This window comes from Shewanella decolorationis (assembly GCF_004354305.1).
Lineage (GTDB): Bacteria > Pseudomonadota > Gammaproteobacteria > Enterobacterales > Shewanellaceae > Shewanella > Shewanella decolorationis.
In genome coordinates, this window is record NZ_CP037898.1 from 230,685 (window position 1) to 346,027 (window position 115,343).

Consider the following 115,343-nt stretch of genomic DNA (forward strand, 5'->3'; position numbering starts at 1 on the left):
ATAGCTGATCTGGGCATCGCCAGTTTTGCCAATTGTGACTTGATTATCGAGGCAAACCTGACTGTTGGGGTTCACTAGACAGAAAGGACTAATATTACCTTTGGATTTGTTTTGGTCCCATGCAATAAAAATGTCCTTATCTATTTCCCAGCGACCAACAGGGGTTGCCAAGTTGATTTTATTCACTTGAGCTTTTAACTGGGATTTTTTCATATCGTATTGGCTGCTCACGCCAAGCTCGAGTCCTAAATCCCCTGTGGCACTCAGCGTGAGTTTTTGGTTTTGAATATCACCCTTACTGCCCAAGATGACAGTATCTAGACTCTGTGAGCCGAGTTGTAGCGCCTTGGACTTGAGTGAAAGGGCAAACTCGTGTGCATCCAAAGGTTTATAGTAAGCCTTGAGTGTTGACTCCCTGAGCTTAATATTTTGATGCACCAGATCGACCAGTTGCGCGGTTAGCTCAAGTTGTGGATGTTTTTCATCCCCAGTGACATTGATATCTGCCTGCAATTGGCCGCTGGCTTGGGGTAGCCATAAACCGAAATCGGGGACTTGCAGCTTGCCCTCAATGTTCCAGGTTTTGTTGGTTTCGCCCGCTAAGGTTAAGGTAGAACCCAGTACCTTGGCATTGACCCCTTTGGCGCTGATATACAGTTTATCGTTTATGCTGACATCGGCTGTGATATCAAACGGATAACCCTGCATTGTGCCTGACAGTTGAGTGTCCGTTAGAGCTACTTGCCACTGTTTATCTAGCAAACGCCCAGTTGTCTGTAATTGTCCCGAGATTAAACTGTTTGGCAGGCTGCTCGTTGCACTTGTTGCTGTAGTTGCAGCAGCTGTTGTTGGAGCTGGATCATTTGTAGTTGCAGGCGCTGACTTATCGGTATTTGTGCTCGGCGCTTTAGAGTCCTTTTTAGCTGTCGTTTCAGGCGTCTGTGCGGTTTCCGGCAGGGTGATTTCCTGTAATTTCAGGTTATCGAGCAATACCTTGGCTTTCCAAGTGATCGCCTTAGCGTAATCTAGCTCACCGGTGACATCGACCGAACCTAGCTCGCCCTTTGCAGTAAACTGCTTAATATCGAGCTTCGCATCCTGATGATGGAGTTCACTGCTGATGGCTAAGACTTTATGGAAAGGTGTGGTGACATTTCCATTGAGCGTCGCCGCTTGCTGCGTGAGGGAGCCTTGGCTGTCGAGGTTAAGGTCGCTGACGAGATACTCGGCATGTTGCAGTGGCCATTGTGCGCGGGCTTTCTCCAGTTTGACCTTGTAGGGCAGCGTAGGATCTTTCAGGGTCAATTGTCCATTGAGACTAAAATCGACATCCCCCTTGGCAAGGGCATGGATCCCAAGCTGTCCGACGCTTTGGCTAAGCGTTAGGTTTAATTGTTGATGGGTCAATTCAGGCAACTCGGCAACCTGAGTCACATTAGCCTGAACCTCAAGCGCGAGCGGATAGTCCTGTTCGAGGGCGAGTTGGCCCACCACAGAAACTTCGCCATAACTATGGGCAAGCAGCAGTTTTTCTAGGGTTAACTGATACTTGGCAAATTGACCTTGAAGCTCAATATGGCTAAATAGATCTTCGCGCGGACCAATCTGTAAACGGCTGTTGTCTAAACTGAGGTGCTTGACATCCACCGGAAAAGGCATAAAAACCTGTGGTAAATGGGCAAGAGCCCATTCCTCTGTAGATGCTTGCTTATCGGCGTTTTCATCCGTTTGTTTATCTGCAATGGGTTTGTCAGTTGAAGCTTTAGCGCTTGTTGCCACTACTGCGGTTGCTGATTTTTCTGTCTCAGGCTGAGGAGGCGTAGTCGCTGCGCTCGTGGTTTCTGCCGCTGTAGTTGTCTTGGCTGCCTTAGTGTCCGTAAATTGTGTGCCTGTGATTTGAGTGTCAGTGACTTGAGTACCTGTTGTTTGAGTGCCTGCGCCTTGAGGAGTTGTGGCTGGTGTGTCTGGCACAGAGCTGTCGTCGGTTGGAATTAACACTGCTAAGCCTTCACTGCTAAGCTGCTCGACTGTCAGTCCTTCGGCAAACCAAGTAGCGGCGGTCTGAATATGATTTGCCGAAAAGCGCATCTTATCGACCGAAATATTGATGTTATTCAGTTCAGCGCTGTCGAGTTTGATGCCAAAGGGCAGAACCAGTTCACTCGGCTCATCATTTTCGGGGGCCATGTCGGTTTCAGCACCGCCAGCGCTTAAGGCCTCGGTATCGATATTGACATCGATTTGGCTCGCCGTTAGAGCATTCACGCACAGCTGTTTTTGTAGCAGACATGTGGGTTGCCATGCCAAATGTAAATCCTTGAGCTCGACCTTAATCCCATCCATTGACCAACTGGCGTGGGCTAAGGTGAGATCTTTATTTAAGGAGCCAGAAGTGTAGGTGAGCGCCAGATCGGGCACAAATTTATCGGCTAAACCCACACTTATCCGCGAGCCAATTTCAGTCCCTAGCAGTAATGCGGTTAGCACCAAAAGACTTAAGGGGACGTAAACAATAATCCGCGTGCAGAGTTTAAACATTTGCCAAATGCGCTGCTTAAGCGTTTTGGGCTGCACGCATGTTGGATTTTGCTCTAAAGATGATTGCTGCTCAGGTGTTTGATTTTCTTGTTGAGCAGGTGCATTAGGTTCATGGATAGGGGGCTGACTCATAGCTCTGTCCCCATGGTTAAGTGAATGCGCCATGAGCGGTCAATGGTGTCTGTCTCTTTCAAACCAACCCCTAAATCTAACTTAATTGGGCCAATAGGGGAGATCCAATGGATACCGCCGCCCACTGAGACCACAGGTTCAAACTGGTTGTTATCAAAGGCGTTACCCGCATCGACAAAGGTGGCAACACGCCAAGTTGGGGTGACGTAATATTGATATTCCAAACTGCCGACCATGAGATAGCGCCCACCGATAACCTCACGATTGACTTTGCCATCGGCATCGAGGTAATCGAGATAAGGCCCAAGTTCTTGATAGCCATAACCACGTATGGTTTGGTCGCCACCGGCAAAATAGCGCAGTGACGGTGGAATAAAGGCCAGCTCATTTTCATTGGCTAGGTTGGCGGCGAGATCCATACGCGCCACGATTCTGTGGTTATCAAAAAAGGTGTCAATCCACTTAAACTTGGCCTGTAAACGGGCAAGGCGGGTTTCTGAGCCCAAATAAGGATCGGCATAATCTAAGCTATACATTTGCCTAAAGCCGGACTTAGGATCGAGTGAGTTATCACCACGGGTGGTTTTAGAAAAGTTAATTCCCGCCAGATAAAAACTAGGGCTGTAATCGATGTCAGATTGGGTATATTCCTCGCGGATCGCATCGAGGGAATAACTCATGAGCCATTGATTATCTAAGCGTTGTTGCCTGAGTAGCCCGAGCAAATACTTGGTCGACTCCAATTGCCCTGTGTTGCGAAAATCGCGGTTTTCTGGCTCGTAAATCTGGGTAACCCCGTATTTATCTCGCAACAAGCCTAAACGAATTTTGAGTTGATCGTCTAAGGGATGCGTCAGTGGAATCGTATAAGTGGTTAAAAACTTGGGCCTATCAGGAGACCACTCCAAACTGGTCTCTTGAGAATGACCGTATTTATTGACTTGTGGTGTGCGCCAAGTGACCCGCACCCTAGGGTCGAAGGTTTTATCGGCGCTTTGGCCTATATCGCCACCGAGACCTAATTCAATCGAGTGGCTGGCTTTATTGGTGAGTTCTACCTTTACTGGCAGTTGATTATCCTTTGCCTGATCGATCTGAGGGATCACTTTTATATTGGCAAAATAACCCGTATCCAATAATTGGCGGTTAAGAGCACTGACACGGCGGGTCGAATAGGCCGCATCTTCCTTAAAGGGAATAAGCTTAGTGAGGATATCCGGCTCTAAAGTATGTCCATCAAAACTCACTTGACCAAAGTGGTAACGTGCGCCGGAGTTAAAATGCAGGCTAATTTGCGCCGTGTTTAAATCGCGGTTGATTTTGATTTGCGACTCGGTGAATTCGCCATCGAAATAACCTCTTGCCAGGGCAAGCGTCACCAGTTGGGATTTCACATCGGAATACACCCCATGGTTGAGCGTATCTCCTGGCTTGATATTCACCTCCGCCAGCCACTTATCGAAGGCGCGGTCGTCGAGCATCTCGCCGGAAAAATTAATGTCGACCCATTGAACTTTAACTGGCTCACCCGCTTTGACCGTGAGTTTGAGCTCCCACGGGCCTTTGTCCTTTTCGACTAACTGTTCTTCCACTTCGCCATGGTAATAGCCCATGGACTCGAGGGCGGTGGTGACATTGTCTTCGACGTTAAATAAGAAGGCTCGGCGCTGCACTTCGGAGTCTGGCATCGCGCCTAAGTGGGCGAGAATGTTACGCTTTAGGGCTTCGTCGACCCCGTTGACAGAAAGCGTTAAAAAGTTATCGGCGGCCATAGTCCCCGATGTGACTAAACTCAGGCCAAGAAGCAAATGAAGACGAAAAGATAATGACGTTATTTGCAAGAATCGCTGCACTTTATAATCCCTGTGATGTGAGTTCATTGTCGCCAGAATAGGTCTAACAGGCAAGGAGATGATTGAAATTAGTCATTGAAATGGTTACAAAGGACGTTACTGTTTAAGGGGATGTAAATAATGAAAATAAAATTAGCCACCTTTAGTTTAATTCTCTCGAGTGCACTTTTTATGTCACAAAATACCCAAGCGAATGAAAAACCTTTTGCCATTGCGATCCACGGTGGCGCGGGCACGATCTCCAAGGCTAATCTCACACCTGAGCTGCGCCAAGCCTATAAAGACAAACTCAAAGAAGCCGTCGATAAAGGTTCAAAAGTACTCGAGCAGGGCGGCGATAGCTTAGTGGCGGTGCAAACCGCCATCAATGTATTAGAAAATAGTCCGCTGTTTAACGCCGGTGTCGGTTCGGTTTACACCTATGATGGCGGCCATGAGTTAGATGCCTCGATTATGGATGGTAAAACCATGAATGCGGGTGCCGTAGCGGGCGTGCGCCATATCGCTAATCCTATCGATTTGGCCCTAGCCGTGATGAATAAGTCCGAGCATGTGATGCTCTCAGGCGCAGGGGCCGAGGAGTTTGCCTTAACCCAAGGTTTTACGCTGGTACCTAACAGCCATTTCGATAGCGATGCTCGTTATCAGCAATTACTCGATGCCAGACAAAAACTGCAGGCGGCTGAAAAATCAGATCAAATTGCGGGTATTGAGATGAAAGATCTCGATTATAAATTCGGTACCGTCGGCGCTGTCGCCTTAGATAAAAACGGTAACTTAGCGGCGGGCACTTCTACTGGTGGGATGACGGCTAAACGCTTTGGTAGGATTGGGGACTCGCCCGTGATTGGTGCTGGCACCTATGCCGAAAACGGCGTTTGCGCTGTATCGGCTACTGGCCATGGTGAGTTTTTTATTCGCTATCAAGTGGCGGGCGATATCTGCGCTAAAGTGAAGTATCAGCAAAAATCTATTATTCAAGCGGCAGATGAAGTGGTTAATCAACGCCTTATCACCGCTGGCGGCTCTGGTGGTGTGATTGCAGTCGACCACAGGGGCAATATTGCCACGCCATTTAATACCGAAGGTATGTACCGCGCCACCCGTAGTAATGGTGAGCCAGCCCAAGTGATGATTTGGCAGGATCAATAGTTCTGTATCCGATAAGGACGCTAAGATTAGCCTGATGACACTGACGGTATTGGCTTGGTGTTTTCACCTTGTTTGCCCCGATATGTCGAATAACAATGCAGTACTGACCTAACTCTGCATAAATGCCGAATTGTTGAAAACTCCTGAATGATCATTAAATCCTATTTTTATTGGCTAATTTATTGAAAATTTTTTAATTTTAGCTTTAGTCGCCCAACGAATAAGTGCCACAATGGTGGCACTTATGCTAAGTCATATTGACGTTTCTGGTTTTTTTGCAGCAATTTGGCTGGCTTGTATACAAGGCTGAGTCCGTGCAGTGTCGTTATTCTACATAAACGGACGATAACGCAGCAGAAACGCCAGCCAAATGCTGCCCGAAGAGTTCGTCTGGCAAGCCCTTGCTATCATAGCCGCTCGTCATTTGAGTAGAATAACGACACATCATTCCTCGTTTCGCGAGCACGTGCTTGCCAGAACGAACAACACCTAATCTCGAAACGTCAACACGCTCTAGGTTAACCTAATATATTAAGCCCATCAGGAATAGGATGGGGCATCACTTTTCAAATCCATATGCATTTTGATCAAATGTTCTTCCATATCGAAGGTCACTTTAAAACCTAAGCTCTTGGCAAGGCTGGCCATATTGCGGTTTTCAAACATGGTAAAGCCAGTTAGCACAGGGGTGTCATTCGCTTGATAGTATTTAATCAATTTTTCGAGCAGTAATTTACCCAGCCCAATACCTTGGTGATCGCCCCGCACCGCCATGGCAAATTCGGCTTCGGTATTGTCGGGATCGATGGAGGCCCGCACTGCACCTAAGGTAATGTCATCACCGTCCGGCCCTTTAGCAGTGGCGATAAACGCCATTTCGCGGGCGTAGTCGATTTGGGTCAGTACCGCCATTTCCTCGTGGGTCATCTTAGAGCGCACGCCAAAGTAGCGTTTGTATCTATCTTCATCGGAGAGGGAATTATCAAAGGCCAAATGCTTGGGCTCATCCTCGGGCAGGATGGGGCGCAGCATGACCTTAAGACCATTTTTAAGCTCGGCAAATTCCTCTAATTCCTTGGGATAGGGCATGATGGCAAGACGCGAGGTGTTATCGGTATTGGCATCGTGCAGTCGGATATTCACATCAAGCAGGGTGATGTTTTCCCCCGCCGCTAGCACAGGGTTAAGATCTAACGACGCTATCTCTGGGCAGTCGATGATGATGTGGGAAATTTGCGTCAGCATTACGCACAGGGCGTTCATATCCAGCCCCAGCGGTAAATGCCTGTCCTTTAACTTATGGGTCTTTAAAGCTTGGATCACCATGTAGCGGGCCAGCGCCATATTGAGTGGGGGTAAAGCCACGGCCGCGTCCCTTGTGGGATCCCACTCAGAACCGCCTTCACCTAAACAGATGGCTGGGCCAAAGACGGGATCGCTGATTACGGCGACCCGAATTTCCTGCGCGCCAGCGGTCAATGCCATCTTCTGCACTATCATGCCCTCGATAATCGCGTCGGGATTGGCCTGATGCACCCGCTGAGTAATCGCATTGGCTGCATGGCGAATATCTTCTGCCGAGGTGAGGTTAAGCATAACGCCGTGGACATCGGATTTATGCAAAATATTTGGTGATTGCACTTTGAGCGCGAGGGGATAACCCGCCTCATTCGCAATGGCGACGGCCTCATCGGCATCTTTGACAAACCAAGTGTCGATAGTATTGAGGCCATAAGCGCGTAAAATCGGGCTGGCTTCGTGGGTTTCGAGTACCGCTTTACCCTTTGCCTGCGCCGCTTGCAGCAGTTTTCGCGCCGTTTGGCTATCGGTTGGAATATTGTCGGGGATAGACTGCGGCACTTCCTGCAGCAGTTTTTGGTTACGGCGATATTCTACCATATGCATAAAGGCACCGACCGCACCTTCGGGGGTGCGATAGGTGGAGATGCCACCCTTGGTAAAGCGCTTGCGGGCCTGGTAGGCCGAGTCTTCACCGCTCCAGTTGGTGAGGATATTTAAGCGGTTTTTCTTCGGATGCGCGTGGATCACTTTAATTAATGCATCGGCAATTTCTACACTTTCGCCAAGGGCGGAGGGCGAGTGCAGCACCAAAATGGCGTCTAATTCTTCACTATCCATCAGGATATTGAGTGCGCTGGCGTAACGGCTGGCGTTGGCATCGCCGATAATATCGACGGGGTTTTGCTTCGACCAAGTATTGGGCAGCACGGCATCGAGTTTGGCGATGGTCTCTTGGGATAACTCCGCCAGTTTACCGCCGCGCAGAATAAGTTCATCGACGGCCAATACCGCAGGGCCGCCACCATTACTGATAATCCCTAATCGCTCGCCTTGCAATGGATTAGAGTGGGCGAGGCTTTCTACCGCGGCAAAAAGTTCAATCAAATCATTCACCCGCAGCATACCTGCGCGCCTAAAGGCGGCTTCGTACACGGCATCGTTACCGCCAATGCCACCCGTATGCAACTTGGCGGCACGCACTCCTTCGGCGCTGCGACCGGATTTAATCACTAATATGGGCTTATTACGGGAGGCAGCGCGAGCGGCGGAGAGGAAATGGCGTTTTTCATTGACCGAATCGATATACAACATGATGGCGCTAGTACGGCTATCGCGGCCGAGGAAATCGAGTAACTCATCGAAGTTAATATCGGTGGCATCGCCAAGGGAGATAAAGGATGAAAAGCCAATACCTTTGTTGTTTGCCCAATCCAGCACTGTGGTACAAATTGCCGCCGACTGCGATACAAAAGCAATTTTGCCGGGTAGGGCGCTGGCATGGGCCAAGCTGGCATTGAGTCCTAACGGCGGCAATAAAATACCTAAACTGTTGGGACCAAGGATACGCATACCATAGCGTTTAGCGTGTTGCATGGCTAAGTCGAGCAGGCTGACACCTTCTTCATTGACCTCCTGCGCCATGCCGGATGCCATGATAATCGCCACTTTACAGCCGAATTGGGCCAGAGTTTCGACGATGGCGGGTACACGAGTGGCGCGGGTACAAATCACCGCTAAATCGGGCTTTATCGGTAAGGCTTCGATATTGGGATAGGCAAGTACCCCCATCACGGCACGGTATTTTGGCGTCACGGGCATGATGGGGCCAGAAAATCCGCTGGAGAGCAGGTTTTTCATCAGCACATTACCGGCGCGTTTCTCACTATTGGAGGCGCCAATAATGGCTACGGATGTGGGTTTAAATAAGGAGTGTAATGTACGTTGACTCATAAATGATCCCATCCCAGTCGAAGACATCGCCAGTGTAACCTAGGCTTATGTGACTGCCCAGTTTAGATTTGAGTAATCAGAAGTCAGTTTATTAGTAAATCATCAAGTTAACTGGGCTGGCTATCATACTTTTATGCCAAACTTAGCTTTGTGCGCATTAAATCAATGCTTTTTAGAACTATGGTCTAACAAAGATAAAAATTTCTTTATCTATTTGAAAACCCCTGAATATCAAACTACTTTTTAATCACAGAACAATTCTCGCGAGGAAAGTATGGAATTTAGGGATGGTGTCATTGCTTTATTAGCAATTGCAGTTGGATACGCGATTGGTTTGATAACCTTCTGGGTTGTGAGTCCGATCCTATCCGTTGCAATCATGCTTTTGTGGCAAGTTTACCGAAATAGGCAAACTCAAAAGGCGTCAGTCTCTACTCAAACTTCGCAAGATAAAGCAATAAACCTCGATTGGCATACTCATATGCAGCTCTACCAAGAGGCCATTGCTACTGTTGATGAATGTGAAGCCAATATCAATAATGTTCTTACCGTTCAAAATGATGCTGTAACTTTGCTCGGAGATTCGTTTGATGGACTGGGTCGTTTAATGACGGAGCAAACAGGCTTTATTTCCGATCTTGTCAAAAGTACTGATGATGCAGAAATCTTTCACTCTGAACAAATGAAACAGTTCGCTAATAACACCTCGCAAACACTTGAGCGCTTTATCCAATCCACTATTGAAATGTCAGCTTCAACGATGGAGCTACTTGAAAAAGTAAATCTTATCTATGAGTCAATGCCTCAAGCAATGAAGGCACTACAGGACATTGACCAAATCTCTTCACAGACAAATTTATTGGCATTGAATGCCGCAATAGAGGCTGCTCGTGCGGGGGAGGCGGGCAGAGGATTTGCAGTTGTTGCTGATGAAGTGCGCGCGCTTTCTAATCGGAGCGCGGGTTTTAGTGATGGTATACAAAAACAACTACGATCCATTCAATCGCAAATTGAGCAATTAACTCAGCATGTGAGTAAAGTCGCAGCGCAAGATATGAGTTATATTATTGATGCTAAAAAAGATATTGATACAGCGCTCAAACAAATCATCATTAAAGCAGAAAAGGACTCAAAGGTCATTGCACGGATAGATTCGTCAGCACATGAACTTGAAACTGCTATCTCAGATACAATAAGAGGTTTGCAGTTTAGCGATATCACTTCCCAAAGTCTCACCTATACCAATCAGTCATTGCATCATTTAAAAGATGCTCTCAAGCAAGTCACCACAATGTCACACGAAGAATTTGGCGTTGCAGGTGAAGCTGTGACTGAAAAAATAGGCCAGCGCCGTAATGAAAAACATAATCCTGTTTCAAGGAATGAAATAACGAGTGGTGAAATAGAACTCTTTTAAATGGATAGCAAGTTATGTCAAATATTCAGATTATAGTTTTACCAGAACGTTTTGATTTTTATTATCACAAAGCGTTTACGAGTGACTATCAGCATGTTTTAAGTCTTAAGGATATTAATCACATCATTCTCGACTTTAGCCGAGTGCTATACCTTGATAGTTCCGCACTTGGCATGATGGTGTTACTTCACCGCAAAGCACAAGAGCGGGGATTAACCACAGCGATAAAAGGCGCGCATGGCCAGGCTGAAGAAATTTTAAAAGTCGCCAACATGCAAAAAATTTATATAATTGAGTAGTATATCTATGTCAGGGCATTTAGCGATAAATCATTTTGTATTGGTAGTTGACAATGATGCTGTTGTTAGCCAATCCATTAGTGATTTTATTCATAGCAAAGGTTATAGCGTGATTGTCAGTGACAACCTTGAAGATGCTTTTTTTGAAATATCGCTGAATAAAATTGACTTAATTCTAGTGAATTATTTCCAACCTGATGGAACAGCGATTACGCTACTTGAACATCTAAAGTCTTTGAATAAAGAAATTCCAGTAATAGTTATTAATGATAAAAAAGATCCGCAAGCATTTTTAGGCTGTTTTGAAATGGGTGTACTAGATTTTGTTGTTAAACCCATTAATGTTGAGCTTTTTTGGTATAAGGCTGAATGTTTGTTAACTCGAGTTCAACTACAACAAAAAGTTAAACAACAAAGTAGTGAACTTGAGAAAATGCTCTATGAAAAGGCTAGGGAAGAGCAAATGGCTCGCCATATTTTTGAGCATTTGGTCAATATCGATAATAATCATTTCGATTTTATAAAAACTTTTTGTCAGGCAAGTGCTAATTTTAGCGGCGACATTCTATTAAACGGTGTTTCCCCTAATGGGAATTTATTTTTAATGCTTGCGGATTCTACCGGGCATGGTCTCAGCGCTGCCATGCCAATTATGCGCGTGGCGAGTACCTTTAGAGCAATGGTTTCAAAGGGATTTTCATTAGTTACCTTGATTTATGAACTCAATGAAAAAGTGTATCACGAGAATCCAGAAGATAGGTTTGTTGCTTGCATCATTCTTGAGGCGGATTTTTTTAGGAATAAATTATATGTCTGGAACGGGGGGATGCCCCCCGTTTACCTCCATTTAGAACATGAATTAAGTAATGATAAGGCATTCAACTCGACTAATATGGCATTAGGTATTCTCCCCCCGAATACTTTTGTTGCGGATATTTTCTCTATTGATTTACCAAATCATGGATATGCATGTTTATTTAGTGATGGGCTTATTGAACAGCATACATTAGAAGAGCAGCCATTTGGCATTGGTCGACTACAGTCTTTGTTTGACGAAAAATTAGGTGATTTAACACACTATCTAACCGATAGTTTTGAACAGTATTTTCAAGGCAAACACATAGCCGATGATATTACTGTTTGCACTCTTGATTTTGAACGTTTGTATCAATGGCATCAAACTCGGGATTTTAAAGAGTTAACTTCAAACCTGAATGGTGAGTTTAGTTGGGATATTAAAATATCAGGCGCGATGTTATTGAATGCTGATTATCTCAGTACCCTAAACCAATTCCTAAGTGTGTTTGGTTTTGCCACTAATTTTTGCCAAAGAGTGTTCACTGTAGTTGCTGAACTATTTAGTAATGCAATAGATCATGGAGTGCTAAAATTAGACTCTAGACTAAAGAATGATCCTGAAGGCTTTGAATTGTACCATAGTATAAGAGATAACTATTCAGAGCGCCTTAGTGCGGATGATTGGGTAAAGGTGAGTATCACTTGGAATCATATGAGCGAGCTAGTTATTACTGTTGCGGATAGTGGTAAAGGTTTTACTGGCTTCAACAGAAGTATATCTGGTTATCCCGAGCTTTCGGGTCGAGGGCTATCATTGGTGAAAACCTTATGTAAACAGTATGAGTTAATTTCACCGGGTAATATCACTAGAGTAGTAATGGAATAGCGCATGAGTAAAAAAATATTAATTGTTGATGATTCGGCCGCCATTAGACAAATGGTAGAAGCGACGTTGAAATCGGCGAGTTATCAGGTCACTTTAGCGAAAGATGGTCGAGAAGCTCTCGATTTATGCGCTAGCCAGCGCTTTGACTTTATTTTGACCGACCAAAATATGCCGCGTATGGATGGATTAACTTTGATTAAATCCTTACGGGGAATGCCTGCTTTTATGAGAACGCCCATCATAATGCTAACTACTGAGGCGGGGGATGATATGAAAGCACAGGGTAAGGCGGTTGGCGCTACGGGGTGGATGGTTAAACCCTTTGACCCGCAAAAGTTACTAGCCATCACAGCCAAAGTGCTGGGTTAAGGTAATGGGGGCACTATGTCCATTAATATGGCTGAGTTCCACCAAGTGTTTTTTGAAGAAAGCCATGAGCATCTTGAAAACATGGAGCAGTTGCTCATTGCCTTAGACATTCAGTCCCCAGATCCTGAGGAATTAAATACCATCTTTCGCGCGGCGCACTCCATTAAAGGGGGGAGTGGTATTTTTGGGTTCACAGCTTTGACGAGTGTGACTCATGTGATGGAAAATTTGCTCGATAAAATCCGAAAAGGGACTTTTGAGTTATCTTCAGGGGTCATTGACTTGCTTTTGAAGACGGTTGACACCTTGTCTCATATTCTTAGTCTTTACCGTCAGGAAGCGCCAATTGACTGGCAACAGGTCGAATTTGCCAAAAATCAGCTTGTAGCTGCATTGAATGGAGAGTCTTTTTCGGCAGTAAGCCCTAAAGACTTGCAAACGCCTGTGATTCAAGCCATCACCACAAATTCAAATCAACTCGAAGAAGCGCGCTCGAACCAAGCCCCAGAGGAGGATATGGGTTTTGGTTTTTTTGAAGAAGATGTTGAGCTCAGTCTTGCGGTTGAAAATCAAGATTTTGGCTTTTTCGATGAGGCTTATACCGCTAAAGAAATTGGTATTGACTCGCTTTCGCAAACCAATGTCAGTCCCGAACCCATTTCCACAGCAGCGGATGACAACGACTTAGGTTTTGGTTTTTTTGAATCTTTAACGCCTGACAGCATTGACTGTGAGCTTGATGCGTTAGTCCAAGTGCAAACCGGCAAAACCCCGCCTGCGGCTGACTCCACTACCGCGCAGACGAATCATGTATCGGCATCAAAACTTCCACAATTTACTGGAAAGAATACTGAGAAGGTAAAAGCGGAAGCCTCAGTGCCAGTCAATCCTATCCAGCCATTAATGCAAGAACCCGCGACTGCGAGCAAGTCAACTCAACCCCAAACGGTTGTAAAAAAATCACCCGCTAGCACTCAGGATGCGACCCTAAGAGTCGAAACATCGAAAATCGATACATTAGTCAATCTAGCGGGTGAATTAGTCATTACGCAATCTATGCTAACTCTGATTGGTAACGAGTTAACTGGCGAGTTAGGCGAGAGACTCAAAGCCGCACTGATGGAACTGGAGCGAAATACCCGAGAGATGCAAGAGGCAGTGATGTCTGTCCGTATGCTACCGGTTTCTTTTGTATTCAATAGGTTCCACCGTCTAGTACGGGATTTATCGGAGCAGCTTGGCAAAAATGTCAATCTTGTGATTGAAGGTGGTAACACTGAAATTGATAAAGGCATGATTGAAAAGCTAGTCGACCCGCTCACCCATCTTGTGCGTAATAGCCTAGACCATGGAATTGAAAAACCAGAGGTCAGGCAGTCGTTAGGAAAACCAGAGGTGGCAGAGTTATCACTCAGAGCAAGCCAACGGGGGGGAAGCATTGTTATAGCCGTGCATGACGATGGGGCGGGCTTAGACCGCGAAAAAATCTTACAAAAAGCCCGTGAGAATAATATGCCCGTCGCTGACAACATCAGCGACAAGCAGATATGGCAATTAATTTTCACGGCAGGCTTTTCGACTGCTAAGGAAATTACCGATGTGTCTGGGCGTGGCGTCGGTATGGATGTGGTACGTAAAAATATAGAAGCATTAGGTGGCCGAATCGATATTGATTCCGTTGCTGGGCAGGGAGCGACGTTTGAAATCCAATTACCACTAACCTTAGCCATTGTGGATGGCATGAGTGTGAGTGTTGGTAATCAAATTTATATTTTGCCTCTAGTGCATATTATTGAGTCAATACAGCCACAACCTGAGCAGCTTAAGTTTTTGTCACAAGAGAGATTAATAAGGGTACGCGAGGAATATTTACCCTTATTGAACCTCTATCAATTAATGGAAATTGAAGCAAAGGCGAAGCGACCCGAAGAGGGCATAGTGGTGCTACTCGAAAGTAATAATAAGCGTTTTGGACTATGCGTCGATGCTTTGGTAGGTCAACAACAAGTCGTCATAAAAAGCCTAGAAAAACATTATCGTCGTATCCCCGGCGTCTCAGGTGCGACCATCATGGGAGACGGCAGCGTTGCTTTGATACTCGATGTCGAATCACTTTCACAACAAATTAAGAATTAACTGAGGACTATCTCATGGAAAGCCGCGCATCACTCTCCGCTAAATCCGAGTTAAGTGCCCATGATGAAGTAGAGTTTTTAAGTTTTGTTTTGGGCGAAGAGCATTATGCCTTGGACATCATGTCAGTAAAGGAAATCAGGGGCTATGAACCCGTGACAAAAATAGCTAACGCACCCAGTTTTATCAAAGGGGTACTTAATCTGCGTGGCGATATAGTCCCTATTGTGGATCTAAGGATGAAATTTAATGTCGGCACAGTCACTTATGATGAATTTACTATTGTCATCATGCTGAATGTCTGCGACCGAATCGTAGGCATTGTGGTCGATGCAGTCTCTGATGTGATTAAGCTGTCGAGTGAAGCCATTTTACCTGCACCGGAATTTGGTGCTGCCTTTGATAGTCGATATCTCAAAGGACTCGCCACCGTTGAAGAAAAAATGATTATTTTAGTCAATATTCAGGCGCTTATCAGCAGTGATGAGTTGGGGCTAATTGATACAAACAGTCTTTCAGATCAGGAGTAAACATTATGGGTATCCTTGATATTTTTGGTAATACCGAAGAGCGCCAACGTAGAGATGAAGAGCGCCAACGCTATTTCCAATTACTCGATAATAGCGGTAATAATTTTATGATTGCCGATAGCGACCGCAATATCATTTACGCAAATAAAGCCGTGCTGAGTATGTTGTCAGAGGCGGAGGCCGATATCCGTAAGCAGTTACCACAATTCTCGGTTGCGAAGATCGTCGGGAGTAATATTGATATTTTTCATGTTAATCCTGCCCACCAGCGCAATATGCTTGAAAGACTATCGCAGCCCCATACGGCGCAGATTAGCATTGGTAAGCGCACCTTTAAATTGATACTGACACCTATTATTTCCCGTGATAATAAACATTTAGGTACGGGTGTTGAGTGGATCGATCGTACCGAAAGCATTGAAGCTGAGCGTGCAACGCAACGAATATTAGAGGCGCTGAACAATACCAGTACCAATGTGATGATCGCCGATGCGAGTCGCACGATCATTTATATGAACCGTTCGGTAGAGGCGATGCTACGTCGCTCCGAGAGTGAGATTCGCCAGGTGTTACCTCATTTTTCGGTGGATAAAATCGTCGGCAGTTCAATGGATATTTTTCACCGTAATCCCGCCCATCAGGCGAACTTACTCGATAAACTCGACCGCAAGTATGAATCACAAATTCAAGTCGCCAGTTGTCATTTTCGTTTAACTGCCAGTCCGATTATTTCTAAGTCGGGTGAACGCTTAGGTTCTGTGGTGGAATGGCTAGACCGAACAGAAGAAGTCCAAGTTGAGCAAGAAATTGCCCGAATTGTGGCCGCTGCCGCTGCAGGTGATTTTTCAAAACGCGTTGATAGTCAAGGTAAACAGGGCTTTTTCTTAATGCTTGCAAATAGCCTTAATTCCTTGATTGAAACCTCGGATCGTGGGCTTCAGGATGTCGCGCGTGTGCTTATGGCGATGGCAGATGGGGATCTGACGACCCGCATCTATAACGAGTATGAAGGGACCTTCAATGATTTGAAAAATTATTCAAATCAAACGGCTGAAAAACTGTCCTTCATGATAAGAGATATTCAAAAAGCCGCAGATACCATTAACACCGCATCTTCAGAAATCGCTCAGGGTAATGCCGATCTGTCCAGTCGAACAGAGGAACAAGCCTCTAGTTTGGAAGAGACGTCAGCCAGCATGGAAGAGTTAACCGGCACCGTTAAATTAAATGCGGATAATGCAAGCCAAGCAAATGCTTTAGCTTCTAAGGCGGCTGATGTTGCCGAAGACGGTGGTGAACTGATCCAGCAAGTGGTGCAAACCATGGCATCGATTAACGAATCGGCACGTAAGATTGCCGATATTATCGGTGTTATTGATGGTATCGCCTTCCAAACCAATATCTTAGCACTTAACGCCGCGGTAGAAGCGGCAAGGGCGGGTGAACAGGGGCGGGGTTTTGCTGTCGTCGCATCTGAAGTACGAAGCTTGGCTCAACGCTCTGCAAATGCCGCTAAGGATATCAAAGCCTTGATTTCTGACTCTGTTAGCAAAATTGAGAGCGGTAATAGTCTGGTTGGTAAATCAGGCGACACCATGAAGGAAATTGTCATTGCCATTAAACGTGTTAACGACATTATGGCAGAAATTGCCTCTGCATCGAATGAACAGGCAATCGGCATTGATGAGATAGGTAAAGCCGTCGTACAAATGGATGAAATGACGCAACAGAATGCTGCTCTTGTGGAGGAAGCCGCTGCGGCTGCAGAAAGTATGCAATCTCAAGCGCAGCAACTGGCTGATAGTGTATCGAATTTTAAAGTTGACGAAGAAAGCGATGCTGCACCCCGTGCCAGTGAGTTAAAAAAACTCACGGGTAAATCTTCAGCTTTAGCGCGGGTCTCCACAAAACCAAAGGCAATGGCGCCAAGGATAAGTAAGGCTGATCAAGATGAATGGGAAGATTTTTGATTGAGTGAACTTAGACCCTTAGGCAAGGAATACATTTTTACTTCGGCTCATTTCAATACCGTGAAATCGCTGCTTTATCAATTTGCAGGGATAAAGTTAGCCGAGAGTAAAGATGCCATGGTGTATAGCCGATTAGTTCGGCGGATCAGGGCTCTCAAATTACCGGGTTTCTCGGATTATTTTGACTACTTGCAAGCCAATGAAAGTGAGCATCAAGAGTTTATAAATGCGCTTACCACCAATCAAACGGCGTTTTTTCGTGAACCGCACCATTTTGAGGTGTTAAAACGCCATTTGCAGGCCCATCCGCAAACTAAACGAATTTGGTGTGCGGCGAGTAGTACAGGTGAAGAACCCTATTCAATTGCAATGGTGGTTGCAGAGCATTTTGGTCGATTTAATACGCCAATTGAGATTATTGCTTCTGATATTGACAGTGCTGTATTAAAAAAAGCGCAGTTGGGGATCTACCCCATAGAAAGAATAGAGACAGTAAGTGACGAGCGGAAAAAGATGTTTTTCCAGCGAGGTAAAGGGGCTCAACTCGGTAATGTTCGCGTTGTACCCGAATTAAGGCAAATGTTGCAGTTTACGCGCATCAATTTAGTTGACAACTTTTGGTCAATAAAGACGCCGATCGATATTATTTTTTGTCGAAATGTAATGATTTATTTTGATAAAGCAACGCAAGAAAGCATTTTAAAACATATGATGCTTTCGCTTGCTGAGGATGGATTATATATCGCGGGACATTCTGAAAATTTTAATATGTTTCCGCAAATTATAACACCAGTGGGACAAACGACTTATAAAGCCGTAAAGGGAAGTGTGAGTGCAAAAACCGAATATTGAATATCCAGCTGCGGGCCCTAATCGGTATTTTGATCACTTGTTTGACTGTGAAGCGGTGAAAATTCTACCTGGTGAGTACTATGCTACGCGTGAAGACACCTTGATTGTTACCGTTTTGGGGTCATGTATTTCCGTTTGTCTTTATGATCTTGAACGGAAAATTGGTGGCATGAATCATTTTTTATTACCCAATGACAATGGCCATGGTACTGGTATTTTAACTGATTCAGCCCGTTATGGTGTTTATGCAATGGAGTTACTTATCAATGAGTTACTAAAGTTAGGTGCTCGACGACACTTTCTTGAAGCCAAAGTTTTCGGCGGTGGCAACATGTTATCAGGGTTAACCGTTCAGAATATTGGTGAACGTAATGCCGAATTTGTTCTTGAATATTTGCGGATGGAGCAAATTCCGGTTATCGCGGCGGACTTGCTCGATATTTATCCGCGGAAAGTCTACTTTTTTCCTGATTCTGGACTCGTTAAAGTAAGGAAAATTAAGACGATGCATAATAGCACTATCATGGACAGGGAAAGTGAATATCGCTTACGGATTAAAAATCTTCCTCGGGGAGGAGATGTTGAACTCTTTGGTGATTAAAAGATGACGATAAAGGTCTTAGTGGTCGACGATTCTGCGTTAATTCGCAGTTTATTGGGAAAGATGATTGAGTCTGATCCCGAGATGTCTTTGGTCGGTATGGCTGCGGATGCTTACATGGCCAAGGACATGGTGAATCAATTTCGCCCAGACGTGATCACCTTAGACATTGAAATGCCAAAAGTAGATGGGCTGACTTTTCTTGATCGATTAATGAAGGCAAGGCCAACTGCGGTGGTGATGATTTCAGCGCTCACCGAAGAAGGCGCAGATGCAACCTTCAATGCATTGGCTTTAGGCGCAGTAGATTTTATACCTAAACCGAAATTAGATTCGCCGCAGGGAATTAATGAATATCAGGATTTGATCCTCGAAAAGATCAGATCGGCAGCCAGAGCCAAATTGCTTAAAGCGCCGCAAATACCTGTCACTAATGCACCTAAATCGAGTATTAAACCCGCTCTAAGCCAGCGTACTGTCAATACCCAGTTGGTCGCGATTGGGGCTTCAACGGGGGGCACTGAGGCGATTTTATATCTTTTACAGCAATTACCTGCGGTGATGCCACCGATTGTAATCACCCAACATATGCCTGCGGGCTTTACGCGCACCTTTGCAGAGCGACTAAATAAGCTCACTCGCCTGAAGGTTAAGCAAGCGGAAGATGGGGAGAGGTTGTTGCCCTGCTATGCCTATGTGGCGCCAGGGGATATGCATCTCGAAATCATTAAGGTTGGAGGCAGTTTTAAAGCAAAGCTTAGCCAAGGTGAAAAAATCAGTGGCCATAGGCCGTCAGTGGATGTGCTATTTAATTCGGTAGCCCAATATGCAGGGGCCAATGCCACAGCCGTTATTTTAACAGGGATGGGAAAGGATGGTGCCGATGGGATGGAAGCAATCGCAAAACATGGTGGCAAAACCTTTGCTCAGGGAGAACAAAGCTGTGTTGTGTTTGGCATGCCAAAAGAGGCTATTAAACGTGGCGTGGTTCACCAGGTGGTTGAACTGCCACAACTTGCAGACAAGCTATTGAATTACCTTGCCTCACTCAGTCGTGACTAAAACAAAGATGCCTTGCTTAGGTCGACTCGCTATTTTTTATTAAGGTAGTAACAAGGCGGTTTCTGCCAGTTCGTTTAGCTTCATATAGATTTTTATCAGCCAGTAATAAACAGTCCTGAAACTCTTCACACTCTGTTGAAAATGCCAAGCCACCGCTTAACGTCACCTTAAACTCTGCGCCTTCTTCAACAAAAACAATATGGCTGAAACTTTCGCGGATCGCATTGAGTTTAGCAATGGCAAGTGGGGCGGGCATATCCGGTAACACCAGCATAAATTCTTCACCTCCATATCGCCCCATAAAATCCGTCGGACGTAGGGATTGTTGCAACAAATGTGCAAAGGCTAAGAGCACTTTATCGCCGCCGGAATGGCCGTAGGTATCGTTGACTTGTTTGAAGTGATCCAAATCCAGCATGGCAATACACACAGATTGATTAACGCGTTTGGCGAGATTAACACTACGGCGAGCCGCAACGAGAATTTGGGTGTGGTTGAGTAAGCCCGTTAAACTATCACGGCTCGCGGAGCTTCGAATATCATGGCCTCGCTGGGCACGGGAAATTACCTGGGTCACAAACAAACTCGGTGCTGTTTGTTTAGAAATTAAATCATCAGAACCTGCTTGAATAATACTGACCTTGTTTTGCATCGTGTCATCCGAGCTCAATACTAAAATTGGGCTCGAAGTATATTTATCTAGCTGGCGGATCATTTTCGCGAGTTCTAATCCATTTACCTCTGGCATATAGAGATCGAAAATAAATAAATCTGGCTCAAATTGCTCAAGTGTCGGTAAAACTTGTTCAGGTTTAGTCATCCCCCGTACCATCAGACCATGGCTTCGTAATAGGCTAGAAAAATAGTCCACCATAGATTGTTGATCATCCACTAAAAGTACTTTTAGTGGCGGTTTTTCGGACATTTTTAACCATTGATGAATTTTGCGTACTAATAACGTAGTTTCAGCTGGCTTGACAAAATATTCACTGATATTGGCGCGGATCGCTAATAAGCGCATATCAAAATCACCGCGGGAGGACAGTACAAATACGCGAGTATTATGTTTCTCAAACTCAGTTGCGGCTTCAAATAAAGCTTCTTCGGTATAATCGGGCAAAATGAGATCTAACAATATTAAGTCAAATGGCGTTGAGTATTGCACCTTGAGAAAATCGGTAAAGTTCAAAAAATGCTGCACATTAAAACCAAATTCATGCAGTTGTTTAGTGATCATGGCCCCGACATTACTATCGTCTTCAATAATGGCGATACAGTATTCATGCCGTGCTTTTGAGGGTTTATAGGGACTTTGCTGCATATTGGCTTCGACTACGGGCGCAGCAGGTTGATACTGTAGATTATTTTGCAGTAACTGGTGGAAAAGCGTATCCAGGCCTTTGATCACATTTAGCGTGGGAGCAGGGGTGTCGAGAAGATTTTTTAATTGAAGCTCAAGCTTATCAACAATATCTTTGGTTTCAGTTAAATCAAAGGTTTCACAGGAGCCCTTCAAATTATGCACTTCACGGTACACTGCCGACAGCATATGGCCTTGCCAGTTTTTACGGAGTGAGATCCATAACGTAATGATTTGTTTCTTTTTATCTGGTAAAGCATGTAAGTACTGACGTTTTAATTGTTCTAAGGATTCTTCAAGACTCATAAAACCATCACCATGATAAGAGTTTCCAGAATAAACTGCTGCACCGCTGCTGCGTATGCAATACCCCTTAAGGATAAATTCACCCAATTCATTTAGTTGTATTTTGTTGGGTACCTTATGAGTGTAAACCAAGGGAGAAAAAATGCGGGCAAAACAAGTCTATTATCGTGGATTATTTGTTTCGCGTTAGTGAGTATCATAGTGTTGCGTATTTTAAAATGTTGTAGCTTGTTGGCCGATCAAATAACTTATTGTTTCAAGGTATCTTTACATTCACTTTTTGGCGTAGTGAAGACAAAGTTCATGAATTAACTCGTTAGGTTTAACTAAATCAAATTGAAGGGAGTGGTGGCAATGGAAAGCCGCACAAAGCGTATTTTTGTAACGTTATTTTCAATGGCCATTATCGCTTTGTTAGTCGATTACTTTCACTACCAAGGCCGATGGAGTCGCATTGAGGCCAGCCAACTAGTGACTAACATTATGGAGCCCATTCACCATTACTGTTTAGCTAATCAATGGAACTGGTGTTCGACATCAAAAGAGTTACATTCCACTATGAGTCAAACAATACCTCAGATTGTGGAAAATGAGTCACATCAAATGGAGTATGGTGGATGTGATACCTTAGTTATAAAACAAGCGGAAGAGGCTCAGCAAAAAAGTAGAGGAATATATACTTGGGTTGATGAAAAAGGGCTTACACATTTCTCCGATAGTAGCCATGCAATGAAGGATAGTCAGCTGACACATTATACCGAGCCGCAATATAGTTTTGAATTGAAGATAGATTCATTGGCTACGACCCCTCCGCCATTTTTTCGAGATCGCCTCAGCGCAACGATTAAAGACATTGATAGTATTTACCGAAAATACTTACCCAAGCGTCAGCTTCATCCAATCAAAGTCAACTTAATGCTGGCTGGAAACCTGTCTGCTTATAACAAATTAAAGGCTCGATATGCTTCTCAAGTAGGGGCAAGCCAAGGATTTTATTCCGGTCAACATAATCTGGCTGCCGTATGGCATCGTGAAGATTCCCAAGCATTTAGAACGGCGATCCATGAGAGTGTTCATGTGATGAATGCTGGACAATTTGGTGATACGCCTCACTGGTTAAATGAAGGACTTGCTGAGTACTTTGAATCTTCAGAATTCTTAGAAACCGTTGAGTTAAATACTCGCTATGAATCAATTATTAACAATAATACTCGGAACAAGTCGAATATGGTTTTTGTGGATGATGAGGCTCATTTATCGATGGGACTTGTTGAGCTACTTGCTTCAGAACAAGATTGGCAAGGACAGAAGCAAGATGCGCTCTATCAACATTCTCATAGCTTTGTTCGCTTCTTGTTTCACCATAAAAATGGCAAACAGTTGTTAAGAAAGTTATTTGAGCACCTTAGTGTGCAGCGTTGTGGAACTAAGAATGTTGACGAAATACTCGGTTCTTATCCAGGTGGGATCAATCAATTGAATAGAGATTGGCTGGGATGGAGGCAACGATAGATGGGCATTTTTACAATAGAAATTAGCCGTTCAACTATAATCTTGCTATGTGCTGGTGCTAAATACAGATAGTAATTTCAACGTCATTTTGAAGGATAGGGATATGTCGGATAACACAGGTACTGTGAAGTTACATAGAGTGCTGCGCGCGCCCGCGGCGTTAGTCTATAAGGCCTTTACCGATAAAGCGGCGTTAGAGCGTTGGTTACCGCCTTACGGCTTTGTGGGGACGATTTATGAGTTTGAATTGGCCGTTGGGGCGGGCTACAGCATGAGCTTTACCCAATTTGCGACGGGATACAGCCACTCCTTTAAGGTGGTTTATACCGAGCTTATCCCCAACAAATTGATTAGACATACTGACCAGTTTGATGATGAGAATCTGCCGGGTGTGATGCAGGTGACTATCGAATTAACCGAGGTTTCCTGCGGTACCAATTTGCAGATCATTCAGGAGGGGATTCCAGCCGTTATCCCTGAGGAGATGTGTTATTTAGGCTGGCAGGAATCATTACAACAATTAGCGGCTTTGGTGGAAGCGAAAACCGAGTAACGCAGTCAGTCACTGCGTATATGAAAGGGTGATACAAAAGGGTGGTATAAAAAAGACGCTAAGCTCGAGTCGAGTGAAGCGTCTTTTCTTTGGGTCTTTTGAACTCCCTTTAGCAAAAGGACGTTTACCAAAAGTGCTTTTGCAAAAGCCGATGTTTATTAGGCACTGGCCAGGTTTGCCAGATACTCATCAAATGTCCCTTGGAAGTTGACCAATTTTCTATCGCGAATATCGATAATGCGGGTCGCTAACGAGGACACAAATTCGCGGTCGTGACTGACGAAAATCAATGTGCCTTCAAAATCTTTGAGGGCATTATTTAAGGATTCAATCGCTTCCATATCCATATGGTTAGTCGGCTCGTCCATAATGATAACGTTGATATCTTGCATCATTAACTTGCCGAAAATTAAACGGTTTTTCTCACCACCTGAGCAGTTTTTGGCTTTTTTGTTGGCATCATCTTCGGTAAACAGCAAACGACCTAACATGGCACGTACCATCAAGTCGTTGTGTTTTGGCTGACGCCATTGGTCCATCCATTCAATAATAGTCAAATCATTATCAAAATCGCTGGTGCTGTCCTGTGGGCAGTAACCAATGGAAGCGTTTTCGGACCACTTAATCGTGCCTTGATTATGGATTAACTCATTGACTAAACAGCGTAATAAGGTGGTTTTACCGACACCGTTCTCACCGATAATCGCAAGCTTTGCACCGGCTTCGAGGATTAAATCGCCGCCTTCGAATAGCAACTCACCGTCAAAACCGTGGGCCAAGTTTTCAAGGATAAGCGCCTGACGGTGCATTTTCTTACCCGGCGCGAAGCGAATCGATGGCGCGATACGGCTGGAGGATTTGACTTCATCCAGTTTAATTTTGTCCATGCGCTTGGCGCGTGAGCTAGCCAGTTTTGCCTTAGAGGCGTTAGCACCGAATCGGTTAACGAAGTCCTGCAGCTCTTCAATCTCGGCGCTCTTCTTGGCGTTGCTCGACAGCAATTGTTCGCGCTGCAGCGCCGATTGCTCAAGGAAGTATTCGTAGTTACCAGGGTAAATCCGCAGCTCACCGTAATCGATATCCGCCATATGAGTACAGACAGCATTTAAGAAGTGCCTGTCGTGGGAAATAATGATCATGGTGCATTTGCGCTTATTCAGCTCAGTTTCGAGCCAACTGATGGTGTGAATATCCAAGTTGTTGGTGGGCTCGTCGAGCAGCAGAATATCGGGGTTAGCGAACAGGGCTTGGGCTAACAGTACGCGCAGTTTCCAACCGGGGGCGACCTGTGACATTGGGCCATAGTGGAAGGACTCTTCGATACCGGCTTCAATCAGAATTTCGCCCGCGCGGCTCTCGGCGCTGTAGCCGTCCATCTCGGCAAATTCACTCTCGAGATCGCCCACACGCATGCCATCTTCCTCGGTCATATCGGGTTTGGCATAAATCGCGTCACGCTCTTGCTTGATTTTCCACAGCTGGGTATCGCCCATGATCACTGCATCGATAACCGTGTATTGCTCGAAGGCGAATTGATCTTGGCTTAGGGTGCCGACCTTTAAGCCCGGCGTGATCGACACGTTGCCCGAGGTTGGGGCGAGGGCGCCGCTTAAGATCTTCATAAAAGTCGATTTGCCGCAGCCGTTTGCGCCAATCAAACCATAACGGTTGCCGTTGCCAAATTTTGCCGAGATATTTTCAAATAATGGCTCTGGGCCGAATTGCATGGTGATATTTGCGGTAGAGATCAAGGGTATGTCCTAGGAAAAAGTCGTTAATAACGGCTTAAAAAGCTGACAACCGCAAACAGTATTGCAATATCGAGCTAGTTATTGGCCAAATGATTTGGGCGCGGAGTATAGCGATTTCAGACTCAAGATGCGAGTTTCAAGCAAAAAGGTTCAAGGCAAAAATAAACCGAGCCTCTCGGACTCGGTTATCATTCCTCTCGCCAGATCATGCAGCGTTCAACTGGCTCAATACTCAGTTAAGCGATAATTTCTCGATAATACTGCGCCAAGGCAGCCATTTAAAAGATTGATTATTATCGGGTAAATGATTGTGTCCATCCTGTATCACCAGCATTCCCTGTTGCCAAGCTCCCGTGCCAACGCTTAAGTGAGTCACGGCCAATCCATCGGTTTCGCTACTGCCATCGATACTGGTTTCGCGGCCATTTTCCATGCCGTTAAGGTTGACTCCAATACGGAACTTGCCTAGTTGGGCGTAGGGCGGCTGCGCCTGATACAGCAAGTAACTGTTGTCGCCTTGGCTCGACACCACCAGCAGATCCTGCTTTTTACCGTGAATATTGGCGGCTTGATAGAGTGAAATACCTTCAACATCGGGGACTAAGTCGCCCTCGGCTTTAATGATCAGTTCACCTTGGGTGCCGCCATTGGCCTTGGCATTAAAACGCCAAATGCCTTGGTCCTCTTCACCGATAAACAGCGCGTGCTGAGCCTCATCGACTACACAGCCTTCGACTTGGCTTGGGGTATGGATATCACGCACCAGTTTGATACTTGGGCCATTTACCTGCCAATCGACGCGGTATTGGGCGATGCGACCGGACTTTTCATTGGCGAACACATACAGGGTATCGGCATCTTGGTACAGACACATGCCATAAATATCCACCATATTGGTGGCTTGATTGGGATACTCGCTTAACTTGCCTTGAGCGTCGATTTCATAGAAGGCGAGACTGTCGTTATCCCTTAAGGTGGCCACGGCGATATCGCGTTTTTTACCGCCCAGCAACACTTGCTGGCGCAGATCGACGTTATTGATGCGCCCCGATGGCAGGGCTTGAACCTGCTCGCCACGCATATTAAAACTCAATAGCCCCCAACGTTTGTTGGTGCCAAGCACTAGGCTTTTTTCCGGTTCAGTTGGATGCACCCAAATCGCTGGATCGTCCATGGTATCGCCGGGTCTATCGGATGGGGCGCTTTCAACCCAAGCAGGAATTTCGATGATGTTATCGCTGGGATTGCTACTCGCTTTACTCAGGGCTGCAGGCAACGCTGCTTGGGTAAATAAATACTGGTCGGTTTTATCATCATAGAGGGCAAACTGGATTGCCCTGTTGGTGCCAGTTCCGTTTAGATAACCACTGAACCCCTGTACCTTCCCTAAGTTGTAGTTTGCAATCGGCTGTTGATCTAAGGTCAGGGTACCTTTTTTATCGCTTAATAATAACTTGCCATCGATGACTTGCATGCCCGCGATATCATTATTGAGGGTGGCGAGAACCAACTTCGCGCTATTGTCGGCAAAGGGGCTGGCATCAAATTGCCAAACACCGGCTTCGGGCTCACTCACTAACAGTTTGTCGCCATCGATGGCGCAGCTAGTGCTGTTGACGGGGATTGCCTGACTGCGCAGCTTTTTGGGCATAAAGTGCCCGGCATCACCTAACAGCCATTGCTCGCTATAACCGTCTTCGCCGCCAAACCAAGCGTAGATATTGCCATCCTGCGGCCTTGGCTGAATACAGATCCAATTGATTTCAAATGACGCCATCGGCAGTAGTGGCAATACATTGGTCGCGACTTTGCCTTCTATCTGTTTGATCATGATAGGGCGGATGCGATCGGCGCGGCGATCGAGCGTTAAGGCATAGGGATCGCTAAAGGCCAACAGTTCAAATTCGCCTTTGACTAAGGTTTTGGCGGCGGGCAGTGACGTTTTATCCGCGTTTGGCATGCTTTGTAGCATCAAACCAGTTTTTTCACTGACCCAAAGCCAATCAACGGCAGGGATTACTGCGTTGTTATCCTTGGTAAACAGCAAGGCTTGGGCTTGGCTGCCCTTGTGGGCCGGGGCTGTGATCGGTTGAGCTAAGGCACTCAAGGGCGCACTGATAAGGCCTGCTAAGCTAATGGCTATGGCACTAATTTTAGTAAATGTTGTTGTCATATCTTTGTTCTTTTTAATAGGTGATTAATAGTTGGTGTACTGCACGCCTAACTGGAAAGTGCGGCCATAGGCTTCGTATTGGGCGTTGTAGCTGCTGTCACCCGTGTAGCTGTAGTAGGGCTCGTCGGTCAGATTCACCCCTTTGAAATACAAGGTTAAATTGCTGGTTAGATGGGCCTTAGCGACAAAATCCCACTGCAAATGATTGTCTTGATAGAGATCGTAGCGCTCATCACTCAGCTCAGTGACTTCCTGTAAATATTCGGATTTATAGGCCGCCGATAACCAGACACTGGCGTAACTGTTTTCATAGCCAAGGGACAGGTTTGCGGTGAGATCCGATTGGCTCGGCATGGGAATATCGCGGCTCAGTAATTGGCCATCCTCCAGCCAACTGATCTTGGCGCTGGAATCCGTATAAGTGAGGTTAGAGTTGAGCACCAGCGCATTAAAGGGCTCGGGCAAAAAGTTAAACTCTTGCACATAGCTGAGTTCCACGCCGTAGATATCGGCGCTGTCGCCATTGACAAAGGTCACGGCGCTATGGGCATCGATATAATCACCACGGCCAGCTAAATCCGCCTGATAGATAAAGTTGTCGATATCTTTATAAAACAGTCCCGCCGAAATTAAGCCGATATTGCCGAAGTAGTGCTCGAGGCTTAAGTCAAAGTTCATCGATTCGAGCGACTTAAGCTCTGGATTTCCGAAGGTTAAATCGATATCGCCATCATCCTCTTCGAGCAAATATCCCGGCGCTAATTGGCCGAACGTTGGGCGGACTAAGGTGTTGGTCCAAGCGGCGCGTAGCACGGTATTGTCGCTATAGCGGTAAGTGAGATGCAGTGCGGGCAGCCAATGATCCTCATCGCGGGAGTGCTTGATGTCGATAAACTCGCCCTTGGCGCCATCGTAGCCGTAGCCGCTAGAATCCCATTGATTTTGCTCGAAACGCAGCCCCGTTAAGATACGCAGTTTATCGATATCGATATGGCCCATTAGGTAGGCGGCGTTGATATCTTCGCTGATATCAAAGTCGTTAATGGTGGACTCGATATCATCGCGATTGCTGTCGGCATCGAGGCTATCGATAAGCTGCCACAGTGGCGTAGCATCGATCCCGCTGCCAAAGCGGCCGAGACCGTAGTCAAGCTCATTGCCCGCATATTGACTCAATAGCAAATCGTCATCGCTCACGCCTTGATCGCCTAAGTCGCTGTAGATCCAGATATCTTCGCGATTGGATTTATCGCGGCGGCTCAGCTTGACGCCGGTTTTTAGCTCGACACTGTAATCCGCGAGGGTTAGCTGGCGGGTGAGATCCAGTTGACCACTGTTAATGGTGTCTTCGGCCTTGGAGGCGGCGATTTCAATCTCATCTAACTCAAAGTTAGCGTTTTGAAAGTAATCTTCGGGGGCGATGATTTGTGGCTGCTGAGTATGGCGAAAGCCCGTGTTATCAATCTTGGCGACAAAGTCGGCGCCGGCGATATCCCGTGGTTTTTCGGCGCTGGCGGTGCTGTGGCTCGCTTGATAGTCAAAGGTCCAACGTTCGAAGCGGGTTTGACCGCCCAGCACAAAGGAAGTGATATTTTGGTTCTCGGTGCGTGATTTTAGCGAGCGGGTGGTTTTGCCTTGGCTGAGGGCATTGGCTTGCTGCGGCGATTTCCACTTAGTTTTGGCGCTGTTACGGGTTTCGGTATCATCAAACTCACTGTAAAGGGTGCGCAGATACAGATCGGTATCATCGCTTGGTCGATAATCGAAGTTCACGCCTATGCCTAAACGTTCCCGATTGATTTCATAATCCCGCGCGTCGATGGATTCAAGCGCCGCATCTTCAAAGCCGTTATCCCCGGCAAATTCCCATTTACCGCCGGTTTCGACGTTGTCTGAGCCAAAGTCGCGGTTATACCAACTGGCGCCTATGGCTACCCCTAGCTTGTCGGCAAAGATATCGCTGTAGCTTGCGGCGAGTTTGGGATTGGTATTGTCGGTTAAGGTATCTTGGCTCGCCTCAGCGTTGAGGTTGAGATAAGTATCATCGCGATCGAAGGCCGACAGGCTTTTAACCTCAATCGCGCCGCCCAGTGCATCGGCATCCATATCCGGCGTTAAGGTTTTGCTCACTTCTACCGATTGCAAGAGATCCGATGGCACCACATCCAGGGCAACCGCACGGCGATCGCTTTCGGGTGAGGGTAAGCGGGTACCGTTCATCGACACTGAGTTATAGTCCGGCGCCATACCGCGCACGCGCACAAAACGACCTTCGCCCTGATCCCGCTCGATAGATAGCCCTGGCACCCGCTGCAGCGATTCACTGATATTGCTGTCGGGGAAATTCCCCAGCACATCGGCACTGACCACGCTCAGCACATTGTCGGCGCCGCGTTGGCGGTTCATGGATTTACTTAATGCGCCTTGTTGGCCGACGACACGGATATGCTCCACATCATCTTGGCTGCTTAAGTTGATATCTTGCAGCGTGGTTTGTTTATCGCGAATGCTAACGCTATGTTCCAGCGGCATAGCACCGAGGTAGTTGACCACTAAGGTGTAATCGCCATCCTGCACGCCGACAAAGAAGAAACGGCCATCGCGGCCAGCCTGTTGGCTCAGGTTGAGCTCTTTTAAGGTGACGGTTGCGCCAGCAAGAGGTTGCTGACTGACATTATCGCGAATTTGCCCTTCAAGCTTGCCAACGGCAAGGGCGCTGGTGCTAAAGCCTGCGACCATCATAGCCAAACTTATTGCTGACAGACGTGCAGCCAATTGGGTTTTAGGGATGGCATGCTGCTTTCGCGGCGCTCGGGAGCCTTGTTGTAACTCTTGTTGTAATGGTGGGGTACGAGATTGCATCTTGAGTTCCGTTTAAGTTGTTTCTGTTGAGTGTTATTGCAAGCCTTGGGTGAAGGCCTATTTGTGATGGCGGCCAAGTTAGGGGAGTAAAATGTCAGATTTGTGACGGGATAATTGAGCTGCTGTGTTTGACGGTTGTTAACGGACGAAAATGGCGGTTTTCGACCGTGAGTGAGCCAAAATGACGCTGAAACATCACCGCAAAAAATTGGCATGGATTAGTCAAAGTCGTTCAGGAATGATGCAGATATGAAGATTGTTATTGAAGATAATATCTTAATTTATAAAGTATTATATTGCTTTTGGTCTTAAAGCAATGATTTGCAGCAAAGGTCTCGTTAAGTCCGCGCAGGCATGGAATTCAGCATCAATCAGCTCAATATGGGGTTTTTATCTGTACCACTCAAAAGTGCCTGAGCTAATTTGCCGCTGTAGTCGGCACGAATATTATGTGGTTAAGGTTTTTATTATATTAAATTCAATGCATTAAGCTTTATTTGTTTATGTTTGTCAGCTTAGCGCTACTAAATGGCGTCACGGCATTGTCATAAAAGCCCGCTAACTTGCCATCCCATAAAGCATTAACGTTGTATTTGCCCCATTTGGGCTTCACAGAACAAGGTGTGTATTTTGGGAACTCCTGCAAAATCATTACGGCTCGCCAGCGTCTATGGCTTAAGTCTGCTTATCATCTTTATCGTGCCGCTGTTTCTTTGGCAAAGCACCACGGCCAAGACTGTGGCGGCGGTGGATTGGTTCGATGTCACCACCGAGGGCGCCTTATTTATCCTCGGTATGTGTTGGTTGATGGTGATAGTGTCTGTTCGCCCTTCTGGTAGAGTGACAAATCTGTTGATTGCTGGCCTATCAAGTTACTGCTTGGGCTGCTATTTAGATTTGTTAGATGAGATTTTTATCGTCAAAACTATCCCAGTGTATAACTGGTTTGAAAAGATGCCGACGCCAGTAGGACTGCTGGTGCTGACCTGTGGCCTATGGCTATGGCGCGATGAGCAAACCGTCGTCAATCGCCAGTTGCAAACTCGGGAGCAATTTCACCGCGAACATCAGTTAACCGATGGCTTAACCTTGCTCAATGATGCTAAAGCCTTTGAACATCACTTAATAAAACAATTATCGCAAAATCAAGCGTTTGGTCTGATTATGCTTGATATCGATAATTTTCATCAATATAACCAAAATCAAGGGGTGGAAGAGGGTGATAGGCTCTTGTCGCAGTTGGCATTGTGGCTCAGCTCAACCCTTAGGAATCAGGATTTAGTCTGCCGCTACGCAGGCGATCGCTTTATCATTCTGTTGCGCGGTGCGATTCCGCCCTTAGTGAGTGTGATGGCGGAGCAGATACAGCAAGGTATTAGCGCGTTCGGTTGTAGCGCCTCCGTGGTTTGGGCATTGCCTTCACCTAAAGTGCTGCCATTGCAAACGCATAAAGCGCATGCAAAGGAAGAGGCCTCAGCGTTGCTTCAATTTTTGAATCAAAAAATGTCACAGCAAAAAGAGAGTCGTAGCCCGGCCGCCACAGCGGCTCAAGCGTGTAACACGCAAAATCCGTCGACCTTGAGTGAGCTTAACTGATGCGCGCGCTCGCCACTTGGCAGGATAAATGTATCGATAGCCAATTGCTGGTGGCGAGCATCGTTGGGCTTTTTAAACAGCGTGGGCTCGATAGCGATAAGTTGTTACGGGGCACAGGGATTTTTACCGCGGACATTCGTAAACCCGATCACCTTATTAGTCCAAAGCAGTTATCTCGGCTGCTGGACAATGCCTTATCCCTGTGGCCAAGTGGAGATTTAAGTTTCTTATTGGGTCAGCTGTGGCTGCCATCCCAAAGCGGCGCGCTCACGGCGGGGATATTTTGTGCGCGAGATCTGAAGTCGCTCGGGCATTTTTGGCATAAATATCATTGGCTCACACAACCTTGGTTGCAAACTTGGCGCTGGCAGGGGGAGCAGGAATGGCACTTTCTATTAAGCCTCGACCTAGGCATGCAGCGGCACAAACAGTTTTTCATTGAATTAAGCTTGTCGTCCCTCACTGCATGCTGCAAACAATTGCTTGGCCAAGCATGGCGCGGCAGTATCAGTTTTCCTTACCCCGCACCAGCGAACTTAGCCCATTACTATAAGTATTTCGGCACTGAGTTAAGCTTTGATGCGCCCCTTTGCCGAATTTCGATGGCAAAATCCCTGTTGTGCCAACCTCTGTTGTTTGCAAGCCACTTAGAGACCCATGCGATCGATTTTACTGGCTCCAAACATACCGAGCAGCTGAATAAGCCCGCTGCGTTGCAACCTTGGGAGCACCCTCATGCGAGCACATTGGATCGCCATTTTAACGAGCCGCTTGCGAGTACTGTGTTAAGGCCGCAATTGACGATGGCCAAAAATGCCCGTCAAGCTCTGCTCGCGCATGGGTTTCGCCACGGATTAGCGGCTGGGATCCGCCTTAAATTGATGCAGAAAACATTGAGCCTGCCGGAAATGGCACAGTTGCTGGAGATAAGCTCTGCCACGTTAAAACGGCGTCTTGGGGAGATGGGGCTGAGTTACGGGCAATTAGTCGATGAATCCCGTTTGATTAAGGCGCTGTATTTTCTTGCCGAGCCAGAGCAGGATGCTAATAGCATTGCGCATTCCTTATCCTTCAGTGACGCCAGTAATTTTAGGCGTTCCTTTAAGCGCTGGACCGGCCAATTACCCGCCTATTTCCGTTTTTGGCTCGCCTAAGCGAGCGCGATAAATATTTACGGCTCAAAACAGTAATAATTTCACCTGTTTTGAATGGGTATTCGCGATTTTGCATAATGGTTAGAAAAATCCCTGGGGTTATAGTTTTATTTATGCAAATTTAAGCATACCCAATCATTTGTAAGCGCAGTGGCGATTGGGTGCTGATTGGGGAATAAGTCATAGCAATCGAGGGGGGATTTGTGTCATGATCCGCCATCTTGTGCTGCAAGAGGCATGGTGACTCGTGCGGTAACAGGCGGTGTAATAAGCCCGCAGCCAGAACAGTAGTAAATCATTTTACAGGTTAAAAACGGAGGTTAAAGATGAAGAGGGCGGTGCCTTTTATCCAATTATCGCTGTAAACATTCATAGCAATAATTGGATTTTAACATGACAAAATTTAATCAAAACCCGCAAGACCGCAAATGGGATTATACCTTTGCGTACTCACTTCTATTACTCATTCCCTTCGATTTACTCGCCTCCCTTGGCATGGATCTGTATCTGCCTGCCATTAATGATATTCGCCAGAGCTTTAGTGTAAGCCAAGATCAAATGCAGCTGACTTTAACCCTGTATATGGCGATTTTAGGCTTAGGCCAGTTGTTATTTGGACCGCTATCCGACGCAATTGGACGCAGGCGAGTGGTGATTACCGGAGCCTTAGTTTACGCAGGTTCCAGTTTGGCGATGGCATTGACCGACAGCTTCAATGTGTTTTTGCTCCTTAGGATTGTGCAGGCCTTGAGCGCCTCTGCCGTGCTGGTGGCGGCATTTGCGACCGTGCGAGATGTGTTTGCCGATAGGGAAGAAGGTGTCGTTATCTACGCCATTATGGGCTCAGTGCTCGCGGCTGTGCCTGCGGTAGCGCCTTTTATTGGCTCGCTTATCGATGGACTTTGGCACTGGCGAGGGATCTTCTACACCTTAGCGATATTTGCTGCCCTAGTTGGTTTGCATGCCTTACTGAAATGGCCTGAAACCCGCCCAGCACAGACCCATCCCTTCGAGTGGTCGAGATGTTTTAACATCATTCGCGCTAAGGCGTTTTTAGGCTATACCTTGGCTTACGCCACGGCCATGGGCACCTTCTTCGTCTATTTTTCGGCTTCACCGAGCATACTGATGGACAAATTGGGACTCGATAAGGTGGCCTTTAGCTTGTGGTTTGGCTCGGTTGCGATAGTCATGATAATCACCACCCGCTTTGTTAAGCGTCTCGTCAAACGTTGGGGTACACAGGGCACTGTGCTGAGAGGCTTGATCGGCATGATGCTGAGCGGCGGCCTATTGTATGGGCTGGAATGGCTAAATGGACTGAGTTTACTTGGCTTTATGCTGCCCATGTACTTCATCGGAGTACATATCGCCTTAACCTGCGCCGTCACTGCTAATGGTGCCTTAGCGGCGTTTTCCCATTCTGCGGGGCTGGCAACCGCTCTGTATTATGCCATTGAGAGTCTGTTCTTAAGTGTCTTAGTCAGTCTATTGATTTGGCTGTTACCTTCGGGTACCACGCTGGTGATCTGTAGTTATATTTTGATCTCGGCGTCACTATCACTGCTATTTATTCTCTCCATTAGAGCGGATAACCAATAGTTTCAGCTCAGTTAGCGTCCATTAAAAGCCGAGAATAGCTCGGCTTTTTTGCATGCTTTATTGGTTGTTATTTGCTCGAAATTACCGTACGTATCACTAGACACTTTTTTTGGTTACCCAATGTTACTGTGCCATGGTTTTAGGCAAAAGTTGGCATTTATACTGCAAATTCTATGGCTAAAGCATGGTTACGACTCGGAGCAAATGGAGGGACAAGTGATGCGAGAAGACAAAATCACGGGTCTTTACTTTGTAGAAGCACAGCAACGCATTTGGATTATTTATACCTTGAGACATCCAGAGCCAATAGATGATGTGAACCATGAGACCTATATGGAGCTTCTTGAGAAAATAAAAAAGACAAATGGAACACGCTATGATTTGTACGCCTATCTCCTATCCAAGCAAAACCAGTGCACAGACATTCTCCAATTTCTTAAAACACACCCGCACTGAAAACCAATTATCTCAAGAGGATTTATGTTGCCTGCTACGGCAAAAGAGTTGCCTGTTCGATAGCTTAGATGCCATCACTATCAGCCGCTGGGAACGCGGGGTAAATATTCCCTCCTTGGCTAAACAAGCTGAGATAGTTGAGATTTTCGGAGCGGAATTATTTGATATTTATCGAGAAGATAAAACCTTTATTCATGAAGGCTTAGCGCTGATCAATTTATTTGAGTCCAGTATTGAACGCAGCGAGCATCCTTATTACCGAAATAAACCCTATCGTGTCGAGTTTATCGATAGTCAGGATGATAACTTTATGACCTTGCTGCAGTTAAGTTTGGTTTATGAGAGTAATCCACGGCTTTCTTTGGCGAATCGTCAATTATCTCAACCTTTCTTTTGTGGATTATCGCTGGTGGTCGCCTTTAGTTTTGGTGAGCAGATCGTGGGGCATAGTTTGTTTTGCCGCACTCAGGCTAAGGTTGCCCTCGAATTTATGAATGATGAGGTGGATTTATTTGAAGTCATAGGTCATCACTCCCAATCGATTCCCGATACCTTGATGGTGTTTTCATCCTTTGGGGTGACGCCACATATTGAGAATTACATGATGTCTGTTTACCTCCATAAGATGGCTTTAAGCCGCTCAATTAAATACCTGAGTTTTAGCATCTGCGATGAAACTTTAAAGCGTAAACTCACTCAGTTTAAATTACCGCTTTTTAAGATCCGAACCTTAGACAACTATCATAAGCCCATAAAAAACTACTCTTTTTTTGCTAGTCGAACCGAAGTGATGGCGAATCGAAATTTGCTGAAATTGTCGGTTATCCCTTCGGCTAAGTCACAGACAATCGATCCCATTTTCTTTATGCAGTTAGGGACCAGCATATGAATATACTCATCATCGATGATCAAAAATTTATCCGTGAGACGCTCAAAGCGGATATTCATCGGTATTTAGCGGAGGACGAGATCCATATTTATGAGGCGAGTAATGGCAACCAAGGGATAGAGTTGCTGATGGCGCTGGATGTGTCACTCGACTTAGTGATTATCGATTTAAAAATGGAGCAGGGCGATGGTATTGCGGTCATTAATATGTTGGCGACAACGCCTCGTTGGCTAACAGTGCCTATTGCGGTGATCAGTTCCTCCGATAAACGCACACTGGAATTGGTTGATTGCATTATTCATACCCTGAGACTCAACTTGGTTGGCGTGTTTGCCAAACCTGTTAATGCGAGCGATATTTTAACCCCATTACTGGCAACGGAAGCCGAAGCAAATACGGCGCTAGATATTCAGGCCAATCGACGCCATCGACATACCAATATCAATGTTCAACAACTACTTAAAGATGAGCAGTTGATCCTCTGTTATCAGCCTAAAATTAATTTAACTACCCAAGAAATCATGGGATTTGAGGTGTTATCACGACTGTGCGACCGTCATCACGGGTATATATACCCCGATGCGTTTTTACCCTTTATCAATCAGCAGGGGCTGAATAGCGTTTTCACTCGTATGGTGATTTCTCAAGCCCTGCAGTGTTGGGTACGTCAGCCCCTATTAGCCCAGTTTTCGCTATCGATTAATATCACTGCTGACGATCTTACCTGTGATGAGTTGATTGAATATATTATCGAATCGAGCCGGAACCATGATGGTGTTAAGTTGATTTTAGAGTTAACCGAATCCCAAGAGATCATTAATCAGGACAGGGTGCTCAATTCAATCGCACGGCTGATTATTAACAATATTGATATTTCCCTCGATGATTTTGGTAAAAGTTATTCCACCTACGATCGCCTTGATGCTATTCCATTTAAAGAAATCAAAATCGATAAAAGCTTTGTTTCTGATATGGATATCAATCATCAACATTACTTGATTGTGGAGTCGACGATTGCGCTCGCGCAGAAGATGCATGTCAAAGTGGTCGCAGAAGGTGTTGAAACGGCGGCGATTGCGGGTATTTTGTCAGCATTGGGCTGTGATGTGGCGCAAGGCTATTTATACAGTCCTCCTATTGAAGGTCGCTATCTGATTGATTGGATAGGCCAATATCAGAGCGAGTTAGTGCATGGACAATGATGAACTTGAGTGCACAGTTCGGCGAGCGGTGTTGGGCTTCATGAACCAGTATCCCCCCATTCAGCAACAAGTACTTAGACAAGCTTTACTCACCGAGCTTGAAAGTCTTCACTATCAACTGTTGCAGTTACAAGCAGGTGAAACCACATCTGAGATTAAGCATGCGTTTTGGGGGATGAGTAGTTATCTAGACCTGCACGAGACTTTTGCATTGACGAGTTTAACAACCGTTTCAGAGTTGAACGCGCAGGTAAGCCTGTTGTTGGCCGTGGTTCGAGAACTATGTCATGGGCAGTAGATTGACTCCGAGTATTCATCTGTTCTCAGGATTACTGGTCACTCTGTTGCTTATTGGTTTGACGTTGGCGCATTCGATAAATGAATTTAAAACGGTTTATCAAAAAAAGGCTCAAGCGGTATTTGCCTCATCCCAGGATATGTTTTTACAGCATCGAATAATGTTGGATGCGCTGCGATCGTTTTTTCATGCCTCTGAGGCGGTGTCACCCCAAGAGTTTGAAATCTTTGCTAAGGATCTATTGAGGATAAAATCGGCACTGGCTTTTACCTTAACGCCGGCGCTTCAACTTGCGTATCTATCCGATCCTGCTCAGTCCGCTGAGCTTAATCGGCTGCAACTGTTTCGTACCGAGCAAGGTGAACTACAGGCACAATTAAGGGATTATCTCCTAGTCGCCATTAAGATTGACGAGCCTAATATGCCGTATCTTATCTATGCCATCTCACAAAAAAGAATTTTGAGCCGCATCGATCAAGAACAGAACGTTTGCGTCACCTATCAATTTGAGCATTCTATAGTGCGAAGTTCAGCCTGTGATAGGCCTCCAGCAGTGGGTTTTTGGCGGCTATTTGCTTACTCAGATGAGCAATTTGTGGTGCTCAGCGAATATCAGACTCAATTTAATCTACAGGTTTACTACCAAGTTCCTCGCGCCGAAGTTATTGAGATCTTAGTGATTATTCTTTCTATTGCACTGCTTGGAAGTGCATTTTCCATACTGTGGTTTGTTAAAGCGAAACATCGGCAAGTAGTACAGCGTATTGAGTGGGAAAATCGCTCTAAGTTAGCGCTACTTGCCAGTATTAATCACGAGATCCGTACGCCAATCAATGCGTTACTTGGCTATAGCAAGATGTTAAAGAAAACACTCGCAGCACGTCATTCCACGCCAGTCCAAACTGATGCAGTAAATCATCATGAGCAAGCGCTCAGTGCAATCACGGATAAGATGATTTGGTCTGCTAATTTACTTTACTCGGTGGCTGAAAATACCTTGAATTACAGTAAAGCCGAGGTTGGGAAGTTAAAGTTAGACCAACACCCCGTAAACCTTAGGGAATATGTCGGACGGATCCAGGAATATTACCGAGCTTTTAATCGCACTTCGGGGAAAAAACTGACCGTAACGGTCAGTGATTCTCTACCCGATTGGCTGGCGCTTGATGGCACTAAGCTATTCCAACTCGTTACCAATATTATTAATAACGCTTTTAAATACAGTACTGGCGATCAAGTGCATTGTTATATCGATGTACACTCTTCATCAATACATGACTCGACATCAGCCAAGTTAAGGATATTAATCCGTGATTTTGGTGAGGGCATGTCTCGGCAGGCAAAGCGGGCGTTGGACGATCCCTTTATTCATCAATCGGTATCAAGTCAGGGTATCTCTGGAATGGGGCTTGGGTTATATACCTGTAAGCGTCTCTTAGAGCAAATTGGTGGGAAATTACGTTTACGCAGCCAGAAAGGGCGGGGAACGATTGTTCTGCTGCGTTTTCCCTGCCAGTTAGATTGTCAGGTGCCAGAGCCAACCAACCATTATGTCAAGCAGCCGTTACTTTTAGTGGATGATAATTTATTTAACCTTGAGATTTGCCGCAGTGTGCTCGAGTCGCATTTTACGCATATTCACAGTGCTGATAGGGCTGAAGAGGCCTTAAGATTATTTCAGAGCCTGCGACCCGCTATTGTGATTGTCGATTATCGTTTAAAGGATTCGGACGGGTTAGCATTAATTAAGCAAATGGTTATCGCGCAGGCTGAGCATTCATGGGCATGTCAGTACTTTCTGTTATCTGCGAATGATCGCCACGAGATCCCTAATTTGGCGCAGTTTCCGGAGGTCATCTTTATGCAAAAACCCTTTAGTATCGAAGTATTCTTAAGCAAATTAGCAACGGTTTCACAGCGGTAAGATTGTTGTTCCTTAAGCTATAAATCGGTTCATCTTTCACATAGAATCACTCCCATACAATGTTTACCCATGATGTTAACGGATAGTGTTAATCCATCAACAATATACCCGCCATGGCCCCGATTATCGCTTTGGGGAGCAAATGACCTTTCTGGATGTCAAGCAAACCTTTGGCTTTAGTCATGTGCGTGTAGGGCGTTGGGTCACACGTGAAGAGTCCTTAATTGCCGCGAATTTAGTGTTTGATTCATTGGCAGATCTTGCCTTTATCCTCAATTTACCGCCGTTGACCTTAGGATTGAGGCAAACCTTAAGCCTTGCCTTTGGTCATGGCGGGCAAAAGGGTGTGCAGGCCCATTATGCACCGGGATTGCGAGAACTGGCGTTAGCGAAAAATGCGGGTGCTGGGGCGCTGGCTCATGAGTTTTGGCATGCGTTTGACCATTATGTGGCGCCCAAAGCGTTTTCACGAACTACGGGGCGATTTAAATGTGCCAGCGATCTTTGGCTTGCCGATCTGCCGCTCATTGAGCATCCGCTAAATCAGCGTTTAGCCGAAATTTTTCGAGTGACATTGCTCTCTGAGGACAATTTGGAGCCAAGCGATTATGTCCGCCGCGCCATAGCTTTAGATAAGCGTTACGGCGCGCAGTATTTTGCCAAACCCACCGAAATGATGGCTCGCGCGTTCGAAGCTTGCATCGAATCCTATCAAGGGATCCAAAATTCCTATTTAGTCTCTGGCACACGCTATTCTGCACTGGCGAAGGAAGGGGCTTATCCCGATGAGCAGCATAGACAACGTATCTTTAATGCTTTGATTGCCTACTTTGAGCCATTAGGCATGGCCTTAGGAAAAACGGGATAAATCTGAGGCGCTAGTCTGCGAGTTGCTGCTGGCAGCAGGCCAGTTGGTGACGGATCGCATCGAGATATTGCGAGGCATGATAGTCCATTAGATACCAAGGGCTCGTTTGGCTTTCGGGAAGATGATTAAAGAATAATGGCTCGCTCGCTTTAAGCTTGCTGTGATCGGCACATTGTTGCCAAATATGATAAGGCGTGTGTGCAAGCTTGGCTAAGTGCTGACGTAGCCTGTGCTTATCTTTTTCGCTTAGGCTTGAGGCGAGGTTGGATTGTCTGAGTAATTCCAACTGTTCGAAGGGGTTGTCAAATAAAGCCTGTTTATTTTCACTGCTATTGGTTTCACTGACTTCATCTGTTTCACAGTCCTTGGACATTGGCTCCCAAGGCATCAAGGTAAACTCCGGCCAATCTAGTCGGTCACGCAGCAGCGTTTTAGCGATTCTTCTTTCTCCTAGCCAGTTATGCACCATGCAGGGTAAATGGTGTGTATCCGGCAGTTCAATACTTCGCCGTAAGCTCGGCAACAGCGACATACGCTGAACTTGCACGTGTTTCGCCAATTGCAGCATGAGTACAACTGTCGTTAAGCCTGAAGAGGGCCAACAACCAAGGGATGCGGTGAGTTCGGTGGCGACTTGGGTCAATGCTTTTGCCAGTTGCACAGCTTGCGGATGACCTTGCACTTCAAAGGCATACTGCGACTCGGCAAAGCCGCCATTGGCAATATTGACAACTTGACCTTGAGGAGCATTCTGCTGCGACCATTGTGTGCCATTAAAGATAAAGGTGAGGCCTTCGGCTGCAGGTTGCCACTCGCCAGAGGCATTGCCAATAATGGTCACTTGATCAAGCTTAAGTTGCTCAGCGAGTGTGCAAAGGCAAATCTTGGGTTGCGGTTCAGCCAATTGACGGCGCATATGCGTATGGGATTGAGGCGCATCGGCTATGGGCAGTGAATAGGACATACTCGCAAAGACTCTTTAACATAAAGGCGGGTATTGTACTGGAACTTCTGTTTTGACTAAAGAATTATTCCGTTGAAAAGAGGGTGGTAAATGTTAATAAAATTTCATAATAACAGTATGTTAGACTGTTTTTAATTAGGTTTAATTGTTCAAATAAGCATCCGCACATTTTTATCGAGACATCACTGCATTTAACATTGTCACGACGCTATGGATTTGAGTCTTTTAAAGTCTTTGAGCGGCCTTAAGTTGAGTTTAATTATGCTAAATAGCAAGTTATCCGCCATTTTGACGATGTTTCTCGCTCTTTTTCAATAACAGCAGTGGTTATTTCGAGAAACTTCTGGACGGCAGAAAAGGGGATTTCCCCTCCTGATTAAAGTGCGCAATTATTTCTATGATCTGCGGATGTTGGGTTATTTCTTCCACACTCTTGCCTGAGTCAATTAGCGACTCGATTTGTTTAACCCTGTCATTGGTGTTTTGCTGAAAGCGACGCAGCAAGGCTTTATTCCTTGATTTTCTATGGCCTGGCACGATAAGGCTGTCCTCATTACCTATCGCTAAAATATGGTTTAAGGCGGTATTAAACTTACTAAGACCACCCCCATAAAAAGTGGCCTGCGAGTTGCTATCGACACTGATGTGACTGGCTTGAGCAGTCAAACTAAATGTTAACAAGATTAGCGGAGCGAGTAACTGTTACATTTTTCAATCCCCTTTGATTGAGTGTGACTAAACCAGAGGTTATGTCTTACCGACGCTATCTCGGCGTAAGCCTTCAGGTAAGTTTGCTGATTTGTGATAAATCTTATAAAACGAAAGTATTATCAATATGCTGTATTGATAATAATTCGCATTAACTTTACACTTGTGTAATTCTAAGAAAGGTAGGAAACAATTCCCCATGGCGAAAATAAGTAATCGCTTCTGGTTTATGTTGCACGGTTGGGTGTCATTACCCATCTGGATTTTATTCAGTTTTATCTGTTTAACGGGCACTGTTGCTGTGCTTAGCCATGAGTTGACTTGGCTTACCAATCCAGCTGCTCGTGCAACAAATCCTAACGAATTACCCGCAAAACCCGTCGACGAGTTGATGCTGGTGGTCGAAAAGGCCTATCCAAATGCGCAAGTGATGGGTGCTATGACCTTTGAGCCTTACTTAGTCAATGCCATTACCTTTACCGATGCCGATAAACCCTATGCCATTGCTTATGTGAATCAATATACGGGTGAGATCCAACAAATAAATGAAGGTATAACTTTTATCGGTTTTATGCGTTCCTTACATGGTTGGTTGTTGTTTCCTTGGCAGGGCGGTTATAGCGTGGGTTATTACTTAGTGTGCTCTATGGCACTCTTGATGCTCGCCTCATTGGTAACGGGACTCATCGTTTATAAGCGTTTTTGGCGCAGCTTTTTTGCCCCTAAATTGCGGCTAACCCAAGGGAAGAAAACACTCTTGTCGGATCTGCATAAATTATCCGGCGTCTGGTCGATTTGGTTTATCGCGATTATGAGTCTTACAGGGCTGTGGTATTTAGTCCAAGCCATCTTCTGGCATGCAGATATTGATATCGAGCCCCATGCGCCAATGATTGCCGCCGAGCAAGTGCCGCTAGTAGAAGCTGGCGATCTAAAAGTGCCAAGCGCCAATGTCTCTTTTACTGAGGCCTTAAGTTTAGCCAAGCAGCGTTTCCCCGATTTTCAACCAAGCTATGTGATGCTGCCTGAACATCAACGGGATATGTACCATTTAAGCGGCAGTGGCGATCATATTTTTTACGATCAATATTCCTATAATCTCAGCATTAATCCATGGACTGGCGAAATTGCCAGTGCTACCTCGCCAGAAACCATGACAGGCATGCAAACCTTAATGCATATTGCCGATCCGCTGCATTACGGCACCTTAGGTGGCATTTGGACTAAATTGATTTGGTTCTGCTTTGGGCTGGTACTTTCTGGGATGTCGATCACTGGTTTTATGATGTGGGGATTGCGCCATGTTCGCGCCTTTAAACAGGCCGAAACTAAAGACTTAGCTGCAGATATGATAGGGGAGGCTCGCTAATGGCATCATCGGTATTTTGGTTAAAGCATAAATACAAGCTCAGTGGCTTGATTTTGATTTTACCCTTTGTGTTTCTCTATCAGTCGCTTAGCCCAAGCTTTCCACCCGCTTGGCCGAGCCAGCAGCTTGGTGAATTTAAAATCGCGCCTATGCCCTTAGATTTAAAGGCGCCTTACAAACACCATGATGATTACGTAAAAGATTTTATGTTGATCTTTGAACAGGGTGATGTCGCCCATATTCGTCAAGGGTATGCCAATATCGGCCCAGAGGCGTTGCCATTAGAAGCATTGCAAAAAGGTGAAAATGGGGTTTTACATGGGAGTAAACATGGCCAGCATGTGCATGCGATAACCGGCGCTAAGTTGGCGGCAACGGATAGCCTGTGGGTGTCAATTCAAAATTGGCAGGGTGAATGGTTAGTCAGCCAATGGCCTGTCCCCGAGGCAGTGTTAGTTCAGTAATACCCACATCAAATTGTTTGCAGTAAAACCGCCCTCAGGTGCAAACTGTACCTGAGGGTTATTTTTATCGGATAGGTTTACTGCAAAGGATTGGATATGGAATTTACTCAAGCAGAACTTACGCTTATCGCTGCCGCGAAACAAAAAGTGCAGATGGCGCAGCGGGTGCGTGTTGGGGTGATTATGTTGCTTATCTTTGGCACACTTACGTTGCTCGCAGGATTTTGGAGTCACCCGTACGCGATTTATATTGCCTTTGCACTAGTGGTTTTTGCGGTAGCGCTACCCCAGTTTGGCCAAGGGCCAAAATATGAAGAATTATTAGCCCTATTACAGCAAAAAGCCGCTCAGCAGACCAATTAATCTGCACTACAGGGCTAATATCAATAGGGCTAATAACAGTGTTAAAGACAACGCTAATAACAAAGGGCTTTCAGCAAAATTTAACTAGCCTGAAAGTATTCTCTAGCCTAAAAGCCCTTGTTATTTACTCATTCCGTTAGTTAGAGTGCTTAACGACCGCATTGTGGAGCCCTTATTCTTCGGGATAGACCTTTTCCTTAAACTCGCAAAGGTCCTCAATAATACAGCTACCACAGCGCGGTTTGCGGGCCAGACAGGTATAGCGGCCATGCAGAATAAACCAGTGGTGCACATCGACCTTAAATTCGGCGGGAACGACCTTTAACATGCGCTCCTCGACTTCGACCACGTTTTTACCGGGGGCGAATTTAGTGCGGTTTGCCATGCGAAAGATATGGGTGTCGACGGCGATGGTCGGCCAGCCAAAGGCGGTATTGAGTACCACGTTAGCGGTTTTACGACCGACGCCAGGAAGCGATTCTAGCGCTTCTCTGTCCTCTGGGACTTCGCCATTGTATTTTTCAATCAAGATCTCACAGGCTTTAATCACATTGATGGCCTTGTTGTTATACAGGCCAATCGTCTTGATATATTCCTTTAATCCCTCCACGCCTAAGGCATAAATACTGTGGGCAGTATTGGCCACTGGAAACAGTTTGTCGGTCGCCTTATTCACGCTCACATCGGTCGCCTGTGCCGACAAGGTCACCGCCACCAGTAATTCAAAGGGACTGGAGAAATTCAGCTCTGTTTCGGGTTTGGGATTGTTTTCACGCAGGCGGGTGAGGATTTGGATGCGTTTTTGTTGATTCATAGTGATCCTTGGAAGTAGTGGGTTTAACGCTAAACCCACTACTTAAGCTGTTATCTCAATAAGGGCTTAACTCACTTTGGTGATCCGTGCCCGTGTTACGCTTGGCTGCACTGCTGCTTCGGGTTGACGCTCTTTAAGCTTTTTATCGATAACGTTTTTCAGGGCAATAAGTAGGCCCATTACAATAAAGGCGCCGGGCGGTAACATCGCCAGCAGGAAGGGGGTATCGACTTGCCATACCTGCATCGTTAAGGCTTTTGCCCATGGGCCGAGCAGTTGGTCTGCGCCATCAAACAGGGTGCCTTGGCCGAGAATTTCGCGCGTTGCGCCAAGGACCGCTAAGACTAAGGTAAAGCCAAGCCCCATCATCAGTCCATCGAAGGCGGCGCTAAAGGCATTATTACGGGAGGCAAACGCTTCGGCGCGGCCAATGATAATGCAGTTGGTCACAATCAGCGGTAAGAAGATCCCTAAGGACATATACAACCCATAGGCATAGGCATTGACTAACAGTTGCACCGCCGTCACCAGCGCCGCAATGATCATCACAAACACGGGGATACGGATTTCCTTGGGCACATAGTCGCGCACTAACGAAACCAAAACGTTTGAGCCAATCAGCACCAGCATTGTCGCGATACCTAGGCCAAGGGCGTTGGTGAGGGTCGCGGTTACGGCCAGCAGTGGGCAAAGCCCCAACAGTTGCACTAAACCTGGGTTGTTTTTCCACAGTCCTTGCCAGGCAATTTCGCGATAATTAGTCATGGTTGGCCTCACAATTCAGTGGTTGGCTGAAAATCTCTGCTTGATGCTGAGTAAAGTACCATACAGCGCGTTTAACGGCTTTCACATAGGCGCGTGGTGTGATTGTCGCACCAGTGAACTGGTCGAAATCACCACCGTCTTTTTGTACGTGCCATTGCTTGTCATCTTCAGATGTCAGCACTTTTCCGACAAACTTAGTGACCCAGTCGGATTTACGTAACTCGATTTTATCCCCGAGGCCCGGAGTTTCTTGGTGGGAAAGTGTGCGTACGCCTAACACTTCACCTTGAGTGTTGATACCTACGATCAGTTTAATATTACCGTTGTAACCATCGGGGGCAATGGCTTCGAGAGCGATAGCGACGGGCTTACCCGCAGCGGTGGCAATATATGCAGGCAAGGCATCGTCAGTGCCGAGCGCCTCTTTATTTTGCAGTAATGTGCACTGCGCTGTCAGCTCATTGTCATGGAGATCATCGGGGATCAGTTGATGTAAGATGCCCATTAGTTCTTTCTGCTGTTGCAGCTTTATTTCATCAAAGGTCTGTTGATTAACCACAGCCACTAAGCCGGTGCAGAGCAGGGCAAATAGAGCAAGTAGCAGACCATTTTTAATCATTGGATTATTCACTTTTATTCCTCAAGAATCCTTGTTCAAGCTCGCTTGATTCTTTTATGCCACAGGCCTAGCCCGCAGAGTGGCCATAGGTGCGCGGACGCACATAGTAATCAATAAATGGCGCGCACAGGTTTGCGAGTAGCACGGCAAAGGCAAAGGCATCGGGATAGCCACCTTGGGTACGGATGATATATACCAAGACACCAATTAATGCGCCGAAAATTAAACGGCCACGTGGACTGGTCGCCGCGGTGACGGGATCGGTCGCGATAAAGAAGGCGGCGAGCATGGTCGCGCCCGAGAATAAATGGAACAGCGGGCTTGCCTGCATATCGGGTGACAGTAAAAAGCCGATGCTGGATGCCACAAATAATCCCACCAACACGCCTGTGCTGATATGCCAGCGGATGGCTTTTAATTTAAGTAACACTAAACCGCCAGCAAGATAAGCTAAATTGACCCAAAACCAACCCACGCCAGTGCCGCCATCGAATATGCTTTTGGCCAAACTCTCAGTGGTAGTTAGCCCTAGAGACAGATCGGTTTTGAGGGTATCGAGCGGTGTTGCCATACTGATCCCATCAATCCCTAAACGGAATTGCTCCATGCCACCATGGGCGCCGACATTGAAGATCAATTGCAAGCTATCAATCACACTTGGGGTATTAAGCGCAACCGTACTTGGTGCAATCCAACTGGTCATCTGCACAGGGAAGGAAACCAGCAGCAACACATAGGCGGCCATCGCGGGATTGAACAGGTTATGGCCTAGGCCACCGTAGAGGTGTTTGACGATTACAATCGCAAACACTGTACCCATAACGATCATCCACCAAGGTGCTAGCGGCGGGATCGCAACCCCGATTAAGATTGCCGTCAGCATGGCACTGTTATCGCTTAAACTCGCTTTGATGCTGCGGTTACGCAGTTTCATCACCGCGGCTTCACAGCTTAAGGCTACGATAATTGCCAGTAACACTTGAATAAGCGTACCCCAGCCGAAAAAGGCGCATTGCACCACAAGGCCGGGTAACAAGCATAAAATAACCCTTTGCATAACCGTTGAAGTATGCAAATTACGGGTAACATGGGGTGATGAGGCTATTTTAAACGCCATTGTGATCCCTTTTATCTAATCTTGAGTCACTGATTTTTAAGCTAATCATTTTTAAAGCACTGAGGTTAAAACCCGCAGTGCTATTCATTTGCATCGCTGTTAGCATTCGCTTCTCTGGCCGCTTTTTTGGCTTTAGCACGAGCAACCGCCGCAGCGACCTTGGCCTTTTTCTCATCCTCAGGACTGAGTGATGCGCTTGGTTCAGTGGCTGAGCTTAATTCATTGCCTGATTCATCGCCTGACTCATTGGTCGATTCTGGCTTGGCGTCTGCTACTCGCTCGGGCTGAACTTCGGCAACCGCAGTCGATTCTACCTGCTGTGCGGCGGCCTTTTTGGCTTTTGCACGGGCAACGGCGGCCGCGACTTTGGCTTTTTTCTCATCTTCAGGACTGAGTGATGCGCTTGGTTCAGCATCTAAGCTTGATTTATTGCCTGATTTATCGTCTGAATCATTGGTCGATTCTGGTTTAGCGTCTGCTGTATGCTCGGGCAGAACCTCGGCAACCTCACTCGATTCGGCTTGCTGCGCGGCGGCTTTTTTGGCTTTCGCACGAGCAACCGCAGCAGCGACTTTGGCCTTTTTCTCATCCTCGGGACTGAGTGATGCGCTTGGTTCAGCATCTAAGCTTGATTTATTGCCTGATTCATCGTCTGAATCATTGGTCGATTCTGGTTTAGCGTCTGCTGTATGCTCGGGCAGAACCTCGGTAACCTCACTCGATTCAGCCTGCTGCGCGGCGGCTTTTTTGGCTTTAGCACGGGCAACGGCAGCAGCAACCTTGGCTTTTTTGTCATCCACTTCCGCGTTAGCCGTCGTTTCTGTTGCTGGCTTATCTGTGTTGTCTGTCGCGATGTCAGTGTCGCCATTGGCATCTGAGTCGGCTTTTAATGCGGCTTTTTTCGCTTTGGCGCGAGCGATGGCAGCGGCGACTTTATCTTTTTGTGATAAAGACTCGGATTGCTCAGTTGGCTCGTTTGGCTCAGAAGAAGCTGTTTGCACAGAAGAGACGGCTTGTTGAGATGATTCTGCTTCATCGGCCCCTTGAGCCGCAGCGGCGGCTTTCTTGGCTTTTGCACGAGCAATCGCGGCGGCAACGGCCGCCTTACCCTTAGGCGCCTCAGTGCTGCTTGCATCAGCCGCAACGACCTCGACCGGAGCGCTATCGGCAGTGGTTTCTGCCGCCGCTTTTTTGGCCGCAATCCGCGCCATGGCCTGTGCAACGGCATCCTTATCCGTTGTGGTCATGGTCGCTTGGCGACGCGCAGCGGCTTCTTTAGCCTTGGCTTCGCGGGCGAGTTTTTCTTCCTCGAGGCGTCGAATACGGGCCTCGAAGCGCAGTTTTGCGCGCTCGGCTTGATGCTTTTCATCGGCGGCTTGTTTTAGTGCCGATTTAGCGATGCGGTAGTATTCCACCAGTGGAATATCACTGGGGCACACATAGCTACAGCAACCGCATTCGATACAGTCTTTAAGGTTGTAGCTGGCTGCTTTGTCATATTCTTCGGCTTTTGCATGCCAAAACAGTTGTTGTGGTAGCAAGAGTGCAGGGCAGGCATTGGCACATTCGCCGCAGCGGATACATGCCTTTTCCTCTGGCGTGGTTCCAATCTCTTGACTGCTGGGCACCAAAATACAGTTTGTGCCCTTTAAAATCGGCACTTGGATGATTGGTAATGCATGGCCCATCATAGGACCGCCAATAATCACTTTTTGATCGGCTTCGGCGTGAAATTCAGTGTGTTTGAGCACATGTTCAACGGGCGTGCCTATGGGTAACCAATAGTTGCCGGGCTTACCGACATTTTGCCCGGTAACTGTCACCACACGTTCAATCAGTGGTTTACCTTGAGTCACGGCTTGGTGAATCGCAAACGCGGTACCGACGTTATGCACGACAATGCCAAGCTTAGCGGGGATGGAACCAGATGGCACTTCACGACCGGTGATGATTTGGATCAGCTGCTTTTCACCGCCAGAGGGATACTTGGTTGGGATAACTGTTACTCGAGTGCTGCCTGTAGGGAGCGTGGAATGACTCACCGCCTGTTGCATGGCTTTGATGGCTTCGGGCTTGTTGTCTTCAATCGCAATCACAATACGCTTGGGCGCGAGGAGACGATGGATAATCCCAATACCCGCCAGAATGTCTTGGCTGTATTCGCGCATTAAGCGATCGTCGGCGCTGATATAAGGCTCACACTCCACGCCGTTGATTATCACTAATTCAATTTCACTAACGGGATTAAGCTTAATATGGCTTGGGAAGGCGGCGCCACCCATGCCAGCTATCCCTGCGCCATGGATTTTGGCAATTATCTCCTGATTGCTGAGCTCAATTGAGCCTGGCGTTAACTCGCACCAGCGGTCTTCACCATCGGCGGCAATCACGCAGGTATTGACCGGCAAGGCCGAGGCGTGGTTACTGGCTCTTGGTTCAATGGCAACCACAGTACCAGAGGTTGGCGCATGCACGGGCAAATGCCAAATCGAGGTGCCTTGTGTTAATGGCTCGCCTTTTAATACTTTGTCACCCACTTTGACTGCAAGAGTGCAGTTCTCACCTACCTGTGGCACAGGCACTAAGTATTCCTGCGCTAATGGCAGTTGGCTAATTGGCGTGGTGTTGGAGAGGAATTTGACTTCAGGCGGATGAATGCCACCGGGTGAGCGCCAAAGGGTTCCTTTATCTAATTGATCTAATAAAGTCAGCACCGCTTATCCTCTCTTTTCTTCGTGCGGGGTCTCTTGGATAAGAGTCACGGGAATGGCGTTTAAGCGCCAGTTCCAGTTTTTCAGATTTTGGCCCACAGGGATCATATCGATACAGTCAACGGGGCAGGGTTCGACACAGAGATCGCAGCCAGTACAGTCGGCGGTGAGCACGGTGTGCATGAGTTTACCCGCACCAATAATGGCATCGACTGGACAGGCCTGAATACACTTAGTGCAGCCAATACATTCATCTTCGCGAATGTAGGCGACTTTTTTGACTTGGGACTGAGCCTCGGCGTTGAGCGGCTCGGGCTCGACACCCATTAAGCTGGCGAGCTTTTCCATGGTCGCAGTGCCGCCGGGCGGGCACTTGTTGACTTTATCGCCATTGGCCATCGCTTCGGCGTAGGGGCGGCAACCGGGATAACCACATTGACCACATTGGGTTTGTGGCAAAATCGCTTCGAGTTCATCGACAATGGGATTGCCTTCAACCTTAAATTTTAAGGCGGCAAATCCGAGTAATACCCCAAAGAACAATGCCAATAGGGTTAATAAGATAACGGCAATTAACATGGTGGACATCTATTTAACCAATCCTGTGAATCCCATAAAGGCTAAAGACATTAAGCCTGCGGTGATCATGGCGATGGCGCCGCCCTTAAACGGCATTGGCACATCGGCGGCCGCTAAACGTTCGCGCATCGCGGAAAACAGAATTAACACTAAGGAAAAACCCACCGCAGCACCAAAACCATAGATAGCTGACTGAATAAAATCGTGTTTCTCGTTCACGTTTAACAGGGCTACACCCAGTACGGCACAGTTAGTGGTGATCAGAGGCAGATAGATACCGAGGGCGCGGTGTAAAGCCGCACTGGTTTTTTGCACCACCATCTCAGTAAATTGCACAACCACGGCAATGACCAAAATAAAGCTCATGGTACGCAAGTAGCTAAGGTCAAAGGGCAATAACAGATATTGATTGACGAGGTAACTAAGAATGGAGGCCAAGGTCAGCACAAAGGTGGTGGCCATAGACATGCCGATAGCGGACTCCAATTTGCTGGAGACCCCCATAAATGGACATAAACCTAAGAATTTCACTAAAACGAAATTGTTGACCAGTACAGTGCTGATCAACAACAGGAGATATTCACTCATCTCAATACTTGTCTAAACGGATCTTGGCCGTATTATCGACTTTTCCGTTTGCATAAACAACATATAGAATGCAGGGTTAACTATCTTTACTGTAAATTTGAGTGCTCCGTTAATCTTTGGTTGGCTTAAATTTGATCAGTTAAAGTAATCGCTTGAGGCTGAGCGATGTAATAGCCCTGCAGACCATCGACGAGGAGTTTTTCGAGGGTCAATTTTTCCTCCTGACGCTCGACACTGGTGGCGATCACACGGATGCCGATACGTCTTGCTACATCCACCATCATCCGCACAAAGAACTTATTATTACTGTCTTCATCGATTGATGAGGTGTAGCTGCCATCGAGCTTAATGTAGTCTGGGCGCACTTCGCTGAAGAATTTGAAGGAGGTAAAGCTCATCCCAAAGCGCTCAATTGAAACCCGCGAACCGACACTGTGTACTTCACGGACAAACTTATAGCTTGCCCCTAAATTAGCCTGCATACCGGATTCGTTTAGTTCAAAAACAAGGCGAGAGGCGATATATCTGTGCTTGCCAAGAATATCTTTTAACCAGCCAATAAACAGCTCTTGATGGGCTGAAAAGGCGCTAATATTGATACCGAAGTTACCGCTAATTGTGGGGTTTTCCTTAAGCATTTTTAATGTACTTATCACCACCAATTTATCTAATTCGGTGCTCATGCCATGGCGTTCAGCCATCGCGATAACCGTCGTCGTGGGTAAAAACTTGCCTTCACTATTGTAAAACCGCGCGAGTAGCTCACGGTAAACTTCGACATCGTTACGACAAGGTTGAATTGGCTGCTGAAAAAATTTCAGCGCTTGGCGGGTAATTAAGTCATTGATCGCCATTTTCCAACGATCGTCACCAAATTGTTCATCGCCATTGAGTTTTTCTTGAATATGGAAACTATTAGGCCCGAGTGTTTGCGCTATGCTCACCGCGGTATCGGCAAGGGTGAGCAGGTTGACTGGATCTGTACCCTGTTGATAAGGCACTAAACCAATGTGTGCAACCGATTCAGCCTTGGTCATTTGCTGGTATTCATCGAGAAATACTTTGAGTTGCTCTAAAAACTTAGGGCCATCTTTTAACACTAAGTCAGGCAAAAATACCGCAAAATCGGCACTGGATACGCGGTAGCATTCGGCATCGGCGTATTTTGAACACGCTTTGCGAATACAATTAGCCACATTTGACAAATAGTCATCACCAGCAGAACGCCCCTGTAACTGATTAACATGAGCAAGTTCAGTGGCTTTGACCATGGCGAGTAAGCCCAACTGCGGAATGGCGCGATTACTGATACTTTCTAATTTTGTAGTAAAACGAGGACGGCTACCGAAACCTGTAATCGGATCTTGGTAAGCTACCTTATGGAGTTTTTGGTTCTCTTGGGTGAGATTATCCATTTGCGATTTTAACTGCGTACGGCAGTCTTCTAAGGCTAATCTCACTGGCGCCATTTCACCATTGAGCTTAGAAGACTCAATAGCAGAGAAACTCATTTCAGGGATATGGGAAATATAGTCAGCTGCATAACGGATAGAAGATTTTAACTTATTGATAAGTAGTATAAATATGGCCATTAAAACCATATAGGTGAGTAACAGTACTATGCCTAATTGTTGGGTATTGCTGATAGCGTTTTCGATAGCTTGGTCAGCACTTAGTTTCACCTGTAATCGACCCGTAGCCAGCTTTTGCGTATGAGAAAGATCTAAAGCAAATAAGCTCGCTAATGGATGTGCACTTTGGGTATTTAATTCACCCTGAGTGTAATTGAGTTGGCCGTCGGTATCGTCGATATATTGAAAAAATTGCAATGGATAGTGTGCTGTAATGCTTTGGTACAGTTCGGCACCATTGCCTTGCCATTGGGCAAAATTACCCATGTATTGTCGGAAATCATTGAGCTCTTGCTGTTGCTGCATCTGGAGCTGGTTATTTTCGTTGTGATAAATCCAGCCAAATAGTCCTAAAAAAATCAGCAGTAAAAAAATGGGATATGATTTAGACATCGCCATAAAATTCGCTCTCAATTTGTCAAAGTATGGGCGATAAGCTATTGCATGGGATGATGTGCAATATTCCTATCTGCGTGATGATACTCGGAATTTTAGTTAACAAACTGCTCACAGTGTAACCGTATTTAGCGTAAAACAGAAATGAAAACACGCGGCAACAGGACGAGTTATTTGAGCTTGGAGTAGGGAGGTTAACAAGAAATAAAGTGGCTCCCCTGACTGGACTTGAACCAGTGACATACGGATTAACAGTCCGCCGTTCTACCGACTGAACTACAGGGGAGTAGAGGGTGCGATATTGCTATCGACTTTTGATTACATCATTAAATTGGCTCCCCTGACTGGACTTGAACCAGTGACATACGGATTAACAGTCCGCCGTTCTACCGACTGAACTACAGGGGAGTAGAGGGTGCGATATTGCTATCGACTTTTGATGACATCATTAAAGTGGCTCCCCTGACTGGACTTGAACCAGTGACATACGGATTAACAGTCCGCCGTTCTACCGACTGAACTACAGGGGAAGCGCTTTAACGCAACAGTTTGATAATTAAGTGGCTCCCCTGACTGGACTTGAACCAGTGACATACGGATTAACAGTCCGCCGTTCTACCGACTGAACTACAGGGGAATCGTTAGTTACCTAACTGCATCCTCACTTTTATCGAGATTGAAACTTGGCTCCCCTGACTGGACTTGAACCAGTGACATACGGATTAACAGTCCGCCGTTCTACCGACTGAACTACAGGGGAATCGTTTATTTCGTCTCGATGACTCGTTGAGAACGGAGCGCATAGTAAAACGCTCTTTGGGTGGAGTCAACTCGAGTTACTAAAAAAAGTGTAATTATGCTGTTAAGTGCTCATCTAATGTGCATTGCGGTGTAGAAATCAGCATTTTGATGAAGAAATAACTTATGTTTTCGTAAGATAGCGTGTGCATACCGCTAAACACATTTGGCTATTTATCCGCAGATTTTAGTCACCATAGTGCTTAATTGGTTAAATTGACAGCAGTTATTGGGTTGGGTAGATAATTTGGATACTTTAAAAGTATGCTCTGCGCGAGATAAACCAGCTAAATATTGCCCGAAGGGTTCGTCTGGCAAGCCCTTGCTCTGACTTTCTGTCATAAGAGCCGCTCGTCATTTGAGTCGAATAACGACACATCATTCCTCGTTTCGCGAGCATGTGCTCGTCAGAACGAACAACATCGAATCTCGAAACGTCAACACGCCCTAGCTATGCAGCATTGAACTTGTTCTTTGCATTGTGACTAAGCCATTTAACTCAAACAGGTCAAGTATCCTTACCGTGATAGGTTGCGCCATTTTTAATGATAGGTGGCATCTAAAACATCCTGAGAGGTGATAACTATGGCATTAAGTCGATTAGTACAAGCGGAAGCCTTACTTCAGCAATCTTTGATCTTAGATATCCTGTATCAGTATCGTGAATTGTCTATGCATTTAGATGATCCTGATTTTCAAAAAATCCAAGATTTAGCCAAAATTCTCTTTGTCGTCGCATCGGCGGACGAAGTGATTTTTGCCGCCGCACAGGCTGAGAACTTAATTTAACGCAGCTATCTGAGTTAGTGATAAATCAGCAAAACGAACCCGATATAAAGGAGTTGTCGACATTAATATGGCGTGAATGGGTAAACGCTGTCATTTTATTCTACGATGCTTGAGTTGAAGCATAATGCTCGGGCATGTATCAGATTTTTGGAATGATCGAGGCTGTAACAAGTAGTAACATTTATCAAATGTAATTAAATTACCAAAGCCCTTCTTCCACTAACATTAGGGTGAAATACTCCTCAATCCCGCATGGTTTCTCACTTATTTCGACTTATCAACAAATTCTGTGGATAACCCTGTGAGTTGCGGCTTGAAACCGTCAGCAAAGCCTTGCTGTGCGGGCGATGGACTTAAATTGCACTATTTTGGCGATAGTTTTTTTAAGCTTTATTTTTCAAATAGATAATAATTGCAAGTCTTATCTTTTTTAGACTCGGGTTAGGTTGCAATTTTGTAAGCAAGTGAAAGTCAACTCTTGTGTATTAATTTGGCATTTCTCCTGAATTTTAGGGCGTTTTATCGCCAATTTGCGTGCGAAAACACCGTAGTCAAAAAATTTCATTTTTTATCCATTAAAATGTCACGCTTCTTGGGTATTGCAAGCGAGTGCTTGTAATTGAAAAGGGATAACTGCTGGAGCTTAATAGGCGACTTGATTAGAATGAGTCGACTAACCACAAGGATATGTTCGCGTGTCAGAATCTGTTTTTCAGCTTGAATCCCAATTCGCCCCCGCAGGGGATCAGCCAACGGCCATCGCCAAGTTAGTCGATGGTCTCGAATCTGGCCTAGCTTGCCAAACCCTTTTGGGGGTAACAGGCTCGGGTAAGACATTCACCATCGCCAATGTGATCGCCCAGCTTGGGCGCCCGACGATTATTATGGCGCCAAATAAGACGCTGGCGGCGCAGCTTTATGGCGAGATGAAAGAGTTTTTCCCCAATAATGCGGTGGAATACTTTGTCTCCTATTACGACTATTACCAGCCAGAAGCCTACGTACCCGCATCGAACACCTTTATTGAAAAGGATGCGTCGGTGAACGCCCATATCGAGCAAATGCGCCTCTCGGCCACGAAAGCACTGCTGGAGCGCAAGGATGTTGTGTTAATCGCCTCTGTATCGGCAATTTACGGCCTCGGCGATCCCGATTCCTACATGAAGATGCTGTTGCACCTACGCCAAGGCGATACCATGGGGCAGCGGGATATTCTTAAGCGCCTGAGTGAGCTGCAATATACCCGCAACGATCTCGAGTTGCAGCGTGGTACCTTCCGAGTCCGTGGTGAAGTCATCGATATTTTTCCTGCTGACTCGGATCGCTACGGTATTCGGGTAGAGCTATTTGACGATGAAATTGAACGTTTAAGCGAGTTTGACCCGTTAACGGGGCAAATTGTTAAACGCATTGCGCGCACTACTGTATATCCGAAAACCCACTATGTGACGCCGCGGGAAAAAATCCTCGAAGCGACCGAATTAATTAAGGAAGAGCTGCGCGAGCGTAAGCAATATTTGCTCGACAACAATAAGTTGATTGAAGCGCAGCGGATCCATGAGCGGGTGCAATATGATATCGAGATGATGGTCGAGCTGGGCTATTGTTCCGGTATTGAAAACTACTCTCGCTACTTGTCGGGTCGTGCACCGGGTGAAGGACCGCCGACCTTGCTCGATTATTTACCCGCCGATGGTTTGTTGATTATCGACGAGTCCCACGTCACTGTGCCGCAAATTGGTGCCATGTATAAGGGTGACCGTTCCCGTAAAACCACGCTTGTGGAATATGGCTTCCGTTTACCTTCGGCGCTCGATAACCGGCCATTGAAGTTTGAAGAGTTTGAGCAATTGATGCCGCAGACCATTTATGTGTCGGCAACACCAAACCCTTATGAGCTGGATAAGAGTGGCGGCGAGATTGTTGAGCAAGTGGTGCGGCCAACTGGCTTGCTCGATCCCGAGTTGGAAGTGCGTCCGGTCAGCATTCAAGTGGACGATTTACTCTCCGAGGTGGCCAAGCGCGTTGCCGTCAACGAGCGGGTGCTTGTCACCACCTTAACCAAACGCATGTCGGAGGATTTGACCGAATACCTCGACGAACACGGCGTAAAAGTGCGTTATTTGCACTCGGACATCGATACCGTAGAGCGGGTGGAGATCATCCGCGATCTGCGCCTCGGTAAGTTTGATGTGCTGGTCGGCATCAACTTGTTGCGTGAAGGTTTAGATATGCCCGAGGTTTCCTTGGTCTGTATTCTCGATGCGGATAAGGAAGGCTTTTTACGTTCGGAGCGCTCGCTGATTCAGACCATTGGCCGCGCCGCGCGTAACGTCAATGGCAAGGTTATCCTCTATGCGGATAGGATCACCCAGTCGATGGCCAAGGCGATGGGTGAAACCGAGCGTCGCCGCGAGAAACAACACGCCTACAACCTTGAGCATGGCATAGTGCCAAAGGGCGTGGTCAAGCGCATTACCGATGTGATGGATGTGGACGATGGTAGAGACACTGAAAAGGGTTATAGCCAATCGTCACTGGGGAAAGTGGCTGAACCTAAAGCGAAACGTTATCAAGCCGATGCGGCGCAGTTAAGCCATGATATCGACAAGCTCGAGAAGCAAATGCATGAGCATGCGCGTAACTTGGAATTTGAACAGGCGGCGGCCCTGCGTGATGAGGTGAAACGTTTACGGGAGTTGCTAATAACGGTTTAACCCAATCTGTGTCTTAGCTGAGTTAGATGCAGGACTGCGATATTAATCAAGCAGATACCAAGCTTCACTACCTAATAAAAAGCCGCCAACATAACAATATGAGGCGGCTTTTTATTGTATGGATCCACTAAAGTCGAAGATATTAGCGCTGCGTTTCCTTGGCTAATCTAGGGCGTGTTGACGTTTCGAGATTAGATTTTGTTCGTTCTGGCAAGCACATGCTCGCAAAACGAGGAATGATGTGTAGTTATTCTACTCAAATGACGAGTGGCTCTTATGACAGAAAGTCAGAGCAAGGGCTTGCCAGACGAACCCTTCGGGCAGCATTTGGCTGGCATTTCTGCCGCGTTATCGTCCGTTTATGTAGAATAACTACACAGCACGGACTTTGCCTTGCATAAAAGCCAGCCAAACTGCTGCAAAAATAACCCTGAAACGTCAACACGCCCTAGTTCTTCGTTGGTACACAAACACCATAAGTGCGCAGATTAAGCCACAGATCAGGCCGACTAAATGCGCCTCGGTGGCGACGCGTGCACCAATCATGGCGGTCACATCATCACTGGCACCATAAAACTGTTCATGGCCGACTTTAACTATCACGCCGAGCAGCAGCAAATAACCCGAGCGCAGATGACGGCGAATATCTTGCACTGCACCAAAGGTGAATAGGCCGTGTAACATGCCGCTTAGCCCCACATAACCTAATAGCTGCGGATAACCCAGATACAGACCAATGCCTTCAAACAGACAAAGCAGGATAAACAGCAAGGTTAAGCCCTTGAGCCGGTAATGAAAGTGATGCAAAAACAACACTACCCATAATCCCGCGAGGTTCATCAGCAGGTGCCAATGATTGGTATGCAGCAGATTGCCTGTGAGCAGGCGCCACCACTGACCGTCACTGATGGCGCTGCGGCGATAGGCCAGCAGGTTATCTATGCTCGGGGTAAAAAGCCCCGCAATATATAAGAGCGCGCAGAGCAGGCTGACGATAAGCGCCAGCCAATAGGGGCCGAGTTTTTTTAACGTCAACAGTCTCACGCCTGCGGTTTACCCGTTTCAGTTGCCTTGTCGAGCGAGGCCATCACCTCTGCTTTATTTTGCAGGTAATCCTCTAAGCCCCGTTTGCGAAGATGGCAGGCTGGGCAGTCACCACAACCATCGCCGACAATGCCGTTATAACAGGTCAGGGTATGGTGGCGAACTAAATCGAGTTGCTGGTATTTATCGGCCAGCGCCCAAGTTTGGGCCTTGTTGAGCCACATTAACGGCGTGATGATCTCAAGCTTTTTATCCATGCCTTGCACCAGTGCCGATTCCATTGCGCGGACAAAGTCGTGGCGACAATCGGGATAACCCGAAAAATCGGTTTCACACACGCCGGTAATTATCGCCTCGGCCCCTAATTGATAGGCGTAGATCCCCGCCAAAGTTAAAAACAGGATATTGCGGCCCGGCACAAAGGTATTGGGTAAGCCATTTTCCATTAATTCGTGGGACACGGGGATCGCATCGCGGGTGAGGGCTGAAATGGCTAACTCATTGAGTAAGCTTACATCCATCACTTTATGGCTAGTGATCTTTAAGCGCTTGGCGAGGGATTTGGCAACTTCAATTTCTTCACGGTGACGTTGACCATAATCGAAGGTGATCCCGTGGACTTCATCAAACTGAGTTAAGGCTTGAATAAGACAAGTCGTTGAGTCTTGTCCGCCACTGAAAACCACTACCACCTTTGAAACTGACGCTGCTGACATAGGATCCACTTAAATTGACACATAAAATAGGGCGTAAGTGTAACTCAGGCGCTAGGGCTTGCAAACTCTTTGCTGGCGTGTGGCGACGGGCATATCGCTCTTGGCATCACTCTGTCTGAGGCGGTAAAAACTTGCAGCTGCAGCTAAAATCCTCTATAAATGCCGCCCCAGAAAAACGGAACGCTAGCATGAATTACCCAGTCAACGAAGTCTTTGAAACCATTCAAGGTGAAGGTGTCTTTACCGGAGTGCCAGCCATTTTTGTACGTTTACAGGGTTGCCCTGTGGGATGTGCTTGGTGTGATACCAAACAGACTTGGGACCTGCTTGAGGAAAACAAGGTGTTACCCGAACAAGTGATCACCGTCGATGGTTCCGTAGGACGCTGGGCTAATCATACAGCGCAGAGTCTTATCGAGGCGTTCAACGCTAAGGGATATACGGCGCGCCATGTGGTGATCACTGGTGGCGAGCCTTGCATGTACGATCTGCATGAATTAACCCACACGCTCCATGCTGCTGGCTTTGCCACTCAAATCGAGACCAGTGGCACCTTTGAGGTGAAGTGCGATGCTGATACCTGGGTGACTGTCTCGCCAAAGATCAATATGAAGGGTGGTTATAAGGTGTTAGCGCAGGCCTTGAGCCGCGCCAACGAGATAAAGCACCCGATAGCAACCGAAAATCATATCGATGAACTCGATGAGTTACTCAAAGGGATTGATGTGTCAGCGAAAACGATTTGTCTGCAACCCATCAGCCAAAAACCAAGGGCGACAGAATTAGCGATGAAGGTGTGTATTGCCCGTAATTGGCGTTTATCGATTCAGACCCACAAATACCTAAATATTGATTAATGGCCACTTAGCTCAGCAGCATTGGTCTTTAATGCTCAGAAATAGTTTTAACGCTCCGAATGGGGCGTTTTTTATCAGCAAAATCCATGGATTAAAGGTAATAGGGTTAAGCGATAGAATAAGTTTGAATAAGCGGGAGTGCTAGTAAGCAAACTTGGGGAATAATGAGAGATAAAGCGTGAGATAAGAAAGAAGTGGTGGAGGGAGAAGGATTCGAACCTTCGAAGGCGGAGCCGTCAGATTTACAGTCTGATCCCTTTGGCCACTCGGGAACCCCTCCACATATTTTCTTCAACTTTTAAGTCCGACTCATCGAGTCTGATTTAAAAGTTATCTTAAATCTTGGCCGGATTTAAGGGTAAAGCAAGTTTACAGCAGACCAACGATTTTCGAACCATACAAGATAAAAGTGGTGGAGGGAGAAGGATTCGAACCTTCGAAGGCGGAGCCGTCAGATTTACAGTCTGATCCCTTTGGCCACTCGGGAACCCCTCCACGAGTATCTTTTATAGCATCGTTAATTGTTAGTGCAAATGGTGGAGGGAGAAGGATTCGAACCTTCGAAGGCGGAGCCGTCAGATTTACAGTCTGATCCCTTTGGCCACTCGGGAACCCCTCCTCAATTGCGGCCGCCATAGTAGTCAGAAACGTTTGGCATGTAAAGTCTAAATATGAAAATTTTCCTAAAGTTCTGGTTCAACTGGTCGATTAACTAACAACGAGTTGTTTTAATGATGTTTTTTTATGCAAATCGATGTTCCTTTAATCAACGAAGCCCAAATTGGCTCCCGCTTAAATGCGGCAATAGAACACAACAGGCGAGGAGAGTTCGCCCTGTTGTTATCGCTATTGTCTGCAGATGCGAGGGACATGGCGCAGTTTCAATGGCAAAAAGAGCTCGATAATGCAGAAAAATTTCAACGTCAGTTTGAGTTACCGCCGAAGCAAGCACTTTTGGCAGATTTATCGACGGATAAGAATGTTATCGACAACAGTGCCGTTTTTGCAGAGCAAGGGGCGAGGGCGTTTCAGTTGCAACAGGCATTGCGCCCTGAAGCGTTAGTGATCCGTGGTGGCGAGCCTATTGCCATGGCTGAAGCCTTGAGCAACTGCGATCTCACCACACGTCTGCGCCAACGTGGGCAGTTGCCATCCCCTAAAGTGGATGTAATGCATTTTGCCGATCAACTGGCCATTCAACGTAATCTTGTGCCACTCCTTGCGAGTGCTTAAGTCTGTTTTTATACATATTTTCTTGTCTAAATTACCGCCACTAGTGTCGATACACAATAATAAGCGTGAGCTAAAGCTGAGTCTCTATTACCACAGTTACCTATAATAAAGTGTTATTGATGCAGGTTATGTATCACCCTTAAATAAAGCTATATAGCCATTAAAGAGGAAAAACAGATGAAAGGTATCATTGCAGGACAAGCGGCAACCGTGAACGATACTTGCACCGATTGTGGCAGTTTTGTGGATATAGGAGCGGTAATTGATGAACAAGATACTGCTCTCGAGTTGACCTTTACCGGGGCGCAAGCTGAGGTTGATGCGACCAATATGCTGGAACGGGCTCAAGCACGTTTTAGCCAAACTCAAGGGAATATTGTGCCAAATAATGCGGGTGCAACGTTAACACTGGTTTTTGATGTCAGTGTTGAGAAGATGATTTTCCAATTAGAAAATGGGCTATAGCACGATCTCTGTGATACAAATCAGAGTTAATTTGTAATAAAGTGTGGCCGATGTTGCTGTTTTACATGTAGATGTGTAATCTGCGTCAGCAAAAATAATGATAAATCGGCTCCATTAACTTGCCTATTTTTGGCGTGTTAGTCGCAGCAGTACCGTTTTACCCAACACGAAGTTTTGTAGGGATCAGAGTGAAGCGACGTCAGCATCAGCATTTATTAGAATCTTTAGTCCATTCTTCGGCTAAGCAGCAGGGGGACTTTACTAAAACGGCAGAATTAGCCACTGAGTTACTCTGCCAGAATTTAGCTGTTTCGCTGGTGTCGGTTTGGATTTTTTCCGCCGACCAATCGAGCCAGTCCCTCGTCGCCCAATTTGGGGCCATGGCGCTGCAAGATACTCATCGTCCGCATTCATTAAAGCTTATCCCACGCTATTTAACCGAACTCAAAAATCATCGTCATATTGATGCGGGCAACACCTTAATTGACCCGCGCTTGACTGAGTTAGTCGATAGCTACTTTATCCCTAGGCAAATTTTATCTAGCCTAGATGTTGGGATCCGGATTAATGGTCACCTTGAAGGCGTGCTCTGCATTGAACGCGCGCAAGTCACTCACCATTGGCATGACAGCGAAATTCATCTTGCTTGCCAAATGGCCGATCAGCTGGCCTTAACGCTAGCTACCAAACATACCTATGATAAAGAAGAGCGCCTAAGCTTATTTCGCTGTGCAACTGAGCAGTCACGCCAGATGAGCATGCTCATCAATCTACATACTGAAAAAGTAGAGTATGTAAACCAAGCCCATGAGGACATCACGGGTATTATGCGTGACAAGAGCATAGGTTCTAATTTACGAGATTTAGCTTTTTTTAAGCAGCACAATGAATTAGCAGAACAAACGCTCGCGCAGATTTTCAGAGGCGAGCAGGCCAAAGGCGAAGTGCAATTCAATCGTGCTGATGGAAGTCGATATTGGCTTAAGTATGTGGTCAGTCAGTTTATCACCGATCGCGGCAATCATTATGCCTTAGTGTCAGGTGAAGAAAGTACGGATGAACACAACTATAAGGCGGAGCTTGAGCGTTTAGCTTGGCGTTGTAGTCTCACTGGGCTGAATAATCGCAGTCACTTTAATCGGGTTTTAGAGAAAACCACCAAGGGGTTGTTGCTGCTCGTCGATTTAGTCGCCTTTAAACGATTTAACGATACCTATGGTCACGAAAATGGCGACAGCTTGCTGATCGAAATTGGTCGGCGCTTAAAACATTTCTCTGAAATCAATAAAGCGACAGAAATCGCCCGTGTCGGTAGTGATGAGTTCGCCGTGTTACTCACCGATGATAATGCGGTTTACGATCTCGATTATTTTAGTACCCGTCTATACCAACATTTAGCCATGCCGATTTTAATTGGTCGCGAACAAATTGAACCTAAACCCGCACTGGCGGTTGTCGATATCGCCTCAGTGGCGAATCTGTTCGCGCCGCTAACCTGCGCCGATATCGCGGTGCAATATGCGAAGAAGAAAAAGGGCACGGCCATTCAAGTGTTTAATAGCACTTTGCTCAGTGCCTTTAAGGAAGATGCACAAATAGAGCGTGATTTGCATAGCGCCATTCGCGGTCGCCAATTTGAACTTTATTATCAGCCCTTACGGGATCTGGAGCAGCGGACTTATATCGGTGCTGAAGCTTTGATCCGTTGGCATCATCCGAAAAAAGGTGTGCTGTATCCCGGCGCCTTTATCGATATTGCCGAGCAATCTGGGATGATCAACGCCATTGGCAGTTGGGTGCTTGAGGCAGCGTGTCGACAACTCAATATTTGGCAGCACCATAATGCCGATTTGAGCATGCATGTTAACGTTTCTGCACGGCAGTTTTTTAGCGGGAACCTATATGAGCAAGTCTGGCAACTGCTGACGCGTTATCGTTTAAAGCCCAAAACCCTGATCCTTGAAATCACCGAGACGGAATTAATGGGCGACATTCGCCATGCCACGCTCTTATGTCAAGAATTGGCCGAACTGGGTGTGGGGCTGGCCATCGATGACTTTGGCACGGGCTACAGTTCGATGCGTTATCTTAAACAGTTCCCGATCAGTAAGTTAAAAATTGATCGCTCCTTTATCTCCGATCTCACCATTAGCCGCGAAAGCCAAGAAATCGTCTCGGCCATTATTGCAATGGCAAGCGCGCTCAATATTTCCTTGACTGCAGAAGGGGTTGAAACCGCTGAGCAGGAAGCATTTTTGGCCAAGAGTTTTTGTCATCAGGCGCAGGGATATTTATACAGTCCCGCACTGCGAGAGCCAGAGTTTGCACAATTCTTATTGGCCGCGAAAGAACCTAGTCTTGTGACGCATTAACCATTCAGATTAGCGGTGTTGGCGATTTAAAAACAAAAGGCAATCAATCGATTGCCTTTTGTTTTATCTGTTGGTACTTGGTTAATCCTTCATGCAGCACTGCTTAAACTTTTTACCGCTGTGGCAGACGCAGGGATCATTGCGTCCCGGTAGTTTGGCATGCATTTGATGGCCTTTAGTGTAAAACCAACAACCTTGCTCGAAGATAAACTCCGAGCGCTCGTAAATGGCATCAATCGCGCCACTCATTTTATACCACGCCTTAAAGGTTACAGTACCGCGCTTGCTGCCATCGGGGTGAATGGTTTCATCGGCGGATAACACATCAAGCCCTAACCATTGGGGATGGGGACCTTGTTGGAGCTGTTCAAGGGTTAAGCCATCGAGGTAATCTGCATGGTGCGTTTTGATAATATAATCAAAATTTTTCAACATAAAGGCGCAGTAGCGAGAGCGCATTAATTGCTCAGCACTACTCGCCAGTTGTGCGCCGGAATCGAGACCTAGATGCAGTGCTTGGCAGCAGTCTTGGTAGGATTTTTGGCTGCCGCAAGGGCAGTTTTTATCGAGTGTCATATTTATAATACTTTAAAATGTAAACTATTATTGCTTTTTCTTTTGACTGTCAGGCAACGGCGGGAACTGACGGCCATAGTAAAGATTGGGCACAGGTTTGGCATTCAAATAGAAGCTTGGTTCGGCACGGTTGTTCATATCCAGTGTAACGTTCCAGCGCTGCTGAGAGTCTTTTTGGGTGCCAATTACAAACTTGCCTGCAAATTCACTCACAGGTTCGCCAGTCTCTTCTGCGGGGTAAAAACGTACTAGATAATAGCCAGTGTCGAACGCACTTTTGCCCGACAGCTTACGATTAAGTACCCGAAAATCGATATCGATTCGGGCCTTCTTATCGCGGATTTTATCGAAAAAACGCTGGTAAATAGCAACAATGCTCTCGCGGCCATAATAGATTTCTTTACTTTGACTTTCAGAGAGATAGCTTGCATCTTTCGCATAGATTTCTGCGGTGACTTCGGGAGACAGTTCGGTAAATGCCTTAGTGAACAGCGGATAATTGGCATTGATCAGCTGATCGATTGTCGTGGCAGTTTTGACTTTTGTGGGAGTAGCAAAGCTTGGAAGCGACAATAGGCATATCAGGGCTAGCAGCAAAAATCTCATTACATTATTCTAATCAAGCATTCATGGCGCCACTATAATGGAGGTGCCCGCTGAACTAAAGGGTTGAATGTTTACAAAGTGTGTTTCTGTTCTAAAAGTGCACACTGAGCGTTAAGGGTGGAGGAGCTTGCCATGCTGGATGATGAATCGGCACTGTTTTTTGAAGAAATGGCGGGAGTAGTGCCACTAAAGGGTGATGTGAAGGCGGTGAATTTGCAACCTAAGGCACTAACCGATGAGCAAATTCAGCGCCGTGAAGCGCTGCAACGTGAAGCCTATTTGGCCTGTATGCCTTTGGATTTAAGCTTAATCCCGATTATCGCGCCCGATGATATTGCTAGTTTTAAGCGCGAAGGGGTGCAGGGGGCGGTATTTAAGCGCCTAAGGCTTGGGCAATACAGCATTAAGATGGAGCTAGATGTACATGCCTACCGTTTGAGTCAGGCCCGTGAGGCGTTGCTCAATTATTTGCTAGCGGCGCAGGCCCATGGCGAACGCTGTGTCATGCTTATCCATGGCAAGGGCCATAACAGTAAACCCGTGGCCGGACTGCTAAAATCTGCCGTCTGCCATTGGTTATCTCAACTTGATATGGTACTGGCCTATCATTCAGCGAAAACCGAGCAGGGCGGTACGGGCGCCTTGTATGTGATGCTAACTAAATCCGAACAGCTTAAGATTGAGAATAAAGAGGCAAATCGTAAGGGAATGGGTTGGCGTTAATAGGTTTGTGAGCGCATTGATTTTTCTGATAGTTACTCGCGTTCGTTATTAATGCCGAAGCTTAAAAAGAAAATGCCCAACATCGTTGGGCATTTTTATCGGTTTAGTTTAAGGCGCAGATATGACTTGCACTTGAGGCTTAATTACCAGCCACATTGACGATTCGCAGCTTTGTTCTGCTCATCAAGCCAGATTTTAAGTGGCGCAAAATAATCGAGTACGGCGCTCGCATCCATCATTTCCGTTCCTGTGACTTCTTTTAATGCAACGGGCCAAGGTTGGCTTGCACCAAGCGCTAACATTTTATTGAGTTTTTCTCCTGCCGCTTGATTGCCGTAAATACTGCATCGATGCACTGCGCCCTTGTCTCCAGCCGTTTCACACAGCGCCTTATGGAACTGGAATTGCAGAATATGCGCGAGGAAGTAGCGAGTATAAGGCACGTTACCTGGCACATGGTACTTGGCACCTGGGTCAAAATCGGCTTCAGTGCGGTCAGTCGGAGCCTTAACGCCTTGGTATTTCTCCCTTAACGCCCACCAGGCTTGGTTATATTGTGCTGGAGTAATTTCACCGCTAAAGACTTTCCAACGCCACTGGTCAATCATTAAGCCAAAGGGCAGGAAGGCGATTTTATCCAGAGCTTGTTTCAGCAATAGGCCAATATCCTTGGAAGCATCGGGCACGTCTTCGAGCAAACCAATCTGTTTAAGGTAGCTTGGGGTTATTGAAAGCGCGATGGTGTCACCAATGGCTTCATGGAAACCATCATTGGCACTGTTTTTAAACAGGAAAGGCTGCTGTTTATAGGCACGTTGATAGAAGTTGTGTCCAAGCTCGTGGTGAATAACGGTAAAGTCTTCAGCGGTTTTTTGGATACACATCTTGATGCGAATATCATCGAGGTTGTCCAAATCCCACGCCGAGGCATGACAAACGACATCACGATCCTTAGGTTGCAAGAATAAAGAGCGGCTCCAGAAACTGTCTGGCAGCGGCGCAAAGCCCAAAGAGGTGAAAAAGCTTTCGGCTTGTTTCACCATCTTCTGCTCATCATAGCCTTTCTGCGCGAGCAATTCTGTCACATCGTAGCCAGGATCGGCATCGTCTGGGGCGACGAGATCGTACACATTACCCCATTGCTGCGCCCACATATTTCCCAGTAAGTGTGCGGGGATCGGGCCTGTTTTTGGCGCGATGGCGTCACCGTATTCGTTATTCAGCTCGCCGCGAACATAACAATGTAGGGATTCATAGAGAGGTTTAACTTGTCCCCATAAACGGTCTAGTTCCTGTGAAAATTCATCGGGTTTCATATCGTATTGGCTGCGCCATAACTCCGAGAGGTTAGCGTAACCTAAGTCTTTTGCACCTTCGTTGGCGAGTTCGACTTCACGTTGAAATAGCGGGCGCATCGGTTTTGCAATTTCACGCCAGCCTTTCCACGCCTCAAGCAGCTTGGCTGGGTCTCGCGATTCCGCCATTAGGCTCGACAGCTCTGGCTGGGTCATACACTTGCCATCGGCGAAACAGTATTTGCCTTTACCGTAGAGTCCATTGAGCTCGGAGCTGATTTGCGCGAGCTCAGCATTTTTTGCGGGATCAAGCGGTGCAGGTAACACGAGTGCGCTGCGCAGAATATTCAGTTTGCGCGCATTGGCCGGATCGAGTTCCACATTGGCGTATTTGGCGGCTTCGGTGGCGAATTTGACCGACGCGGCACTGACTTTTTCACCCACTGCGGCCGAGAGCGCTGCGGTATCTTCGGTGATGAAGTTACTGTAAATCCATTCGGCGCGATTCGCTTCGATGGAAAGCTGTGCCATCTTCGCTTCAGCATCTTGAATAAAGGCGATGGCCTGAGCTTTATCGGGCGCGGCATTAGTTGCAGCAGGTGCCGCTGCAGTAGTTTCGGCCTGACTTTGGGCATCATTACAGGCGGTTAAGCCTAAGGTAAGCGCTATGGTGAGTGCGAGCGTGGTGGGACGATTCAACAGAATAGCCATGTATTGCAGTCCTTTGTTGTTTTTGTGTTAAGCATTCTACCTAAGCACAGTGTTTTTTGCACAGGACTTGATGACTTTTCATGTTTTTTGCAACGGATGTGAGTTGACTGTTAATCCATGTCAGCAAGGCGCAGCGTATTTGGCCATTTTTCGTTTGACAACTCCCATACCAATGTTTAATTTAAACGAGTGTTTTAAATTAATTCAAGGTCACGGAATGGCAAGTCGATCCGATACAAAAACGAGAATACTTGATGCCGCAGAGAAGCTTTTTGCCGAAAGGGGGTTTTCTGAGACGTCATTGCGACTTATCACCAGCAAGGCGGAGGTTAACTTAGCCTCGGTGAATTATCACTTTGGCTCTAAAAAAGAGTTAATCCGCGCCGTGTTAGCCCGTTATTTAGACGTATTTATGCCCGCCGCATCGACGGCCATAAAGCGTTTACATACTGCGCCAACACAGGCTTCGTTAGAGGAAATTCTTTCTGCATTAGTCGATCCATTATTGGATTTGAACGAGCTGCGCACCGAAGGCACGACAATTTTCCTGCAATTGCTGGGTCGCGGTTACATTGAAAGCCAAGGGCACCTGCGTTGGTTTATCACCACCCATTATGGGCAGCATTTAGACACCTTTGTGAAAGCTGTTTCGGCCAGTGCGCCGCATATTCCTCCTGCTGAAATGTTTTGGCGCTTACACTTTACCCTAGGCACGATTGTTTTCACTATGGCGTCAGCCGATGCGCTCAATGATATTGCCGCGGCCGAATTTGGTGAGCATAACGACATCGAAGCCGTGATCCGTAAAGTGATCCCCTACATGGCTGCGGGCGTATCAGTCCCCGTGGCTTCTTAATAAAAGGTCTTGATTATGTTGACGATTATAATTATTGCCGTGATTGCGATTATTGCGCTATTTGCAGTAAAAAGCCTTCGGATGCAATTTATCACCCAGCCAGTTTTTCACTTCTTTAAAAAAGTATTACCGCCATTATCCGATACCGAGCGCGAAGCGATGGAAGCGGGCGATGTGTGGTGGGAAGGCGAGCTATTCCGCGGTAATCCTAACTGGAATACCCTGCACAGCTACGGTAAACCCACTCTTACGGCTGAAGAGAAAGACTTTATCGATAATCAGGTGATGACCGCCCTGAAGATGATCGATGATTTCGACATCGTGCATAACCGTAAGGATTTGCCACCAGAGCTGTGGGACTACTTTAAGAAAGAAGGCTTCTTTGCGCTGATCATCCCGAAAAAGTTTGGTGGTCGTGCGTTTTCTGCCTACGCCAACTCAACGATTGTGAGTAAATTAGCCAGCCGCAGTGTGAGTGCTGCGGTTACTGTGATGGTGCCAAACTCATTAGGCCCTGGTGAGCTTTTGACTCACTATGGCACTAAAGAGCAAAAGGAGCGCTGGTTACCTGCATTAGCTAAGGGTGATGAGATCCCATGCTTTGCATTAACGGGCCCAGAAGCGGGCAGTGATGCGGGCGCTATCCCCGATGTGGGTATTGTTTGCCGTGGTGAGTTTAACGGCGAAGAAGTTTTAGGCCTTAAATTAACCTGGGACAAGCGTTACATCACGCTTGCTCCTGTCGCAACCGTATTAGGTTTAGCCTTCCAGATGCGTGACCCTGATGGTCTGCTTGGCGATAAAAAGAATTTAGGCATTACCTGCGCCTTGATCCCAACGGATCACCCTGGTGTGGTGATTGGCCGTCGTCATAATCCGCTGAACATGGCGTTTATGAACGGAACCACTAAGGGCGAAGAAGTCTTTATTCCGCTGGATTGGCTCATCGGTGGTCCTGAGTTTGCGGGCAGAGGCTGGCGCATGCTGGTTGAATGTTTATCGGCGGGTCGCGGTATTTCTCTGCCTGCATTGGCTACCGCTTCTGGCCATATGGCGACCAAAACCACCACGGCTTACAGCTATGTGCGTCACCAATTTGGGATGGCGATTGGTAATTTTGAAGGTGTGCAGGAAGCGCTGGCGCGCATTATCGCTAATACCTATCAATTGGAAGCGGCGCGCCGTTTAACTACGACGGGTATCGATCTTAAAGTTAAACCTTCAGTCGTGACGGCGATTGCCAAATTCCACATGACTGAACTGGGCCGCGCGGTGATGAACGATGCGATGGATATTCAGTCGGGTAAGGGCATCCAATTAGGGCCTAAAAACTACTTAGGTCACCCTTATATGTCGAATCCTATTTCGATCACCGTTGAAGGGGCGAACATTTTGACTCGTTCCTTGATGATCTTTGGTCAAGGTGCGACCCGCTGCCATCCTTATGTGTTGGCCGAAATGGAAGCCGCGGCGATGGAAAACGAGCACGATGCGCTTGAGCGTTTCGACTCGCTGTTAATGGGCCATATGGGTTATGCCACTCGCAACGCATTCAGTGCCTTATTCAATGCTTTAACTGCCAGCCGTTTCGGTAGTGCGCCAGTGAGCGGCGAAACTAAGCAGTACTATAAAGATATGACGCGCCTTTCATCGGCATTAGCCTTAATGACGGATATTTCGATGCTGATCATGGGCGGCGATTTGAAGCGTAAGGAAATGTTGTCGGCACGCATGGGTGATGTGTTAAGCCAGCTGTACTTAGGCTCTGCCACCTTAAAACTGTTTGAAGACAATGGCCGTCAACAGGACGATTTACCCGCGGTGCGCTATGTAATGGCAAATCGCCTACATTTAGCGGCTAAAGCGCTTGAAGAAGTGATCCGTAACTTCCCGAACCGTCCATTTGCATGGCTGCTACGTGCGCTGATTTTCCCAATCGGCAACCATTTCAACGCTCCGAGCGATAAAATGGCCACCGAATTGGTCTCTGGCATGCTAAAACCAAGTCCTGCCCGTGAACGCATTACTTTCCTATGCCCTGAGTTTGAAGGCGACGTGGGTGGTATTGCGGAGGTTGAACAGGCCTTTGTGGCGCAATATGCCTGTAAAGAGATTTACAAGAAGCTCAAGAAAGCACAACGCGCCGGTGAGTTACCAGCCAAAGTGCCTAACTTGGTGTTATTTGCTAAAGCGTTGGAGCAGGGCACTGTTACTGAAGATGAGCATCAAAAGCTGTTACATGCCGATAAGCTGCGCTTAGCGGCCATCAATGTGAATGATTTTGAAGCCTTATAATCTGCTTGGCTAGTACTACTGCGATCGTTTCTAGCCGTGACAAGAGATAAAAAAACCACCTCAATTGAGGTGGTTTTTGTTTTTAAGCTTGATGACTCTTAGCCTTTACGTCTAGCTAATGCCAATCAACAAAGATTAAGCCACGATCAACACTTTACAAGTGTTAGTGCCGCCGATAGTTTCCATCGCATCGCCCTTGGTCATTAATACCAAGTCGCCGCTTTGTAGGTAACCCGCAGTTGTTAATGATTCCAGCGCTTTTTGCGCTAACTCATCGGCAGGATAAATGGTTGAATCGAAGTAAATCGGTAACACACCACGGTACAGTGCCATCTTCGCCAGAGTTGTCTCATGGCGTGATAAACCTAGGATAGGTAAAGATGAACTGATACGTGACATTAGTTTAGGTGTTGCGCCAGACTCCGTTAAGGCAATAATCGCTTTAACGCCTTCTAAGTGGTTAGCAGCATACATAGTCGATAGTGCAATCGTTTCTTCAACTGAAGTGAAACGTGCATCTAATCTGTGCTTAGACACTTTCACGCTTGGGTGAGATTCGGCACCGATACACACGTTCGCCATTGCCTTCACGGTTTCTTCTGGGAAGTCACCTGCTGCAGTTTCGGCAGACAGCATCACAGCGTCAGTACCATCGAGTACGGCGTTGGCTACGTCCATAACTTCCGCACGCGTTGGCATTGGGCTCGAAATCATTGACTCCATCATTTGAGTCGCAGTGATCACGATTTTATTCAGTTGACGAGAGCGAGCGATAAGCTTTTTCTGCACTGCAACCAGTGCCGCATCACCAATCTCAACCCCCAAATCACCACGGGCAACCATAACGACGTCAGAGGCTAAAATCACATCATCCATCGCTTCTTCGCTAACAACGGCTTCGGCACGTTCTACTTTTGCTACGATCAGTGCATTGCTGCCAGCTTGTTGCGCTAAAGAACGCGCGTATTCCAGATCGGCGCCGCTACGTGGGAAAGACACGGCTAAGTAATCCACTTGGATCATGGCCGCAGTCAGAATGTCTGCCTTGTCTTTTTCAGTCAGTGCCGCAGCCGATAGGCCACCACCTTGTTTGTTGATCCCTTTATTGTTTGATAGAGGGCCAGCAACGGTAACAGTCGTGTGCACTTTACGACCTTCAACGCGTTCAACACGTAGTTGCACACGGCCGTCGTCGAGCATCAGGATATCGCCAACATTCACATCGTCTGGCAATTGCTTGTAGTCGATACCGACTTGATTCTCGTCGCCTTCGCCTTTGGGGAGTTCAGCGTCCAGAATATAAGCTTGGCCTAATTTCAGTTGGACTTTCTTGTTGTCTTTAAAGGTAGATACACGGATCTTAGGACCTTGTAAGTCACCTAAAATAGCAACATGGACACCTAATTCTTTTGCAATTTCGCGAGCTTGAGTCGCGCGTTTGAGATGATCTTCGGGGGAGCCGTGGGAGAAGTTTAGACGAACAACGTTTGCACCTGCCGCGATAATACGGCGTAAGTTATCGTCACGGTCAGTGGCGGGGCCCAGAGTGGTGACGATTTTGGTTCTGCGGAACATAAGATACTCCGTTAAAGTTAAAAAAATCTTGGGACTATATTAGCATGCAATTCCAAATTATGTAGTAAAGTTACAATCAAATTGATCTAAAGTTATGTTTCAAATTTGTGAGGTATCGCTGAAATTTGCTTTAAAAAAGGCTAGACGGACGATTTGCACTAGCCTTTTTTAAGATAGGAAGTGAATTACAGTATCGGATCTTTATTGATACGAGACTCTTTCAACACTTCTTTCACACGTTTTAAATTGTCACGGAAACGCGGGCCGCGGCGTAGGGTAAAACCAGTCGCCAATACATCTATAGTCACCAATTGCGCTAAACGCGAGGCCATGGGCAAATACATATCGGTATCTTCTGGCACTTCCATCGTCACGGGCAGTGTACATTCCATGGATAACGGTGAGTTACGAGCCGTAATACCAATCACTGCCGCACCGTTTTCTCTCGCTAAACGCGCTATTTCAATCAATGACTTAGTGCGACCAGTATGGGAAATCAGCACCACAACGTCGCCTTCATTGCTGTTAATGCAGCTCATGCGTTGCATCAGAACATCGTCAAAACAGATGACAGGCACATTAAAACGGAAAAATTTATTCTGGGCGTCATGGGCAACAGAGGCCGACGCGCCTAAACCAAAGAAGGAGATAGTTTTGGCTTGGGTCAGAATATCCACTGCTTTATTGATGGCAGTGACGTCTAAGCTTTGACGCGCGGTATCTAAGGAAGCCATTGAAGATTCGAAAATTTTTGTCGTGTAAGACTCAGGAGAGTCATCTTCTTCGACGTGGCGGCTCACATAAGGTGTACCGTTAGCGAGACTTTGTGCCAGATGTAACTTAAAATCAGGAAAGCCTTTAGTATCTAAGCGGCGACAGAAACGGTTCACAGTAGGTTCACTGACATCTGCCATCTTAGCTAAAGTGGCGATGCTGGAGTGAATAGCCGTTTGCGGAGAGGCTAAGATCACCTCTGCAACCTTGCGTTCTGACTTACTAAAATGGGTGAGGCTTTTTTGAACCTTTTCTAGGGTATTCATACGCGTACGTCCGCTAAATTGAGAATGTAATTTTATTTATTTTTGTTTAGTGCTGTTGATCTGTTTCAGGATCTCACTAATCGACATTGCTTAAGTAAGTTTTAAGTACATTTTTGAAATAAGAATTTACTATCATCAGTAATTTAAGCACAAAAAGCATATCAGATTTATGCCCTAGGTGCCTAGTTAGCAAGATTGTTAATATTGATAAAAATAGATGCATTTAACAAATTCTGTTGTTATATTACAACAAAAGTGTGGACTTCTTCATTAGCATGAAGGGACACGACATACAAAGGAGAGCGTAACGCAATGGGCAAAACAACATCAGGCGCCAAAGCTTGTGACTTCGTACTCTTTGGTACTAAAGGCGACTTGGCACGACGCAAGTTGTTACCTTCTTTATACCAGCTAGATAAAGCTGAACTTCTGGATAAAAACACCAAAGTGATTGGGGTTGCTAAAGATGAGTTCAGTCAGGATGAATTTAGAGAACTCGTCATCCTTGCGCTAAAAACCTTCGTTAAAGAACCCCTCTGCGAAGAAACACTCCAACGCTTCTTGTCCCGCTGCCATTATGTCGGCACGAATTTTACTGAATCAGCAGGCTACAGCGCCTTCCATGAATTGCTCAAACCAGAAGAGCGCGTCATGGTCAGTTACTTTGCCACCCCCCCTGCGATTTTTGGCGATATCTGCCGCTGTTTACACGAACAAAATCTTATCCATAGCGATTCTCGCGTGGTACTCGAAAAGCCCATTGGCTCCGATCTCGCATCTTCCCGCGTGATTAACGATCAAGTTTCTGCCTACTTCAAAGAAAACCAAGTTTATCGTATCGACCACTACTTAGGTAAAGAGACGGTACAAAACCTGATTGCGCTGCGTTTCGCTAACTCGTTATTCGCGTCTAAGTGGGATAACCGGACCATTGATCATGTGCAGATCACCGTTGCTGAAGAAGTGGGTATCGAAGGCCGTTGGGGTTACTTCGATAAAGCTGGTCAGATGCGCGATATGATCCAAAACCACTTACTGCAAGTGTTGACACTGGTTGCGATGGATCCTCCTGTTAACTTAGATGCCGACAGTATTCGCGATGAAAAAGTGAAGGTTCTTAAGTCGCTGCGCCCAATCAATGCCGACAATGTGTATGAAAACACTGTCCGTGGTCAGTACAGTGCGGGCTTCCTCAAGGGCAGTCCAGTGCCAGGCTATTTAGAGGAAGAGGGCGCCAACCTTCAGTCCCACACCGAAACCTTTGTGGCGCTGCGTGTTGATATCGACAACTGGCGCTGGGCAGGCGTGCCATTTTATCTGCGTAGCGGTAAACGCATGCCGTTCAAGAGCTCTGAAATTGTGGTGTATTTTAAAAACCCACCACACAACTTGTATCGCTCAAGCTACCGTAACTTGCCACCTAACAAGTTAACTATCCGTCTGCAACCACACGAAGGGGTTGAGATCCAGATGATGAACAAGGTGCCGGGGCTAGAGCAGAAACAACGTTTACAAACCACCAAACTCGACTTGAGTTTCTCGGATACCTTTAAAAACGAGCGTATCGCCGATGCTTACGAGCGTCTGTTGCTCGAAGCCATGCTCGGTAACCAAGCGCTGTTCGTTCGTCGCGACGAAGTGGAACAAGCTTGGACTTGGGTGGATGGCATCATCCAATCATGGGAACAAAGCAACGAGAAACCGAAACCTTATCCTGCGGGCACTTGGGGACCTGTAGCGTCGGTCGCGCTGATCACCAAAGACGGCCGTTCGTGGGATGAATAGGGGGCTTCGATGATTAAAGAAACCGTATTTAAATCCTTTGATACACCCGCAGCACTTGAGCAACAGTTGGCGAATAAGATCGCCAGCCAGTTGCAAGAGGCCGTGGATGCCCGTGGTAAGGCAAGCTTAGTCGTCTCCGGCGGCTCAACACCACTGAAACTGTTTGAACTCCTCAGCATGAAATCCATCGATTGGAGTGATGTTTATGTCACGCTCGCCGATGAGCGCTGGGTAGATGTGGAAGACAGTGCATCGAACGAGCGTTTAGTGCGTGAACATTTACTGCAAAACCGTGCGGCCAATGCCAAGTTCCGTGGATTGAAGAATATGTTTTCCACCGCTGAAGCGGGCGCCGATATGACCGCCGAGTCGCTGTCTAATTTCCCGCGTCCCTTCGATGTGGTGGTGCTCGGTATGGGCAATGATGGTCACACTTGCTCATGGTTCCCTTGCAGCGCCGAACTAAATGATGCCTTGAGCACTCAAGCCCTGTGTGTGGCAACCAATCCCACCACGGCGCCCCACGGCCGGATCACATTATCTAAGAATGCGATCCTCAATAGCAGACAGATTTATCTGCATTTGGTCGGGGAACAGAAATTATCCGTATATCGTCAAGCCTTAGAAAATGATGATGTTAATGCTATGCCCATCAGAGCCGTGTTAGCGCAGCGTAAAACGCCCGTTGACGTGTTCTGGAGCGCTTAAGGAGTCACTCTCATGCACTCAGTCGTTCAATCTGTTACCGACAGAATTATTGCCCGTAGCAAAGCATCTCGTGAAGCGTATTTAGCCGCGTTAAATGATGCTCGTAACCATGGCGTACACCGTAGCTCGTTAAGCTGCGGTAACTTAGCCCACGGTTTTGCTGCTTGTAGTCCAGATGACAAAAATGCATTGCGTCAACTGACCAAAGCCAACATCGGGATTATTACCGCATTCAACGATATGTTGTCTGCGCACCAACCCTATGAAACCTATCCTGAACTGCTGAAAAAAGCCTGTCAGGAAGTGGGCAGCGTTGCACAGGTCGCCGGTGGTGTACCTGCGATGTGTGACGGTGTGACTCAAGGTCAACCCGGGATGGAATTGAGCTTACTGAGTCGTGAAGTGATTGCCATGGCGACGGCGGTGGGCTTATCCCACAACATGTTCGATGGCGCCTTACTACTGGGTATTTGCGACAAAATCGTGCCGGGGCTATTGATTGGTGCCTTAAGTTTTGGCCATTTACCTATGCTGTTTGTGCCTGCTGGCCCAATGAAGTCGGGTATTCCTAACAAGGAAAAAGCCCGCATCCGCCAGCAATTTGCCCAAGGCAAAGTCGATAGAGCGCAGCTGCTTGAGGCCGAAGCGCAGTCCTACCACAGCGCTGGCACTTGTACCTTCTACGGTACGGCTAACTCAAACCAGCTGATGCTCGAAGTCATGGGGCTGCAATTACCGGGTTCATCCTTCGTGAATCCTGACGATCCACTGCGCGAAGCGCTGAATAAAATGGCGGCCAAGCAGGTGTGTCGTTTAACCGAGCTGGGCACTCAATACAGCCCAATCGGTGAAGTGGTTAACGAGAAATCCGTGGTAAACGGCATAGTGGCGCTGCTGGCAACCGGTGGCTCAACTAACTTGACCATGCACATTGTGGCGGCGGCGCGTGCGGCCGGCATTATCGTGAACTGGGATGATTTTTCTGAACTATCTGACGCGGTTCCTTTGCTGGCCCGTGTTTATCCAAACGGTCATGCGGACATTAACCACTTCCACGCCGCAGGCGGTATGGCTTTCCTTATCAAGGAATTACTCGATGCTGGCTTACTGCACGAGGATGTCAACACAGTTGCAGGTTTTGGTCTACGTCGTTACACCCAAGAGCCCAAATTACTCGATGGCGAGCTGCGCTGGGTCGATGGTCCAACCGTCAGCCTAGATACCGAAGTATTAACCTCTGTGGCTACGCCTTTCCAAAACAACGGTGGCTTAAAACTGCTTAAGGGCAACTTGGGTCGCGCTGTGATTAAAGTCTCAGCCGTACAAGAAAAACACCGTGTAGTTGAAGCGCCTGCCGTGGTGATTGACGATCAAAACAAACTCGATGCGCTATTTAAATCCGGCGCGTTAGACCGAGATTGTGTGGTGGTAGTAAAAGGCCAAGGACCGAAAGCCAACGGTATGCCAGAGCTGCACAAGTTAACGCCGCTATTAGGTTCTTTGCAGGATAAAGGCTTTAAAGTGGCACTGATGACCGACGGTCGTATGTCGGGTGCATCGGGCAAAGTGCCTGCGGCGATTCACTTAACGCCAGAGGCTATCGATGGCGGGCTGATTGCTAAAGTGCAAGATGGCGATCTTATTCGTGTCGACGCGCTGACGGGTGAGCTCAGCTTATTAGTTTCAGATGCCGAACTTGCCACAAGAACCGCTGCTGAAATTGACTTACGCCAGTCACGCTATGGTATGGGACGTGAGCTATTTGGGGCACTGCGTTCAAATTTAAGCAGTCCAGAAACCGGTGCGCGCAGTACCAGCGCCATTGACGAACTTTATTAATACAAAGGAAGAATACCGCAATGCTTGAGAATAACTGGTCATTACAACCACAAGATATTTTTAAACGCAGCCCTATTGTTCCTGTTATGGTCATTAACAAGATTGAACATGCGGTGCCGTTGGCTAAAGCCTTAGTCGCTGGCGGGATCAGCGTGTTGGAAGTGACATTACGTACTCCATGCGCCCTTGAAGCTATCACTAAGATCGCCCAAGAAGTGCCTGAAGCGCTTGTCGGTGCAGGCACCATTTTAAATGAAGCCCAGCTCGAACAAGCAATTGCCGCTGGTGCGCAATTTATTATCACCCCAGGTGCAACGGTCGAACTGCTTAAAGCCGGTATGCAAGGCCCTGTGCCTTTGATCCCTGGCGTTGCTAGCATCTCCGAAGTGATGACGGGTATGGCGCTCGGTTACACTCACTTTAAATTCTTCCCAGCGGAAGCCTCGGGCGGTGTGGACGCGCTAAAAGCATTCTCAGGCCCATTAGCGGATATCCGTTTCTGCCCAACGGGTGGTATTACGCCAAGCAGCTATAAAGATTACTTAGCGCTGAAGAATGTGGATTGTATCGGCGGCAGCTGGATTGCCCCAACCGATGCGATGGAGCAGGGCGATTGGGCTAGAATCACTCAACTGTGTAAAGATGCGATTGGCGGGCTCTAAACCGCTTAAGTGTTGATCTCACAGATAATAAAAAACCACCGCAAGGTGGTTTTTTATTGCCTGAACAGCGCTACATTTCTTTGCTGAGCTCCACGTTGGAACCAGCTTTGGGGCTAAATAACTGCTGGTAAAGTCGTCCGGCAAACTCGTCCGTCATGCCAGAAATATAATCCGCCAACACCCTGTGGCTGTTTTGGCCTTGCTGCTCGCTGGTGCGCCAACGTTCTTGGGTATTGAGTGGCAATAAGCGCTCAGGATCCGAGGCAAACGCCTCAAAGAGCCCCATTACAATCTGTTGGCCCTTGTATTCCAGCATTTGGATCTCGGGTTTACGGATAACGTATTTAAACACTAACTGTTTTAGCACATTGAGCGCATGGGCAAATTCGGGTTCGAGGCTGGCATTAAACCGCAGCAACGGTTCCTCGAAGGCCGGATCGTCGTTGATGATAATGGCGGTGACAAAACCATTCACTAAGGTGCCGATGGCATCCTTTCGCAGATGATGTTCATGGGAGAAGAGTTTAGTGCCAATATCGGCAAGCTCTTGGCGGATCCAAGGATCGCCACTGTGCTTAAGTGTTGGCGCTACATCCTGTTGCCATTGCGAGGCTGTGACTATACCCATGACGATGGCATCTTCAAGATCGTGCACCGCGTAGGCGATGTCGTCCGCCAGTTCCATAATCGAGCAATCGAAGGATTTAAACTGAGTGCGTAGATGCGGATAGTTTGGCTGAACACTTGGTTGGACTGAGGTAAAGCGCGCTCTATCGGCAACGGATAACGGTTCCAGTACCCAATCGAAAATGTCGTTATCATCGTCGAATACGCCCTTAACAGGTGGCCATTGTGACGGTTTAAGCTGTCTGTGATTGGTGATTTCAGGATGTGTTCCTGGCACAAACAGCAGCGATTGCGGCGCGGGATATTTCAAAATGCCGAGCATAGTGCGGCGGCACAGATTCATCCCAAAGGCCTCTGTGTAGGGCTCGAGTTTCGAGAGGATGCGAAAGGTCTGGCCATTGCCTTCAAAGCCGCCGTGGTGGCGCATCATATAGTTGAGCGCGACTTCACCGCCGTGGCCAAAGGGCGGATGACCAATATCATGAGCAAGACAGAGTGATTCGAGTAGGCTCATTGATCCTAATAAGGGCTTATGCTCGGGATACTTACGACTCAGCTGCGCCGCGATGCCTGTGCCGATTTGTGACACTTCGAGTGAATGGGTTAAGCGCGTGCGATAGAAATCATTCATGCCCACCCCAAGCACTTGGGTTTTGGCCTGTAGGCGGCGAAAGGCGGCGGAGTGGAGGATCCTTGCCCTGTCCCTTTGGAAAGGGCTTCGATGATCATTTCGTCTTTGTTTATCTTCGCCATGGCGGCGTTCTTGCCAAACACTTGAGCTCATATGCATTCCTAGCGAGAGTGGTACATCACAACATCTTGTTAATTTCGTCTAAATTCAAGGTGAAACTTGGCACAAAGCAATCCATAAAATATTTCACCGCCGGATTAGGATTAGCCGCCAACATGGCTTCGAGGCGTTTGCGCGCGGTATTAAATTCGGTATTGCCGGCGCGATTTTCCTCTAGACACTTAAGGTAAGCGCACAGGGTATCGGCGGATTTGACTATGGCTTTGTAAATCGGATCGGCGTAATCGCTAATAAATAAGCTGCGATAATCCTCTTTAAATTCATCGGGTACCATATCGAGCATGCGCTGCTCGGCAATGGCCTCTATCTTCTTATACTCGGCTTCGATTTCTTTATTAAAGTACTTTACCGGTGTAGGTAAATCGCCGGTTAAGATCTCACTAGCATCGTGGAAAATCGCTAAACTCGTCGCCTGATGGGCATCGAGCGAGGTGCCAAATTTCTTATTACTGATAATAACGAGGGCATGGGCTACCATGGCAACTTGCAGTGAATGCTCTTGAACGTTTTCGGTGCGTACGTTGTACATTAAGGGCCAGCGCTGGATAAGTTTCATTCGGGCGAGGTGGGCAAATAAATGACTCATAATGCTCCTTTAAATGAATGCGGGATTAGGCGTGATTTAACTCGATGAAAAATGTGCGAGAAAAAGTACGGCAATGAAGCTTTAGCCTAACACAGACAAGGGGATAAGTGAGTGGCATGATTGAAGAGTTTTTGCGCTCGCTAAAAAATAAAGCGATCCTGAGGATCGCTTTAGTCGAGATTAACGTTATAGCCGATTTGGATATAAGGCCACAGCACTATTGCTTGTAGCTCTCGAGGAAATGACCAAACTCAGTCAATGCTTTAGTTAAGTCTTCCTTATAGGGTAAAAACACGACTCTTAAGTGATCCGGCTCTGGCCAATTAAAGGCACTGCCGTGCACCAGAAGGATTCTTTTATCCCTGAGTAAATCGAGTACCAAGCGCTCATCATCCCTGAGATTGAACTTCTTCATATCTAATTTAGGGAAGGCATACAGTGCGCCCTTAGGCTTTTTCACACTCACACCGGGGATTTGGTTCAATAACTCATAGCAGGTATCGCGCTGCACGGTTAAACGGCCGCTAGGTAAAATCAGCTCATTAATACTTTGGTAACCGCCGAGTGCGGTTTGAATCGCATGTTGATTCGGTACGTTGGCACATAGGCGCATCGAGGAGAGCATCTCTAACCCTTCGATATAGCTCTTGGCTGCTTTTAAATTGCCAGACAACATCATCCAACCGACACGAAAGCCCGCTGCGCGGTAGGCTTTTGATAGACCATTAAAGGTTACTGTTAAGATATCGTCAGATAGGCTCGCGGCCGGAATATGTTTGGCGTCGTCATATAAAATCTTATCGTAGATTTCATCAGCAAATAAAATCAGGTTGTGCTCGCGGCAGAGCTCGATAACTTGCAACAGTAATTCTTTACTGTAAACCGCGCCCGTTGGGTTGTTTGGATTAATCAACACAATACCACGGGTGCGGGACGAAATTTTGCTCTTAATATCATTAAGATCCGGAAACCAATCTGCGTCTTCATCGCAGCGGTAATGTACCGCTTTACCGCCAGCTAAATTTGCCGCTGCGGTCCACAGTGGATAATCGGGTGAGGGGATCAACACTTCATCATCGGTGTTCAATAAGCCCTGCATGGCCATCATAATCAGCTCAGACACACCATTACCGATATAGATGTCTTCAATATCGACGCCATGAATGCCCTGTGCTTGATAATGCTGCACAATTGCCTTGCGGGCAGAGAATAATCCTTTTGACTCACAGTAGCCTTGGGCGCTGGGGAGATTGAGGATCACATCGCGCACAATTTCTTCCGGCGCTTCAAAACCGAAGGGGGCGGGGTTACCAATGTTGAGTTTGAGGATGCGGTGTCCCTCGTCCTCTAAACGTCTGGCTTCCTTGTGCACTGGGCCGCGGATGTCGTAGCAAACAGTATCCAACTTGTTGGACTTGATGATAGGGCGCATTTACACCTCGAAACATGCAGTTAATTTAGGCTTAAGTTTGTGCACCATAACGAAATTATCTGGCTTAAGGAAGGGGGCTTGAGCACAAATAACAAGTTTTTTTCATCAAACTCGCCAGTTAAATATGCTTTAACTAAGCTTTAAATAAATTAAAACAAGTTATATATGCTAAAAACTGTAACTTTTAAAAACTATTGAACTACCACTTTCAGTGGGGATAGCCTTTGCGACTATCAAGCGGCTCGCTTAAGCTTCGGCTCACTTTTTAGAAACTTGAAAATCCACTCAGAGGTTAAATGTTAATAAAATTGTTAATCAGTTTTTGCTTAACCGCTGATTTACTGGCGGTGATCTCAGTTAATGCGGTTTTATCGAGTGTTCAGCGATTTTTTGATATTTAGGCAGATTAACTGAATGCTTATTAAGCATTTAAGGTCAAATAAAGATTTCTTTATTCTAACTTAAAGTTTTTTAAAATCAGATGGATGCGTCACTTCTTGTTTCGGTATCAAAAATTATTTTTTGTTAGCATAAATTTATAGTTGACTCGCTATTCGATGCGCTTTATTTTCTGCGCGATGTTTTCGGCAAGGCACCTAAGATAACAAGCTTTTAGCAGGTTTTATCAGCGGAGTTAGTCATCATGAAGCAGCAATATTGGCGTCCGTTATCGAGGTGATTTCAGGCGCTGTTCTAAAAACTTTTGCCTTTTAGGCGACTTATTTAGAGGACCTAAGTGCATGTCTGAACCGACAGCGTTAAGTCTTATTCCACCTTTGGTGGTATTGGTGTTGGCCGTTTGGTTACGCCGCCCCATCCTTTCTTTGATCATTGGTGCGGTAACTGGCTTTTTGTTACTCGATCCGTCGCAAGTTTTAAATAATTTCGCCAGTACTTCATTAAAAGTCATGGCCGATGAAACCATCGGTTGGTTGATTTTAGTCTGTGGTTGTTTTGGTGCGTTAATTGCCCTGTTAGTGCGGACTGGTGGTGCACTGGCGTTTGGTCGCAATGCACTGAAATTTGCCAAAGGCCCTAAATCCTCCCTGTTTATGACCTTTATTCTCGGGATTGTGATTTTTATCGATGACTATCTGAATGCGTTAACCGTGGGTGAAACCATGAAGCGTGTGACCGATAAGTTTAAAGTGTCACGTGAGATGCTGGCCTATGTGGTTGACTCCACCGCAGCACCTGTGTGCGTATTAGTGCCGTTATCCACCTGGGCAGTATTCTTTGGTGGCTTGCTGGTCGATAACGGTGTGGCGGCAGAAGGTCAGGGCATTAGCGTATATATGCAGGCGATTCCCTACATGCTTTACGCTTGGTTAGCCGTGGCCATGGTGTTACTGGTGGTGTTAGGTGTTGTGCCAGCCATTGGTCCGATGAAAAAAGCCGAGCTGCGCGCAGCAAAAGGTGAACCAGCAGAAGCACAGGTCGATTTAGACCAAGTACAAACCTCTGACGAATACGCGATTGCTGCGATTGAAGAAGAGTTTAAGCATGCCGATAATCAGGGCAAGCTGCACAATTTCTTGGTGCCTATCCTGCTCTTGGTTGCTTTTACCGTTTATTTTGAAATCGACGTGTGGAAAGGACTATTAGCTACACTGGTCGTCACTCTGCCTTACTATGCGGTGCAGCGTTTAATGCCACTGTCAGAAATGATGGATCAGATGATCGATGGTTTTAAGAGCATGTTGCCCGCGATAGGTACCGTAATCGCTGCATTCGTATTTAAAGATGTATGTGATGCGCTGCTGCTGCCACAGTATGTGATTGAGTCATTAAGCCCATTTATGACGCCTAAAATGTTGCCTGCTATTGTGTTTTTATCAATGGCGATCTTAGCTTTTGCCACGGGATCGAGCTGGGGTATTTTTGCGGTGACAATCCCAATTGTGATGCCACTGGCGCAATCGGTTGGTGCAGATATTCCATTAGTGATTGGTGCGCTTTTATCGGCGTCATCATTTGGTAGCCAAGCGTGCTTCTACTCAGATTCCACTGTATTAGCAGCCCAAGGCTCGGGGTGTAACCTAGTAAGCCATGCGGTGACACAGTTACCCTATGCGCTTATAGCCGCCGTGATTGCGTTCTTTGGCTTTATCTTCATAGCGTAAACACAGCTTAACTCGTTGATATTAAAAACCAGCTTCGGCTGGTTTTTTTATGCGCGAATGTTAATTGTAGCTTTGTGCTAACCGCAAGTTTAGGGATGAATCACTTGAGTTTACAAAATCTGAACTACGATTTAATAGGATGGTAAGAAATGCAAAAAGGCGCCTATGCGCCTTTTTGTGAGGGGAGATCAAGATGAATGCTAAGCTTGGTTTATTTGGACTGATTCGAAGACTTATCTGTAGTTTGCGTTTCGTTACCATCGGCTTCGTTTGGAGGTTGAGTTATGTCGGATTTTAGTTGTTTCTCTTTATCGTGCTGACCAAACTGTGGCAGTTTGAATTTTGCACTGTATTTCAGTGCGGCAAGATTGCTGGCAATCACCCCGACCACCAAAATAATAATGATCCACACTTCTAAGCTCGACATAACAACTCCTTATTGAGCAACGCCCTGATTAATCAACGGCTAAACGCTGCTCACACTTACGAATATCTTCTGGTGTGTCAACTTCAATTGAGTCGAAGGCACTGATAGCGACCTTAATTTTATGGCCATGTTCTAGGGCGCGCAGTTGTTCTAACTTTTCCAGATCTTCAAGGCGGCCTAATGGCAGGGCGGCGAAGGCTTGTACGAATCTGCGGGTGTAAGCATAAACACCTAAGTGTTTGTAAACTGGATAATCTTTAGTATCACGGCCGAAGGGAATACGTGCACGGGAGAAATACAGCGCGTAATAGTCGTTATCGAAGACCATCTTCACATGCATAGGATCGTCAAGTTCGGCTTTGTTGACAATTTCATAGCCGAGGGTCGCCATTTCAAACTCGCCTGGGTGACGTTCGAAGAGGCTAATAACTTGTTCGATGGAAGTCGGGTCGATAAGCGGTTGGTCGCCTTGAAGATTGATGACCAGATCGTCATCCTTCAAACCTAATTGGTTAATCGCATCATTGATACGGTCTGTGCCCGATGCGGCATCTGGGCTAGTCATAACCACTTTGCCACCGAAGCCTTCTACAGCGCTTTTAATGCGCTCATCATCGGTTGCAACATAAATATTGGTGAGGCCTTTGGCTAACGACGCGCGTTCGTACACGTGTTGGATCATCGGCTTGCCGTTAATCGGGGCTAAGGGCTTGCCCGGGAAGCGGCTTGAACCATAACGCGCCGGGATTAACAGAGTCACATTCATTAAATTATCCTACTTTATCAAAGATATGCAGTGTAGATAGACAAAAGGGCTCACAATGAGCCCTTGTCATCTGCTTGAGAGCTTAAATGCGACGGAACAGGGCAGTCAACATTTCGTCAGTGACTTTCTCTTCCCATGTTGGGCCGTACACGTTTGCCCATAATGGACCCATGCTCTTAGTCACGGCAACCATTTTCGCGATGGTTTCATCTGGCAGATCTTTACAGATGTTCTTCGGCAGGGTGATGTTGTGCTTCTTCATCATCTGACGGAACTCAGCCACACCTTCTGGGTAGAATTCTTCTAACACGTCGAAGGCGATACAGTTACCGATACCATGGTGGTAACCGAGAATGTAAGACAGACCATAAGATACCGCGTGGCATGCACCCACTTGGCTGTAAGCGATGCTCATACCGCCCATAAATGACGCCATCATCAGTTTGTCGTCTTTTTCGGGGTGATCTTCTAAGTACACTTGGCGGCAAAGCTCCATGGCTTTTTCAGCATAGGCTTTAGAGAATTCGTTTAAGAAGGTACCTTCTAAGGATTCAACGCAGTGGATATAGCAATCCATACCGGTGTAGAACCATTGGTCAGTTTCAACGCCATCGATTAACTCAGAGTCCATGATGATTTGGTCGAACACTGTGTAATCTGAGTTCAAACCCAGTTTACGCACTGGACCACATAATACTGCGGTGCGTGATGCTTCTGCACCGGTACCTGAAATCGTTGGAATACCGATGTGGTGAACCGCTGGGTTTTTGATTAAATCCCAACCTTGGTACATGGCTGAGCCGCCTGGGTTGGTCAGCATTAACGAAACTGCTTTGGCTATGTCCATGGTTGAACCGCCACCTAAACCGACGACGCTCACTGGCAGTTTGCTATTGAAAGCTTGAACTTGTTCTGTCAGGGCATCGATTTGCACTGTGCTTGGCTCATCATCTACGTTAACCCAAATCAGTAAGTCTTGGGCTTTCACAGGGATGCGTGCTTCGAGTGGTTTGCCTTGGTGAACGTCATCGACTAAAAATACCACGAAGTCATCGTCGGCTTTACGCTGTGCAGCTAAGACGTCATCTAACTGGGCGAAAGAGCCACGACCGAAGATCATCTTTTCAACTACTTTAAAATTTTTAAAACTCATTGCAAAAACTCCCTTTTATTATTGGGCAAATGCTTTCTTAATGTTTTCAATACGCTCGGCAATCTGAGCATCGGTCCAAGACAATTTAATGAGCATAGAAATAGTGCGGCTCATAATGGCATCAGATTTTGGCACAGAAATTTGAGTATAGTCAGGTCGGTCGGCGATTAATGTGATTGGTAACGCAGCAGGGGCCTTAAGCTCCTGAATGTGTTTCCAGTTTTTCAGATAATGCCAGTTGTTCACGTACCAGTAGAAGCAACCGTCAACGCCATTCTCAGCCAGTTTTTTGCTGATCTCTTGGGTACGTGCTTCTGTTGGTAGCATAAAGCTTAAGAAGCCAGCGGAATCACCCTCTGGATCGGGGATTTCGCGGAAGCTGACTTCAGGAATACTCGCCATAGCATCTTTAATGGCTTTTTTGTTTTTACGTTGAATATCGATAATGGTATCGAGTTTACGTAACTGGGCTAAACCTAAGGCCGCATTCATTTCAGAAATACGGAAGTTCAGACCCATAATCGGGTGTGACTCGGCGCCACGGTCTTTACCAATATGGTCATGGCCATGATCGGAAAACTGATGGGCGTTATCGTAAATTTCGGTGTTATTGGTGATCACCGCACCGCCTTCACCACAGGTGATGGTTTTAACAGAGTCGAAAGAGTAACAACCGACATCACCGATAGTGCCTAGGGCTTGACCTTTATAGCTGCCACCAATGGCTTGGCAGGCATCTTCAAGTAATACGAGGTTGTGCTTTTTACAAATGGCTTTGATTTCGTCCATCTTGGCCATAGAGCCACACATATGCACTAAGTTAATCGCTTTTGTGCGTGGAGTGATTACCGCTTCAATGCCTTCAGGTGATAGACACAGGGTCTCGTCGATTTCGGCAAAAATCGGTACTGCACCCGCCATGAAGATGGCTTCTACAGACGCAACAAAGGTAAATGGTGGCACGATAACTTCATCGCCAGCGCCAATGCCTGCGGCCATCATCGCCGTTTGCAGCGCGGCAGTACCGCTTGATAACAGATGCGCATGCTTAACATTCATTTTCTCGCAGAGCAGTTGCTCCATATCGCGAGTCTTCCAGCGATCATTACGCATATGGTCGAAGTTATAACGGAAGGTAAAGCCGTGCTCCATCACATCGGCGACTTCTTGCTTTTCTTCTGGACCAAATAATTCAAAACCGGGCATGGAAGGTATCTCCTTAGAATTTGTGGCGCATGGTCGCGCTGCAATTAACTGGCGGATTATAACTGGGCAAAAGATCCCTTGCGATGTTTTCTTGATGAAAATAAGGTCATGTTGAGATTTCGAGCTTAGTTTTTGCTCACTTAGCAAGATTAGGTGAATGAAATGATAAATGTTGTCTAACGCGATGAAGTTAAATGGCCACCTTGGGATAGATTTTGGCCATTCCTCGTAAATGCATAGCTGGTCTTTATCTTTAAGGCGTAAAACCAAAAACCTGCACAGTGGCAGGTTTTTGTGTTGTAACCTTGTCATGCAATCTCGGTGTTAACCGCTATCGCGATCGCGGTATGAGCATTTATACGACTTGCGCGCGATCAACCGTGACGTCAAGATCCGTTAATAGGCCATTGTCGATACCGTAAATCCAACCATGGACAGCCAATTCTTGGCCGCGAGCCCAGGCTTCTTGCACGATAGTGCTGCTGGTGACGTTGGAAACCTGTTCAATCACATTGAGTTCACATAAGCGGTCAAAGCGTTTAGCTTCATCCATTTGCATTAATTCATCATGATGAATGCGATATACATCCCGAAGATGGCCGAGCCAGTTATCAATCAAACCCAATCGCTGATTACCCATTGCGGCACGTACACCACCGCAGCCGTAGTGTCCCACCACCATAATATGTTTCACTTTAAGCACATCGATAGCGTATTGCAGTACTGATAGACAGTTAAGATCGGTGTGGATCACCATGTTAGCAATATTGCGGTGAACAAAGACTTCGCCTGGCATTAAATCGATGATTTGGTTAGAAGGGACTCGACTGTCGGAACAACCAATCCAGAGATATTCAGGGTTTTGCTGTTTTGCCAGTTGTTCAAAAAAATCAGGGTGTTCTTGACTGATGCGTCCGGCCCAGCGGCGGTTATTATCGAATAAGGGTTTGAGTAATTTCATTTTAACCTATTGTTTTATTGGACATATTAAAATGTCTTTTGCCCTAAATGATGCAAGCCGCACCTTTTTTTGCGCTTGAGTATACCAGTAAAATCGTGGCCTCTGGTCTATCCAATTAAGTTTAAACTCAGGTTTGTTGGCGATGTTAAAAAACTCATCTGCAAAATACCACGAGTAAAAGTTACTGTTTATTAAATAAAATTAATTGGTTATGGCTATTCGGTGCCATGTTGAATGGCAAAAGATAGGGGTAAACAACTATTGGCGGGTTTTCCACAGAATGGTGATATTGATGCCTTCTAGCGAAAGAAGGCATCAATAGTTGAAGGTTAGTCAAGAGTTAAAATTTACCCACGACTTTGACATTAGGCGTGACCTCAGCGGCATCAACAAACCCAATCATATTGGGGTTTGCTGCAACCAGATTCAATATTTCTGCACTTGAATCCACCACTTTGGGGGGTTGACCTTGACCCGAGAATACCAATTTTGACCAATACGCTTTTAGCTGACTCTCCGTCTTATTCAGGATCTGTTTGACAAAGGCTTCTCTGACTGGCGAGCCTTCGGCCTGATCGAGCGCAACTATCGTACCGCCATTAGCAAAGGTCTTGAGCTTGCCTGAGTAAATTCTTGAAATATCTGCCGCAGTAATTTCTGAGGCGTTGGATGGATGTACCACTACAGCAATTTCGGCTTGGACCCAAGGGCTGAGCAAGAGGAGCAGACTCAAACCTACTGGCTTTAGCAGTTTTTTTGTTGTTTTAGGTAAATTCATAAATCACTCCTTAAAAAACAAGATCAATAGCCATACTCAACAGTTGCTCATCGGAGGACGGCTTATCATTGCTGTAATTGGTATATTCGAGTTTGAGTGCCGCAGAGGGATGAAAATCCCAACGGGTGCCAATGATGTAATAGGAGCTGTCTTCTTGTTGTGCTTCTAATGCGGCTTTCGTTCCCATCACTAATGGCGCGAGTGCAGCTTGATTGGCTGGTGGTAGCGCATTATAGACTGGCAGCATAGCATCATAGGCATCATATTGTGGGTCGCCTTTATCAATGCCATAGGTTAAATGGAAGGTAAAATCATGGTAACGAATACCCGCGGAGACAAACGCTGAATCTTGGATGTTAAAGCTACTTGGATCGACGTCAATTCGGGTGTATTCCGCCAGTACGAACCATTTTCCAGCATCATATTTTACGTTTGCGCCAATCAGTAGCGCGCTATCATCTATCGCGAGTAAATCATCTACAACTTGCTGATCGAATAACCCCGTTTGGGATATGGCGTCACCTAAGCCAAGCAGTGCGGGTAATTCATATGAAAAATCAGTTACGACACCAACATTTAACCCATACTCAAAACCTGAAGTGATAAAGTTAAAGTTCATGATATGGCCCTTGGCTGAAAAGGGCGCTGGGGGCGTTGATGAACCGACAGGCGCGTAGTCTGATACGGATGTCGTAATATACTTGTAGGTTAAACCCACCTCGGTATTACCCCATATATCTGAATAAACTAAACCTACACCTTCTCCAGAATTAAAGGGCAATGAGTAAACTCCCCTAGGTGGCGTTATCCAATGATAGGCATAGCCAACATCGATATAATCGGAATATTTGTAAAGATTAAAGCGCTGTCTTCCTGCCATCAGCATTAATTTATCGCTAATGTCATAGGAAATATAAGCCCATTCAAACTCCGCACTATAATCGTCACTGCCACGGGAGAGAACTTGTGCTGTTGCCCGTAAACCACCGCCTAAATCGGCTGCAAATTGCAGAGCTACTTTTGAATCGTTATTAAAGTCGATTTCTTTATCATAACCGTAGTAACTTTTATCATCGGATAAGCTTGAACCTGCAACAATGGAGGCAAAGCCGTTTATTTCAACATTAGCGTATAGGGAAGGAATATAGAGTGCGCTTAACACGCCCAGTGCAACTGTACTTTTTCTCATGTTAAAAAACCTTTTTGAGGGAATACAGTTATAAAGGTAGTTGAATATTTGGGGGTTTCACGCTGATTTAACATTTTTGAGATGAATTTAACAAAATGTGATGTTAAATCCCATTTAATGATAAAAACATTGAAGGGGATGGGTATCTGGATTTTTTAATTGCCATGTTGCTTGTTGTTTATGCAAGGCAAACTTCGCATTACTAGTTCATCATAACTTCGGAAGCTGAGGTGTTAAAAACCAGCATAAAGAGACAATCTAGCAAGTACATTTATCGTTGACTGTGACCGTATGCTATTTGCGGCTTATCAGTTTTATCCCTCGTCTTTTGTGGTCGATGGACAATTTGACGACATTCGAAATCGTCAACAAGCGCTAGTCAATTTGAATGATTTTATGTGAGAGCATGGGGCCATGCTCTCGATATCTCGATGAGACTAGATGTTTTGGCTGAGGAATAGAGATAGTTGCTCAGTGACAAATTCTGCTTGTTCTAGGCTGGAAATATGCCCAGCGTTAGGAATGTGCACTAATTGACTGCCATCGATGGCATCACTCATCAAGTAACTTTCTAAAACACTGCGCGCCTTGTCTTCTACACCCACCATGATTAAGCAAGGTAAGGTAAATTGTTCGGCAAACTCCATAGTATCGCGGCGGCCAAAAATTATCCGCCCAAGCTTAACAATGCTCGGGATAGTCTCTGGCGTTTGGGCTGCCAAGTAGGCTTCAAAACGCTGAACTAATTCGGGATTATTCGCTTTGGCATTATCGGCGAAAAATAGTGGTGAAATGGCGCTGATAAGCGGCGCAGGTATGCTGCCTGCGGCTTCGATCATATCCAACATGCCAAAATATTTGGCGCGGGTGATCTCAGGCTCAAAACCGATAAAACTGTCTAGCATCACCAGCGCATTGACACGGGCGGGCGCACTAAGCACGAGCTCTGCGCCCCACATCGCGCCCACGGATAAGCCGATCACCGTAAATTGCTCGATATCAAGGGCGTCCATCAGGGCTAACATATGCTCACTGATGTCTAACAGACTGTTGCAGCTTGCTGGGACGGCATCCGATTGGCCGTGTCCCCAGAGATCGGGCACGATGCAGCGATACTGTTGACTTAAGCTAACAATTTGTGGCGCCCACATGGCGCTATCCCAGAGGTAACTGTGGCCAAATAATAGCGCCGGGCCTGAACCTATATCGAGGTAACTGAGTTGGCTACCAGCGATGTTGAGTTGTTTTCTGTATAAAGAAAAATCCATAAAACCTACTTTTTTAAGACAAGAACTGAGTGTAAGGTGCCATCAAGTTGTTGAATTGCGAAACCTTAAGGCTTTGCAATTCGATGTACATATTCCGCGACTAAGGTTGGTAAGCGGGCGAGCACCGCTTCTTTAAGCAACATATCGCTGTGCTGGATAACCTGCGCTAAGGCCTGCACCTCAAATTGGGGTAACAGGGTTTGAGACACGGGGAAATAGCTGATATGCCATGGCTCGGCGCTGACGGCGCTTTTACCGCGTTGAAAAGGAAAATAAAACCCAAAGTTTTTAGCGTGCTGGAGTAGCCACTGGTGCAAGCGTGCGCAGGGGCCGCTGTCAGTGTATTCGGCTTCCACTAAACGCAGGGATTTCACCTCGATTTGCTTGGCATCAAATACATCGATATCCGTACCCCAATGGTGGCGTGACGCACCGGGCAATGCCGACCAGAGTAAAATCAAATCAACTAATTCATCATCGCTGAGTGGACTGATATCCACGGGCTGTTCGTTGATATCGAGCACTGCACGCTTACCGCTGGCCTTGGCGTTCCAAATGGCGAGTTGCCGGTCAAAAGGACGATAGGCCGAGCAAATCGCGAGAGCTATCCCATCTTTGGCGGCGCTGTCCGCCATCGCCTTAAAGGCGAGGGCGGTTTGAGCCTCCAACCTAAAGCGAGTTTCGCTCGGGTGATGGGGACTCAGTAGTTCGACCAGTTGCAGTCTCTGCGCTGACTCTTGTGTTACTATTCCATACAGCTGGGCAGTATTCCTTAAGCGTGGCGTGGCGTTTAACACAGTAACTGTTCCAAAATCACTTCGTAGCATAGGGCTAACTGCTCGAGATCATCGACCTTTACGCATTCATTCACTTTATGGATAGTGGCGTTCACTGGGCCGAGTTCCAACACTTTGGCGCCCGTTGGTGCAATAAAGCGTCCGTCAGAGGTGCCGCCGGTGGTTTGCGGATCCGTATCATAACCAGTGACCTGACGAATCGCATGGCGGGTCGCGTCTAACAATGGGCCTTCGCCAGTTAAAAATGGCAGGCCGTTGAAGGTCCAGCTGAGGTCATAATCCAGTTCGTGGGAGGTCAATAAGGCTTCCACACGCTCGATTAATATCTCGGCGGTCACTTCGGTCGAATAACGGAAGTTAAACATGACCTCTAGGGTGCCTGGGATCACGTTCGATGCGCCCGTGCCGCCATTAATATTGGCGATTTGCATGCTGGTGGGCGGGAAGAATTCGTTGCCATTATCCCAATGGGTTTGGCTTAACTCGGCTAAAAACGGTGCGGCTTTGTGGATTGGGTTATCCGCAAGGTGCGGATAGGCCACATGGCCCTGAATGCCCTTAACGGTTAAGTTGGCGGTGAGACTACCACGGCGACCATTTTTGACTACATCACCGAGTTTTAGGGTCGATGAGGGTTCGCCCACTAGCGCCCAAGTGATTTTTTCATTGCGGGCTTCTAGGGTGTCGATAACCCGTGTGGTGCCATTGATAAAGGGGCCTTCTTCATCGCTGGTGATCAAAAACGCAATCGAGCCGGGATGATTAGGGTGCTTAGCCACAAAACGTTCGGTCGCAACGATCATCGCCGCCAGCGAGCCTTTCATGTCGGCGGCGCCGCGACCATAAAGATAACCGTCAATAATGGTTGGTTCAAAAGGCGGGGTATGCCAGCGGCTTAAATCGCCCGCGGGCACTACATCGGTATGGCCGGCAAAACAAAATACGGGGCCTGCATTACCGCGACGCGCCCACATATTGGTGGTGTCTTCAAAGACCATGGGCTCAATATTAAAGCCAATGGCAGCAAGACGTTCGGCCATCAGGGTTTGGCAGCCTTCATCCAGCGGTGTGACCGAGGGACGGGCGATTAACTCTTTAGTCAGTTCGGTAACCGGCCCAGTTTTCGAAGCGTGCGTCATAGGGAAAACACCTTCTTATATTCGGCTTCGTTAAAGCCTACCAGCACTTGTTCACCCACGGTGAGCACAGGACGCTTGATCAGCGTCGGATGAGTGAGCATCAGTTGAATGGCTTTGGTTTGGTCGATATCCGCTTTATCGGCATCACTCAAGGCGCGAAAACTGGTACTGCGTTTATTAAAGACGGTTTCCCATCCGGCAATTTGACACCAATGCTGAAGATCCTTTTCTGCTAATCCATCTTCCCTAAAGTCATGGAAGTTGACCGAAAGTTGATGGGTTTCAATCCATTTACGTGCTTTACGCACTGTATCGCAATTTTTAATACCAAAAAGGGTCAAGATGATGCTCCTATCGAGGGGCGCCGTTGGCACGCATTGATTTTGCTCGCATTGTGGCATTGTGCGCTGGATGCCACAAGGGGGATATATGGTTGTGTAGGCGGTAACTATTCAGAATGCCCCTAGAAATATCCGGGCAAACAGCGACGAAAGCTTAAGCGTCAGTTAAGTATTGGCTTCTAGGCTAAGTTTTGAGCTTGGGTATTGAGCCTAAGTCGAGAAGGGGATCGCGATGAATATCAGTACAAGCAGCTCAATGTTAGCGCATAGCTATGCCGTCAACCGTTCATCTCTAACCGCTGCGTTACAAGCTCAGCCTGCGCCAGCCAAGGTGGAAGAGCTGAATGAGTCAGCCAAGGAGCGCGCCCGTGAGGCGAGTCAAGGCGAATCGATTGATACCTATGCCTAGCTGAGTGTGAAGCCTATAGATAAAAGCCGAGCAACTGCTCGGCTTTGTGTTTTAGGAAGCAAGACTAATTAAAACATGAGGTTGATTAGAAGTTCATCTCTACCGCTAAATAATATTCACGCCCTACAACGTTGTAGTAAGAACGTGGATAATGCGGCCAAGAGTTTTGGGTTTCATCAATCTCTGGACCCGCATCGAAGATATTATTTATACCGCCGGATAACTTAATCGCATCGGTTAACATATAGCTGGCGGCCCAGTTCACTTCGATATGACTGTCGATAGTGACGGCATACTTGTCCGCTAACCCATTGTTAATAAATGCCTCTTTACGCTGGCCATTCATGCTATCAGTGTACTTGAACAGCAGGTTGGTGGCGAAGTCATCATAGTTCCAACCGATATTTAAGTTACCACGGATTTTGGGGGCCGAGCCGTCACCGTCAATCAGATCTAATGGCTCAGAATCAGGGGTTAATTGCTCTTCCCACTTCAGCAAATAGGTGCCTTCGAGACGGGCAGTTAAATCACCGTAATTTGCAAGCTCATAACGATAACCAATAGAGAAGTCGATACCCGAGGTTTCTTGGGATGACATGTTAATCGCTTGGGTATTAACCTGGGTTAATTTACCGTCGGCATCACGGAAAATCTTATCGGCGAAGGCGTCAGCGTGATCCAAGATATACTGGGCGCTTGGGCTATTAACTAGATTGTCGATTTCAACAATCCAGTAGTCCAAGGTGAGGTTGAAATCGTTGTAATCCCACACCATGCCGAGGTTATAGTTTTTACCTGTTTCTGCCTCAAGATCAGGATTGGCGCCGATAGTGATGGGCAGTGAGTCAATCTTCTCACAGGCAGGGCCAGATCCACCCGCGGCATCACAGGTCGGGGTATCAATTACTGTACTATAAGCCGCGGTAGGCTCACCAAATAAGCGCTGCATATCCGGTGCACGGAAGGTTTCCGCATACAGACCGCGTAATAACAAACTATCAATCGGGCGATACTCTACCGCGACCTGTGGGCTAAATTGGCCACCCACATCGGATAAATCGTCGTAGTAGTCGTAACGGCCTGCAAGTGTGACGGTGAGGTTTTCGATTACCGGTACAGCAACCTCGGCATAACCTGCATATTGCTCACGTTCACCTTGGGCGCTGCTACCACCTTTACCCATGACACCGCCGTTAGTGGTAAATGTATCGGATTTGTCATAGAACCATTCTTTACCGTATTCGACGCCCACGGCATAAGCTACTGTTCCTGCCGGTAATTCAAAGGCATCGCCACTGATCCCTGCGTTGAAGCTCGATAGGGTGGATTGCCCCTTTTTACCGCCTTGGAAGTCCAGCAGTGCAGCATCGTCTGCGGAGATCACATCCAGTAGGGAATTACCGTTAGTACCCGCGGTGAGGTAGTTCCACATACTTTGGTAGGTTGGCGAACCTGCGGTGGTAGAGTCTACCGTTTGACGTGCAATCGACCATGAGGTGTCGTATTCGATAGTATCTGTGAGGTAACCTTTGCTGCCTAATAAGAAGGAGAAATTGTTCGTCTCAAAATCAGAGGTGCGCGGACCTAACTCAGACATACGACGAGTGTAGTAATAGTCTCCATCGGCAGCACCGGCGAAATCTCCGCCGAAGGCGGTAGTTTTATCGAAGACTTGGGATAACCCATTGAGCTCATCAATGATAGTGACGTTATTGCCCGACACGTTGAACATAAAATCTTCGCCAACTGTTGCCGATTCAATCTCAGTGTAGGTGGATGCATGGGTATAATCGAGGCGCGAATACAGCTGATGATTATCGTTTAAGTCTTTGGTGAGGTTGATCATTGTTGAGTAGCGCTTTTGCTCAGGCGAAAAGTCGCGCTGCGCTGAGCGATCGAACCCACACTTTCCATTGGCCATCATCACATAGCCTCGTGCTTCACAGTCGGCAGCACTTAAGGTTTTTAGTAATTTGCCATTGCTGTCTACTAGGTTAGCGCCATAGGAACTGTAACCAGCATAGTAGTTACCAGGAATAATATCTGTGCCCCATTCTGGGCGATCCGAGGCTTTTAACGCTTGACGGTCTTCATACTCAGCGAAGAAGGTCAAGTTCGCTTTATCACTGCTCACGCCAGTCATAAAAGAGAATTGGTTGTTTTGCAGACCACCATCGAAGGTGTCAGAGCGACGGTATTTGAAGGTACTTTGTTCAACGTCTTTCTTCAAAATGATGTTAATAACACCGCCCATCGCATCTGAGCCGTAAATAGCCGAAGCGCCTGTGGTTAAGATCTCAATACGTTCAATCGCGCCTAACGGAATGTTTGCCGTATCGACAAAGCTATCGGTACCACCGGCACCAAAAGGATATTTAGGCACGCGCTTGCCGTTGATCAGGGTCAGCACACGTCCAGCGCCCACACCACGCAGGTTGACGGCAGACGCCGCTGGGGTAAAGCCGTGGACTTCCTGCTGGGTCATTGAGCCACCAGAGTTTTGCGACAGATTACCTAACACGTCTTGAACTGAGTTAAAGCCGCCTTTTTCGATGTCGGCAGCGCTGACCACCACGATTGGGGAGGCATTTTCAAGATCGGTGCGTTTAATGCGTGAACCTGTTACTTCGATACGCTCAACTTTATTATCGATCACAGCCGCTTCATCGGCGGCAAATACTTGCGGTGTCACCGAGGCGGAGACTAAAGCAAGTAAACTAAAACGAACCGCACGAGCGACGGTTGTTTGCGTAGTCATATTTTCATTCCCTTAACAATGCCATGACGATCAGGAAGGGTTTCATCAAGGCTTATATTTATTTGCAACTGCCCTCCATAGCCGAAAAATTATCATTAACAACTTTAATATCAATAGCTTAATTGTTGTGTTGTTGATGCGTAAATGTTGTATTTGTAATCTTTGGCGAACTAATTAAGTGAGATAAGAAATAAATAATGACGGCATAGCGTGCGTTTTGTGGGTGGTTGTATCTTAATGTAACGAAACATTATCTTTACAATGTCAATTTTTGTACTAGGTCTTTAGTTTGATTGAGTTTTAGATTCTGTGAGCTACATCAAGTTGGGATAAAAGCGGTAAATTGGGAGTATCTTATTAACTGTTGAAAATAAGTGCATTATTGTTGAGGCTTCAGAGATTTAACAAATCTTAACAGGTAAGCAAATGGCTTGTTTGCATACTATGGCTTATTTTACTGTCGGGATGTGTGTCCATTGTGTGGTATAGCGAGGAGAGAGTTGGCCACGCTTCATGCACCAATCGGCATTGAGTCCTTGCCCTGCAAATTGGATCTTGGCTTTACCGCTGTGATTAACGCTATCCAGTAGTTTCATCAATTCTTTACTTTTAGGTTGTGGTTTGACTTCATCAAATAATCCTAGCTGAAACACACCTGGTGCATAAAAGTCCCCCAGCATCACACCAGCCTTGGCATAGGCATAGCCATCACGCCAAAGCCTAGATAACAGCCGCTGTGCTAATGCAATGAAATCGCGGGTATCGTCACTGGGATAAGCTAAGTTACCCGTAAGCACCTGACTGCATTTGGGCTGATGCTCAGTGAAATAACTGGTGCGAATAAATACGGATAGAGTGCGTGCAAGTTGGCCCTCTGCACGCAGTTTTTCGCAGGCTCGACAGGTATAATCATTGATGGCCTGTTGCATTGCGGTGAACTGGGTAATGCGTTCGCCAAAGGATCGCGAACTCACGATTTGCTGTTTTGTTGCGACGACCTGCTGAATATCATTACAGGCAATACCGTTAAGCTCGTGTACTGTTCGCTCGACTATTACGGAAAAGCTGTCTCGGATCAGTTTAGGCGGAGTATCGGCGAGCTGGAGGGAGGTATGTATCCCCATCAGTTTTAAACGTTGAGCAATTTTACGGCCAATTCCCCACACTTCATCAATTGGCGTCAAGGCCATTAAACGCCGTTGACGTTCTGTCGTGCGTAAATCGACAACGCCTTGAGTCATTGGGTATTTTTTAGCGGCATAATTGGCGAGCTTGGCTAAGGTTTTACTGGGGCCGATGCCGACACAGACACTGATCCCAATCCATTGTTGGATCCGTTGGCGGATCTCTGTAGCCAACTCCGCGATATCTTGACACTTATCGAGTCGAGAGAGGTCTAAAAAAGCCTCGTCAATTGAGTAGACTTCTACTCTTGGCACCATTTGTTCGAGAGTGCTCATCACTCGATTTGAAATATCGGCATAAAGTGCATAGTTGGACGAAAATACCGCTATGTTATGGGAGCGGATCAGGTCCATCACCTGATACACGGGGACGGCCATTTTTATGCCTAATTGCTTTGCCTCCAATGAGCGCGCAACGACACAACCATCATTATTGGAGAGCACAACAATCGGTTTACCTTGAAGATCGGGCCGAAATAAGCGTTCGCAGGAAGCGTAGAAGTTATTACAATCAACAAGGGCAAATAGTGAAGCAGTCATTTGAGTTTTTTCACCACACAAGTCACCACACCAAATAGGTTGAGTTCGGAATCATGGTGGATGGTAATGGCTCTAAATGCCGGATTACGGGGTATTAATTGCACAACCGGACGTAATTGCAATTGTTTAACGGTGAATTCACCATCAACCGCGGCGACCACAATATCGCCATGTGCCGCTTGCAATGACCTATCCACCACTAATATGTCGCCGCTGGAAATGCCCGCATCCACCATAGAATCCCCTTGTACTTTTACAAAAAATGTCGCAGTGGGATGTTTAATGCATAATTCATTGAGATCGAGTGATTGCTCAACATAATCGTGGGCTGGAGAAGGAAATCCCGCCGCAACGGAGGAGCTAAAAAGTGGATACTGTGTTTGTATACGCATAGGAAGAACAATAAAATTTAAGTGCTGTATATAAAAACAGTATAGCGTATTTTGATGACTTGTCGAAAGCGTGTTGAGTTCGACGGCAAATAAAAAGTTGCAGACATATTGCTACCATTGAAAGTGCCACAGTAGCAATAATCTTGAGACTACCTTGGTAACGGCCAATCTAATGCATGTGTTCGTTTTTGCTTGGCTTTTGGTTGCGGCAATTCTTCACCGCAACTAAAGGGGATGTTCCACATCATCTAGGGCTACTCCCTGTGCTGTAAAACTTAGCTTATCCATCCCAGTAAGAGCCACCAAAGGTAGTCCAACGGCATCAGCAGCAATAAAGTTATCAGCGCTAAGGGTAAGGTGACTTTCAGCAGATGGGTGAGGGGTTCCTGAGACAGTTGCATCGCCAAAATCAGTGGTGCCACCTGATAGGGAAATATTACCGTCGAAAAACCGATCACTTGCGTCATCAGTACCGCGGGGAGTGAAAACCCTGTCGCATTCGCCAAGTCCGCGGCCATGGGGGTTAATACCGTGGGCACGCCAGGCACGGTAGTGATCTAACCCACGATAATTCAGAGCCTATTTCACGATAAATACCGAGATTAGATAAAGAAGGCCAAAATTAAATTGGCTCGTTTTGGGATGATTTAACCAAAAAAAAGGCTATCTCTCGTCAATTTTATAGCTGCGAAGGATGTAGTAAATGTTATTCAAGCGTTGTCTTTCAACCTCTATCACTGGCCGCTCTCTATTAATGAGCTTTAGCTGAGCAAAACCAGGGAAAACAACTCCAAGAATGAAGGCTAAAAACAACCATTGGCCCCCATTGCCTAGATACCTACACAGAAAAAACATGGGCAAGGTAATCATCAGAATTTTGGAAGGCAGACTTCCCCAAATCTTTGCTTCAGCATCCTTGATGATTTCTTTACTGAAGTCTCTTTGAGCTCTTAATTCTTCAATAGTACATAAGGACAACAGCTTTGGTTGATTCGGTTCGATAGTCCAATGGTTAACTATGTCACGGCCAGCAATTTGGTGATAGTGCCCCTCAATCTGTTGAGTAACCTGATAGTTTGGTTGCTGTTTCATTAACCAACTCCATAATCATCTGCCATGAGATTACTTCGCTTTTTTCACTATATCGCGACCAGCAACCTCATTTTTGTTTCCTGAAACATGCTGTTTGACAGATGTCGTATCATCATTTTTTGATACCCCAAAGACTTCATTAGCATCGATACCTACCTTCTTAAATACTCTGCTTTCTTCTTCATAAATAGGAGGTAATTTGCCTATTTCTACCCTTGATTGTGCATGAGATATTTGAGCGAAGTAAGCTACTTCCTCTCTAACAGCCCTTGTCCAGTTATCGTTAGGCTCCAGTAGCCTAATAACTCTGTTGTATATCAATCCTACGTTATGGATAGTTAACAATTCAGGAGCAGTTTTTTCAAACTCCATTCCTATACCTTCCAACAACATAGGGTCGAGGCCACCTAAATAACTACGACCACTCACGCCAAGCAATAAATAATCTAAAGAAACATCTTTTGCAGTGGCAAAGCTACAAATCCTTTCATAAGGGATTGTCCCTCTTCTTTTCCAAGTAGACAAAGTTTGGGGGCTAACTCCAAGAACTTCTGCGACATCAGCGTCCGTGTAAACATCACTTAGTTTAGCAATTCTCGATAAAACATCTACAAGCTTTAATTCAATATTCATATTGACAATCCGATACTACATATGAATACTACATTTGAGTAATGAGTATTCTTTTTGTTAATTGTATATACATATTGAGGAGTTTCACTATGAACGTCAATAATCATATCCCTAGCCGTGACTTATACAACCAAGTGAGAGCTGGCTTTATTGGCCAGGGTTCTTCTTTAACTAAATGGTGCCGTAACAACGGAATCAAGCCACAAAATGCTATCCATTGCCTTATGGGCACATGGGATGGCCCTAAGGGGCAAGCGCTACGTGCAGAACTGATCAATGAATCCGGCATAGCTGCAATCTCCAAAGTGGCATGAGGTCGAATATGAGCATAACAGCCCAAGCAATACTGAAAAGGAGCAATCCTCAGATGTTTTTGGAAACGCTGTTTAATGCCTGTTTAAAGGAGATTCCAATGGCTAGAACCAGTTTGCTTAAACGTAATGCCGTCTCTATCCCTCACGCAATTGAGCTATGTCTCGAAGTCGCCAGACAAAAGCATAACTTTAGTGTTGATCGTGTGGCCGATGGTATGGGACTCGCGAATAAGTGGGTGATCTATAAATGGATGGAGTCAGGCCGCCTACCTGCGTTAATGATCCGTCCGTTAGAACAGACCTGTGGTGCCGATTTTGTTACACGTTATTTAGGCCATTCAGCCCATAAGCTGCTGATAGATATCCCCACTGGCCGCAAAGTAAAGGCGGTGGATATTAATCAATTGCAAGCCTCATTTACGCAAAGTGTCAGCTTGATCCTCGCGTTTTATGAAGGCTGCGCCAATCAAGCCGAAACCCTTTCATCACTCACGCAGTTGTTAGAAGGTGTTGCTTGGCATCACCAGAACGTGGAGCAACACAGCCAACCCCAATTAGAGCTGGATGGAGGGTTTGATGAATAACGAATATCTGATTATGGCTATCGCTAAGTTACTGCAAGGCTTAGAAAAGCATGAAGCGATGACAGTGCTAACTGAAGCTAAGCTATCTTTGAATTTTGATAAATCGCCCTTACCAGAGCTGAAACAGTGCGCCAATACCTATAGGAGAGGCCAGCCTACAAAAATCAGTCAAGATCCAGAAGTTGAAGCCTTTATTCTTTCTCTGCCATACATGAGGCAAACAGACATATTAGCTGAGGTAGCGGCTAAGTTTGGGGCTGATAGAACTCCTAGTCGATCAGGGTTAAGTCGCTACTTGATGATGAAGAGGAAAGCTGTATGAGTTATCAACCTCCTAAAGTCAGAAACACCAACACGTTAGTCAAGGCTGAGGCCATTTTTCAGCTAGTCGCTGAACAAGGGGACCAGGGCTGCACACTTAAGCAATTGCAAAAACAGTCTGGACAACCTCGAACAACGGTACATCGCGCACTGGCGAGCTTTACCACGATGAACTGGCTAGAACAGGTGGCGCTTGATGATCGCTCCGTGTGCTGGCGGGTCTCACCGACATTATTAAGGCTGGCATTTAATTTCCGCCGTAAAGCACTCGGCGGACAACAGAATGATCTGATGGACGTTGATGGAGCCATGGCAATGAATGCGATTGAAATTAAACAGAGTAAGGATGTCACCATTAAAGCCGTTAGGGTGTTTCAGCTTGTCGCGAGCGCATCCCTTAAAGGTAAAACGCTTGATGAACTGCAATACCAATCCGGCTATGCCAGAACAACCACTTACCGCTTGCTATGCACTTGGGAGCGTTTGGGCTGGTTAAAGTCCGTTGATGCTAATGGACGAAGTGAGCGCTGGTGCATGTCTGAAAAACTCTTGGCCTTGGCGCATCAGTACCAAAACCAAAGGCTACAAATGATCCATCAAATCAAAGAAAAATATCAATCTGTTGCAGGAGAAGAACTATGAGTAATCCCTCATCACCCCCAAGCCCATCCGAAATTATGCATGGGTTGGAAATGCAACGTCTTGGAGAAGCCCAAGCAGAAATCACGCAGAAAATGGAAGCGAATATTGAAGGGCTAGTTTCTGGGGACAAACTCGCTGGAGCAGCTAGCGCATCAATCCTCGTTGGTCGCATTCAAATGGCTAACGCCGTTAAGCAATTCGCCAGCGTCGGCAGTCTCCAAATTTTAAAAAATGTAAAGGAAACAAAGGATTACAAAAATCTTAAAGGTTTAAAATTGCCGACAGGAGAAATTTTGCAAGGGACTTGGGAAGAGTTCTGCAAGCTGATTGGAGAGTCGAAATCCAATGTTGACGAACGTTTGAAGAACTTAGAGGTGTTCGGTAAAGAAGCCCTTGAAGCAATGCAAGCCGCTGGTATGGGGATTCGCGACTTACGCCGCTTGCGTCAATTACCTGATAACGAGCTAAAAGCTATTGTAGACGGCGATCAACTGACAGTCGGTAGTAAAGAGGAAGCGCTCGATATCATTGAAGAAATGGCCGCCAAACACCGTGCCGAGTCCAACAAACTCACTGAAAAGCTTGAGCACCTTGAACTATCGGCTAAAGCTTCTGATCAGCTTTTAGAGAAGAAAGGCAAACAAATCCATGAACTTGAAAAAGCCTTAGAGATAGCTAAAGGCAAAGGAACTCCTGCCCAAATTAAGCAATTGGAAGCCGAGCGCAACAAAGTATTAAGCCAAGCTATTATTAACGCGAAATACGAGATATTCAAAGGGTTAGCCGCCTTTGAAGATGCGGTTGCCGCAATTCAAGCCATTGACCATCCATGTGATCTTGATGATGAATACCAAGGCAGTATGCATGACATTATCTCGCGGATGATGGAAGGCAGCGCTCGAGTCGGTCTTGATCAAACTATTATCACAGCCCTCAATAACGAGCTGATGATCTATCAACAAGGATCAGCATTATGATGTCGTCACTGCCTATTGAGCACATAAAATACTTGGACGGCATTGCCCAGGAGCTTGCTTCTGCTGGGCATGGTCAACAAGGCGTAATTGTTGACCGTGCATGTAATTTCCTCGGGTTAACACGCAGCTCTATTTACGAAAAGTTATCGCAAGTCGGCTGGTCTTCTGCTCGTAAAAAACGCTCAGATCGCGGCCAATCTCGGGTGACCTTGGAAGAAGCGACTTGGGTATCAAATTTAATCCGGCAATCTCAGCGCCAAAACAGTAAATCGCTGATGTCGGTTGAGGATGCGATTGATATCGCCTATGCCAATGGACACCTAGCCAATAAGTGTTCAGCCTCGACAATGCTGAGGAAGATGGACGAGTTCAATGTTCATCCCAAACAGCTTAATGCTAACCCTATTACGCGCAGTATGCGCAGCCTGCATCCTAATCATGTATGGCAATTCGACGTCTCAATCTGTGTGCTGTATTACCTCAAAAACCAAGAGGGTTTACAGGTCATGGAAGAGTCAGAATTCTATAAAAACAAACCCGCGAACTTAGAGCGAGTGAAGAATGACCGTGTGCTGCGCTACCTTGTCACCGATCATTACAGCGGCGCATTTCACTTAAGCTATATCTTGTCGCCTGGTGAAAGCGTGGAAGCCATTACTCAATTTTTAATTGAAGCTTTCAGCAAGCGTTCAAGTAGTGAACTCATGCACGGAGTACCTTTTATCCTCATTTGGGATGCGGGCTCGGCCAACATGGCCGCGATGACAAGGCGCTTATTGGATAAGCTCAGTGTTAATCACATCATACATACACCAGGCAAACCTTGGGCTAAAGGTCAGGTGGAGAGTATGCATAACGTGATCGAAAAGAAATTTGAGGCACGCCTAGCTTTCCAAGCTGTTAATAGTATTGAAGAACTCAATGCGATGGCGACGCTCTGGTCTATTGGGTTTCAAAGTGAATCGAAGCACACCAGATATGGGCAAACTCGCTATGGCCTGTATCAGACGATTCGTCCTGAGCAATTACGGCTAGCGCCCGATGCCGAGGTTATGCGTAGCTTTGTGCAGACAGATAGAGTTGAGCGCACTGTTAAAGCTAATGATCTGAGCATCACCTTTGTCCCCAGCAAGGCGCATAACTCAATGACCTATTCCCTAGAACACTTAGGCGTTTATGCTGGTGAAAAAGTCTATGTGAGTGTGAATCTATATCGCTGCCCAGCAATTGATGTTGAGCGTGTAGATGAGCATGGTGAAGTCCATAGCTACATCGTTGAACCCATGGAAAAAGATGATGCGGGCTTTAATATCAACGCGCCCATTTATGGGGAGAATTACCGCGCTATTAGTGACAGTCTACCGCAACGCCGCAAAAAAGAGATGGATAATACTGCTTGGGGAACGAGTGATCCTCTTGAGATTAAAAAGAGCCGCAAAGGTCGAGTTCGTCGGGTGGCCTTTAATGGTGCGATTGATGCCATGGCCGATATCAAGCAACAAACACCACCTAGTTTTATGCAGCGTAAAGGCCAGCCTTTGCTTGTCGATATCCCAACGATTAATGAACCGCCATTGTCTGACATTAAAACGTGGAAGCTATTAGCGGAATCGTTAGGTCTAAAAGGCGCGGCGTTACAGCCTTATAAGGAGGCACTCAAACAAGCATACCCTACAGGTTTTACCCGTAAGCAAGTTGAGCAGTTCATTAATAACTTAGGAGGCGATGATGCTTGTGCTCAAACAGCGGCTTTATGAGGCGGGATATACCATAAGTGATCTTGCGGTGAAGATGTCATTTCAATACCCCATAGTGCATAAAGCCTTGCAGCACGGCGTATTGCCCCAAAGGAAACAAGCACAATTTATGGATGAGGTTCACCACTTTTTACAACATAAAGACATTGCAATAGAGGGTGTCTGGTCAGAGTCTGCCAACCCTGACCAGACGATACTCCAAACAAAACAACACGAAAACGAGTTCAATCTGGAGACAGTAATGCTAACACATGCCAGCTTAAAGCACTTTAAACTGTTTAAAAACCCATTCATCAATGACATTCGTGAAGCTAAGGATGTGTTTTTAAGTGAAGATAGCCGCTACCTTCTCGCAGCTATGCGTGATGCTGCAAGGCACCAAGGGATCTTAGCCTTAGTCGGGGAATCAGGGGCGGGTAAAAGCGTGCTACGTAGGCAGTTGTTTCAGGATCTTCAACATGATGGCGATGTGGATATTATTCAAGCAAAAATCATTGATAAAACAGCCGTTAGCGCCGCTGGATTGTGTGATGCCATTATTGGCGATATCAGTGAAGAAAAACCTAAACGTTCATTAGAAGATAAGGCTCGCCAAGTCGAACGTTTGCTTAGAGCTGGTGCCAAAGGCGGTCAGCGTTATGTGCTGATCATTGAAGAAGCCCATGATCTCAGTATCCCTGTTTTAAAGTATTTGAAACGCTTTTGGGAGTTGGAAGATGGGTTTTCCAAACTGCTGGGTATTGTGCTGATTGGTCAAACTGAGCTCGCCATTAAGCTGAACGAGCGCAAGAACTATCAGCTAAGGGAGTTCATACGCCGTTGTATGGTTGAGCATGTGCCTAATTTAGACGGTGAAATTGGCGCCTACATTACTCACAAGTTTGAACGGGCTGGCGGGCAAATAAGCAAGATCATGACTGAAGATTGCTTTGCTGCAATTAAAAATCGACTCACCACTAAAGAAACAGGCTTTAGTATGGTGTACCCGCAGATCGTTAATAACCTCGTGTCCCGAGCCATGAACTTAGCCCAAGAGCTAGGGGAACCCGTTGTTACAGCAGAATTGATTAAGGAGTGCTAACCGATGAATCAACCGTTACTCGAGGCGATTAACCAACATCAAAACCTACTTTTCATGGGCTGTGGCGGTACGGATGATATTGAAACAGGCATTGAACTGCTTGAGCTATTGTCGTCACTTATTGATGAAGCCAAGGATTTACACGCTATCTCACCTAAGCACATCGTCAGACAACTGAACTGCATTCAGATGTTATTATCCGTTGGTTTAACCCAAGTTCGCGCCCTCCAAACCGCCCAACAGTAAAAACGCCCTGAGCGCCATTTTAAGCAGTGTTAGCTTCGACTGCTTAGCATGGCGCACTTTTTTTTAGTTAAACGATTTAAGAAAGATTTAAACGGGATTTAAACGCTATTGCTCTTGATGTTGTCACCACTGTTGCTACGATGGCAGTTATCTTTTAAACCTTCAATCTAGGGTGGATAAATTCCGATGGTCGATATAGCAATGGTAAGTGCGGCTTTAACCAGCATCAAAACGGCAACAGATGTCGCGAAACTCATCAAAGATGGTGCGAAACAACTCGATCAAGCGGAGTTTAGGCTTAAATTGGCCGATCTGCTTGGTAACTTAGCGGATGCAAAGATTGAAATCGTCAACATTACCGAGTTATTAGCCGCTAAAGACGCTGAAATTAGAAGCCTTCAAGCGCAACTCGAATTAAAAGATAACCTTATCTGGGAAGAGCCATTTTATTGGAAGATTACAGATGGTCAAAGAGATGGGCCTTTTTGCCAACAGTGTTTTGATGCCAGTAATAAACTCATTCGGTGTATTAATAAGGGCTATCAGAAGGGTGTTTGGCACTGTCACACCTGCAAATCTGTGGTGGTTGATGATACTTACAATGAGGAGTGGGCCGTTTAACCAGTAGTGTTCGACATTTCGCTTTTAAAGGTTACATGGAAAGTGATAAAAATCAGCTTAATCCCCCTAGTTATTCTGTTTTTCCAGCCATCATAAAGGCAATTGCTTTCCCGAAACCTTTCTTACCCTGAAATGTTTTGGGGTAAGGTGTAATGGGTTCCTAAGTTACTCACTCAAGGAACACCATGATTATCTCTGCTGATATTCTAAACAAGTTAAAGACGACATTTAGCCAGGACTTTGAAAAAGGTAAATCACTCGCGGCTAGCCAATATAAGCAAATTGCCACCATAGTCCCTTCCTCCTCTAAGTCCAACACCTACGGCTGGTTAGGCCAGTGGCCTACATTCCGTGAGTGGATTGGTGAGCGCGTTATACAAAACTTAAAAGCCTACGGTTACTGCATCACCAATAAGCCATTTGAGTCCACGATTGGTGTTGATCGCGACGATATCAAAGATGATGACACGGGGATCTACTCGCCACTGTTTGAAGAGATGGGGCGTAGCTCTGAGGTCTTTCCTGATGAGTTACTCTTACCCCTGTTAGATAGTGGCACATCCAACCTTTGCTATGACGGTAAACCGTTTTTTGCCACTGACCATCCTGTATATCCCAATACTGATGGTACTGGGGAGGCGGTTGCTGTCAGTAACTACAACGATGGCGGCGCTTCTGCTGGGCCTGCATGGTATTTACTCGATACCAGTCGTGCCCTCAAACCCTTTATTTATCAAACTCGCAGTGAGATGCAGTTTACCGCAATGACTAAACCTGATGATGAGCATGTCTTTCGGTCAAGGGTGTTTCGTTTTGGTGTCGATTGTCGAGCGAATGCAGGCTACGGTTTTTGGCAAATGGCTTATTGCTCTAAAGCGGAATTAACTGCCGCGAATGTATGGGCCGGAATAGAAGTGATGAAAGCTTTTAAAGCCGATGGCGGCAGACCGCTAGCGATTAAACCAATGTTATTAGTCGTTCGTAGCAGCCAAGAACGCGCCGGATTAGAAGCATTAAAAGCCACCTTCAATGGCGGTGATAGCAATACCCTCCATGGTCAACTGACGCTGTTAGTTGCTAACTATCTCTAAGGCAGGGCAAATGATGAGCAGCATTAACGAACAACTCGATAGTATGACTACAGATCAGTCGAACATCTTTAAGGGTAAATGGCCTAAAAACTTAGTGGCACTGAGTGATGTTATTGATGCCTGTTTAGCAGAAGAGAAAGTCGTTGCTAACAAACTGACCGAGAAAATCATAGCCTCTATTGCATTTTATTTGGGAGGGCGAGATCTCTACCTCCCCAATGGTAAATCATTAGAGATGTTTCTTCGTAACTTACGCATCTACCAAGAGTTTAATGGGCGAAACCAGTCGGAGCTTGCAAAAAAACACAGTATGACGGAACGACGCATCGAACAGATCACAAAAGAGTTTACGGCGCTTTATCGTCATCAGCGCAATAAGGCCGCAGAACTCAAGGGGAAATAAGGGATCTAGCCCAGACGTCGGCTGTGCTGACAGCAACTACAGGGCTTTGAGCCGAGTCTCCCCCTGAATCACTTGAACACAATGTAAACCAAATTCAAACCCTGAACAATGACACCGAGGTAGCTATGACATTAATTGAAGCGATTAACGCATTTAAACAAGCCCAAGCCGAGTTTGAACAAAAAACAGCACTCATGGTTGAGTTGCGAAGTACTCGTTTACCGGAATTACGCCAGCGCTTGAACTCCAATAAATACAGTATGGAGCAAGCTCAACGCCAAATGAGCAATGCCGTAACAGATGAAGATTTTAATGCGGCTAAGCAACAGTATGCTCAAGCTGAAGCAACTTATAATGACTGTGCTCAGTTAATCACTAACTGTGAGGCTAAATTGAGCTTTTGGGGAAGTGTTGAAAGCGGCCAGTTTGAGCGCAAGGTTAGAGAAGCACGAAACCAAATGTGGGATCTAAAGCGAGACGAAGTACTCGCATCTTTTCCCGAGCAGTTACCTGACAGTATCCGCTTAGGCATTCAAAAACTCGCCAGCATACATACGTTAAAAGGTGGTAATGGTATTTCCACTTATGGCAACCATATCAATCAAATCTACAGCGAGATTGATCGCGTAGAACTCGCAACAACAGAAGAAGCCATGCTAAGCGAGATGGGGATCTAGTCTCCGACAGAAGACCAGATGTTTGTGCGAGTGGGGTAGGAATTGGTCTTCTGTCTTTTGTCAGTGAACGTTGCTGACCCGTGGGTGATGATTGTGAGCCCATCACCCATTTTTTATTGAATTGGAATAGTTACTCACATTGTTAAGGTGACATGAGATGAATGATTTAAAACTTGCACTGACATTAACCGCCGACGGCCGCCAGCTGGTGACCGTGGTGGGTAGTGCGAAAAAAGAACTCATCGGCTTAACGGGTGAGTTACAGGCCACGGGCACAGCGGGTAAAACGGCTGCGGTAGGATTGGATAAAACGGCCACCTCGGCGGATGAAGCAAGCCAAAGCTTTGGTGGTTTGTATCAATCAGTCCTTGCGCTTGCAGGTGGCTTGACCGCCATGGATCTTATTGATCGCGCCGATGAGTGGGGGCAAATGGCGTCACGGATGAAGATGGCCACCACCAGTGCGGCAGAGTATGAATATGCTCAATCGCGCATGGTGGCCAGCGCCAACCAAACCTATCGCAGCCTGACNGAAACCCGTGAAAACTTTACTCGTATGTCGCCGATTTTGCGCGACCTTGGTTATAACCTAAACCAGTCCATTGATATTGTGGACAGCTACAGCGCCTTGCTAGTGACTAACGCCGCCAGCGCGGATAAAGCACAGCAGGCACAGGATGCCCTGTCCCAGTCGATTCAGAAAGGCAAGGTTGAGGCCGATGCCTGGCAATCTATCTTTGGGGTAATGCCGAGTATCCTCAACAACCTTACCGCAGCTACAGGTAAAACAGGCGCGGAGATCCGCTTATTGGGCACCTCTGGTAAGTTGTCGATTACCGACCTGACCAATGCATTGTTGCAATCGCACCAACAAAACCTTAAAGCCGTAGAAGATATGCCTACAGCGGTGCGAGATGCGCTGACGGCTCTGAATAACGTCTATAGCGACTGGATTGGTAAAAGCAACGAAACCTATGGTGTTACCGCTACCCTTGCGAGCGGTATCGTTAGCTTAAGTGAAAACTTTGGCACCTTATTAGATGTAGTTGGATATGCCGCAGTTACTGCATTAGGTCGTGGAACGGCGGCACTAGGCATCCATACTTATAGTTTGATTAAGAATGAGGTAGAAAGTGCAAAAACTCGCGCTACGACTTTGGCAGCGGCCAAGGCTGAGGAAGCTCGCGCCTTAGCACTGAGAGCTTCGTCTATCTCAGCAGGTCAAGCCGTTGTTGCGGAGGCAAGGCTGACCGCAGCCCGTCAAGCAGTGAAAGTTGCCACTGACAATGCGACCTTAGCCGCCAGAACATACAACGCAACGATGGCGTTAGCTGGGGGGCCAGCTGGTGTCGTTGTTATGGCGGCTTTTGCACTTGGCTATTGGGCCATGACGGCTGACAGTGCGAAATCAAGTACGCAGGACTTGAATACTGATATTGCAAATTTGGCTGATAACTATCAGAAACTGTCTGTTGCTGCCGCAAAAGCTAAGTTGATAAATTTAGATGACGAGTTCGCATCTGCTTCACATGAAGCAGATGTTCTTTCCGCAAAATTAGAATACCTCAAGGCACAACAACGTTTCTCATCTGGTCGGGAGGCCAGAGGTAAAGAGATAGTTATACTTGAAGCCGAGTTGGAAGCTGCCGTTAAACGAGTTAATGATCTCTTAGTTATTAGGCAAAAGCTTAATGACCACATTGCCGCTGGCGGCAAAAAAGAATCGAATTTAAATAGCCCTATCGCCGACCCCAATCTCACTAAAACCGCCGCTGAGATGTTGATCAATTTGCAAAAGCAATTGACGCTTTACGGTAAAACCTCAGAAGCGGCCAAGCTGCGCTATGAGTTGGAAGTCGGTGCGCTTAAAGGGCTTGATCCTCTGATGGCTGAAAAGCTGAAAAAGGTGGCCGCCGATCTCGATGCAGCTAAGGCAGCCGAAGAACAAACTAAGAAAAATAAAGAAGCCGAGAAACAGCGCGAAGATCAACTTAAAACCCTGCTGGGGACGATTGATCCTGTCACCCAAGCAGCCAAGGAATACGCCAAACATGAGGTGTTGTTAAAGGGCTATTTTGAAGCGGCTAACGTACCGATTGCTGAACGCACTCGCTTATTGGCACAACTGAAAAACCAGTATGAAGCCAGCACGCCCTATAGCCAGTTACAGAACCAACTCGATCCTAAATATGCTGAGCAACAGACGCATGCCAATAACTTGGATGTGCTCAATACCGAGTTGAACAACACCCCTGAATCAGAGGTGGCCAAGCGTGCTCAGATTAACGCCTTGATTGAAGCCGAACAGCGGCGACATGCTGAGGCGATGACAGGCATTAACCAAAGTGTGGCCTTTGATTGGAACGAAATGTGGCAGAACAGTGTTGAACGCATGAGCCAAGGGATTGGTAGTGCCACCGCAGATGCACTGTTTGAAGCTAAGGATTTTGGCCAAGCCACACAGCAAGTGCTCAAAGGCGTGGGTAAAGCTGCGGTGCAAATGCTAGTAGAGTGGATGGCACAAAAAGCCCTAGCTGCCGCATTCGATAATAGCCTTATGGTAAAAAATGCCGCTGTGGCCACCACTACCGCTGCCAGCACAGGGGCCTCGGTGACAGCCTCAATGGCCCCCGCAGCGGCAACCACCTCGATTGCAACTATGGGAAGTGGTGCCATGATTGGTATGGCGGCCATGGTGGCGGCACTGGCCTTGCTGCCGAGCATTATCGGTAAGTTCCATGGTGGTGGCACTATCCCCCGTGAAGGTACGTACTTGCTCGATGGTGGCGAAACCATTTACACCCGCAAGCAGCAACAAACCTTGATGAATGCGATGCAGGCAACCGCGAATGGTGGCTCAGGTGGTAGCAATGTTGTGATCCAGCAAAGCAACACCATTGTGGTCAAAAACGATAGTGACGCCCAGACACTTGAGGATGTGCTGCCACAGCTTGTCCAAATGACGAAGGCTGCTGTGGTGGATGACCTTAATAACCGCGGCGAGGTGTTTCGCGCTCGGGGATAACGCTATCCCGAAACCTTTCCAATCCAGCTAAACAACGTAGTCAGTCACACTGGGCCATACCCTGATTTAGCGGCCCATTGTTGATTGACCTATGTTAATTTTTCCTGACGATATTTATCCCACTGAATGTGTGTGGCGCTTAAAAGCGCAAACGGAGGTATTTAGTAATCCGTTTAACAGCTCACGCCAAACGCTGGAACTGCCTGGTGCCGCGTGGGAAGCACAGTTGCGTTTTGATACGCTTACCCGTGCGAAAGGGGCTACTTTGTTTGGCCTGTTAGCACAATTACGTGGTGCGGCTGGGCGTATTCTATTGTGGGATCATGCGTTTGCTAGCCCGCGTGGTAGTGCGTTAGGCGCACCAGTTGTGCATGGTGCTGGTCAGTTTGGGTATCAGCTAACGGTGCGCGGTTGCCAACCTAACACCCTGTTTTTACGCACGGGTGATTACTTTCAACTCAATAACCAACTCCACATTATGACCGCTGATGCGACTGCAAATGCATTAGGTCATTGTCAGCTTTTGTTTGAAGCGCCCATGCGGCATATCCCCAATGACGGCACCGCACTTATAACCCGTAAAGCAAAAGCCGTGATGATGCTAAAGGACGATGACCAAGGTGGTCGTCGTTCTACTAAGCGGCTGATCCTCTCCAGTTTAACCCTTTCACTTATCGAGGACGTCAGTCTATGAATCAGTTTATGACGGCTGAAATGCAACAGTGGTTACGTCGCCCTAATATCAGCGCCATTTTAATGACCGAACTCGATTTTGCCTCTGGCATGTTGCGTTTGCACTCGGGTGTCGGTGATGCCCTGTATCAAGGTTTAGTTTACAAGGGCACTGGTGTGCTTGGCAAAGTTGGCATGGTTAGACAATCAGGCCAAGTGCAACCCTACCGCCTACGATTAACCTTGTCGGGTATCCCACAAGAGCTAGCGTCGATCGCCTTAACCGAGCATTACCAAAATCGCCAAGGGAGTTTGTACTTGGCCGCCCTCGATAACTTTTGTCAAATCGTGGCTCGCGACACCTTGTTTAGTGGCCGCATGGATGTGATGAACATTCGCTTAGGCAACCCTTCAACTATCCAGCTTGATCTTAATAGCCGTGGTGTGGATTGGAAGAACCCACGCAATAGCCGCTATACCGATGCTGACCAACAAGCCCGCCACCCTGGTGATAAGTTTTTTGAGTTTGTTAGCCAAATGGCTGAGAAAGAAATTTTTTGGGGCGTGCCTGGTAAAGCTGTGGGCGGTTCTGGCGGCGGTGGTGGACGTGGTACCGCGCAGAATCAAAGGTGATGAAATGACTAATAACTTCATTGAGTTTTTACCATATTACCGTCGCCGCCCTTTTGAATGGGGCCAATGTGACTGCTGCTTGTTCGTTGCTAACTGGGTGCAAAAAATGTGTGGTTTTGACCCAGCAGCAGAACTTCGCGGTCACTATCACAGCAAGTTAGGCGCAACGCGGGCACTACGCCGCGCGGGCTTTCACTCGATACTGGAGATTGCTGATGCTGCATTTGGTGAGCGTGTGGATGTATTAGCCCTAGCGCGTGGCGATATTGCGTTATTGATGCAAGACGATGCGCCAGCGCTGGGGATTGTTTGGGGCGCGAATGTGTGGGCGATGGGTGAGCAAGGTGCAGTAGTGTTACCGCTGACGCTGGTAGAGTTTGGTTGGAGGTTGCCATGCCACCAGTAATCGTTGGGATTGCGGCGGGTGTCGCTGCTGCTGGGGTAGTCTCTACCGCTGCGGCGATTGCGATTGGGATTGGCGCTGCGGCACTGACCTATGCAGCCACGCCTAAGTTTGATGGTGGTAGTTTTGCTAACGAAGCCTTCTCACAGCAGCAGATGCTGCGTAGCCCTGTTGAGCCTAGGCG

The 115,343-nt window shown here is 46.7% G+C and carries 99 protein-coding genes, 8 tRNA genes and 1 pseudogene (2 of these 108 cut by a window edge); 56 read left to right on the top strand and 52 right to left on the bottom strand.

The genetic code is table 11. The annotated features are described in order from the left end of the window. Both EYR25_RS01020 and EYR25_RS01025 read right to left on the bottom strand, forming a co-directional pair. Positions 1–2,670 carry the 5' portion of a translocation/assembly module TamB domain-containing protein gene (locus EYR25_RS01020; protein WP_133178217.1) on the bottom strand. It extends 1,599 nt beyond the left edge of the window, so the window shows 2,670 of its 4,269 coding nt (coding positions 1–2,670); it begins with the start codon at positions 2,668–2,670; the stop codon falls past the left edge of the window. Next, entirely contained in the window at positions 2,667–4,523 is a 1,857-nt protein-coding gene (locus EYR25_RS01025; RefSeq protein ID WP_133178218.1) for an autotransporter assembly complex protein TamA, read from the bottom strand. Before EYR25_RS01025 ends, EYR25_RS01020 begins: the two co-directional genes overlap by 4 nt. Before the next feature lie 120 nt (positions 4,524–4,643). On the opposite strand from EYR25_RS01025, the gene EYR25_RS01030 reads away from it, so the two are divergent. Further along, positions 4,644–5,675, top strand: coding sequence for an isoaspartyl peptidase/L-asparaginase family protein (locus EYR25_RS01030; protein ID WP_133178219.1), 1,032 nt, complete (start codon positions 4,644–4,646; stop codon positions 5,673–5,675). Between the two features lie 540 nt (positions 5,676–6,215). Here EYR25_RS01030 and EYR25_RS01035 read toward each other — a convergent pair. After that, positions 6,216–8,927: an acetate--CoA ligase family protein gene (locus EYR25_RS01035; RefSeq protein WP_133178220.1), complete on the bottom strand. Its 2,712-nt coding sequence runs from the start codon at positions 8,925–8,927 to the stop codon at positions 6,216–6,218. A 274-nt stretch (positions 8,928–9,201) separates the two neighbouring features. Here EYR25_RS01035 and EYR25_RS21465 point away from each other — a divergent pair, with 274 nt between their 5' ends. Genes EYR25_RS21465 through EYR25_RS01085 form a run of 10 tightly spaced genes read left to right on the top strand, consistent with a single transcriptional unit; the run spans position 9,202 to position 19,844 of the window. Continuing rightward, positions 9,202–10,344, top strand: coding sequence for a methyl-accepting chemotaxis protein (locus tag EYR25_RS21465; protein WP_133178221.1), 1,143 nt, complete (start codon positions 9,202–9,204; stop codon positions 10,342–10,344). A gap of 14 nt (positions 10,345–10,358) precedes the next feature. Further along, complete coding sequence (locus EYR25_RS01045; RefSeq protein WP_023267269.1) at positions 10,359–10,643, top strand: STAS domain-containing protein; 285 nt, start codon at positions 10,359–10,361, stop codon at positions 10,641–10,643. 7 nt (positions 10,644–10,650) lie between these two features. After that, positions 10,651–12,327 carry a SpoIIE family protein phosphatase gene (locus tag EYR25_RS01050; RefSeq protein ID WP_133178222.1) on the top strand — a complete coding sequence of 559 codons (1,677 nt, stop codon included), beginning with the start codon at positions 10,651–10,653 and terminating at the stop codon, positions 12,325–12,327. Positions 12,328–12,330: 3 nt separating this feature from the next. Further along, a complete protein-coding gene (locus EYR25_RS01055; protein WP_023267267.1) occupies positions 12,331–12,696 on the top strand; it encodes a response regulator in 366 nt (121 codons plus the stop codon). 15 nt (positions 12,697–12,711) lie between these two features. Next, positions 12,712–14,832, top strand: a complete 2,121-nt coding sequence (locus EYR25_RS01060; protein ID WP_133178223.1) for a chemotaxis protein CheA — start codon at positions 12,712–12,714, stop codon at positions 14,830–14,832. A gap of 14 nt (positions 14,833–14,846) precedes the next feature. Next, positions 14,847–15,359, top strand: a complete 513-nt coding sequence (locus tag EYR25_RS01065) for a chemotaxis protein CheW (RefSeq protein WP_023267265.1) — start codon at positions 14,847–14,849, stop codon at positions 15,357–15,359. A 5-nt stretch (positions 15,360–15,364) separates the two neighbouring features. After that, positions 15,365–17,329 (top strand): methyl-accepting chemotaxis protein, encoded by a 1,965-nt coding sequence (locus EYR25_RS01070; RefSeq protein WP_133178224.1) that lies wholly within the window; start codon positions 15,365–15,367, stop codon positions 17,327–17,329. Next, positions 17,330–18,181, top strand: coding sequence for a CheR family methyltransferase (locus tag EYR25_RS01075; RefSeq protein WP_023267263.1), 852 nt, complete (start codon positions 17,330–17,332; stop codon positions 18,179–18,181). It begins immediately after the preceding gene. After that, positions 18,162–18,782 carry a chemoreceptor glutamine deamidase CheD gene (gene cheD, locus EYR25_RS01080; RefSeq protein ID WP_023267262.1) on the top strand — a complete coding sequence of 207 codons (621 nt, stop codon included), beginning with the start codon at positions 18,162–18,164 and terminating at the stop codon, positions 18,780–18,782. Before EYR25_RS01075 ends, cheD begins: the two co-directional genes overlap by 20 nt. Positions 18,783–18,785: 3 nt before the next feature. Next, on the top strand, positions 18,786–19,844 hold the full coding sequence (locus EYR25_RS01085) for a protein-glutamate methylesterase/protein-glutamine glutaminase (RefSeq protein ID WP_133178225.1): 1,059 nt from the start codon (positions 18,786–18,788) through the stop codon (positions 19,842–19,844). A gap of 16 nt (positions 19,845–19,860) precedes the next feature. Here the strand turns inward: EYR25_RS01085 and EYR25_RS01090 are convergent, their stop codons facing one another. Then, positions 19,861–21,510, bottom strand: coding sequence for a diguanylate cyclase (locus EYR25_RS01090; RefSeq protein ID WP_133178226.1), 1,650 nt, complete (start codon positions 21,508–21,510; stop codon positions 19,861–19,863). A 354-nt stretch (positions 21,511–21,864) separates the two neighbouring features. Here EYR25_RS01090 and EYR25_RS01095 point away from each other — a divergent pair, with 354 nt between their 5' ends. Together EYR25_RS01095 and EYR25_RS01100 are read left to right on the top strand one after the other, a co-directional pair. Next, a complete protein-coding gene (locus EYR25_RS01095) occupies positions 21,865–23,022 on the top strand; it encodes a DUF1570 domain-containing protein (RefSeq protein WP_133178227.1) in 1,158 nt (385 codons plus the stop codon). A 103-nt stretch (positions 23,023–23,125) separates the two neighbouring features. Beyond that, the gene (locus tag EYR25_RS01100) at positions 23,126–23,575 is read left to right on the top strand and encodes an SRPBCC family protein (protein ID WP_039978185.1); all 450 of its coding nucleotides are present in this window, start codon (positions 23,126–23,128) and stop codon (positions 23,573–23,575) included. 158 nt (positions 23,576–23,733) lie between these two features. Here the strand turns inward: EYR25_RS01100 and EYR25_RS01105 are convergent, their stop codons facing one another. From EYR25_RS01105 to EYR25_RS01115, 3 genes are all read right to left on the bottom strand, one after another. After that, the gene (locus EYR25_RS01105; protein WP_039978183.1) at positions 23,734–25,326 is read right to left on the bottom strand and encodes an ABC-F family ATPase; all 1,593 of its coding nucleotides are present in this window, start codon (positions 25,324–25,326) and stop codon (positions 23,734–23,736) included. 232 nt (positions 25,327–25,558) lie between these two features. Then, positions 25,559–27,499 (bottom strand): phytase, encoded by a 1,941-nt coding sequence (locus EYR25_RS01110; RefSeq protein ID WP_133178228.1) that lies wholly within the window; start codon positions 27,497–27,499, stop codon positions 25,559–25,561. A 24-nt stretch (positions 27,500–27,523) separates the two neighbouring features. Next, positions 27,524–30,361, bottom strand: a complete 2,838-nt coding sequence (locus EYR25_RS01115) for a TonB-dependent receptor (protein WP_207953669.1) — start codon at positions 30,359–30,361, stop codon at positions 27,524–27,526. Positions 30,362–30,991: 630 nt separating this feature from the next. Here EYR25_RS01115 and EYR25_RS01120 point away from each other — a divergent pair. The 8 genes from EYR25_RS01120 to EYR25_RS01155 all read left to right on the top strand — a co-directional run bounded on the left by EYR25_RS01120 (position 30,992) and on the right by EYR25_RS01155 (position 40,350). Further along, a complete protein-coding gene (locus EYR25_RS01120; protein ID WP_133178229.1) occupies positions 30,992–31,957 on the top strand; it encodes a diguanylate cyclase domain-containing protein in 966 nt (321 codons plus the stop codon). Continuing rightward, positions 31,957–33,111, top strand: coding sequence for an AraC family transcriptional regulator (locus EYR25_RS01125; RefSeq protein ID WP_133178230.1), 1,155 nt, complete (start codon positions 31,957–31,959; stop codon positions 33,109–33,111). Before EYR25_RS01120 ends, EYR25_RS01125 begins: the two co-directional genes overlap by 1 nt. Before the next feature lie 393 nt (positions 33,112–33,504). Further along, on the top strand, positions 33,505–34,713 hold the full coding sequence (gene cml / locus EYR25_RS01130; protein ID WP_133178231.1) for a CmlA/FloR family chloramphenicol efflux MFS transporter: 1,209 nt from the start codon (positions 33,505–33,507) through the stop codon (positions 34,711–34,713). 376 nt (positions 34,714–35,089) lie between these two features. Beyond that, on the top strand, positions 35,090–36,058 hold the full coding sequence (locus EYR25_RS01135; RefSeq protein WP_039978182.1) for a helix-turn-helix transcriptional regulator: 969 nt from the start codon (positions 35,090–35,092) through the stop codon (positions 36,056–36,058). Beyond that, positions 36,055–37,260, top strand: coding sequence for an EAL domain-containing response regulator (locus EYR25_RS01140; RefSeq protein WP_133178232.1), 1,206 nt, complete (start codon positions 36,055–36,057; stop codon positions 37,258–37,260). The genes EYR25_RS01135 and EYR25_RS01140 overlap by 4 nt, the downstream gene beginning before the upstream one ends. Before the next feature lie 40 nt (positions 37,261–37,300). Continuing rightward, entirely contained in the window at positions 37,301–37,558 is a 258-nt protein-coding gene (locus tag EYR25_RS01145; protein WP_133178233.1) for a hypothetical protein, read from the top strand. Continuing rightward, entirely contained in the window at positions 37,548–39,482 is a 1,935-nt protein-coding gene (locus EYR25_RS01150) for a hybrid sensor histidine kinase/response regulator (RefSeq protein ID WP_133178234.1), read from the top strand. Before EYR25_RS01145 ends, EYR25_RS01150 begins: the two co-directional genes overlap by 11 nt. A gap of 85 nt (positions 39,483–39,567) precedes the next feature. Beyond that, positions 39,568–40,350 carry a CLCA_X family protein gene (locus EYR25_RS01155; protein ID WP_133178235.1) on the top strand — a complete coding sequence of 261 codons (783 nt, stop codon included), beginning with the start codon at positions 39,568–39,570 and terminating at the stop codon, positions 40,348–40,350. A gap of 10 nt (positions 40,351–40,360) precedes the next feature. Here the strand turns inward: EYR25_RS01155 and EYR25_RS01160 are convergent, their stop codons facing one another. Next, entirely contained in the window at positions 40,361–41,314 is a 954-nt protein-coding gene (locus EYR25_RS01160; protein ID WP_133178236.1) for a hypothetical protein, read from the bottom strand. Positions 41,315–41,641: 327 nt separating this feature from the next. Further along, complete coding sequence (locus tag EYR25_RS01165; RefSeq protein ID WP_207953670.1) at positions 41,642–41,980, bottom strand: hypothetical protein; 339 nt, start codon at positions 41,978–41,980, stop codon at positions 41,642–41,644. 241 nt (positions 41,981–42,221) lie between these two features. On the opposite strand from EYR25_RS01165, the gene EYR25_RS01170 reads away from it, so the two are divergent. The 3 genes from EYR25_RS01170 to EYR25_RS01180 all read left to right on the top strand — a co-directional run bounded on the left by EYR25_RS01170 (position 42,222) and on the right by EYR25_RS01180 (position 44,218). Beyond that, the gene (locus EYR25_RS01170) at positions 42,222–43,391 is read left to right on the top strand and encodes a PepSY-associated TM helix domain-containing protein (protein ID WP_023267243.1); all 1,170 of its coding nucleotides are present in this window, start codon (positions 42,222–42,224) and stop codon (positions 43,389–43,391) included. Beyond that, entirely contained in the window at positions 43,391–43,855 is a 465-nt protein-coding gene (locus EYR25_RS01175; protein ID WP_099458158.1) for a hypothetical protein, read from the top strand. The genes EYR25_RS01170 and EYR25_RS01175 overlap by 1 nt, the downstream gene beginning before the upstream one ends. Positions 43,856–43,951: 96 nt before the next feature. Continuing rightward, positions 43,952–44,218: a hypothetical protein gene (locus EYR25_RS01180; protein WP_099458157.1), complete on the top strand. Its 267-nt coding sequence runs from the start codon at positions 43,952–43,954 to the stop codon at positions 44,216–44,218. 172 nt (positions 44,219–44,390) lie between these two features. On the opposite strand, the gene nth is transcribed toward EYR25_RS01180, so the two are convergent. The 13 genes from nth to EYR25_RS01245 all read right to left on the bottom strand — a co-directional run bounded on the left by nth (position 44,391) and on the right by EYR25_RS01245 (position 54,198). Further along, positions 44,391–45,032 (bottom strand): endonuclease III, encoded by a 642-nt coding sequence (nth, locus tag EYR25_RS01185; RefSeq protein ID WP_133178237.1) that lies wholly within the window; start codon positions 45,030–45,032, stop codon positions 44,391–44,393. Between the two features lie 66 nt (positions 45,033–45,098). After that, complete coding sequence (locus EYR25_RS01190; protein WP_023267239.1) at positions 45,099–45,797, bottom strand: electron transport complex subunit E; 699 nt, start codon at positions 45,795–45,797, stop codon at positions 45,099–45,101. Further along, positions 45,790–46,428: an electron transport complex subunit RsxG gene (gene rsxG / locus EYR25_RS01195; RefSeq protein ID WP_133178238.1), complete on the bottom strand. Its 639-nt coding sequence runs from the start codon at positions 46,426–46,428 to the stop codon at positions 45,790–45,792. The genes EYR25_RS01190 and rsxG overlap by 8 nt, the downstream gene beginning before the upstream one ends. 55 nt (positions 46,429–46,483) lie before the next feature. After that, positions 46,484–47,533 carry an electron transport complex subunit RsxD gene (rsxD, locus tag EYR25_RS01200; RefSeq protein ID WP_133178239.1) on the bottom strand — a complete coding sequence of 350 codons (1,050 nt, stop codon included), beginning with the start codon at positions 47,531–47,533 and terminating at the stop codon, positions 46,484–46,486. An 80-nt stretch (positions 47,534–47,613) separates the two neighbouring features. Then, positions 47,614–50,247 (bottom strand): electron transport complex subunit RsxC, encoded by a 2,634-nt coding sequence (gene rsxC / locus EYR25_RS01205; protein WP_133178240.1) that lies wholly within the window; start codon positions 50,245–50,247, stop codon positions 47,614–47,616. Positions 50,248–50,250: 3 nt separating this feature from the next. Beyond that, positions 50,251–50,832 (bottom strand): electron transport complex subunit RsxB, encoded by a 582-nt coding sequence (gene rsxB, locus EYR25_RS01210; RefSeq protein ID WP_133178241.1) that lies wholly within the window; start codon positions 50,830–50,832, stop codon positions 50,251–50,253. Further along, positions 50,833–51,411, bottom strand: a complete 579-nt coding sequence (gene rsxA / locus EYR25_RS01215) for an electron transport complex subunit RsxA (RefSeq protein WP_023267235.1) — start codon at positions 51,409–51,411, stop codon at positions 50,833–50,835. Between the two features lie 125 nt (positions 51,412–51,536). After that, entirely contained in the window at positions 51,537–53,441 is a 1,905-nt protein-coding gene (locus tag EYR25_RS01220; protein WP_133178242.1) for an EAL domain-containing protein, read from the bottom strand. Between the two features lie 207 nt (positions 53,442–53,648). Further along, a tRNA-Asn gene (locus EYR25_RS01225) sits at positions 53,649–53,724 on the bottom strand. A 46-nt stretch (positions 53,725–53,770) separates the two neighbouring features. Beyond that, positions 53,771–53,846, bottom strand: a tRNA-Asn gene (locus EYR25_RS01230). A gap of 46 nt (positions 53,847–53,892) precedes the next feature. Beyond that, a tRNA-Asn gene (locus EYR25_RS01235) sits at positions 53,893–53,968 on the bottom strand. 31 nt (positions 53,969–53,999) lie between these two features. Then, a tRNA-Asn gene (locus EYR25_RS01240) sits at positions 54,000–54,075 on the bottom strand. A gap of 47 nt (positions 54,076–54,122) precedes the next feature. Then, positions 54,123–54,198 (bottom strand) — tRNA-Asn (locus EYR25_RS01245). 623 nt (positions 54,199–54,821) lie between these two features. Between EYR25_RS01245 and EYR25_RS01250 the strand changes: the two genes are divergently transcribed. Both EYR25_RS01250 and uvrB read left to right on the top strand, forming a co-directional pair. Further along, positions 54,822–55,025, top strand: coding sequence for a hypothetical protein (locus EYR25_RS01250; RefSeq protein ID WP_133178243.1), 204 nt, complete (start codon positions 54,822–54,824; stop codon positions 55,023–55,025). 695 nt (positions 55,026–55,720) lie between these two features. Beyond that, entirely contained in the window at positions 55,721–57,742 is a 2,022-nt protein-coding gene (gene uvrB, locus EYR25_RS01255; RefSeq protein ID WP_133178244.1) for an excinuclease ABC subunit UvrB, read from the top strand. Positions 57,743–58,180: 438 nt separating this feature from the next. Here the strand turns inward: uvrB and rrtA are convergent, their stop codons facing one another. Beyond that, positions 58,181–58,786, bottom strand: coding sequence for a rhombosortase (gene rrtA, locus EYR25_RS01265; RefSeq protein WP_133178245.1), 606 nt, complete (start codon positions 58,784–58,786; stop codon positions 58,181–58,183). Continuing rightward, positions 58,783–59,502, bottom strand: coding sequence for a 7-cyano-7-deazaguanine synthase QueC (gene queC, locus EYR25_RS01270; protein ID WP_023267229.1), 720 nt, complete (start codon positions 59,500–59,502; stop codon positions 58,783–58,785). The genes rrtA and queC overlap by 4 nt, the downstream gene beginning before the upstream one ends. Positions 59,503–59,690: 188 nt before the next feature. Between queC and queE the strand changes: the two genes are divergently transcribed. After that, complete coding sequence (queE, locus tag EYR25_RS01275; protein WP_133178246.1) at positions 59,691–60,359, top strand: 7-carboxy-7-deazaguanine synthase QueE; 669 nt, start codon at positions 59,691–59,693, stop codon at positions 60,357–60,359. A 195-nt stretch (positions 60,360–60,554) separates the two neighbouring features. On the opposite strand, the gene EYR25_RS01280 is transcribed toward queE, so the two are convergent. The 3 genes from EYR25_RS01280 to EYR25_RS01290 all read right to left on the bottom strand — a co-directional run bounded on the left by EYR25_RS01280 (position 60,555) and on the right by EYR25_RS01290 (position 60,978). Beyond that, positions 60,555–60,639, bottom strand: a tRNA-Tyr gene (locus tag EYR25_RS01280). 130 nt (positions 60,640–60,769) lie between these two features. Continuing rightward, positions 60,770–60,854: transfer RNA gene (locus tag EYR25_RS01285), tRNA-Tyr, on the bottom strand. Between the two features lie 39 nt (positions 60,855–60,893). Next, positions 60,894–60,978, bottom strand: a tRNA-Tyr gene (locus EYR25_RS01290). Between the two features lie 125 nt (positions 60,979–61,103). On the opposite strand from EYR25_RS01290, the gene EYR25_RS01295 reads away from it, so the two are divergent. The 3 genes from EYR25_RS01295 (at position 61,104) to EYR25_RS01305 (ending at position 64,429) form a co-directional block, all read left to right on the top strand. Beyond that, the gene (locus EYR25_RS01295) at positions 61,104–61,592 is read left to right on the top strand and encodes a VC2046/SO_2500 family protein (protein ID WP_023267226.1); all 489 of its coding nucleotides are present in this window, start codon (positions 61,104–61,106) and stop codon (positions 61,590–61,592) included. A 177-nt stretch (positions 61,593–61,769) separates the two neighbouring features. Continuing rightward, positions 61,770–62,057, top strand: a complete 288-nt coding sequence (locus tag EYR25_RS01300; RefSeq protein ID WP_023267225.1) for a DUF406 family protein — start codon at positions 61,770–61,772, stop codon at positions 62,055–62,057. 188 nt (positions 62,058–62,245) lie between these two features. Then, positions 62,246–64,429, top strand: coding sequence for a sensor domain-containing phosphodiesterase (locus tag EYR25_RS01305; protein ID WP_039978178.1), 2,184 nt, complete (start codon positions 62,246–62,248; stop codon positions 64,427–64,429). Between the two features lie 81 nt (positions 64,430–64,510). Here the strand turns inward: EYR25_RS01305 and EYR25_RS01310 are convergent, their stop codons facing one another. Further along, the gene (locus EYR25_RS01310; RefSeq protein ID WP_133178247.1) at positions 64,511–65,005 is read right to left on the bottom strand and encodes a YchJ family protein; all 495 of its coding nucleotides are present in this window, start codon (positions 65,003–65,005) and stop codon (positions 64,511–64,513) included. Between the two features lie 27 nt (positions 65,006–65,032). After that, positions 65,033–65,611 (bottom strand): DUF4440 domain-containing protein, encoded by a 579-nt coding sequence (locus EYR25_RS01315; RefSeq protein ID WP_133178248.1) that lies wholly within the window; start codon positions 65,609–65,611, stop codon positions 65,033–65,035. A 132-nt stretch (positions 65,612–65,743) separates the two neighbouring features. Between EYR25_RS01315 and smrA the strand changes: the two genes are divergently transcribed. Then, positions 65,744–66,334: a DNA endonuclease SmrA gene (smrA, locus tag EYR25_RS01320; RefSeq protein ID WP_133178249.1), complete on the top strand. Its 591-nt coding sequence runs from the start codon at positions 65,744–65,746 to the stop codon at positions 66,332–66,334. Between the two features lie 143 nt (positions 66,335–66,477). On the opposite strand, the gene EYR25_RS01325 is transcribed toward smrA, so the two are convergent. Further along, complete coding sequence (locus tag EYR25_RS01325; protein WP_133178250.1) at positions 66,478–68,340, bottom strand: M2 family metallopeptidase; 1,863 nt, start codon at positions 68,338–68,340, stop codon at positions 66,478–66,480. A gap of 217 nt (positions 68,341–68,557) precedes the next feature. Between EYR25_RS01325 and psrA the strand changes: the two genes are divergently transcribed. Both psrA and EYR25_RS01335 read left to right on the top strand, forming a co-directional pair. After that, on the top strand, positions 68,558–69,196 hold the full coding sequence (gene psrA, locus EYR25_RS01330) for a TetR family transcriptional repressor PsrA (protein ID WP_039978175.1): 639 nt from the start codon (positions 68,558–68,560) through the stop codon (positions 69,194–69,196). 15 nt (positions 69,197–69,211) lie between these two features. After that, positions 69,212–71,491, top strand: coding sequence for an acyl-CoA dehydrogenase (locus EYR25_RS01335; RefSeq protein ID WP_133178251.1), 2,280 nt, complete (start codon positions 69,212–69,214; stop codon positions 71,489–71,491). A gap of 135 nt (positions 71,492–71,626) precedes the next feature. On the opposite strand, the gene pyk is transcribed toward EYR25_RS01335, so the two are convergent. Together pyk and EYR25_RS01345 are read right to left on the bottom strand one after the other, a co-directional pair. Beyond that, entirely contained in the window at positions 71,627–73,066 is a 1,440-nt protein-coding gene (pyk, locus tag EYR25_RS01340; RefSeq protein WP_133178252.1) for a pyruvate kinase, read from the bottom strand. 185 nt (positions 73,067–73,251) lie between these two features. Continuing rightward, complete coding sequence (locus EYR25_RS01345; protein ID WP_011622810.1) at positions 73,252–74,106, bottom strand: MurR/RpiR family transcriptional regulator; 855 nt, start codon at positions 74,104–74,106, stop codon at positions 73,252–73,254. A 312-nt stretch (positions 74,107–74,418) separates the two neighbouring features. On the opposite strand from EYR25_RS01345, the gene zwf reads away from it, so the two are divergent. The 4 genes from zwf to EYR25_RS01365 are packed head-to-tail and all read left to right on the top strand — an operon-like array spanning position 74,419 to position 79,100. Next, positions 74,419–75,891, top strand: coding sequence for a glucose-6-phosphate dehydrogenase (zwf, locus tag EYR25_RS01350; RefSeq protein ID WP_023267216.1), 1,473 nt, complete (start codon positions 74,419–74,421; stop codon positions 75,889–75,891). Between the two features lie 9 nt (positions 75,892–75,900). After that, positions 75,901–76,599, top strand: a complete 699-nt coding sequence (pgl, locus tag EYR25_RS01355; RefSeq protein WP_011622808.1) for a 6-phosphogluconolactonase — start codon at positions 75,901–75,903, stop codon at positions 76,597–76,599. A gap of 12 nt (positions 76,600–76,611) precedes the next feature. Next, positions 76,612–78,438 (top strand): phosphogluconate dehydratase, encoded by a 1,827-nt coding sequence (edd, locus tag EYR25_RS01360; RefSeq protein WP_133178253.1) that lies wholly within the window; start codon positions 76,612–76,614, stop codon positions 78,436–78,438. Positions 78,439–78,458: 20 nt separating this feature from the next. Next, a complete protein-coding gene (locus tag EYR25_RS01365; RefSeq protein ID WP_133178254.1) occupies positions 78,459–79,100 on the top strand; it encodes a bifunctional 4-hydroxy-2-oxoglutarate aldolase/2-dehydro-3-deoxy-phosphogluconate aldolase in 642 nt (213 codons plus the stop codon). Between the two features lie 70 nt (positions 79,101–79,170). Here the strand turns inward: EYR25_RS01365 and EYR25_RS01370 are convergent, their stop codons facing one another. The 3 genes from EYR25_RS01370 to EYR25_RS01380 form a co-directional block, all read right to left on the bottom strand. Then, on the bottom strand, positions 79,171–80,511 hold the full coding sequence (locus tag EYR25_RS01370; RefSeq protein WP_133178255.1) for an anti-phage deoxyguanosine triphosphatase: 1,341 nt from the start codon (positions 80,509–80,511) through the stop codon (positions 79,171–79,173). A 25-nt stretch (positions 80,512–80,536) separates the two neighbouring features. Further along, the gene (gene yfbR / locus EYR25_RS01375) at positions 80,537–81,124 is read right to left on the bottom strand and encodes a 5'-deoxynucleotidase (protein WP_133178256.1); all 588 of its coding nucleotides are present in this window, start codon (positions 81,122–81,124) and stop codon (positions 80,537–80,539) included. Positions 81,125–81,341: 217 nt separating this feature from the next. Beyond that, entirely contained in the window at positions 81,342–82,556 is a 1,215-nt protein-coding gene (locus EYR25_RS01380) for a pyridoxal phosphate-dependent aminotransferase (RefSeq protein WP_133178257.1), read from the bottom strand. Positions 82,557–83,296: 740 nt separating this feature from the next. Between EYR25_RS01380 and EYR25_RS01385 the strand changes: the two genes are divergently transcribed. After that, entirely contained in the window at positions 83,297–84,679 is a 1,383-nt protein-coding gene (locus EYR25_RS01385; protein ID WP_133178258.1) for a Na+/H+ antiporter NhaC family protein, read from the top strand. 211 nt (positions 84,680–84,890) lie between these two features. On the opposite strand, the gene EYR25_RS01390 is transcribed toward EYR25_RS01385, so the two are convergent. From EYR25_RS01390 to EYR25_RS01440, 11 genes are all read right to left on the bottom strand, one after another. Then, entirely contained in the window at positions 84,891–85,106 is a 216-nt protein-coding gene (locus EYR25_RS01390) for a DUF2897 family protein (protein WP_133178259.1), read from the bottom strand. 28 nt (positions 85,107–85,134) lie between these two features. Then, the gene (kdsB, locus tag EYR25_RS01395) at positions 85,135–85,872 is read right to left on the bottom strand and encodes an 8-amino-3,8-dideoxy-manno-octulosonate cytidylyltransferase KdsB (RefSeq protein ID WP_011622622.1); all 738 of its coding nucleotides are present in this window, start codon (positions 85,870–85,872) and stop codon (positions 85,135–85,137) included. Positions 85,873–85,954: 82 nt separating this feature from the next. After that, positions 85,955–87,025 carry a 3-deoxy-alpha-D-manno-octulosonate 8-oxidase KdnB gene (kdnB, locus tag EYR25_RS01400; protein WP_133178260.1) on the bottom strand — a complete coding sequence of 357 codons (1,071 nt, stop codon included), beginning with the start codon at positions 87,023–87,025 and terminating at the stop codon, positions 85,955–85,957. 18 nt (positions 87,026–87,043) lie between these two features. Next, positions 87,044–88,231 carry an 8-amino-3,8-dideoxy-alpha-D-manno-octulosonate transaminase KdnA gene (gene kdnA, locus EYR25_RS01405; protein ID WP_133178261.1) on the bottom strand — a complete coding sequence of 396 codons (1,188 nt, stop codon included), beginning with the start codon at positions 88,229–88,231 and terminating at the stop codon, positions 87,044–87,046. Between the two features lie 355 nt (positions 88,232–88,586). Further along, on the bottom strand, positions 88,587–89,192 hold the full coding sequence (gene can / locus EYR25_RS01410) for a carbonate dehydratase (protein WP_133178262.1): 606 nt from the start codon (positions 89,190–89,192) through the stop codon (positions 88,587–88,589). Between the two features lie 340 nt (positions 89,193–89,532). Then, on the bottom strand, positions 89,533–89,970 hold the full coding sequence (locus EYR25_RS01415; RefSeq protein ID WP_023267027.1) for a substrate-binding domain-containing protein: 438 nt from the start codon (positions 89,968–89,970) through the stop codon (positions 89,533–89,535). 10 nt (positions 89,971–89,980) lie between these two features. Further along, the gene (locus EYR25_RS01420) at positions 89,981–91,159 is read right to left on the bottom strand and encodes a porin (RefSeq protein ID WP_023267026.1); all 1,179 of its coding nucleotides are present in this window, start codon (positions 91,157–91,159) and stop codon (positions 89,981–89,983) included. 437 nt (positions 91,160–91,596) lie between these two features. Further along, a complete protein-coding gene (locus tag EYR25_RS01425; RefSeq protein WP_133178263.1) occupies positions 91,597–92,427 on the bottom strand; it encodes an alpha/beta fold hydrolase in 831 nt (276 codons plus the stop codon). 65 nt (positions 92,428–92,492) lie between these two features. Further along, a complete protein-coding gene (locus EYR25_RS01430) occupies positions 92,493–93,254 on the bottom strand; it encodes a M15 family metallopeptidase (RefSeq protein WP_165953449.1) in 762 nt (253 codons plus the stop codon). Next, positions 93,218–94,363, bottom strand: coding sequence for a succinyl-diaminopimelate desuccinylase (gene dapE, locus EYR25_RS01435; RefSeq protein WP_133178264.1), 1,146 nt, complete (start codon positions 94,361–94,363; stop codon positions 93,218–93,220). The genes EYR25_RS01430 and dapE overlap by 37 nt, the downstream gene beginning before the upstream one ends. Beyond that, a complete protein-coding gene (locus tag EYR25_RS01440) occupies positions 94,360–94,704 on the bottom strand; it encodes an ArsC family reductase (RefSeq protein ID WP_481882987.1) in 345 nt (114 codons plus the stop codon). The genes dapE and EYR25_RS01440 overlap by 4 nt, the downstream gene beginning before the upstream one ends. Before the next feature lie 232 nt (positions 94,705–94,936). Between EYR25_RS01440 and EYR25_RS21165 the strand changes: the two genes are divergently transcribed. Beyond that, a complete protein-coding gene (locus EYR25_RS21165) occupies positions 94,937–95,113 on the top strand; it encodes a hypothetical protein (RefSeq protein ID WP_165953441.1) in 177 nt (58 codons plus the stop codon). A gap of 85 nt (positions 95,114–95,198) precedes the next feature. On the opposite strand, the gene EYR25_RS01445 is transcribed toward EYR25_RS21165, so the two are convergent. The 6 genes and pseudogenes from EYR25_RS01445 to EYR25_RS01470 form a co-directional block, all read right to left on the bottom strand. Continuing rightward, complete coding sequence (locus EYR25_RS01445; RefSeq protein WP_023267020.1) at positions 95,199–97,871, bottom strand: TonB-dependent receptor plug domain-containing protein; 2,673 nt, start codon at positions 97,869–97,871, stop codon at positions 95,199–95,201. A 449-nt stretch (positions 97,872–98,320) separates the two neighbouring features. After that, positions 98,321–99,595, bottom strand: coding sequence for a translesion error-prone DNA polymerase V subunit UmuC (gene umuC, locus EYR25_RS01450; RefSeq protein WP_133178266.1), 1,275 nt, complete (start codon positions 99,593–99,595; stop codon positions 98,321–98,323). After that, on the bottom strand, positions 99,592–99,987 hold the full coding sequence (umuD, locus tag EYR25_RS01455) for a translesion error-prone DNA polymerase V autoproteolytic subunit (RefSeq protein ID WP_023267018.1): 396 nt from the start codon (positions 99,985–99,987) through the stop codon (positions 99,592–99,594). Before umuD ends, umuC begins: the two co-directional genes overlap by 4 nt. Before the next feature lie 275 nt (positions 99,988–100,262). After that, positions 100,263–100,544 (bottom strand): annotated as a pseudogene (locus EYR25_RS01460) (SLC13 family permease); the annotation flags it as partial. A gap of 106 nt (positions 100,545–100,650) precedes the next feature. Next, the gene (locus EYR25_RS01465; protein ID WP_133178267.1) at positions 100,651–101,079 is read right to left on the bottom strand and encodes a hypothetical protein; all 429 of its coding nucleotides are present in this window, start codon (positions 101,077–101,079) and stop codon (positions 100,651–100,653) included. Positions 101,080–101,109: 30 nt separating this feature from the next. Continuing rightward, positions 101,110–101,712 (bottom strand): helix-turn-helix domain-containing protein, encoded by a 603-nt coding sequence (locus EYR25_RS01470; RefSeq protein WP_133178268.1) that lies wholly within the window; start codon positions 101,710–101,712, stop codon positions 101,110–101,112. An 89-nt stretch (positions 101,713–101,801) separates the two neighbouring features. Here EYR25_RS01470 and EYR25_RS01475 point away from each other — a divergent pair, with 89 nt between their 5' ends. The 17 genes from EYR25_RS01475 to EYR25_RS21255 form a co-directional block, all read left to right on the top strand. Next, positions 101,802–102,026: a helix-turn-helix domain-containing protein gene (locus tag EYR25_RS01475; RefSeq protein WP_133178269.1), complete on the top strand. Its 225-nt coding sequence runs from the start codon at positions 101,802–101,804 to the stop codon at positions 102,024–102,026. A gap of 98 nt (positions 102,027–102,124) precedes the next feature. Beyond that, entirely contained in the window at positions 102,125–102,610 is a 486-nt protein-coding gene (locus EYR25_RS01480; RefSeq protein ID WP_133178270.1) for a hypothetical protein, read from the top strand. Beyond that, a complete protein-coding gene (locus tag EYR25_RS01485) occupies positions 102,603–102,932 on the top strand; it encodes a hypothetical protein (protein WP_133178271.1) in 330 nt (109 codons plus the stop codon). The genes EYR25_RS01480 and EYR25_RS01485 overlap by 8 nt, the downstream gene beginning before the upstream one ends. After that, entirely contained in the window at positions 102,929–103,573 is a 645-nt protein-coding gene (locus tag EYR25_RS01490; protein ID WP_133178272.1) for a helix-turn-helix domain-containing protein, read from the top strand. The genes EYR25_RS01485 and EYR25_RS01490 overlap by 4 nt, the downstream gene beginning before the upstream one ends. Continuing rightward, positions 103,570–104,550 (top strand): MarR family transcriptional regulator, encoded by a 981-nt coding sequence (locus EYR25_RS01495; RefSeq protein WP_133178273.1) that lies wholly within the window; start codon positions 103,570–103,572, stop codon positions 104,548–104,550. The genes EYR25_RS01490 and EYR25_RS01495 overlap by 4 nt, the downstream gene beginning before the upstream one ends. Continuing rightward, on the top strand, positions 104,547–106,307 hold the full coding sequence (locus EYR25_RS01500; protein ID WP_207953671.1) for a DDE-type integrase/transposase/recombinase: 1,761 nt from the start codon (positions 104,547–104,549) through the stop codon (positions 106,305–106,307). Before EYR25_RS01495 ends, EYR25_RS01500 begins: the two co-directional genes overlap by 4 nt. Further along, positions 106,279–107,388, top strand: a complete 1,110-nt coding sequence (locus EYR25_RS01505) for an ExeA family protein (RefSeq protein WP_165953450.1) — start codon at positions 106,279–106,281, stop codon at positions 107,386–107,388. Before EYR25_RS01500 ends, EYR25_RS01505 begins: the two co-directional genes overlap by 29 nt. Positions 107,389–107,391: 3 nt before the next feature. Next, on the top strand, positions 107,392–107,634 hold the full coding sequence (locus EYR25_RS01510) for a hypothetical protein (RefSeq protein WP_133178274.1): 243 nt from the start codon (positions 107,392–107,394) through the stop codon (positions 107,632–107,634). A gap of 186 nt (positions 107,635–107,820) precedes the next feature. Beyond that, positions 107,821–108,255, top strand: coding sequence for a hypothetical protein (locus EYR25_RS01515; protein ID WP_133178275.1), 435 nt, complete (start codon positions 107,821–107,823; stop codon positions 108,253–108,255). 185 nt (positions 108,256–108,440) lie between these two features. Beyond that, positions 108,441–109,346 (top strand): Mu-like prophage major head subunit gpT family protein, encoded by a 906-nt coding sequence (locus EYR25_RS01520; protein WP_133178276.1) that lies wholly within the window; start codon positions 108,441–108,443, stop codon positions 109,344–109,346. A gap of 10 nt (positions 109,347–109,356) precedes the next feature. Beyond that, positions 109,357–109,749 carry a Mor transcription activator family protein gene (locus tag EYR25_RS01525; protein ID WP_133178277.1) on the top strand — a complete coding sequence of 131 codons (393 nt, stop codon included), beginning with the start codon at positions 109,357–109,359 and terminating at the stop codon, positions 109,747–109,749. A 125-nt stretch (positions 109,750–109,874) separates the two neighbouring features. After that, positions 109,875–110,426, top strand: coding sequence for an HlyD family secretion protein (locus EYR25_RS01530; RefSeq protein WP_133178278.1), 552 nt, complete (start codon positions 109,875–109,877; stop codon positions 110,424–110,426). 448 nt (positions 110,427–110,874) lie between these two features. Next, positions 110,875–113,451 (top strand): tape measure protein, encoded by a 2,577-nt coding sequence (locus EYR25_RS01535; RefSeq protein WP_425057216.1) that lies wholly within the window; start codon positions 110,875–110,877, stop codon positions 113,449–113,451. Positions 113,452–113,542: 91 nt separating this feature from the next. Beyond that, the gene (locus tag EYR25_RS01540) at positions 113,543–114,145 is read left to right on the top strand and encodes a hypothetical protein (protein ID WP_133178280.1); all 603 of its coding nucleotides are present in this window, start codon (positions 113,543–113,545) and stop codon (positions 114,143–114,145) included. Beyond that, positions 114,142–114,756: a hypothetical protein gene (locus tag EYR25_RS01545; protein WP_133178281.1), complete on the top strand. Its 615-nt coding sequence runs from the start codon at positions 114,142–114,144 to the stop codon at positions 114,754–114,756. Before EYR25_RS01540 ends, EYR25_RS01545 begins: the two co-directional genes overlap by 4 nt. Before the next feature lie 4 nt (positions 114,757–114,760). After that, a complete protein-coding gene (locus EYR25_RS01550) occupies positions 114,761–115,162 on the top strand; it encodes a DUF6950 family protein (RefSeq protein WP_243729927.1) in 402 nt (133 codons plus the stop codon). Further along, positions 115,150–115,343, top strand: partial view of a phage tail tip protein J-related protein gene (locus tag EYR25_RS21255; protein ID WP_207953672.1) — the start only. It continues 6,664 nt past the right edge of the window; the window shows 194 of its 6,858 coding nt (coding positions 1–194); its start codon is at positions 115,150–115,152; its stop codon lies off the right edge, out of view. The genes EYR25_RS01550 and EYR25_RS21255 overlap by 13 nt, the downstream gene beginning before the upstream one ends.

What these genes read in the sequence shown, in the direction of transcription:
- EYR25_RS01325 (WP_133178250.1), bottom strand. Translation starts at nt 68,340, where the DNA reads ATGGCTATTCTGTTGAATCGTCCCACCACGCTCGCACTCACCATAGCG.
- EYR25_RS01060 (WP_133178223.1), top strand. Translation starts at nt 12,712, where the DNA reads ATGTCCATTAATATGGCTGAGTTCCACCAAGTGTTTTTTGAAGAAAGC.
- EYR25_RS01415 (WP_023267027.1), bottom strand. Translation starts at nt 89,970, where the DNA reads ATGAATTTACCTAAAACAACAAAAAAACTGCTAAAGCCAGTAGGTTTG.
- EYR25_RS01115 (WP_207953669.1), bottom strand. Translation starts at nt 30,361, where the DNA reads ATGCAATCTCGTACCCCACCATTACAACAAGAGTTACAACAAGGCTCC.
- edd (WP_133178253.1), top strand. Translation starts at nt 76,612, where the DNA reads ATGCACTCAGTCGTTCAATCTGTTACCGACAGAATTATTGCCCGTAGC.
- EYR25_RS01525 (WP_133178277.1), top strand. Translation starts at nt 109,357, where the DNA reads ATGATGAGCAGCATTAACGAACAACTCGATAGTATGACTACAGATCAG.
- EYR25_RS01420 (WP_023267026.1), bottom strand. Translation starts at nt 91,159, where the DNA reads ATGAGAAAAAGTACAGTTGCACTGGGCGTGTTAAGCGCACTCTATATT.
- EYR25_RS01490 (WP_133178272.1), top strand. Translation starts at nt 102,929, where the DNA reads ATGAGTTATCAACCTCCTAAAGTCAGAAACACCAACACGTTAGTCAAG.
- EYR25_RS21165 (WP_165953441.1), top strand. Translation starts at nt 94,937, where the DNA reads ATGAATATCAGTACAAGCAGCTCAATGTTAGCGCATAGCTATGCCGTC.
- EYR25_RS01070 (WP_133178224.1), top strand. Translation starts at nt 15,365, where the DNA reads ATGGGTATCCTTGATATTTTTGGTAATACCGAAGAGCGCCAACGTAGA.
- EYR25_RS01090 (WP_133178226.1), bottom strand. Translation starts at nt 21,510, where the DNA reads ATGAGTCTTGAAGAATCCTTAGAACAATTAAAACGTCAGTACTTACAT.
- EYR25_RS01190 (WP_023267239.1), bottom strand. Translation starts at nt 45,797, where the DNA reads ATGACTAATTATCGCGAAATTGCCTGGCAAGGACTGTGGAAAAACAAC.
- EYR25_RS01035 (WP_133178220.1), bottom strand. Translation starts at nt 8,927, where the DNA reads ATGAGTCAACGTACATTACACTCCTTATTTAAACCCACATCCGTAGCC.
- EYR25_RS01380 (WP_133178257.1), bottom strand. Translation starts at nt 82,556, where the DNA reads ATGCGCCCTATCATCAAGTCCAACAAGTTGGATACTGTTTGCTACGAC.
- EYR25_RS01370 (WP_133178255.1), bottom strand. Translation starts at nt 80,511, where the DNA reads ATGAGCTCAAGTGTTTGGCAAGAACGCCGCCATGGCGAAGATAAACAA.
- EYR25_RS01390 (WP_133178259.1), bottom strand. Translation starts at nt 85,106, where the DNA reads ATGTCGAGCTTAGAAGTGTGGATCATTATTATTTTGGTGGTCGGGGTG.
- rsxB (WP_133178241.1), bottom strand. Translation starts at nt 50,832, where the DNA reads ATGTCCACCATGTTAATTGCCGTTATCTTATTAACCCTATTGGCATTG.
- kdsB (WP_011622622.1), bottom strand. Translation starts at nt 85,872, where the DNA reads ATGAATGTGACTCTGTTAATCCCGGCGCGTTATGGTTCAAGCCGCTTC.
- EYR25_RS01445 (WP_023267020.1), bottom strand. Translation starts at nt 97,871, where the DNA reads ATGACTACGCAAACAACCGTCGCTCGTGCGGTTCGTTTTAGTTTACTT.
- EYR25_RS01425 (WP_133178263.1), bottom strand. Translation starts at nt 92,427, where the DNA reads ATGGATTTTTCTTTATACAGAAAACAACTCAACATCGCTGGTAGCCAA.
- EYR25_RS01475 (WP_133178269.1), top strand. Translation starts at nt 101,802, where the DNA reads ATGAACGTCAATAATCATATCCCTAGCCGTGACTTATACAACCAAGTG.
- EYR25_RS01465 (WP_133178267.1), bottom strand. Translation starts at nt 101,079, where the DNA reads ATGAAACAGCAACCAAACTATCAGGTTACTCAACAGATTGAGGGGCAC.
- umuD (WP_023267018.1), bottom strand. Translation starts at nt 99,987, where the DNA reads ATGCGTATACAAACACAGTATCCACTTTTTAGCTCCTCCGTTGCGGCG.
- EYR25_RS01540 (WP_133178280.1), top strand. Translation starts at nt 113,543, where the DNA reads ATGTTAATTTTTCCTGACGATATTTATCCCACTGAATGTGTGTGGCGC.
- EYR25_RS01110 (WP_133178228.1), bottom strand. Translation starts at nt 27,499, where the DNA reads ATGACAACAACATTTACTAAAATTAGTGCCATAGCCATTAGCTTAGCA.
- cml (WP_133178231.1), top strand. Translation starts at nt 33,505, where the DNA reads ATGACAAAATTTAATCAAAACCCGCAAGACCGCAAATGGGATTATACC.
- EYR25_RS01170 (WP_023267243.1), top strand. Translation starts at nt 42,222, where the DNA reads ATGGCGAAAATAAGTAATCGCTTCTGGTTTATGTTGCACGGTTGGGTG.
- umuC (WP_133178266.1), bottom strand. Translation starts at nt 99,595, where the DNA reads ATGACTGCTTCACTATTTGCCCTTGTTGATTGTAATAACTTCTACGCT.
- EYR25_RS01520 (WP_133178276.1), top strand. Translation starts at nt 108,441, where the DNA reads ATGATTATCTCTGCTGATATTCTAAACAAGTTAAAGACGACATTTAGC.
- EYR25_RS21465 (WP_133178221.1), top strand. Translation starts at nt 9,202, where the DNA reads ATGGAATTTAGGGATGGTGTCATTGCTTTATTAGCAATTGCAGTTGGA.
- EYR25_RS01515 (WP_133178275.1), top strand. Translation starts at nt 107,821, where the DNA reads ATGGTCGATATAGCAATGGTAAGTGCGGCTTTAACCAGCATCAAAACG.
- EYR25_RS01495 (WP_133178273.1), top strand. Translation starts at nt 103,570, where the DNA reads ATGAGTAATCCCTCATCACCCCCAAGCCCATCCGAAATTATGCATGGG.
- zwf (WP_023267216.1), top strand. Translation starts at nt 74,419, where the DNA reads ATGGGCAAAACAACATCAGGCGCCAAAGCTTGTGACTTCGTACTCTTT.
- psrA (WP_039978175.1), top strand. Translation starts at nt 68,558, where the DNA reads ATGGCAAGTCGATCCGATACAAAAACGAGAATACTTGATGCCGCAGAG.
- EYR25_RS01485 (WP_133178271.1), top strand. Translation starts at nt 102,603, where the DNA reads ATGAATAACGAATATCTGATTATGGCTATCGCTAAGTTACTGCAAGGC.
- EYR25_RS01310 (WP_133178247.1), bottom strand. Translation starts at nt 65,005, where the DNA reads ATGACACTCGATAAAAACTGCCCTTGCGGCAGCCAAAAATCCTACCAA.
- EYR25_RS01470 (WP_133178268.1), bottom strand. Translation starts at nt 101,712, where the DNA reads ATGAATATTGAATTAAAGCTTGTAGATGTTTTATCGAGAATTGCTAAA.
- EYR25_RS01055 (WP_023267267.1), top strand. Translation starts at nt 12,331, where the DNA reads ATGAGTAAAAAAATATTAATTGTTGATGATTCGGCCGCCATTAGACAA.
- EYR25_RS01315 (WP_133178248.1), bottom strand. Translation starts at nt 65,611, where the DNA reads ATGAGATTTTTGCTGCTAGCCCTGATATGCCTATTGTCGCTTCCAAGC.
- EYR25_RS01100 (WP_039978185.1), top strand. Translation starts at nt 23,126, where the DNA reads ATGTCGGATAACACAGGTACTGTGAAGTTACATAGAGTGCTGCGCGCG.
- EYR25_RS01135 (WP_039978182.1), top strand. Translation starts at nt 35,090, where the DNA reads ATGATTTGTACGCCTATCTCCTATCCAAGCAAAACCAGTGCACAGACA.
- EYR25_RS01180 (WP_099458157.1), top strand. Translation starts at nt 43,952, where the DNA reads ATGGAATTTACTCAAGCAGAACTTACGCTTATCGCTGCCGCGAAACAA.
- EYR25_RS01085 (WP_133178225.1), top strand. Translation starts at nt 18,786, where the DNA reads ATGACGATAAAGGTCTTAGTGGTCGACGATTCTGCGTTAATTCGCAGT.
- EYR25_RS01160 (WP_133178236.1), bottom strand. Translation starts at nt 41,314, where the DNA reads ATGTCCTATTCACTGCCCATAGCCGATGCGCCTCAATCCCATACGCAT.
- queE (WP_133178246.1), top strand. Translation starts at nt 59,691, where the DNA reads ATGAATTACCCAGTCAACGAAGTCTTTGAAACCATTCAAGGTGAAGGT.
- EYR25_RS01300 (WP_023267225.1), top strand. Translation starts at nt 61,770, where the DNA reads ATGAAAGGTATCATTGCAGGACAAGCGGCAACCGTGAACGATACTTGC.
- pyk (WP_133178252.1), bottom strand. Translation starts at nt 73,066, where the DNA reads ATGTTCCGCAGAACCAAAATCGTCACCACTCTGGGCCCCGCCACTGAC.
- rsxA (WP_023267235.1), bottom strand. Translation starts at nt 51,411, where the DNA reads ATGAGTGAATATCTCCTGTTGTTGATCAGCACTGTACTGGTCAACAAT.
- pgl (WP_011622808.1), top strand. Translation starts at nt 75,901, where the DNA reads ATGATTAAAGAAACCGTATTTAAATCCTTTGATACACCCGCAGCACTT.
- dapE (WP_133178264.1), bottom strand. Translation starts at nt 94,363, where the DNA reads ATGACGCACGCTTCGAAAACTGGGCCGGTTACCGAACTGACTAAAGAG.
- kdnA (WP_133178261.1), bottom strand. Translation starts at nt 88,231, where the DNA reads ATGCCCGGTTTTGAATTATTTGGTCCAGAAGAAAAGCAAGAAGTCGCC.
- EYR25_RS01030 (WP_133178219.1), top strand. Translation starts at nt 4,644, where the DNA reads ATGAAAATAAAATTAGCCACCTTTAGTTTAATTCTCTCGAGTGCACTT.
- rsxD (WP_133178239.1), bottom strand. Translation starts at nt 47,533, where the DNA reads ATGGCGTTTAAAATAGCCTCATCACCCCATGTTACCCGTAATTTGCAT.
- EYR25_RS01335 (WP_133178251.1), top strand. Translation starts at nt 69,212, where the DNA reads ATGTTGACGATTATAATTATTGCCGTGATTGCGATTATTGCGCTATTT.
- EYR25_RS01505 (WP_165953450.1), top strand. Translation starts at nt 106,279, where the DNA reads ATGCTTGTGCTCAAACAGCGGCTTTATGAGGCGGGATATACCATAAGT.
- EYR25_RS01065 (WP_023267265.1), top strand. Translation starts at nt 14,847, where the DNA reads ATGGAAAGCCGCGCATCACTCTCCGCTAAATCCGAGTTAAGTGCCCAT.
- EYR25_RS01250 (WP_133178243.1), top strand. Translation starts at nt 54,822, where the DNA reads ATGGCATTAAGTCGATTAGTACAAGCGGAAGCCTTACTTCAGCAATCT.
- EYR25_RS01480 (WP_133178270.1), top strand. Translation starts at nt 102,125, where the DNA reads ATGGCTAGAACCAGTTTGCTTAAACGTAATGCCGTCTCTATCCCTCAC.
- queC (WP_023267229.1), bottom strand. Translation starts at nt 59,502, where the DNA reads ATGTCAGCAGCGTCAGTTTCAAAGGTGGTAGTGGTTTTCAGTGGCGGA.
- EYR25_RS01175 (WP_099458158.1), top strand. Translation starts at nt 43,391, where the DNA reads ATGGCATCATCGGTATTTTGGTTAAAGCATAAATACAAGCTCAGTGGC.
- EYR25_RS01295 (WP_023267226.1), top strand. Translation starts at nt 61,104, where the DNA reads ATGCAAATCGATGTTCCTTTAATCAACGAAGCCCAAATTGGCTCCCGC.
- EYR25_RS01530 (WP_133178278.1), top strand. Translation starts at nt 109,875, where the DNA reads ATGACATTAATTGAAGCGATTAACGCATTTAAACAAGCCCAAGCCGAG.
- kdnB (WP_133178260.1), bottom strand. Translation starts at nt 87,025, where the DNA reads ATGAGTTTTAAAAATTTTAAAGTAGTTGAAAAGATGATCTTCGGTCGT.
- EYR25_RS01345 (WP_011622810.1), bottom strand. Translation starts at nt 74,106, where the DNA reads ATGAATACCCTAGAAAAGGTTCAAAAAAGCCTCACCCATTTTAGTAAG.
- EYR25_RS01045 (WP_023267269.1), top strand. Translation starts at nt 10,359, where the DNA reads ATGTCAAATATTCAGATTATAGTTTTACCAGAACGTTTTGATTTTTAT.
- smrA (WP_133178249.1), top strand. Translation starts at nt 65,744, where the DNA reads ATGCTGGATGATGAATCGGCACTGTTTTTTGAAGAAATGGCGGGAGTA.
- EYR25_RS01220 (WP_133178242.1), bottom strand. Translation starts at nt 53,441, where the DNA reads ATGGCGATGTCTAAATCATATCCCATTTTTTTACTGCTGATTTTTTTA.
- yfbR (WP_133178256.1), bottom strand. Translation starts at nt 81,124, where the DNA reads ATGAGTCATTTATTTGCCCACCTCGCCCGAATGAAACTTATCCAGCGC.
- can (WP_133178262.1), bottom strand. Translation starts at nt 89,192, where the DNA reads ATGAAATTACTCAAACCCTTATTCGATAATAACCGCCGCTGGGCCGGA.
- EYR25_RS01545 (WP_133178281.1), top strand. Translation starts at nt 114,142, where the DNA reads ATGAATCAGTTTATGACGGCTGAAATGCAACAGTGGTTACGTCGCCCT.
- EYR25_RS01150 (WP_133178234.1), top strand. Translation starts at nt 37,548, where the DNA reads ATGGGCAGTAGATTGACTCCGAGTATTCATCTGTTCTCAGGATTACTG.
- EYR25_RS01125 (WP_133178230.1), top strand. Translation starts at nt 31,957, where the DNA reads ATGCGCGCGCTCGCCACTTGGCAGGATAAATGTATCGATAGCCAATTG.
- nth (WP_133178237.1), bottom strand. Translation starts at nt 45,032, where the DNA reads ATGAATCAACAAAAACGCATCCAAATCCTCACCCGCCTGCGTGAAAAC.
- EYR25_RS01095 (WP_133178227.1), top strand. Translation starts at nt 21,865, where the DNA reads ATGGAAAGCCGCACAAAGCGTATTTTTGTAACGTTATTTTCAATGGCC.
- EYR25_RS01050 (WP_133178222.1), top strand. Translation starts at nt 10,651, where the DNA reads ATGTCAGGGCATTTAGCGATAAATCATTTTGTATTGGTAGTTGACAAT.
- EYR25_RS01500 (WP_207953671.1), top strand. Translation starts at nt 104,547, where the DNA reads ATGATGTCGTCACTGCCTATTGAGCACATAAAATACTTGGACGGCATT.
- EYR25_RS01430 (WP_165953449.1), bottom strand. Translation starts at nt 93,254, where the DNA reads ATGCTACGAAGTGATTTTGGAACAGTTACTGTGTTAAACGCCACGCCA.
- EYR25_RS01140 (WP_133178232.1), top strand. Translation starts at nt 36,055, where the DNA reads ATGAATATACTCATCATCGATGATCAAAAATTTATCCGTGAGACGCTC.
- EYR25_RS01385 (WP_133178258.1), top strand. Translation starts at nt 83,297, where the DNA reads ATGTCTGAACCGACAGCGTTAAGTCTTATTCCACCTTTGGTGGTATTG.
- EYR25_RS01365 (WP_133178254.1), top strand. Translation starts at nt 78,459, where the DNA reads ATGCTTGAGAATAACTGGTCATTACAACCACAAGATATTTTTAAACGC.
- EYR25_RS01510 (WP_133178274.1), top strand. Translation starts at nt 107,392, where the DNA reads ATGAATCAACCGTTACTCGAGGCGATTAACCAACATCAAAACCTACTT.
- EYR25_RS01145 (WP_133178233.1), top strand. Translation starts at nt 37,301, where the DNA reads ATGAACCAGTATCCCCCCATTCAGCAACAAGTACTTAGACAAGCTTTA.
- EYR25_RS01550 (WP_243729927.1), top strand. Translation starts at nt 114,761, where the DNA reads ATGACTAATAACTTCATTGAGTTTTTACCATATTACCGTCGCCGCCCT.